Genomic DNA, 114934 nt, shown 5'->3' with positions numbered 1-114934 from the left:
GCGGCGCCATCCGCGCCATGGGCTCGACGACGCGCTGCTGACCCCCCTGCGCTTCTCGCTCATGGCCGCGCTCGGGCCTGAAGCCGAGATCGACTTCGCGACGCTGCGCCAGTTGCTCGAGACCGACGATTCGGCGCTCAGCAAGGCCATCGCGACCCTTAGGGCGGCGGGCTATGTTGGCGTGCGCAAGGGATACGTGGCCAACCGTCCGCGCACCTGGCTTCGGGCGACCCTAAGTGGCCGGGCAGCCATGCGCGTGCACGTCAGCGCCCTGCAGGCCATCGCCGGCGGGCTGACTACTTCGGCTGCATCCGAATCGCCCCGTCAAGACGGATAGTTTCTCCATTGAGCATGGGATTCTCGATGATATGCCGCACCAGGAAAGCAAACTCAGTCGGGTCACCGAGCCGGGAGGGATGCGGCACCTGGGCGCCGAGGGAGTCCCGCACCGGCTGCGGCAGCCCCTGCAGCATGGGGGTGTCGAAGATGCCGGGTGCAATCGACATCACCCGAATCAGGCTCTGCGCGAATTCGCGAGCCAGCGGCAGGGTCATCGCTGCGACGCCGCCCTTGGACGCGGCATAGGCAGCCTGCCCGATCTGACCGTCGAATGCGGCGACGGAGGCCGTGTTCACGATGACGCCGCGTTCAGCGCCGCCCTGACGGTCCTGGTTGCCCGCGGGTTCGGTGCGTTGCATTGCGGCGGCGGCCAAGCGCACGACGTTGAAGGTACCGACGAGGTTGATGCGGATGGCCCGCTCAAAGTCCTCGAGCGGCAGTGGGCCGTCGCGGCCGACTGTGCGAGCGCCGGGCGCGATGCCGGCACAGTTGATCACGATGCGCAGCGGCCCGTGCACCACTGCGGCGTCGACGGCACTCTGCACGTCGCCCGCGCTCGTGACGTCGCCGGCTACGAACCGGGCGCGGTCGCCTAGGGAGGCCGCGATTTGTTCGCCGGGCGCGCCCGGCAGATCGAGCAGCACCACGAAGGCCCCGGCCTCGTGCAGCGTGCGAACGCAGGCCAAGCCGAGGCCGGAGGCGCCTCCGGTAATGAGGGCGGAGCATCCGTCAATCTGCATTAGAGCCTTTCCATCAAAGGTGTGACAATCGCGAAATCGCGCATTAGAGCCGCTCAATCAGGGTGGCATTGGCCATGCCGCCGCCCTCGCACATGGCCTGCAGGCCCCAACGACCGCCGGTCATTTCGAGGTGGTTGAGCAGGGTGCCAAGCAGTCGGGTGCCCGAGGAACCGAGCGCGTGGCCGAGGGCGATGGCACCGCCGCGCGGGTTGAGGCAGTCGGGATCAGCACCAGTCTCGCGCAGCCAGGCCAGCGGCACGCTCGCGAACGCCTCGTTGATCTCGTAGGCGTCGATGTCGTCGATGCCGAGGCCAGCCCGCGCGAGGATGCGCTGGGTCGCCGGAATCACGCCGGTCAGCATGAGCATCGGATCGCTTCCCACAACGGTGAAGCTATGGAAGCGGGCGCGGGGGTTCAGGCCGAGCTGCGCGGCCCGCTTGGCGCTCATAATCAGGGTCGCCGAGGCGCCGTCGGTGAGCGGGGACGAGTTGCCGGCCGTGACATGCCAGCCAAGCTTCGGAAACCGGGCGGCGAGCGCGTCGGTGCGATAGGCGGGGCGCAGGTTGGCGAGCCCGGCGTGCGAGGTGCCGGGGCGGATGGTTTCGTCCTCGCTGAAGACGCTGCCGTCTGGCCGGGTGACGGCCACGATTTCGCCACCGAAGTCGCCTCGTTCGGCGGCCGCTGCGGCGAGCCGGTGCGAGCGGGCCGCGTAGTTGTCGAGGGCGTCGCGGCCGAGATTCCATTTCTGGTTGATGAGCTCTGCGGACACTCCCTGGTTGACCAGGCCGTCGGGGTAACGCTCGTGCATGAGGGTGCCGAACGGGTCCTGTCCGCCGGCCGTGGAACCGAGCGGCACCCGGCTCATCGATTCAACGCCGCAGGCGATGACGACGTCGGCGTTGCCGCTCATCACGGCCTGGGCGGCAAAGGTGGCGGCCTGCTGGCTGGACCCGCACTGGCGGTCGATGGTGGTGCCGGGTACAGTGTGCGGAAATCCGGCGCTGAGCAGGGCGGTGCGGGTCACGTTGTTCCCCTGTTCTCCGGCCTGGCTGACGCAGCCGCCGATGACGTCGTCGATCAGTGCCGGGTCGAGGTTGTTACGGTTGACCAGTTCGTGCAGCACGGTGGCCAGGAGGTCGGCCGGATGGATGCCGTCGAGGGCTCCCCCGGGCTTCCCCCGGCCCGAGGGGGTGCGCAGAACGTCGATGATGACAGCCTCATTGCTCATGACCCCAGCCTAGGCCCGCTCGGCGGGCGCGTGCCCACCGGACGGTGAGCGGATGCCCGCCGAGCGTTACCCGGACAGCGCCCACATCGCGACGGCGCTCGCTGCGGCGACGTTGAGCGAGTCGATGCCGTGCTTCATCGGAATCTGCACGACGCTGTCCGACGCGGCGAGCGCATCGGGCGTGAGCCCCTCCCCCTCGGCGCCGAGCAGCAGGGCCAGGCGCTCGTGGCTGGTGCCGTCGAAGTCGCGCAGGCTGACCGCATCGGGCGTCAGCGCGAGGGCGGCCACGTGAAAGCCGTGCCGGGTGAGCAGGGCGCGGGTGTCGGTCCAGTCCCCGACGCGGGTCCACGGCACCTGCAGCACCGTGCCCATCGACACGCGAATGGCGCGGCGGTAGAACGGGTCGGAGCAGCGCGGTGTGACCAGAATTGCATCCGCTCCAATGGCACCGGCCGAGCGGAAGATGGCGCCGACGTTGGTCGGGTCCGAGACGTTTTCGAGGATCACGATGCGGCGCGCACCGGCTAGCAGGGTGTCGGCGCTGGGCAGCGCGGGCCGGTTCATCGACGCGATCAGGCCGCGATGCAGAATGTACCCGGTGAGGTCGGCGAGCATTTCTCCTGGGCCGACGAACACCGGAACCTCGGCCGCGTAGTCGCCGAGCACCGCGAGTGCTTCATCAGCCGTATTGCCGAGCGCCAGCACCGACCGCGGAATGTGACCTGCGCGCAGCGCGCGCTCAAGCACAAGGGCCGATTCGGCGATGTAGAGGCCGTGCTCGGTGCCGCGGGCTTTCTTGAGCGCGACATCGGTGAGGTGGGCGTAGTCGACAAGTCGCGGGTCGCTCAGGTCGTCGATCGCGATCAGAGGCATCCGCAAAGTCTAGTGAAAGGCAGAACTCCCGCAGGCCGAAGCCTGCGGGAGTTCTGCTGCACGTGTGGCTCGGATTACTTCGTGGCCACCGTCTGCACGGCGAGCGCGAGGGTACCGTCGGCGAGACTGCCCCAGGCGTAGACGATCGTGTTGGTTCTCTTGGCGATGACCACATCGGCCGGGCCGATGAGCGCTGCGGTCGTTCCGGCAGCGGCAACCGCAGCCGAGATGGTGCCGACCGGCAGCACGAGCACTGACTCGTTCGGATTGGTCAGACCGGTGATGGCCGGGGCACCGTTGGCCAGCACGTCCACGGCGGGTGCGGCCGCGACGTGACGAACCGTGAGCCGACCCTGGCCGGCGCCGGGCGCCGAGGTGTCGTTGGTGAACAGGGCAGCGGTCGGAACTCCGGCCTCACTCAGGTGGGCGACAGCCGTGTAGTTCATACCGGACGCAACCACGAGATCGACCGGGCCGATCACCGGAGCGCTCGCGTCGGGGGCATCCGCTGCGGTGATGGCGAGGGTGTAGCTGCCGGCCGGAATTCGGAACGTCTTCGTAAGGGTGCCGGGTTCGAAGTCGTCGATGACCTTGGTGTTGTCGACGTAGACGTCGACCATGACGCCCGGAACGGCGTGCAGCACCGAAACGGATGCCGGCGCTGCGGCCCGCGTGCGCACCGTCTGCACGAACAATGCGAGGTTGCTGTCGGCGAGACTCCCCCAGGCATAGACGATGGTGTTGGTGCGCGGGGCGATCGTGACGTCGGCCGGGCCGAGCAGCGGCGCGGTGGTTCCGGCGGCGGCAACGACGGCGCTGATTGAGCCGACCGGCAGGTCGAGCACGGCCTGCGACGGGTTGGTCAGGCCGGCGACGGCGACCGCGCCGTTCGCGAGCACGTCAACGGCGGGTGCGGCCGCAACGTGCCGCACTGTCAGGCGACCCTGCCCGGGCGCCAGCGGCGTGGTGTCGTCGTTGAACAGGGTTGCGGTGGGGAGGCCGGCGTCACTCAGGTGGGCCACGGCCGTGAAGCTTCGATTGGCCGTGACCGTCACGGTGGTTGAACCACTGATCGCAATCGCGGGCAGCGGAACGCCGTTCGCGCCCACGCCCACCTCGAGCGGGTTCGACGCGGAGATGTCGACGGTGTGGGTGCCGGCCGCGATCTTCAGCGGGCCGAGCAGGGTTCCCGGCATGAAGTCGTCGACGACGACGCGGCCGTCGACCGAGATGTCGAGGGTCAGCCCGGGAATGGCGTGCAGCACCGAGACGGATGCCGTACCCGGCGAAGCGGATGCTGCCGGCACGGCCGCCTGCGCCGGCGCGAGCCCGGCGAGGGCGACGAGAAGGCCGGCGGAGATTCCGACGGCGAGGGACTTGCGCATTGCTACCTCCAGTGGGTCGTTACGGAAGGCGGCTGTGCCTTCCTGGTAACAACTTCTCCGGCCGGGCGCGTTTCGGATGCATCGGCAGCAAGTATTTCGCAATCAGAGTCTGTGCAGCGCTCCGCGCACGATCGAGTCACCGGAGTGGGCCGGGTCGCCGTCGGCGGGTTCGGCCGACACGTCGACCAGCGGGTACTGGGTGAGGTCGACGCTCGCCGGGATGGTGAAGCGGCCGGTGGAACCGTCGAGGAAACCGATGCTGACCAGGCTGGAGGCATCCGCTTTGAGCAGCCAGACCTCGCGCAGGCCCGAGCCCGGGATGGCTGCCGCGTCGAGGTCGACCACAACCGAGCGGCGGCCGTCGGCGGCCTGCTCGACCCGGGCCGAGCCGCTCGCGGTCCAGCCGGGCAGGGCGTCCAGGGCTGCTTCGGCCACGACCTGCTCGGGCGGCGGGCCGGTGGTACTCGCGACACCGATGGCGATGCCGCCGACCAGGCCGATCACGCCGGCGGCCGCCGCGAACGGCACCCAGCGGCGGCGGGGCAGCAGGCGAACCGGTGCTGGCGCGCTCAACGATTCGGGCGTCGATTCGACCGGCAGGGACGCGACGACCGGCGAAGCGGATGCGCGGGGCGGGGGCGCAGCATCCATCAACTCAGGGGTGCTCGCGAACGACGGCGGTCTGCGCACAGTATCGCTCAGCCCGAGCTCGGCATGGATGCCCGCCCAGACACCCGCCGGCGGCGTGAGCAGCGGATCGGACCCGGCGGCACGACCAAGTTGCACGACCTGCCGCAGGGCGAGGTACTCCTCCGCGCACTCGGCGCAGGCAGCGAGGTGGGCACGCTCGCCGACGCTGGCGCCCTGTTCGGCCAGAGCGAGCAGGTGCAGGTCGTCCGCGGCAATGTGGGCGCCATCAATAGGAGTCATCGGACACCTCCAGCCGGGTGCGGAGGCGGGTCAGGCTGCGCCGCATGTGGCTCTTGACCGTGCCGAGCGGCAGCCCGAGACTGTCGGCGATCTGCACCTGGGTGAGATCGTCGAAAAAGGCCAGGCGCATCACCTGCCGTGGCACCGGTTCGAGCCGGTCGATTTCGTCGCCGACCAGCACCCGGTTGACCACGCTCACGCTGTCGTCGACCCGATGGGCGGGGATGGTCGCCGCGATGGACTCTTCTAGCCGTCGCTGTCGGCTACGGGCCTCGTGGGTGTCGGCGACCACATGCCTCGTGATTCCGATCAACCAGGCCGGCAGGCGGGAACGGGCCGGGTCGAACCCGGATCGCCCCCGCCAGGCGGCAATGAACACCTTCTGGGTGACGTCCTCGGCGTCAGCCGCATTGGCGAGGGAGCGCACGGCGATCGTGAAGACCAGGGGCGACCAGCGCGCGTAAGCCGCAGCGAGGGCACGCTCATCACCGTCCTGAAAGGCGCGGGCCAGAGCCGCGTCATCGTCGGTGGGTGCGCTCACGTGAGTGTGGGTCCTTCGGGCCGAAACACGAACCGGGCAGGGGCGCTTCGGCCGGACACTCCGGGTGTCAACCTCCGCGCGCACCAGCATAGTGAGTTTCCTTCGACTCGGTTGCGGTACCCGCTCGAGCAAAGGGGCCACAGCAGCAAACCCGACGTCGCTTGCTGTGGCCCTTCCCGGGGCGGGAAACCACTTACTCCTCTATTTCTCTCCTCGAGGGCGAAACGGATGCACCCTGCCGCAGCTCACGGCTCTACGGCGTCGGCGTGAGCGTGTACTTCGTCGAGAGATACTCCTGGATTCCCTCGAGCCCGCCCTCGCGGCCGAGGCCGGACTGCTTGACGCCGCCGAACGGTGCGGCGGCGTTGGAGACGACACCGGTGTTCAGGCCCATCATGCCGGTCTGTAGCTTCTCGATCATGCGCTGGCCGCGCGCGAGATCGGTCGTGAACACATAGCTGATCAAGCCGAACTCGGTGTCGTTGGCGAGGCGCACGGCATCCGCTTCGTCGGTGAACGTGCTGATTGCCAGCACAGGGCCGAAGATTTCGTCGCGCAGAATATCGCTGCCGGCCTTGACGTCGGTCAGTACCGTGGGCGCATAGAAGGTTCCCTCGCGCTCGATGGCGGCGCCGCCGGTAAGCAGGGTCGCGCCACGGGTGAGGGCGTCTTGCACCAGGGAATCGGCCTTGGCGACGGCTTTGCCATCGATCAGCGGGCCGATGGTAATGCCGGCCTCTGTGCCACGGCCGATCTGGAACGCTTCAACGCGTTCGGTGATGCGGCGGGCGAATTCGGCGGCGACGGACTCGTGCACGATGAAGCGGTTGGCAGCTGTGCAGGCCTGGCCGATGTTGCGGAACTTGGCGATGAGCGCGCCATCGACGGCCTTGTCGAGGTCGGCGTCGGCGAAGACGACGAACGGTGCATTGCCGCCGAGCTCCATCGAGGTGCGCAGCACGTTCTCGGCGGAGAGCTTGATCAGCGACTTGCCGACCGCGGTCGACCCGGTGAAGCTGAGCTTGCGAAGGCGCGGGTCGGCGATGATCGGTTCGGACACCGCGCCGGACTGCGACGTCGTGATGACGTTAACGACGCCCGCGGGTAGGCCAGCCTCTTCGAGCAGGGCCACGAAGTGCAGGGTGGTTAGCGGGGTGAGCGCGGCCGGCTTGACGACGACGGTACAGCCGGCGGCGAGCGCCGGGGCAATTTTGCGCGTCGCCATGGCGAGCGGAAAGTTCCACGGGGTGATCAGAAAGCACGGGCCCACCGGATGCTGGGTGACGATCATACGACCGGTGCCCTCGGGGTTGGTGCCGTAGCGGCCGCTGATGCGCACCGCTTCTTCGCTGAACCAGCGCAGGAATTCGCCGCCGTAGGCGACCTCGCCGAGCGCCTCGGGCAGCGGCTTGCCCATTTCGATGGTCATGAGCAGCGCGAACTCCTGCTTGCGTTCCTGCAGCAGGTCGAAGGCGCGGCGCAGAATTTCACCCCGCACCCGGGCCGGCGTCGCAGCCCAGTCGGCCTGGGCGGCGTCGGCGGCGTCGAGGGCTGCAGTGCCGTCGGCCACACTCGCGTCGGCGATGGTCTTGATGACGCGGCCGGTGGCCGGGTCGGTGACATTGAGGGTGCGGCCGCCGGTGGCGGCGACCCACTTGCCGTTGATGTAGAGCTGGTTCGGGACGCGAGCGAGCAGCTCGGATTCGTTCGTTGGCGCTTCGGTAACAACCGTCATTGCATCTCCCAATACTTTGTCTGCCCGTCTATCTGACGGTAATAGCCTAGCTGCGCCCACCAACAGGGGCGCTGAGCGCTTGTGGTTCAGCTCAACATCACGGAAACGATCATGCTGGCGTGGTGCGCGGCCACGCTACGCGCGAACCTTAGGGCCGGCTTGTCGACCGGCGCACGGTTGGGGCGTAACGGCGCACCCTCACGCTGAAGAAGGGGTTGCATCTTTCGACTGATCGTATATGATTTCAAATACACACGTAGCGCAGCGAGAGGACATCACATGCAGAACCCCGCACCATTCACCGGCACCCCCGGCAAGGTGATCGCCCTGCACCTCAACTATCCCTCCCGCATTGCCCAGCGCGGCCGCACGCCGGAACAGCCGTCATACTTCCTGAAGCCCGGCAGCTCGGTGAGCGCCTCCGGCACCCCGATCGAACGCCCGGCCGGCACCGAACTGCTCGCCTTCGAGGGCGAGATCGCCCTGATCATCGGCCACAGCATCCGTCGGGTAACCCCGGAGCAGGGCTGGGCGGCCGTCTCCGGCGTCACCGCCGCCAACGATTTCGGCGTCTACGACCTGCGCTACGCCGACAAGGGCTCAAATCTGAAGTCCAAGGGCGGCGACGGCTTCACCCCGCTCGGCCCGACCGTGATCAACGCCACAGACATTCAACCGGATGCCCTCCGGGTGCGCACGTGGGTCAATGGCGCGTTGGTGCAGAACGACACCACGGCGCACCTGGCCTTCGGGTTCGGCCGTCTGGTCGCCGACCTCTCCCAGCTGATGACCCTCGAACCGGGCGATGTGATTCTCACCGGAACCCCCGCCGGTTCCTCCGTCGTGCAGCCTGGCGACGTGGTCGAGGTCGAAGTGGATGCCCCCACCGCGCCCGGCGCGCCCAGCACCGGGCGACTGGTCACGCCCGTCGTCGCCGGCTCGATCGCCATGGCCGAATACGGTGCCGGCCCGAAGATCGACGATCTGCAACGGGCCGAGGCGTGGGGATCGGCCAAAGCGGCCGGACTGCCCACGAAGACACTTCTGACCGACGAGCTCAAAGCGAAAATCAACTCGGTCGGCACGGCCACGCTCAGCTCCCAGCTGCGCAAGCGCGGCCTGAACAACGTCTCAATCGACGGGCTCCAGTCCACTCGGCCGAGCGTGCGCCTGGTCGGTCTCGCTCGCACCCTGCGGTTCATTCCCAACCGGGAGGATCTCTTCATCTCGCATGGCGGCGGCTACAACGCGCAAAAGCGCGCCTTCGACTCCCTCCGCCCCGACGATGTGCTCGTGATCGAGGCCCGCGGCGAGACCGGCACCGGCACCGTCGGCGACATCCTCGCCCTCCGCGCCCAGGTGAACGGCGCGGCCGGCCTGGTGACGGATGGCGGGGTGCGCGACGTCGCCGCCGTCACCGCCCTGAAAATGCCCACCTACTTCGCCAACGCGCATCCTGCCGTTCTCGGCCGCAAGCATGTGCCGTGGGACACCGACCTCACCATCGCCTGCGGCGGCGCGGCCGTGCAGCCGGGCGATGTGATCGTCGGCGACGCCGACGGCATCCTGGTGATTCCGCCGCACCTGATCGAGGAGGTCGTCGCCGACGCGATCGAGCAGGAGCGCGAGGAAACCTTCATCGCCGAGATGGTCGCCGCCGGCGAGGGCGTCGACGGGCTGTACCCGATGAACGCGAAGTGGAAGGGACGGTACCAGCAATGGCTGCAGTAACAGCGCCGTCGGTCAGCAAGTCGCAACTCGCCTATCAGTGGGTCAAGGCGCGCATCTCCGACGGAACGTTCACGCCGGGCTACCGTTTAGTCCTGGGCGCAATCGGCAGGGAGCTCGGCGTGAGCGTCGTACCGGTGCGCGAGGCAATCCGTCGCCTCGAAGCGGAGGGACTGGTCACCTTCGAGCGCAACGTCGGCGCGCAGGTCGCCATGCTCGAGGAGACCGAATATCTCTACACGATGCAGACCCTGAGTGTCGTCGAGGGCGTCGCGACCGCGCTGTCGGCACCGTTCATCACGGCCGCCGACATCGAACGCGCCCGCTCGGTCAACCAGGCCATGGCCGCCTCCCTCGAAGACTTGAACCCTCACCGGTTCACCGAACTGAACCTCGACTTTCACTCGATCCTGTTTGAGAACTGCCCGAACCCGCACATCCTCGATCTCGTGCACCGCGGGTGGAACCGCATGAAAGTGCTGCGCGACTCGACCTTCAGCTTTGTACCCGGCCGCGCCCGCGACTCCGTGTCGGAGCACGAAAACCTGCTGCAGCTGATCGAATCGGGCTCCGACGCGCTCACGCTCGAGCTGGCCGCGCGCGCCCACCGCACCGGCACACTGGATGCCTTCCTCACGTACCAGAAATCGCATCACCCCCACACACCATCCGAACCGTCCCCGAGAAAGAGAGCCTGACTATGACGCAGACGTCTGTCCAGACCACGCACTACGTCCCCGCCGACCTGCCCACCAGCATCCGTCATTTCATCGGTGGAGAATTCGTCGACAGTGTCGGAGGCGAAACCTTCGACGTGCTCGACCCGGTGTCGAACCAGACTTACGCCACCGCCGCCGCCGGCCAGCAGGCCGACATTGCGCGAGCCGTCGCCGCAGCGAAAGATGCCTTCGACAACGGCCCCTGGCCGCGCATGCTGCCCCGCGCCCGCGCCCGCGTGCTGCACGCGATCGCCGACGCCGTCGAGGCGCAGGACGCCCGGCTCGCCGAGCTGGAGACCTTCGACACCGGACTGCCGATCACCCAGGCACTCGGCCAGGCCCAGCGCGCGGCCGAGAACTTTCGCTTCTTCGCCGACCTGATCGTGGCGCAGGTCGACGACACCTACAAGGTGCCGGGCCGGCAGATCAACTACGTCAACCGCAAGCCGGTCGGTGTCGCCGGGCTGATCACCCCGTGGAACACCCCGTTCATGCTGGAGAGCTGGAAGCTCGCCCCCGCGCTCGCCTCCGGCTGCACCGTCGTGCTGAAACCGGCCGAATTCACCCCACTGTCAGCGAGCCTCTGGGCCGAGATCTTTCGCACCGCCGGCGTGCCCGACGGGGTTTTCAACCTGGTCAACGGCATCGGTGAGGAGGCCGGCGATGCGCTGGTCAAGCATCCTGATGTGCCGCTCATCTCTTTCACCGGCGAGACCACGACCGGCCAGACCATCTACCGCAACTGCGCCGCGAACCTCAAGGGCATATCGATGGAACTCGGCGGCAAGTCGCCCGCCGTCGTCTTCGCCGACGCCGACCTCGACGCCGCGATCGACTCGACCCTGTTCGGCGTGTTCTCCCTCAACGGCGAGCGTTGCACCGCGTCGAGCCGCATTCTGGTCGAACGCTCCATCTACGACGACTTCTGCGCCCGCTACGCCGCCCGCGCGCAGAGCATCGTGGTCGGCGACCCGCACGACCCGAAAACCGAGGTCGGCGCGCTCGTACACCCCGACCACTACGCCAAGGTCATGAGCTACGTCGAAATCGGCAAAACCGAGGGTCGACTGCTCGCCGGCGGCGGCCGCCCGGAAGGCCTAACGGAGGGCAACTATGTCTCCCCCACGGTCTTCGCGGATGTCGCCCCCACCGCCCGCATCTTTCAGGAAGAGATCTTCGGCCCGGTTGTTGCCATCACTCCCTTTGAAACGGATGCCGAAGCGCTCGCCTTGGCCAACGGTGTGAAGTACGGGCTGGCTGCGTACATCTGGACCACGAACCTCGTTCGCGCCCACAACTTCGCCCAGGCGGTCGATGCCGGCATGGTCTGGTTGAACTCGCACAACGTGCGGGACCTGCGCACCCCGTTCGGCGGCGTCAAGGCCTCCGGCCTCGGGCACGAGGGCGGCTACCGGTCGATCGATTTCTACACCGACTCGCAGGCCGTGCACATAACACTCGCCCCCGTGCACACGCCCCGCTTCGGCGGCAACTAGTCCCTCACCACCCGGGGACGGGGCCCGGGCCCCGTCCTCGGGCCCAGTTTATAAACTGGGCCCGCGTTCATAAGGTGGGCCCGGCCGCAGGACCCGCGCTGGCGGTCTTGATAGCCAGCCCCACGCATCCACTGTAGAAACCTCAACGAGGAGAACCCCATGACACTCAGCCCGATCCCCACCCCCGCCGCAACCCCGCCCGACATCCTGCGCTGCGCCTACATGGACATCGTCGTGACCGACCTGGCCCGCTCCCGCGAGTTCTACGTCGACATTCTCGGCCTCGTCGTCACCGAGGAGAGCGACACCGAGATCTACCTGCGCAGCTTCGAGGAGTTCATCCACCACAATCTCGTGCTGCGCCAGGGGCCCATTGCCGCCGTCGCCGCGATGGCGTTCCGGGTGCGCAGCCCCGAAGACGTCGACCTCGCCGAGGCCTACTATAAGGAGCTCGGCTGCCGCACCGAACGCCGCACCGAGGGCTTTGTCAAGGGAATCGGCGACAGCGTGCGCGTCGAAGACCCGCTCGGCTTCCCCTACGAATTCTTCTTCGCCACTACCCACGTGGAACGCCTCGCCTGGCGCTACGACCTGCAGGGCCCGGGCGCACTGGTGCGACTGGACCACTTCAACCAGGTCACCCCCGACGTCGGCCGCGGCCGCAAATACCTCGAGGACCTGGGCTTTCGCGTCACCGAAGACATTCAGGACGCGGACGGTGTCACCTACGCAGCCTGGATGCGCCGCAAGGACACCGTGCACGACACCGCGCTCACCGGCGGAAACGGGCCGCGCATGCACCACATCGCGTTCTCGACGCACGAGAAGCACAACATCATCTACATCTGCGACAAGCTCGGCGCACTGCGCCAGAGCGACCTGATCGAGCGGGGACCTGGCCGCCACGGCGTCTCGAACGCGTTCTACCTGTACCTGCGCGACCCCGACGGCCACCGCGTCGAGATCTACACGCAGGACTACTACACCGGCGACCCTGACAACCCCGTGGTCACCTGGGACGTGCACGACAACCAGCGCCGCGACTGGTGGGGCAACCCCGTCGTGCCCAGCTGGTACACGGATGCCTCGCTCGTGCTCGACCTCGACGGCAACCCGCAGCCGGTCGCCCTGCGCACCGAGTCCAGCGAAATGGCCGTGACCGTCGGCGCCGACGGTTTCTCCTACACTCGCAAAGACGACGAGTTGGCCGGCTTTAAACTCGGCACCACCCTCTAGAAGGCAGTGCGCATGCTTGACCAGTCAGTCATTGAAGAGATCGCCGACGAACTCGTCGCGGCCGGGCGGACCCGGTCGACGGTTCCCCTGCTGACCACCCGCTACCCCGGCATGACCGTCGACGACGCCTACGCCGTGCAGAGCCTGTGGAAAGAACGCGGCATCGCGGCCGGCCGAAGGCTGGTCGGCCGCAAGATCGGCCTGACCTCCAAGGTCATGCAGGTCGCCACCGGCATCACCGAGCCCGATTACGGTGTGATCTTCAGCGACGAGGTCTACGAGAATGGCGCGAGCATCCGTTTCGACAGCTTCTCTAACGTGCGCATCGAGGTCGAACTGGCGTTCGTGCTCGGCAAGCCGCTGTCCGGCCCGAACTGCACGCTGTTCGACGTGCTGGACGCCACGGACTACGTGGTTCCGGCCCTCGAGATTCTCAGCTCGCGCATCGAGATGGCCGGCCGAACCATCGTCGACACCATCTCCGACAACGCGGCGATGGGCGGGATGGTTGTGGGCGGCACGCCCGTGAAGGTCGGAGACATCGACCTGCGCTGGGTGTCGGCCTTGCTGTATCGCAACCAGACCATCGAGGAATCGGGGGTGGCCGCCGCTGTGCTGAACCACCCCGCGGCCGGCGTCTACTGGCTGGCCAACAAGCTGGCCCAGCACGGAACCAGCCTCGAGGCCGGGGAGATCATTTTGGCCGGCTCGTTCACCCGCCCGATGTGGGTGGAGCAGGGCGACACCGTGCACGCCGACTATGGACCATTGGGAGCCATCACATGTCGATTCGAATAGCCGCAGAGCCGACCTTCCGCGACGTTCTCGCGGGCGCCGCACGCCCTCAGATGGGAATGTGGGTGTGCTCCGGCAGCGCGCTGGTGGCGGAGATCTGCGCCGGCAGCGGTCTCGATTGGCTTTTGATCGACACCGAACACAGCCCGAACGGCCTCGAGTCGACGCTCAGCCAGCTGCAAGCCGTGCACGGCTACCCCATCGTGCCGCTGGTGCGCGCGCCGATCGGGGATCGGATCATCGTGAAACAGCTCCTTGACCTCGGCGCTCAAAATTTGCTCATTCCGATGGTCGACACCGCCGAGCAGGCCCGCGAGATGGTGGCCGCGGTGCGCTACCCGCCGCTCGGCGTTCGCGGTGTCGGCAGCGCCCTCGCCCGAGCCTCCCGCTGGAACCGTATCGACGACTACCTGGCCCGCGCCAACGAGACGATCTCACTGTTCGTACAGATCGAGACAACGGATGCCGTGGCCAACATCGCCGAGATCGCCGGCGTCGACGGCGTCGACGGCCTGTTCGTTGGTCCCTCCGACCTCGCCGCATCGATGGGCTTGCTTGGCCAGCAGGACCACCCCGACATCGTGGCCGCGGTCGAGCAGTGCATTCGCACTGTCGCGGCGATCGGCAAACCCGTCGGCGTCAATGCCTTCGCGCCAACGACCGCCGACCGTTACCTGGCGGCGGGGGCCAACTTCGTGCTCGTCGGTGCCGACGTGGCTATCCTCGCCAGGGCCTCGGAGTCGCTCGCCGCCACCTTCATCAGGCCCACGGGTCTGGCCGGGCCCGAGGTCCCACGACCGAGTTACTGAGCGGCAGAGTTACTGAGCGGCAGAGTACCCGAGCCGAATGCGAGAATAGAAGGGTGTCGATCTCAGAATTCGCCGAGACCGCCGGCAGCCCCCTGCCGGCACCCGCTGCGCACTCGCAAACGCTGTCGCGTGGCATCCGCGTGCTGGAGGTTCTCGCTGAAGCCGACGAACCGATGAGTATCATCGAACTCGCCGCAGCCCTCGACGTGCACCGATCTATCGCCTATCGAATCCTCCGCACTCTCGAAGATCACGGCCTCGTCGTTCGGAACCCGGCCGGACTGGTGCGGCTCGGCCCGCGCCTGGCCGCCCTGGCCCGCGGGGTGTCCCGTGACCTGCAGGCCACGGCCCTGCCGGTGCTCACCCGTATCGCCAACGAGCTCGGCATGACGGCGTTCGTCGCGGTGCTCGACCAGGGCGAGATCTTCACTCTCGTGAGTATCGAACCGCGCAAGGCCCACGCGACGGTTGCGCAACAGCCCGGCACGCGGCATCCGCTGCACCGGGGTGCACCGGGAATCGCCATCCAGTCTGGCCTGAGCGCCGCGCAGTGGGCCGCGCTCGGCCTCCCCGAAACCCGCCGCAGTGAGGCCGGTGAGGTCGCTGCCCTCGGCTACGCTTCGAGCCATAACGAAGTCATTCCGGGCCTGTCATCTATTGCCGTGCCGTTGCTCGTGCCCGGGGAATCACCCGCCTCCGTCGCCGTCGTGTATATCTCGAGTCTGCACTCCCCCACCGACATCGGGGCCGTGCTCACCGCGGCCGCGCGCACGATCGTCGCCGAGCTCGGCTGAGCTGCCCACGCTCAACTGACTACCGCACCACGCACAGGCTCTGCATGCCCACGCGCACGGTCGATCCGACGTGGCGGGCGCGCAGCTGCGACACGATGCTCGGTGCGTCGGCGACGGCGTAGAACTCGGTGTTCTCGGGGGCGCTGGGGTGTCCGTCGGCGGCCCAGCCTTCGGTGATGCGCAGGTACGCGGCTTCCGCGGCGTCGTAGTTGACATCCCAGTCGTCGGCATCGGCGCCGGAGAAGGTGAGCTCCATGCCGTAGCCGATGCCCGTCCCCAGGCAGTCGAACGCATAGGGCGCGGCGGCCACGTCCAGGTCGAGCGCGGGGCCGGGAATTGCCCCCTGTCGCTCCGGCTCGGCATAGGCCGGCCCGAATCGTGCGGTCGTCTGGGCGACGAACGCCGCAAACTGTTGCTCGAGCTCGGCTGCCGACAGAGCCGTCGACGGCTCGGTCGGCAGCTCGATGGGCGGTGACGCCGGCTGCGGCAGGATTTCCACTCCGCCCGATGACGGCGGCACGGTTATCTGGGCGCTGTCGGTCGCCGACGGTGCGATCCGTTCACCGGCCGCGACAATCTTGGCGATGGCCCCCACACCCAGCGACAGGGTGAGCCCGAGCAGCACCACTGCGGCGACCAATCCAGCGACCGCAACGGATGCCGCATCCGCTCCCCCAGACCGCGCGCGAGCCCGCAGCACCCAGCCGACAATCCCCGCAGCGAGGGCCAGCAGCGGAATCACGGCCGCGACAAGAAGCTGCCCGACGTAGATCGGAATCTGAGTGTAAGGGTCGGCCGCGCCGTTTCCGCCCTGGTCGACGCCGATGTCCAGGTAGAGCATCCAGGCCGGCGAGAGTACGGAAACCACCGCGAGCAACCCGCACAGCCGACGCAGTCGACGAACCCGGCGCGAGGGCAGGCTCCCGGCGACGTAGGCGAAGTTCACACCGGATGCTGCCGGCGCAAGCTTCGGCACCAACCACACCCCCGCGAGCACCCCGACCAGCATGGCCGCAACGCCGAGCACGAGCACGACGGAAAGACCAACGGTCACGCCCTCCGCGGTCGCGCTTACCCACCCATCACCCCCGGTTGAACAGAGCATGCGCGGTGGGAAAAAGTCATAGCGCACGAGGTCGCCCGAGCCGTGTACCCGCGCGCAGGTCTCATCCGGATCCCAGGCGCTGAGAACGAAAACGGCCGTGACGATCGGCCAGAGCAGGGTCACGATCAAGCCGGCGATCAGCACGCCGAGCGCGGTGCGGGCACGCTTCACGGCGGATTTCTGGGAAGACATTCCCCTCAAACTACCGCTCAACACCCCTCGTACTGCAACCGGCATGCTCCAGCACGCCCCCGATCGGCACGCACTGTGCTACACCGGCACCCAAAAAAACAACAATACTGACCAAAAGGTAGGTAATCCTGGATTTTCCTGCCATACTGCCCCAGTGCCGGTTTTTCTCCGCACGATCCACACACTTTGCAGCAGCACCCGACCCAGCACCGCAGTGAGATACGAGGGAGTATTCCATGGCTTTAACGACCGAGCGCACGCAGGCAACCAGCGCTAAACGGAACGAAGAACGGCGGGTCCTCGCCGGCACAATGGTGGGTACCACCATCGAGTGGTATGACTTCTTCATTTACGCCCAGGCCGCCGGCCTCGTGCTGGCCGGCCTGTTCTTCGCCCCGCTCGCCGGCGAGAATGAGCCGCTCGCCCAGCTGATCGCCTGGGCCTCGCTCGGCATTAGTTTTCTGTTCCGCCCGCTCGGCGCCATCGTCGCCGGCCACCTCGGCGACCGGATCGGCCGCAAGGCGATGCTGGTCTTCACCCTCGTTATGATGGGCGCGGCCACCGCACTCATCGGCCTCCTGCCGACCTTCGACCAGATCGGCGTCTGGGCGCCCATCTTCCTGATCGTGCTTCGCATCCTGCAGGGCTTCTCGGCCGGCGGCGAATGGGGCGGTGCCGCACTCATGTCGGTTGAACACGCACCGATCAACAAACGCGGCTTCTTCGGCGCCTACCCGCAGATCGGCGTTCCGGTCGGCCTCATCCTTGCCACCGGCGTGATGATCGCCGTGACCACCTCGATGAGCGAAGAGGCATTCCTCAGCTGGGGCTGGCGCATCCCGTTCCTGGTTTCCGTGCTGCTCATCGTCGTCGGCTGGGTCATCCGCCGCGCGGTCGCCGAGAGCCCGGTCTTCAAGGAGATGCAGACCCGCAAGAAGGAATCTGCCGCCCCACTCAAGCAGCTGTTCAAGAACCACTCTCGTCAGGTCATCCTCACCGCACTCATCTTCATCGCCAACAACGCGGCCGGCTACATGCTCATCGCCTTCTTCAGCTCCTACGCCACCAAGCCCGCCGAAGCCGGCGGACTCGGCATGGAGCGCACCCCGGTGCTTATCGCGAGCACCGTTGCAGCCGTGTTCTGGCTCGCCTCGACCATGGCCGGTGGCATCCTCTCTGACAAAATCGGCCGCGTGCGCACCTTCCAGATTGGCTACGCGTTTCTCTTCATCTGGGCAATCCCGATGTTCCTGCTGATCGACACCGGCGACATCGTCTGGTTCGCGCTCTCGCTCATCATCCTGGCGAGCGGACTCGGTCTCTCCTACGGCCCGCAGGCCGCGCTCTACGCCGAGATGTTCCCGGCTCAGGTGCGCTACTCCGGCGTGTCGATCGGTTACGCCCTCGGCGCGATTCTCGGTGGAGCCTTCGCCCCGCTGATCGCCCAGCTGCTGCTCGATCAGACCGGCCAGTCCGTCTCGATCGGCGTCTACCTCATGGTGCTCGCCGCGATCTCCTTCGTCGCGGTGACCCTCGTGAAGGAAACCCGCGGGGTTCCGCTGGGCATCAGCACGCACGAGTAACCAGCTCGCAGTACCTGACCGTGCCGCCCGGCCTCTACCCCGGCGGCACGGTTATTTTATGCTCCCTGTGGCCGGGCGAGCCTGCTCGCCCGGGGACTAATTCAGGAAATTCCCGCGACCCCCGGCGGTCCGCCGCAGGTTTTTGCGGGGCGGGCCCAGACATCCGCTCACCATTCCTGAATTAGCCACCACCAGCCCGGGCACACCGGCACAGAAGTGGGCCCCCGCCGGTGGCGAGGGCCCTGTTTTCCTGAGCGGATGGTTAGCCGTTGATGACCTGCGGCACGCCGAGTGCCTTGAGGCCCTCGACACCGAACTCGAGCCCGTAGCCGGACTGCTTGGCCCCGCCAAACGGAATCATCGGGTGCACCGCGCCGTGCGCGTTGATCCACACCGTGCCGGTTTCGAGGCGAGCGGCGACCGCGCGCGCTGCGACGAGGTCGCTCGACCAAACCGAACCGCCGAGCCCGACGTCAACACTGTTGGCGCGAGCGATGACATCGTCAAGGTCGGTATAGCGGATGATCGGAAGCGCCGGCCCGAACTGCTCCTCCCGCACGAGCGGGTTGTCGTCGTCGATGTCGGCGATGAGCGTGGTCGGGTAGAAGAAACCGGGAGCCGCCAGGTCGGGGTTACCGCCGATGAGCACGCGTGCTCCGGAGTCTTTCGCTGACTGCACGAGGCCGGCGACAATGTCGAACTGGGCCTTATTCTGCAGCGGGCCGAGCACGTTGTTCTCGTCAATTCCGACACCCATCGGCATCTTGGCGGCGACTGCTGTGAGTGCGTCGCAGACCGCGTCGTAGATGTCGTCGTGCACGTAGAGGCGCTTGAGCGCTGCGCAGGTCTGGCCGGTGTTGATGAACGCGCCCCAGAACAGTCCCTCAGCGATGGCCTCCGGGTCGGCGTCGGGAAGCACGATTCCGGCGTCGTTGCCGCCGAGCTCGAGGGTGAGGCGCTTGACCGTGTCGGCCGAGCTCTTGATGATGGCCTTGCCGGTCGCGGTCGATCCGGTGAACATGACCTTGCCGATGCCGGGGTGCACGGCGAGGCCGGCACCGATCGCGCGGCCGCCGGAGACGACGCTGACGAGTCCTTCTGGCAGCATCTGGTTCAGCACTGCCACGAGAGCGAGCACGCTGAGCGGCGTGTACTCGGAGGGCTTGACCACGACGGCGTTGCCCATGCGCAGCGCGGGAGCGATCTGCCAGATCGCAATCATCATCGGCCAGTTCCACGGGCCGATCGCGCCGACGACGCCGATCGGGCGGTAGGTGATCGCCGCGTGGGTGGTGCCGTCGTCGATGAGCACCTCAGACTCCAGCGGGGTCGCCGCAGCCGTGCGCAGCCAAGCGGATGCTCCGCCCACCTCGAACCGCGCGTTCGGACCATTGAGCGGTTTACCCTGTTCGCGGGAGAGCAACTGGGCGAGGGCCTCGGCTGCTGCATCGATCGCGTCGGCGGCGCGCACCATGACGGCGCTGCGCTGGGTGTGCCCGAGCGCGGCCCAGGCCGGCTGGGCCAGCGTTGCCGCGGCGATGGCGGCTTCGAGGTCGTCGACGGTGTGCACCGGGGCGAGACCGACCACCGCGCCGGTCGCGGGGTCGAGAATCTCGCGCGTCTCACCCGTTGTGGGAGTGATGGCGGCGAGCAGCCCGTCGAAGGTGTCGAGTGTCGGGGTGGCCAGGGTGTCGTTCGTTGTCATGAGTCCTCCACATTGAGTGCGGCGTCTTCAGTCCCGCCGTGGCTCCACCGTATGCGCGAGCACCGACATCCACTTGCACGAGAGCGCTACCCACTCGCCATCCCGCGCACATCGTGCACGAGCCCGATGGTCAGGCCAGAAACTCCAGCGCCGCCTGCTTGAACTCACGCGACGTCAGCGCGTTGACATGGGTGCGGCCAGGCAGCTCGAGGTACTGCGCGCCGCGCTCGGCCGCGAGTGCGACTACCCCGGCGGTGATCTGGTCGGCACCGCCGGCGACAAAGAGCTGCGGGATGCCGGCGGGCACGTCGAGCGTGAAACCCGCGACCCCCTGCACGCATGCCAACAGCGCCTCGCGGTCGGCACCGGCCGCGATTGCCGGGCCGAGAACCGCTGCGATGGTCGGGTCGGCGGGCAGCTGACCCGAGACAATGAACCGGTTGACCTCACCCTGGTCCCAGGTCTCGAACAGTTCGAGCGGACCCGCTCCGCCGAGCACGAGTCGCCGCACGCGCTCCGGCGCCAGCCGGGCCAGGGCGGCGACCACCCGCGATCCCATGGAGTATCCGATCACGTCGACCCGGTCGAGTTCGAGGGTGTCGAGCACGGCCACGAGGTCGGCGGCGAGTTGCCGGGGCGCGTAATCAGCGGCACGATGCGGCTTGTCGCTGCGCCCGTGGCCGCGCAGGTCGGGTGTGATCGCCCCGCGACCCGCCTCGCCTAGCGCGCGCACCCAGCCGGAACCGCCCCAGGTGACCGCGACAGTCGAGGCGAAACCGTGCACGAGCAGCACCGGCCGCTCTCCCGGCGTGGCGTCGAAGGCGATGCGCACACCGTCGAGCCGTCTTGCGAACTCCGTCACTCGACGGCGTCACTCGCGGCGAACACCGCGCCGGCGTGCGCCATCTCGGCGAGGGCGGCCTGGGTGGATTCGGCGGCGACCCCGGCCACGAGGTCAGTCAGCACGCGCACGTGCTGGCCGTGCTCGAGGGCATCGAGGGTGGAAGCCCGCACGCAGTAGTCGGTGGCGAGGCCGACGATGTCAACGTCGGTGACTCCGTGCTCGCTGAGCAGTGCGCCCACGGTCTGCCCGGCCTCGGTGGTGCCCTCGAAGATGGAGTACGCGGGCTTGCCCTGGCCCTTGCGAATGTGAAAGGTCACCGCATCCGGTGTGAGAGCTTTGTGATATTCGGCGCCCGCAGTTCCAGCCACACAGTGCACCGGCCAGGTCGTGACGTAGTCGGGAGCAGCGTCGCGGGCGAAGTGACCGCCGTTGTCGTTGCCGATGTCGTGCCAGTCGCGCGAGGCGAAGACGTATTTATAGGCGCCACCATGATCAGCCAGCAGCGCGCTCACGCCCGCCGCGACCGCGCTACCGCCGTCAACCCCGAGCGCACCGCCCTCGGTGAAATCGTTCTGAACGTCGATGATGAATAGTGCACGGGTCACGAGTTCTCCTTACGAATGGTCAGTTGTTGGACAGATTATCGCCGCAGTGGAAAAAGCCGGTGGTCAGGGTGTCGATGGCGATTTTCGCATTCGAACTCACGTTGCCAATGGCGTAAATAGCGAAGGTAAGCGGGGTGCCGTCGGCGGAGTGGATGACGCCGGCGAGTGTGTAGCCGGTGTCGATCCAGCCGGTTTTGGCGAAGACGGCGCCGTCAGCAGCGGAGTTCGCGCCAGCGAAACGGTCGCTGTAGGAGAGGGATCCGCGCGGACCGCCGGCGACCGGCAGGCCGTCGAACAGTACGCCCAGGTTGCCTTCACGCGCGTTGACCTTCACGAACAGGGCGGTGAGGTAGGCCGGCGATACGGCGTTGTTCGGGCTGAGCCCGGAGCCGTCCTTGATGATCATGCCGGTCGTGTCGATGCCATAGGCGGCAAGCCCGCCAACGATGCCCTGCTGCAGTGCGGAGAAAGAGTTGCCGGCACCGTTTTCGATGGCGACGAGGCGGGCGAGCATTTCGGCGATGGTGTTGTCGCTCACGATGAGGGACTGCTGAATGAGCGTGGACACCGGCGCGGACTGCACGGCGCCGAGCTGGGCGGCGCCGGCCGGGGCCGTGGCCTGGCTGATGGCGAGTCCGCCACCGAGGGCGTCGGCGAAGGCCTGCCCGGCCCGGGCAATCGGGTCTTCGCTGCGAGCGGAGGTGCTGCGGGTGGGTTCGTTGCGGTCGCCGTCCACCATGAGGGCCGTGATTTCGGGCATGTAGCCGAGGCCGAGTTCGGTGCGGGCCCAGCCGTCGTCCCAGTCGGGGCCGGAGAAGTAGGAGGAGTCGAGCACGAGGGAGGTGATCGGCGGGTTGGCCGGGTCGGCGGCCCAGGCGACCATGGTCTGGGTGGCGAGGTCGTCGAGGTGGGCTGCCCCGGTATAGAACGGCTCCTGGCCTGTGGGCAGGCGCGACAGTGTCAGGTCTCCGCCGCCGACGAGCACGATCTGGCCGGGTTCGGCGCCCTTCACGACGCGGGTGGTGGCGCGGTAGTCGCTGCCCAGCACGTTGAGCGCGGCGGCCGAGGTGAGTACCTTCATGACGCTCGCCGTGCGGGACGACGTCGTGCCGCCGCGGTCGAACAGAACTTCGCCGGTGGTGGCGTTGACGACCTGCGCCTGAAAATCGGCGAGGCGCGTGTCGGCAGCGAGCCCGGCGACCGAGCAGGTGCGCAGACGGCTAGCCGTCGTTGCCTCGGCGGGCACCGGCCGGGCCGGATCCACCGTGGGCGTCGGGCTCGGAGTGGCCGTCGACGATGAAACAGCGGATGCCGCAGCCGGCTCGTTCCCGCCGGTCTGCGTTCCAGCGAACACTGCTCCACTGCTCAGCAGTACGAACACCAGGGCGCCGGCGGCGATCAGCCACGCCCGGCGATGCTGGGAGAAGACGGCCGCGATGCCGCCGCGCGGGGCCGTAGAAGCCGTGGCGGGTTCGGGTGTCTGCACTGGTTCGTCCACCTCCGTATGGTATCCGACTGGCCTCGGGCAGGCTATTCGCCCGGGTAGCGCAAGCCGATCTGGGCGCGCACGGAATCGAGGGTCTCCAGGATCGCAACGGATTCTTCGGCCGGCATGATGTCGCTCGAGATTCTGCCGGCCCGAATCAGCGCCTCGACCTCGACCGCTTCGAAGTGCATGCCGCGGCCAGCGAACTCGGCCGGCACAAAGGTCTCGAGCACCGCGCCGAGATTATCCAGCACCCGAAATTCGGTCGGCGAGTACCACACCGAGTTGATATCGATGCGCCCCAGCGTGCCAATGATGGAGGCCGTGGTGGGGCCGAGGGTGTCGCTGGCCGAGAACGTCGTGGCGATCTGACCGCCGGCGTAGCGAAAGATGGTGGCGATCTGGGCATCCGCTCCGGTGGCTTTGAACGAGGCGCTGGCCAGAATTGTGTCGGGCACCCCGAACACGGCGTGCGCGAAGTTCACCGGGTAGACGCCGAGGTCGAGCAGCGCGCCGCCGCCGAGGGCGAGCGAGTTCAGCCGATGCGCCGGATTGTCGGGTAGATCTTGGGTGTGGTCGGCGAGCAGGCTGCGCACGTCACCGAGCGTTCCGGCGGCGAGAACCTCGCGAATACGGGCCATGTGCGGCAGAAACCGCGTCCACATGGCTTCCATCACCAGCAATCCGCGGCTCACTGCGAGATCGACTATCTGGCGGGCTTCACGAGCATTGAGCGCAAACGGCTTCTCGATGAGCACGTGCTTGCCGGCGTTCAGCGCGAGACGTGCATGCTCAGCGTGGAAGGGGTGCGGGGTCGACACGTAGATGACGTCGACCTCGGGGTCGTTCACGAGATCGGCGTAGCTGGAGTGCGCGGTGGGAATGGAGAATTCGGCAGCGAAGGAATGCGCTGAGGCCTGGCTGCGCGATCCGACCGCCTGCACCGTATGGCCGTTCTGCACGAGGTCGTTGGTGAACAGGTGGGCGATGCCGCCGGTGGCCAGGATTCCCCAGCGAATGAGAGCCGTCATGCCTGCAGTTTATCCACGGGCGCCGACATTGCGTTCTGGATGCCGAGGCCCGACACGATTCCGCCGCCAACCAGCAGAATTCCGGTGGCAATCGCGGCCCGATGGAACCCCTCGACGTCGAGCACCGGCCCGACGATGATGCTCGCCGCTGCGATCGCGACGAGTCCCGCCACCCGTGACAGGGCGTTGTTGACGGCCGAGGCGATGCCGGCCCGGCTGGGATCGATGGCGCCGAGGATGGCGGAGGTCAGCGGGGCCACGGTGATGGTCAGGCCCAGGCCGAAGATAACGACGCCGGGCAGCACGCTGCTGAAGTAGATGACGCTCTGATCGACCCGCAGCATGGTGAAGAAGCCGATTCCGGCGGTGATCGGGCCGACGCACATGAACAGCCGCGGCCCGAACCGTCCGGCGAGCCGGCCGACAAGACCCGACAGCGCAATGCTCAGGATGCTGACGGGCAGCAACGCCAGGCCGGCCAGCGTCGCTGAATACCCGCCGACCTGCTGCAGGAACACCGCGAGAATGAACGAGCCGAGCGACAGGGCCGCATAGATGAAGGTCGTGGCCACGTTGCCCACCCAGAAGTTGCGCACCTGGAACAGGCTGAGCGGCATCATCGGTTGCCGGGTGCGGCGCTCGTGTGCGATGAACGCGGCAAAGCACACGAGGCCCACCACGAGTGGAATCAGGATGACCGGGCTGCCCCACCCGAAGTTGCCCTGTTCGATGAGCGCGAAGACGGGCAGGGCCAGGCCGAGCACCCCGAGTACCGCGCCGACGATGTCGACGCGGGTGCCGGCATCCGCTGCAGGGTCGCGGGGAAGGCGCGCCAGCAGAAACAGGGTCGCCGCGATGGGCACGATGTTGATGGCGAACACCAGCCGCCACGACGAGAGATCGACCAGCAGACCCCCGATGAGCGGGCCGGCGATGAAGGCGGTACTGGTCCAGGCAGTCCAGGTGCCGATCGCGCGAGCCTGGCCGGCGCCAGAAAACGTGCTGAAGATAAGCGCCAGGGAGCTCGGCACCAGCAGGGCACCGGCCACCCCCTGCAATCCACGCGCGCCGATCAGAACGAGGGCGCTCGGTGCCAGGGCGCAGAGAACGGATGCCGCGGCGAACCCCACGAGGCCCCAGAACAGCACCCGCTTACGCCCAAACGCGTCGGAGAGTGAACCGGCGAGCAGGATGATGCCGCCCAGGGTGATGAGGTAGGCATCGACGACCCACTGCTGGGTGGCAATGCCGCCGCCGAGCTCACGAGTGATCGCTGGCAGGGCCACATTGATGACGGTGCCGTCGAGAAATGCGATGAACGAGGCGAGCACCGCGACCACGAGAACGAGCCGTTGGGTGCCGGCCGAAGAACTTGTCATGATCCGAGTTAACTCCACCGGCCGCAATATATAGGTCAAACTAGACCAATGATCACCCTGCAGCAGGATGCCGATGGCTTCATCCGCATGAACCGGCACTTTCCCGACAACTCACTCATCAGCATCAGCTTCACCGAGGGGGCCGCGAAGGAATTCACCGGAACCCAGCTGAACGCCATCTTCGACGACGCCCTGGCCGAGTTTCGCGGGCAGAACCGTCTCGAGGGGGCGAAGGGCTTCTCCCGGGCACCCGCGAAAACCGTGCACCCCACGAAGAACATCACCTTCGTGAAGGTGCACCCCGGAATGGCCGCCTAACCTCGACCACTCAGGCGGTTTGCGGCGCTCGGGCGGTCAGCGCGGCGAGCCTGTCGACACCGATCGGTTCGTCGGCCAGCAACGGAACGATCGCGACCCGATCGGCACGGGCGTGCACCTCGTCGATCTGGATGGCCTCGTTGGCGGCGCGCGCCTGCAGAAAAGGCGTCTCCGGGTGCGCTGCGGCGATGGAATTGTTCACCACCCAGCCCCAGGGCTGGATTCCGGCGCGAACGAGGTCGTCCTGCAGCCCCGCGGCCTCGAGCACCGGCGTCGTCTCGGCCAAGGTCACCAGCAACACCTTGGTCAGCGCCGGATCCTGAAGCCGCATCAACGGGGTCACGAACGCCATGCCCTCCCCCATCTGGCGGGCGATTTCCCGGTGATACGCCCCGGTGGCGTCGAGCAACAGCAGGGTGTGACCGGTCGGCGCGGTATCGACAACGACAAATTCGTGCCGCGATTCGTGCACCGCCTGCGAGAACTGCCTAAAAACCGCGACCTCGTCGGTACACGGCGAGAGCAGGTCTTCGGCCAGGGCAGCTCGGCCATCGTTGTCGAGATTCTTACCCTTGGTGGCCATGACGTGATCCCGATACTCCCGAATCGCTTCCTCCGGGTCGATGCGTGAGACGCGCAGCCCCGGCAGGCTCCCGTGCAGGGTCGCGGCCAGATGGGCGGCCGGATCCGTCGTCGTCAGGTGCACGGCGTGGCCGCGCTGGGCGAGAGCCACGGCGAGTGCCGCCGCAATCGTGGTCTTGCCCACGCCGCCCTTTCCCATACAGAGAATGAGGCCGTGCCCGGTCGGTTCCAGCTCGTCGACGAACGCGCCGAGCGGTGCATCCGGCACGTCAACCCGAGTCTGCGAATCGGCTCTGTCAGCACCGGGCCGAAACAGTGTGCGCAGCGCCGCGACGCCCACCATGTTGCCCGCTTTGAGCTCGAGGATGTCCCGCGGCAAGGCTGCCAGGCGTGCGGGAATTCCGCTCAGCGCGGCCTCCTCCCGGTTGCGCACCGCTGTCGCTATCGGCTCGGTTCCAGCTTGATTCGGCAGTACGCCGTTGATCACGACGTAGCCGCCGAGAATGCCGATCTGCTCAAGCTCCCCGAAGGTGCGATCGATTTCGGCCACAGCGGATGCCTGCGCCCGCGCCACCAGCACCAGTCGCGTCCGCGCGGGGTCGGCCAGGGCGGCGACCGCCGCGGCGTAGACCGTCTTGTGCTTCTCCAGCCCGGACAACGGGCCGAGGCACGACGGATCGCCCTTACCCGCGTCGAGAAATTCGGTCCAGGAACCCGGGAGTTGCAGCAGGCGAATCGTGTGCCCGGTCGGCGCAGTGTCGAACACGATGTGGTCGTAGGTCGTGAGCAGGCTGTCGTCGGTGAGCAGGTTGGTGAACTCGTCGAACGAAGCGACTTCGGTAGTACAAGAGCCCGAAAGCCCCTCGGCAATGCTCGCGAGCTCGCGCTCCGGCAGCAGTCCGCGAACCGGGGCGATGATGCGTTCGCGGTAGGCATCCGCTGCCTGCTCCGGGTCGATTTCGAGAGCGCTCAGGCCGGCAATCGCGACGATCGGCGTGACGGTGTTGCCGATGGTGAGGCCAAAGACCTGGCCGATGTTGGAGGCCGGGTCGGTGCTCACCAGCAGCACGCGGCGTCCGCGTTCGGCCAGCTCCACGGCGGCGGCGCAGGCAACGGATGTCTTCCCCACGCCGCCCTTGCCGGTGAAGAACACAAAGCGGGGCGGGTTGTGCAGGAACTTCATGGTGTCAGCTGTCCGTGGTGTCAGCAGCAAGCCGAGTCGGCGTCGCAGCATCCGCTGTCAGATTGTGCGGTCAACCCGAGCTGCGGGCGCTCAGCCAGGCCGGCGAAGGCGAGCAGCTGATCTTTGGAGGGGTAGGAGCCGGTCGCGACGGTGACGCCGTCGACGACGGTGAGCGGCAGCCCGGTGGAACCGACGACGTGCATGAAAGCGCGCACGGTCTCATCCGTCGTGAAAGCGAGCGGATCGGTGGCCAGATTGTGGCGTTGGATGTCCGCGCCGAGCTCCTGCAGATTGCGCACGGCGGCCGTCACCTCCACCAGGGACTGGTCGACGTCGACGCCACAGACGCCGGTGTCGCAGCACAATGCCGGTTCGTAGATTCGGATGGCAGCCATGTCGATCTCCCTCGAAATTTCAGTCACGCTCGCTATATCGATCAGTATCAATGTAGCAGTAGGCTGGTGCCGCCACCTACCGAGAGGATCAACCGATGACCGAGAAATCTGAGATCACCGAGCTCGTTCGCGAGCGCTACGCGGCGGCCGCCCTGCAGCTGAGCGATGTCTCGAGCACGTCCTGCTGCGTGCCCACCGACCTCGGCAACGGCGACGTGTTCGGGCGGGTGCTGTATACCCAGGGTGAGGACGACGAGATCCCCGAGGAAGCGCTCCTGGCCAGCCTGGGCTGCGGCAACCCGACGGCGGTCGCTGACCTGCACCCGGGCGAAACTGTGCTCGACCTGGGCTCTGGCGGCGGCATCGACGTGCTTCTCTCCGCCCGCCGAGTGGGCCCGACCGGCTTCGCCTACGGGCTCGACATGACCGATGAGATGCTCGCGCTCGCCCGGGCCAACGCCGCCAAGGCCGAAGCCACTAACGTCGAGTTCATCAAGGGGCAGATGGAGGCCATCCCCCTGGCCGACGACACCATCGACGTGATTATCTCCAACTGCGTCATCAACCTGTCCGCCGACAAGAATGCCGTGATCTCCGAGATGTTCCGGGTATTGAAGCCCGGCGGGCGCCTCGGCATCTCCGATGTCGTGGCCGAAAACCACCTGAGCGCAGAGGATCGTATCCAGCGCGGCAGCTACGCCGGCTGCATCGCTGGTGCCCTCTCGAACCAGGAGTACCTCGACGCCCTGGCCGCAGCGGGCTTCGTCGACGGGGCCGTGAACTACACCCACGAGGTCGCCGCCGAAATGCACGGAGCCATCGTGAAGGCCGTCAAGCCCGGCGTTCCCTCCGACGCCTGACTGCGGCTGGTTCTGCGGCTACAGGTAGGCGGCCGGTTATCCCGCCCGTCGTGGCACGCCTTTGAGAAGTTGGCACTGGTTTGAACACGGGCCAGCTTCCGCACAACGTGCAGCGAGCGCGCACAAACAGCCGAGGTCGTGCCCGTTCCCTACTTCCGTTCGACGCTGAACAGCTCACACTCCGCGTTGTAGTAGTCAGAGGTCGTCCCTTTGTGCGTCATTCCGATGCGCTGGGCCACAGCCTGTGATGCGACATTGTCCTTGTTGGTCACGGCAGAGATCCGATCGAGTCCCATCACAAAGGCGTGGGCCAGGACGGCTCGCGCCGCTTCACTCGCATAACCGTGCCCCCACGCGTCGGGGTGCAGATGCCAACCGATCTCAATCTCACCAGAGGGACTCAACGGCATCTCCGCACCGGATGCGGGTAGTGGTTTCAGGAGCAACACGCCGAATCGCTGTCCGCTCGTCTTCTCCGTGATCGCCCACAGCCCGTGCACGGGATGCTCGAATGCGGCGTATCGCGCGGCGCGCTCGTTTGCCTCGGAGCGATCAGCCATCACTCGGGGCTTCACACCGATGAAGCGTTGCACGTCCCATCGGGAGTACATGTCGAAGATGAAGTCCGCATCATCGGTAGTGAAACGGCGAAGTGCGAGACGATCAGTCAGCAGTTCTTTCACGTGTCGAGTCTAGGCGGCAGCACTTGCGAATCGCAGGTAAATTGTCCTGCCACAACGTACCGTGGCCGGTTCGAGCACTTAGGCAGGATCAGATGACTACAAAGCTATTGGCATCGACGTGGCCGCTGTCGATGAACGGGTCGACGTGAATACGAACCTGTCGTGTGGATCCCATTCGTACTCGTCGTCGCAACGGTAACCGCGCAGCCACGGCTGGCCGTCGACGACGCGAATGTAGAAGCCTTTCGGGAAAGCGGCCTCTAATCGAAGCGGTGGGGCGGCGACGGTGAGCGATCCGGACGGTGCGTGGCCATTGGACATGACCGTGTCGGGAGCTGCCCTCTGACTGCCGAGCGCCAACCGAAGGTAGGGGGCGGCACCCGATGGGCAGAGGTGGAGGCCGCCCTCGCGGGCTGTCTGAAAGATGCGCGAGAGCACAGCACCGTCCTCCAGCCCCAGTTCGATCAAAGAGTGTTCGACGACGGTTATGGTCTCGCGTTCCGGGCCGTCGAAGATGGGGTCGTCGAGCAAGACGGTCGCCCAGTCGTTCAATTGCACACCCGCTTTGCCCACAGCTTCCCGCAACTGCGGTCGGGTCATGGTGCCGGTCTCGAAACTGAGCGGTTCTAGAAGGGTTGGAAGATGCATACCATCAGCTTCACGCAAAACAAGCACCCGAGCGCACTCTGCGCGATTTGTGTGAACACGATTAGATGGGACGATGAATGCAAATTATCGGTTCTCATCTGACGTTGCCGAGATCGACCGCGACCAGGTGCACCGCTGGATCAGCGAGCAGTCCTACTGGGCGCCCGAGCGATCACGCTCACGACAAGACGCAGCGATTGACGGCTCACGCAACTTCGGCGTGTACGACACCGTGTCCAACCGGCAGGTCGCCTACGCGCGCGTCATCACCGACGGCGTCACGTTTGCCTGGCTCTGCGATGTCTTCGTCGACCCCGCCGTTCGCGGTCACGGCATTGGCAAGGCCCTCATCGCGGGGATTCTCGAGGAGTGCGATCCCCTGGGACTGAGGCGCATCGCCCTCTCGACCAACGATGCACACGGCCTGTATTCCAATCTCGGGTTCTCCACTTTGATCGCCCCGGAGACGTGGATGGAGCGCATCGTCAACCCCGGCGTGTAGCCAAGAGACGACTATCTGCTCCGCGCGTGCGACCCCCCGGAGACGTGGGATCTACAACCGCCTTCGCGATACAGAAGATGTCTTTCGCGCCGAAATCCTGCACCCCTTGGCAAAATGAACCGAAGCGTGTAACACTCTGACTGCGGCCGGACATTATTAGGTATGACTGACTTTGACGCAGACGCCAGCGATGCAGACGTGTGGTCGCAGGTGCGCGCGGGCAACGGCCAGTCGTTCGGGGTGCTCTTCGACCGGCACCGCGACCGGGTCTTCCGCTACAGCTTCAGGCTGGGAAATCCTCTCGCTCTGTGTTCTCGAAGAGCTCTCGGCACCAGACGTCGGCGAGATCCTCGGCATCGCCCCCGGCGCAGTCCGCGCACGCCTCATGCGCGCCAAACGGCGCCTCAGCCACACCCTTGACATCGATTCCTTGACAGTTCCCTCAGGAGAGACACGATGAATACGAACGATGACAGCCGCCCCGTGTTCAACGAAGCGCGCAGCGCCTCGATGCGCGCGATGCTGGTCGATGTTGCAGAAATCGGCACCACCCAGAATCGTCGATTCCGAGTGGCTCAACGAGCGTGGACCGTCGTGCCGGCCGCCCTCCTGGTGATCGGCCTCTCAGCGGGCATGTTTTTCGCCACCCAACCAGTGACCGATCAGTACTCAGTCGCCTGCTTCGCCCGCGCCGAACTGGACTGGCGCGGAGCCTTCCCCGGCACGACCGGCGCGTCCCTCATCGGCACAACCGATGGCTCAGACGGAGGATCATCCCCCATCACCGACGCCATCGCGTTCTGTTCCGACCTGTGGGCGCAGCACGCACTCGATGCCAGCTCCCCCAACGGAACACCTCCCGGCCCCGGATACGAAGATCGCACCTTCTCCCACCCCGTGCCCAGCCCCCTGACCGAGTGCGTCATGAAAAACGGCACAGCGGCCGTTATCCCCGGCGGCCCCGACGTGTGCAGCCGACTCGGCCTCGCCTCAAAATCCCAATAGGCCGCCCGCATCGGCACCACCCACGCAGACCGCTGATGCTCGAGAACTTGGCCGGCCTTCTCAGCTACCAAGTTCTAGACACTTCAACACCGCGTGTGCTGCTCGACCCAGTTCAGCTCCGCGAAGAATGTGAAAACCACCAGGGCGTGGGCAAATTGTGGGCAAATCCGGTAAATTCGGAGAAACATACCACTCAGTCAGTTTTGGAAACCAACTCTGACCAGGAGTTTTAGTGGAGCCGCCTGTCAGAATCGAACTGACGACCTTCTCATTACGAGTGAGATGCTCTACCAACTGAGCTAAGGCGGCGATACCAGAACACCCCATAAGGCACTCGGTGACACAGCAGCCAAGCCTAGTCGTTTCTGCGAGTGATTCTGTACACCTCGGCGAACGAGGCGTCCACGCGCTCCGAGAGAGGGCTCGCACCGTCCCCCTCGGCCCAGCACCGCCAGGCATGACGGATGGCGGCCACGGCCACCAGAGTGAACAGCAGGGCGCGCTGGTGCAGCTCGGCTGCGTCGTGAGCGGGGGCGGGGGCATCCGCTTTGAAGCGTTGCTCGATGATCTGCTGCAACTGGTCTTCGAAGTCGCGCAGGGTGGCCATGCGCATGCCGAACAGGTAGGCATTTTCCCTCATGACCGTGCGTCGCAGCTGGTGGATCTCGCGGTCGTCCTCTGTGCGCTGCAGGCTCTTGGAGAGCAGCACGGCCAGATCGGCCAGCACGTCGTTGTCGGGACCGCCAGCGACAAACACCTCGATATCTTCAGCGGATGCCAGTCCCGGCGCGTCCCCGATGAGGGCGGCGTCTTTGGAGGAGAAATAGTTGAAGAACGTGCGCGGCGACACGTTGGCGACGCGGCTGATGTCTTCGACGGTGACATGGTCGATGCCGCGCTCGCGGGACAAAGTCAGCACGGCGTGCTGGATGGCCCGCCGGGTGGCGAGGCGCTTGCGCTCGCGCAGTCCGAGCAGTTCAGTATCGATCGACATGCCGCAATTATTTCACAGCACGCAAAATGCTAGCACTGGGGGTCGGAGGCGGGCACGATTCCGTCCACCAGATACGAGTCGACGGCATCGTTCACACAGGAGTTCGACTTGTTGTAGGCGGTGTGTCCTTCGCCGGTGTAGGTCACGAGGCTGCCGCTGTCGAGCTGCTCGGCCAATTGCTGCGCCCAGACGTAGGGGGTGGCCGGGTCGTTGGTGGTACCGACGACGAGAATGGGTGCCGCGCCCGGCGCATGAATCTCGGTGCGTTCGCCGGTGAACTTGTACGGCCAGTCGGCGCAGCCGATGTCGCCGAAGCTCATGAACGGGCCGATCACCGGTGCTGCAGCCTCGAGCTCGGCAGCCTGAGCACGCATCACGGTCGGGTCGGCGTTGTACGGATAGTCTATGCAGTTGATCGCCATGAACGACTCGGTGGAGTTGTCGGTGTAGTCGCCGTTTGCGTCCCGGCCGTTGTAGGCATCCGCAAATTGAAACGCGCCCTCGGCGCTGCCGTGCAGCACGGTGTCCAGCATCGTGCTCAATTGCGGCCACGCGGTGGCCTGATAGAGCGGGTAGATGATCGCGGTGAGCAGCGCGTTTCCGCCGAGCTGACGGCCGTCTGTGGCGGTGATCGGGCTTGCGTCGACGGATTTCAGCAGCGCACCGATCGTCGTCATCGCGCTGTCGATACTGCCACGGAAGGGGCAGTCCTCGCCCGCCAGGCAGTCACTGAGGTAAGCGCGCAGGGCGTTTTCGAAGCCCACCGCCTGGGTCTTGGTGACCTCGAAGTTACTGGTCGAGGGGTCGACGGCACCGTCGAGCACGAGGCGGCCGACCTTCTCGGGAAAGAGTTCGGCGTAGGTGGCTCCGAGGAAGGTGCCGTAGGAGTAGCCGAGGTAGTTCAGGTGGGTGTCGCCGAGTACGGCGCGCAGCAGGTCAAGGTCGCGGGCGGCGCTCTTGGTGTCAACCGTGCCGAGCAGCGGCCCGGTGCGCTGGGCACACGCCGCAGCGAAGGCGTCAGAGGAGGCTTTCAGCTCGGCGATCCAGGCATCCGTTCCGCGCTCGGCGGTCGTGAGCCCGTAGACGTACTCATCCATCTCCGCGGAGTCATAGCAGACGACCGCCGAGGAACGCCCGACTCCCCGAGGGTCAAACCCGACGATGTCGAAGCTCGCCTGCAGGGTGGAGTCGGTGGCGTAGTCGAGGGAATCCTTGATGAAGTCGTAGCCGGAACCGCCCGGCCCACCGGGATTCACCAGCAGCGAGCCAATCCGGTCATTGCCGGTGGCGACGTGGCGTACCAGGGCCAGCGAGACATCGCCGGCGGCCGGATCGGTGTAGTCGAGCGGCGCTGACGCATCGGTGCACTGCAAGCCGTCGCCACAGTCGCTCCACTGCAGCACCTGGCTGTAGAACGGGTCGAGGTCGTTCGTCACCTGCTCGCCGGTGGGGGTGGACTCGGTCGGGCCGGCATCCGTCGCGAACCAGGAGGCGCATCCGCTCAGCGCGAGGGTGAGGGCCAGGGCTGCGGCGGTGATGCTGGTGGCGCGAGTGCGTCGGTTCAACGGGTTCCTCTTTCATAGCGTGAAGCGGATGCTGCGGTTCAGGCTACCGAAAGCGGCTGGGAGTCACTGCGTATGGTGGCGCTGGGGGCGTCTTACTGGGGGCGGCGGATCGCCGACACGAGCATCGCCTCGAGGGCGAGAGCCGGGGCGACGTTGCCCTGAATGCGCTGGCGGGCCACGGCGATGGCGTCCATCGTGGCGACCGTGGTTGCTGGGCTGCCGGCCACACTGGCCGTGCGCAGTTCGGCGAGCAGTTCGAGGTTGATCACGGCGTGTTCCCGTCCGAGCTGCACCATGCAGACATCGCGATAGAGCGAGGCGAGGTCGACCAGAATACGGTCGATGCCGTCGTGCAGGCTGCGCTTCGCCCGGCGCTTCTGGTCGTCTTCGAGGTCTTTGATCTGGCTACGTAGCCCCGGTGGCACGGACTGCCCGGCTTCGACACCAAGCGAGCGCAGCATGTCGTCGCGCTCGGCGGCATCCAGCTCGACGGTAATCGCCTTCGCGTCGTCACCGGCGATCGCGAGCAGTCGAGCGGCAGCGTTGACGGCAGACGACACCGAGCGGATGCCGAGAGCCGCGCGCAGGGTCTCCTCGCGTCGTGCCCGCGCATCAGCGTTGGTGGCGAGCCGCCGAGCCATACCGATGTGGCTCTGGGCGAGGCGGGCGCTGAGCTCGGCGATGACGGGGTCGACGCCGTTGCGGCGCACGAGCAGGTCGGCGACGTCGGCGACGCTCGGCACGCGCAGACGAACCGTGCGCACGCGCGAGCGGATGGTGGGGAGCAGGTCGGCCTCGCTCGGCGCGCACAGAATCCACACCGTGCGTTCGGGCGGTTCTTCGAGGGCTTTTAGCAGCACATTCGAGGTGCGCTCGACCATGCGGTCGGCATCTTCGACCACGACGACCCGGTAACGACCGACCGAGGGCGAGTATTGCGAGCGGGCGACGGCCTCCTTGACGGTCTTCATCGGGATGATGACGCCCTCGGTCGTCAGCACGCTGAGGTCGGGGTGGGTGCGCGCCTCCACCTGACGGGCGGCCGCGAGGTCGCCGTCGGGGGTGCCCGGGCTCAGCAGGGCCGCCGCAAAAGCGAAAGCGAGGTTGGAGCGGCCGGAGCCGGGCGGGCCGGTGATGAGCCAGGCGTGCGTCATGGAACTGGATTCGGCGGTGGCGGTGCTGCCGGCCGCTCCCCCGGCATCCGCTGCACCGGTGGTCGACGGCACCCGCTGCGCCGCCGCCCGGAAGATGGCGATCGCGTCGGCCTGTCCCGTTAGGTTGTCCCACACTGCCATGAGTCAAGGGTAACCCGCGCCGCCGACAGGCCGCGTCCGCACTCCCGTAACCGGATGGGGCCTGGGCCCCGTCCCTTAAAGAAGGAGGGGGAGGACGCGGGACCGGATGGTGGCGGCGATCTCGGCGACGGGGGCGGCGGCATCCACTACCAGGAACCGGTCGGGTTCGGCGGCGGCCAGGTCGAGGAACGCGGCGCGCACGCGGGCATGAAAGTCGTTCTTCTCCGCTTCGAGCCGGTCGAAGACCTTGTCGTCGGCGTCGAGCCGGGCCCGGGCGGCACGCGAGTCGAGGTCGAGAAGCACGGTCAGGTCGGGCAGCAGTCCTTCGGCAGCCCAGAGCGACAGGTCGCGCACCTCGGAGGCGCCGAGCACGCGGCCGGCTCCCTGGTAAGCCACGGAGGAGTCGAGGTAGCGGTCCTGCACGATTACGTCGCCGCGGGCGAGCGCGGGCCGCAGCTTGGTGCCCACGTGCTGGGCACGGTCGGCGGCGTAGAGCAGGGCCTCGGCGCGCGGGTCGACCTCGCCGCGGTGGTGCAGCACGATCTGGCGAATCTCGACTCCGACATCCGTTCCGCCGGGCTCGCGGGTGCGCACCACGGTGCGCCCCCGCGCTTCGAGCCAGTCGGTGAGCAACTGCGCCTGAGTGGTCTTGCCGGATCCGTCGCCGCCCTCGAGGGTGATGAACAGACCGGTCACGAGACCTTCGGCGCGATCGTTGTCGTGGCGGCGGATTCTGCGGCCGAACTGGCAGCCTTTTTCACTGCAGGCTTTTTCGCAGCCAGCTTCTTGACCACGGGTGCGCCGGTCAGCGCGGCCTTGGCCGCCGCATTCTTGGCGCGGGTAGCGGCTGCCTTCTTCGCGGTCGCCGCCTTGGCCGCAGCGGTCGGCGCCTTCTTGACTGCCGGCTTCTTGGCAGCGGCTTTCTTGGCCGGTGCCTTCTTGCGGGGAGCCGCCGGACCCTTGGCCCGCTTGTCGGCGAGCAGCTGCACGGCCCGGTCGAAGTCGATCTCCTCGATGTCCTCCGACTTGGGAATCGTCGCGTTGGTGACCCCGTCGGTCACATACGCTCCGAACCGGCCGTCCTTGATCTTGATCGCCTTGCCGCTCTCCGGGTCGGGCGCTTCGAACTCTTTCAGTGCGCTCGACGCCCGGCGGGCGCCGTACTTCGGCTGGGCATACAGCTCGATCGCACCCGGCAGGTCGATGTCGAAGATCTGGTCTTCGCTCGTGAGCGACCGGGTGTCGATGCCCTTCTTGAGGTACGGCCCGAACTTGCCGTTCTGGGCCAGAATCTCGGTACCGGTCTCTGGGTCGAGCCCGACGACGCGCGGCAGCGCGAGCAGGCGCAGGGCCGTTTCGAGGTCGACGGCGGCCAGGTCCATTGACTTGAAAATGGATGCTGTGCGCGGCTTGTCCGCCGCGGCCACCTTTTTCGCGGCCGGCTTGCGCTTCGGCTTGGCCACGGTGACCTCGCCGGTGACGGGGTCGATCGTCTCGACCGGAGCCACGACGACGACCGGAGCAACCGGCTCGGCCGGTGCCGGCGCGAGCTCGGTAACGTACGGCCCGAAGCGGCCGTCCTTGGCGACGATTTCCTTGCCGTTGTCGGGGTTGAGGCCGATCACGCGGTCGGTGACGACCGGGGCGTCGATGAGCTCGCGAGCCTTGGTGGCGGTCAGTTCGTCGGGCGCGAGTTCCGGCGGGATGTTGACTCGGCGGGGCGGGGCATCCGCTGCCGCATCGGGGTCGATGACCTCGAGATAGGGGCCGTACTTTCCGATGCGCAGGGTGATGTCGTCGCTGATGGCGACCGAGTTGATCACGCGCGGGTCGATCTCACCGAGGTTGTCGATGACCTGGCGCAGGCCGCGGTGCTTGTCGCTGCCGAAGTAGAAGCTGGTGAGCCAGTCCAGGCGGTTGGCTTCGCCGCCGGCGATGCGGTCGAGGTCGTCTTCCATCTCGGCGGTGAAGTCGTATTCGACCAGGTCGCCGAAGAATTCTTCGAGCAGGCGCACGACCGAGAAAGCGATCCAGTTGGGAACGAGCGACTGACCGCGCGGCGTGACATAGCCGCGCTCGGTGATGGTCGAGATGATCGAGGCGAACGTCGAGGGGCGCCCGATGCCGAGCTCTTCGAGCTTCTTCACCAGGCTGGCCTCGGTGTACCGGGCGGCCGGGGTGGTCTCGTGGCCCTTGGCTTCGAGCTCGAGCAGGGTCAGTGTCTGGCCCTCTTCGAGCGGCGGCAGCTTGGACTCGGTCGCATCCGTCGACGCGTTGCGCTCCTCGTCCTTGGACTCTTCATAGGCAAGCATGAAGCCGCGAAAGGTGATGACCGTTCCGCTGGCTCCGAATTCGGCGAGCGCACCCGAGGCGGAGGGGTGCTCCGACGTGCCGGTCGGGCCGGCCGCGATGGTCACCGAGGCGGTTGAGCCGGTGGCGTCCTTCATCTGCGAGGCGACGGTGCGCTTCCAGATCAGGTCGTACAGCTTGAAGTCGTTGCCGCGCAGGCTGGAGGCAAGCGAGGTCGGGGTGCGGAAGGTGTCGCCGGAGGGGCGAATTGCCTCGTGCGCTTCCTGGGCGTTCTTGCTCTTGCCCTTGTAGGCGCGCGGGGCATCCGGAACCGTCTCGGCGCCGTAGAGTGCCGCGGCCTGGGTGCGGGCAGCCGTGAGGGCCTGCTGCCCGAGCGACGGCGAGTCGGTACGCATATAGGTGATGTACCCGTTTTCGTACAGCGACTGGGCGACGCTCATGGTCTGCCGTGCGGTGAAGCGCAGCTTGCGTGCCGCTTCCTGCTGCAGGGTCGAGGTGGTGAACGGAGCTGCGGGGCTGCGACGGTAGGGCTTGGAGGTGACCTTGGTGACCTCGAGCTTCACACCGGGGGCCCGCAGCGCGGTCGTCAACGCCTGGGCGGCGGAGGCGTCCAGTGTGACGGCCTTCACTGTGGGCTTGAGCGCACCGGAGTCGTCGAAGTCGCCACCGGTGGCAATGCGCTCACCGTTCAGTCGAACGAGCTTCGCGTCGAACGCCTGCTCTGTTTCTGAAGCGGATGCTGCCAGTCGCGCCAGCAGATCCCAGTAGCCGGCGGAGACGAACGCGAGGCGCTCCTTCTCCCGGTCGACGACGAGGCGGGTCGCGGCGCTCTGCACGCGGCCGGCGGACAGACCGGGGCCGACCTTGCGCCACAGCACCGGGGAGATCTCGTAACCGTAGATGCGGTCGAGGATGCGGCGGGTTTCCTGCGCGTCGACGAGGGCGGTGTCGAGGTCGCGGGTGTTGTCTTTGGCTGCGAGGATGGCGTCTTTGGTGATCTCGTGGAACACCATGCGCTTGACCGGAACCTTGGGCTGCAGCACCTGCAGCAGGTGCCAGGCAATGGCCTCGCCCTCGCGGTCCTCATCAGTTGCGAGCAGGAGTTCGTTCGCATTTTTGAGGGCCCGCTTGAGTTCGCTGACAGTCTTCTTCTTGGCGTCGCTGACCACGTAGTACGGTTCGAAACCGTTCTCCACATCGACCGAGAATCGGCCGAGGGCACCCTTCTTGAGCTCAGGCGGCAGGTTTTTCGGCTCGATCAGATCGCGAATATGACCAACCGAAGACAAAACTTCGTAGCCGTCGCCGAGATACGCGGCGATCGACTTCATCTTGGTCGGTGATTCAACAATGACCAGCTTCTTAGTGCCTGGCACCAGACTCCTCTTTATACGTAGTGACCAAATGTGGGCCAAGGCACACCATACACACCGGAATGGAGTGCGCGCCTAATCGACGGGCACGTCTCGGCGCGTCCCGCTCGCACACACGGCGCTCCCAGCCCGTGCTCAGTTCGCTCAGAGCATGCAGCACAACAATCCCAAACCCTTGCTGTTTGCCCGCCCCAGTGCAGAATAGACCCATGGGTACAATGACGGCCACATACACCGCGAAGTTGACGGACGGGCCCCTTCAGGGCAAGACAATCACGACGACTTTTCTCGACTCGGGTGATCCGCAGCCGCGCATCGAGATTCCGGCCGATTCCGGCAAGCGCTATCTCTACGCGCGCGGCGCCGGCCTGGAATTCGAAGGCTCCGACTTCCCCGGCCGCCCGAGCGCGGTCGAGTACCGCTACCTCGAGGTGCTCCTCTCGTAGTTAGCTCGTCAGATCAGGCTGGCGGCCCGGCCCGAGCACTCGCGGAGATGTCGATGCCGTGCACCCGCCGCCGCACCGAAACGGACGCGATCAGTCCCGTTACCGTGCAGCTTGTGACGGTGGTCTCGTTCATCGTGGCGACGGCATCCGCTGCCTCACAGGGGAAGCCCGGGATGGCACCGGAGGCTGTGTCGGCGGCGGCGAGCGCGGCTGCATCGGCCGCGTTCGCGACGGACCGGCCCGCGGTGAGCAGCCCGAGAACCGACACGACGAGGGTTGTCAGCAGCACGGTGGCAGCGAGCACGGCGAGCGCGAGGATCGACCCGGCTCCCCGCTCGGTCGAGCCAGGCCCGGTCTCGGGCCAGACTCCAAACCCGGAAGTTCCGGTCCGGGAGGCCCTGTCGCTCGGCGTGCCGATTCCCTCGCTCATTGGCCGCCGGCCAGAGCGCAGGACTGTGCTTCGAGGGTGAGGCCCGCGAAGATTCCCGGCGCACGCGTGACGACGCGCGCGCAGACGAACTCGCCGCGGCGCTCCGGAGCCAGACTGACGCCCGCCACGGTTTGATGCACGAGCCCCGCAGCCCGTACCGCGCTGTCGCCGCGGGCGAGCGAACGCGCGGCGCTGGCGGCAGCATCCGTCAACCGCACCTGCACACCAATAACCTGAACAGCACCGAGGCAGCAGGCCAGCACCAGCACGACCGCCGGCAGTGCCGTGGCGAACTCAGCGGTCGTGCTGCCCCGGCTACTTCGCCCACTTTGGCTACCCGATACTGAGGGCACGTCGCACCAGATCGGTGAGCATTCCGCGCACCTCGTCGCTGCGCAGAATGACGATGAGCAGCCCGGCGAACCCGACCGCGGCCATCGTGGCGACAACGTATTCCGCCGTCGCTGCTCCGGCCTCGTCGGCCAGTTTTTTCAGGGTGGTCTTTGTATACACGGACTCGTCTCCTTCGGCGTCCATCGACGCGGGTTGGGCGGCACGAGCACGTTCACTCTGCTCCGATCCGCTGGCGCGGGCGGCGGCATCCGCTTATCTGTGGACAGTTTTAGAACGTCGTCAGGGTGGAGGAGAGCACGCTGAGCAACAACGGCACGACGCCGACCAGCATGAACGCGGGCAACACGCACAGGCCGAGCGGCAGCATGAGCGTCACGGAGAGTGTCGCGGCCCGGCGCTGCCCCGCGCTGCGGGCATCGCGCCGAAGCTGTTCGGCCTCGCTGCGCAGTAGTTCCGCCGCAGGAACTCCCGCACGCGTCGAGAGGTCGAGTACCCGGTCAACCGGGTCACCGACGTCGCCCGCGTCGCCCGCTGCAATGCCGTAGCGCTCGGCGGCAGCCTGCACCAGTGCACGGGAGCGGTCGATGGAACCTCCGCCGCTCATAGCGATGGCCATGAGTTCCAGTCGCAGCCCCGGCGTGAGGTCGGTCGGGCCGGCCCGACGCACCAACGCCCGGTTCCAGCCTGCGGCGGCGAGCATCAGCAGAGCGCCGCCGCCGAGGCAAACCCACCCAGGCACGGTCGCGAACAGGGTGTGCAGGGAGTCGAAGCCCATAAGGCTGCCGAAGACGACCCCGATCAGCGGCAGCACCATCACCAGCCGGGCGGTCGCGCGCGGAGCCGCCAGCGCCACCTCGAGATCGCGCTGCACCTGGGCGAGTTCCCGCAGGGATGCGGCGAGTTCGCGCAGGCAGCCGGCCAGCGGCGCACCAGCCTGGGTTGCTACCTGCCAGGCCGCAGCGAGTCCGAACCAGGCGTGCTCGGCCTCAGCGGCCGCGCCGTTCCGGCGTCGCCCGGGTGCGGCAGTCGCCGGACGTGCGGCACGGCCCTCCGAAGGATTCTCACGGCCCAGCCTTCGTGCCTGACCAGCGATCGCATCGGCCACGCTGTCACCCCGGGCCGCGGCGCGCGCTGCAGCACGCAGGATGCCCGTGGTCCCCGAATCCACCAGTAGTGACGGCGGTAACAGATAGCCCCAAGCGGACACCGGGGACACACCCGCCGACAGCAATACCGCCAGCCGTTGGGTCACTGCCGCGACCTCTTCGATCGGCGGGACAGCATCAGCTCGGCGCACGGTTGTCCCCTGGCCGAATCGTGGCTGGTTGATCGCCCCGCATCAGACCGCCTCGATCGAGAGCCGGTCTCGGCCGTCGAGCGTGAAACGGCCGACGGCGTCGAGTCGGCGTACCCCGTCGGTGCGTTCCAGGTGCAGCACCAGGCCGATCGCGCTCACGGTCTGCCGGGCCACGGCGGAAGCGCTCATGCCGGCGAGAGAACCGAGCGCCTCCAGACGGGCCGGAACGTCTTCGAGCGAATTCGCGTGCAGCGTGCCCGCTCCCCCGTCGTGACCGGTGTTGAGCGCGGCGAGCAGTTCCCGAATCTCCGACCCGCGGCACTCGCCGAGCACGAGCCGATCCGGCCGCATGCGCAGCGCCTCCCGCAGCAGCGCCTCCAGGCCGATGCGCCCGGCCCCCTCCAGATTGGCCTGCCTGGCCTCGAGGGCCACCACGTGCGGATGCCGGATGCGCAACTCGGCGACATCTTCGATCGCGACGATGCGCTCGTTGTCCGGCGCTTCGCCGAGCAGCGCTGCCAGCAGCGTGGTCTTTCCGCTCCCGGCAGCACCGGTGATCAGCAGATTCTGGCGGCCGCGCACAGCGGCACGCAGCCGACCCAATCGGGCAGCGGCTGCCTCCCCCACGCCAAACAAACCGGCGTCAGCAAGTGCACCAAGGCTCCGGTCGGCGGCGTGGGGAAGCCGAATCGAGAGGAGGGTTCCAGTGCTCGAGACCGGTGGAAGCACGGCGTGCACCCGAATGCCGTCGGCCAGTCGCACGTCGACGCACGGGCTCGCTTCGTCAATGTGCCGCCCGCCCAGAGCGATCAGCCGTACGGCCAGCTCGCGCACTTCGGCCTCGCCGAGCTGCCAGGCCGGCGCGAATGCGAGACCGTGCCCGGCGTCGATCCACAGACCGGCATCTCCGTTGACGAACAGATCAGTGGTCTCCGGGGCGGCAGCATAGCTGGCCAGCGGGCCCAGCGCCCGCACGTTCAGTCGCTCGTTGCCGACCAGCGACAGGGTCGTCGGGGTGGTCTGCGGTCTCGCGCCAGCGGCATCCGCTGTCGGCGAACGGTGCCGGGCGGAGTTCACAGGCGGCGGTGCGGCTCCAGAACCCGACGTGCCCGACGTGCCCGACTGTGCCACCGCCGGGCCGACCGGCGGCGCCGCCCAGGGATCGGCCACAGCTGGCGAGCCCGAATAGGCAACGCCCGAGACGGCAGCGCCCGAACCGACAGCACTCGGCATGGCCGACACTGCAACGGCCGCGACCGGAACGGCGTACGACGGAACGGCAACGAAAGGCTGGCCCATGCTTCGACGGTACGGCCAGCCGTGCCGGCGCCGGCTCGGCCGGCACAATCTGTGGACAACCGGCGGGCCGAGGAAGCAGGGGAGGAGCCGCACCGGCACGACTTTTCACCCACATCAACTCCGCGCACCCGCCATAAACTATGGAACCGCTTAAATAGAAGGGGCGGCACCTATTGGGGGGAACAGGTGCCGCCTAGCATCGCGCAGATTGGGGGGAACCGTACGCGATGCTGGTCAAAACTTTCGTTCAGACGTGTTTAGTTTACGCAGCCGCGCTCAAAATGCAAGTCCGATGTCCTCATTAGAGAGGACACTCGGGCGGGGGGTACAAAATCACCCTGAAACAGGGGTCCATTTCTCAGTATTTCGTTTGTGTATACAGAGATTGGCCTGAAACCGGTAGGGTTCAGGTGAGCTGGCAATGTCCTGCATGCACGTACCGCAAAGGAGCGAATTACACATATGACGGTTAAAATTGACACCCTCCTGCACGAATCGCGTCGATTCGCGCCCACTCCCGAGTTCGCCGCGCAGACAGCAGCGACACCAGACCTGTACACCGAAGCGCAAAACGACCCGACCACCTTTTGGGCTGATCAGGCCCGCAATCTGCTGCACTGGCACAAGCCGTTCACCAAGACCCTCGACTGGACCAACCCGCCGTTCGCGAAGTGGTTTGAAGACGGCGAACTCAATGTCGCCTACAACTGCCTCGATCGCCACGTTCTGGCCGGCAACGGCGAGCGCGTAGCTCTGTACTTCGAGGGCGAGCCCGGCGATTCCCGCAGCTACACCTACGCCGAGCTCACCACCGAGGTCAAAAAAGCCGCCAACGTGCTGCGCGGCCTCGGCGTGACAGCCGGCGACCGCGTGGCCGTGTACCTGCCGATGATTCCAGAGGCTGTCATCTCCATGCTCGCCGTGGCCCGCATCGGCGCCGTGCACTCCGTCATCTTCGGCGGATTCAGCGCCGAAAGCCTGCGCTCGCGCATCGACGATGCCAATGCCGTGCTCGTGATCACGGCCGACGGCGGCTACCGCAAGGGCAAGATCAGCGCCCTCAAGCCGGCCGTCGACGCCGCCCTGCAGTCCAACGACTCCTCGGTGAAGAACGTACTCGTGGTCAAGCGCACCGGCCAGGACGTGCAGTGGAACGACCGCGACATCTGGTGGTCCGACGCCATGGAGACGGCGTCTCCCGAGCACGAGGCCGAGGCTTTCCCGGCCGAGAACCCGCTCTTCATTCTGTATACATCGGGCACGACCGGCGCGCCCAAGGGCATCCTGCACACCAGCGGCGGTTACCTGACTCAGAACGCGTTCACTCACCAGAACGTCTTCGACCTCAAGCCTGAAACGGATGTCTACTGGTGCACCGCCGACGTCGGCTGGATCACCGGACACAGCTACGTGGTCTACGGCCCTCTCGCCAACGGCGCCACCCAGGTGCTCTACGAGGGCACCCCCGACTCCCCGCACACCGGCCGCTGGTGGGAAATCATCGAGAAGTACAAGGTCTCGATTCTGTATACAGCGCCGACCGCGATCCGCACGTTCATGAAGCTGGGCCGTCAGATTCCGCAGCAGTTCGACCTGTCGAGCCTGCGCGTCCTCGGCTCGGTGGGCGAGCCCATCAACCCCGAGGCCTGGATGTGGTACCGCGAGGTCATCGGCAGTAACATCACGCCGATCGTCGATACCTGGTGGCAGACCGAGACCGGCTCGATCATGGTCTCGGCCCTCGCCGGCTTAACCTCGACGAAGCCGGGCGCCGCCCAGGTTCCGGTTCCCGGCATCACCATCGACGTGCTCGACGACGACGGCGTGCACGTGGGCCACGGCAATGGCGGGCTCCTCGTCGTCACCCAGCCCTGGCCAGCCATGCTCCGCGGCATCTGGGGCGACCCCGAGCGCTTCAAGGAGACCTACTGGGACAAGTTCGAGGGCACAACCGGCGCGAAGGACGGCCCGCTGTACTTCGCCGGCGACGGCGCCAGGCTCGACCACGACGGTGACATCTGGCTGCTCGGCCGCGTCGACGACGTCATGAACGTGTCCGGCCACCGCCTGTCCACGGCCGAGATCGAGTCGTCTCTCGTTGCCCACTCGCTCACGGCCGAAGCCGCTGTGGTCGGTGCCGCCGACGAGACCACCGGTCAGGCGGTCGTCGCGTTCGTCGTGATCAAGTTCAGCCAGGCTGAAATTGCCTCGCACGAGGACATCGTCGATATTCTGCGCAAGCACGTTGCCCAGCAGATCGGTGCCATTGCCCGCCCGCGCGACATCTACATCGTCGACGAGCTGCCGAAGACCCGCTCCGGCAAGATCATGCGCCGTCTGCTGCGTGACGCGGCCGAGGGACGCGACGTCGGCGACGTCACGACCCTCGCCGACACGATGGTCATGAACACCATCACCTCGCAGATGAAGAAGTAGCCAGCGAACACCAGCGACGGCCGTCTTCCCTCCGGAAGTCGGCCGTTGCCGTTCCCCCCGGCACCGTAACTCCTGCAATTCACCGCCGCCGCAGATCTGGCCCCTAATTTCACGCGGATGCTTCGCGCGACCCCCACAAATTGCAGGAGTTGTGCAGGCTCCCGCCCGGGAACCAGCAAGGGGCCCTACTGTGTGGACATGACTTCAGCCGCGACACCCGGGCGCGGTCGCCTCGGCCGGCTGGATGCGCTGCGCGGGGTGGCCGCCGTTGTTGTGCTGGTGCACCACGTATCGATGACGGTGCCGCAGATCGCCGCAGCCTACGAGTCGAGTGCCGGCCTGACCGTGTACTCCGTTGGCTGGTGGACCACTCTGTCCCCGCTCAAGGTGTTGCTGGCCGGCCCCGAGTTCGTGTTGGTGTTCTTCGTGCTGAGCGGCTTCGTGCTCGTGAGGTCCCCGCTGGCTGCCCGCTGGAACGGCGCGCGGTACGACTGGGTGGCCTATTACGTGCGCCGCGTCATCCGTTTGGCCGTACCCGTGCTGGTGTCGGTGGGCCTCGCTGTCATCTGGATCGTGCTGGTGCCGCGCACGGTGGGCGCGGCAGGCGGGCCGTGGCTGGCCCGGCAGGACACACCAGACCTGGGCCTTGGCAATCTGCTGCGGGAAGCCAGCATCATTGGAGAGACCCGGCGCCCCGACATCAACCCGCCCCTGTGGTCCCTGGTCTGGGAAATGTGGTTCTCGCTGCTGCTGCCGGTGTTCGTCGTCCTCGCCGCGTTCACCCGCAGTCTGGTCAGCGCCCCGGTGCGCCGTGTTCTGCTCTGGGCCGCTTTCTGGTGTGCCCTCGCCGGCCTCGGCTACGTCACGACCACCCAGGCGCTCATGTACCTGCCGCCGTTCGCGCTCGGCGCCCTGCTCGCTGCCAACTTTGACGAACTGCAGCGGTGCAGCGAGCGGCTGGCCGAACGGGCCAGCGGTCGCCTGCTCAGATTCGCGCTGGCCGCGCTCGGCCCGTTCCTCCTCGTGGCCTATTGGATACTGCGCCCGCTGACCAACGGCGAGTGGAGCGACGTCACCCTGTCGCTGCGGGTGGCCGGCGCGTTCGTGATCGTGGCGACCGTGGCGTTCTGGCCAGCTGCGCAGCGGGTCAGCGAGCCGCGGCTCAGCGGGCCGCGGCTCAGCGGGCACTGGCCGCGCCGACTACTCACCTGGCTGGGCTCGATCAGCTTCAGCCTGTACCTCGTGCATTTTCCGATAGTGGTGGCCTTCGCACTGCTCGCCGGACCGGGGCGCTGGTGGCTGGGCGCTCTGGTGTCGGTGCCGCTCAGCCTGCTGATGGCGCAAGCGATGACCCGGTGGGTCGAGCGACCGGCACAGGTGTACGGAACGCGCGCCGGGGCATCCGTTTCAGAGCGGATGCCCCGGCTCGCGCCGCGCAGATAACGGCGGTTAGGCGAACGCGACGACGAACTCGATCTCAACCGGAGCGTCGAGCGGCAGCACCGCGACGCCGACAGCGGAACGCGCATGGCGGCCGATGTCTCCGAAGATCTCCACGAGAACGTCGGAGGCTCCGTTGACCACGGTCGGCTGGCCGGTGAATGACGGATCGGAGGCGACGAAGCCGGTGACCTTCACCACCTGGGTGATGCGGTCGAGCGAACCGATGACGCTCTTGATGGCGGCGAGGCCGTTGAGGGCGCAGGTGCGGGCATATTCCTGGGCGTCAGCGGCGGGAACGAGGCCGTGACCGTCACCGACCTTGCCGGCGGCGGGCAGCGCGCCGGACACCATGGGCAGCTGGCCGGCGGTATAGACGAACCCGTTGCTGATCACGGCGGGCAGGTAGGCGGCGACCGGCGGTACGACGCTGGGCAATTCAAGACCCAGTTCGGCCAGTCGGGCTTCGATCTTCGACACGCTTAGGCCTCTTCCTTGCCGGCGAGCGGGCGTTTGAGATAGGCAACCAGGCCGCCTTCGGGGCCGGGGACAACCTGCACGAGTTCCCACCCGTCGGTGCCCCAGTTGTTCAAAATAGCGGCCGTGTTGTGGATCATCAACGGTGTTGTGAGGTACTCCCAGGCGGGCATGTGACTCCTATTTAGGCGGGCGTTCAGATTTGTCGCTTACGCTCAAGTGTATGTCTGCCAAAAATCGAACCGTGAGCGGGGCTCTGGGGGGTTTCCTGGGTCTCGTCGGGATGAGTGCCGTTGCCGGCATTCTCGTGACCGCCGCCGTCGCCCCCGCCGTTGCCCTGTCCGGCATGGCCGCTACGAACACCATCAACGTGTTCGACAGCCTGCCCGAGTATCTCTCCATCGATCGGCTCTCCCAGAAGAGCAACATCTACGCGTCGACCAACGCCGAGGATCCGGTGGGTACCCGCGTACTTCTGGCCTCGTTCTACGAGCAGAACCGGGTAGACGTCGCCTCTGACGCGATCAGCCAGTTCGCCAAGGATGCCGCGATTGCCGGTGAAGACCCGCGGTTCATGGAGCACGGTGGCGTGGACATTCAGTCCAGCTTCAACGGTGCCGTGCAGACTCTGGCCGGCGGCGGCACCCGCGGTGGCTCATCGATCACGCAGCAGTACGTGAAGAACGTGCTCATTCAAAAGTGTGAGGTCATGACCGACGCCGATGCGGCGAAGTCGTGCTACGCCGATGCCACCAAGCCCACCGCCGACCGCAAGCTGCGCGAGATGCGCCTCGCCATCGGCATCGAGAAGAAGTACGAAAAAGCAGACATTCTTCGCGGCTATCTCAACATTGCCGGGTATGGCGGAACGGTCTACGGCATCGAAGCCGCCGCCAACTACTACTTCAACACCACCGCCCTCAATCTGACCCTGCCGCAGGCGGCGAGCCTGGTGGCGATCGTGAATAACCCGGTGAAGTTTCAGCTCGACCACCCCGACAGCGAAACGAACGGCGCGGCCAACGGCTACGCTGCCAACAAGTTGCGGCGGGACTACATACTCGACGAGATGCTCAAGTACGACAAGATCGTGCAGGCCGACTACGACGCTGCCATCGCAGCGCCGATCGAGCCCGTCATCACGGTACCCAGCACCGGCTGCCAGACCGCCGGCGACAACGCCTTCTTCTGCGACTACGTCACCAAGATTCTCAAGAACGACGTGACCTTCGGCGCGACCGAGGAAGAACGCCTGGCCAACTTTAGCCAGGGCGGGTTCAACGTCTATACCACCCTCGACCTCGAGCTTCAGGCCACCGCCGTCGCTGCGCTCAACGCCAACGTTCCGAAGACCTACGACGATTGGAACGTCGGCGGCGTCGTGTCCAGTGTGCAAGTCGGCACCGGCAATGTGCTGGTGATGACCCAGAACAAGGACTACAGCCAGGACCCGGCCGTGCAGGCCACCGGCGCCAACTACACGAGCATCAACTACAACACCGACTTCGCCTATGGCGGGTCCGGCGGGTTCCAGCCCGGTTCTACCTACAAGGTGTTCACCCTGGCTGAGTGGCTCAAGGAAGGCCACGCGTTGACCGAACGAGTCGACTCCCGCCGCAAATCGAACTGGGGCAATTTTCAAGACAGCTGCCTCGGCGTGCGAAACTACGACAACGACACGCCGCCCTTCAACCCGCGCAACGACTCCAATGAGAGCGGAACCAACTACTCGGCCCTGCAGTCCACGATGGGTTCCATCAACACGGGCTTCATCGGCATGGCCAAGAAGCTCGACCTCTGCGGCATCCGCAAGACCGCCGAAAATTTCGGAGTGCACCGGGCTGACGGCGGTGCCCTCGACCAGGGAGCGGCTTCGGTCATCGGCACCAATGAGATCGCGCCGCTCACGATGGCAGTCGCCTTCGCTGGCATCGCCAATAACGGCATGACCTGTAGTGCGGTCGCTATCTCGAAGATGCTCGCGTCCGACGGCACCGAGCTGCCGATCCCCAAATCGAATTGCCAGCAGTCCGTTGAGCCGGCAGTCGCTGCCGGCATGCAGTACGCCATGAAGACGGTTATGGGAGGCGGAGGGACAGCAAACGAATCCAACCGCAACACATCTCCCCGCCTTCCCATGATCGGTAAGACCGGAACCACTGACGGCGCCAAGGACACCTGGATGAGCGGCGCCAGCACCAAGGTCGCCACCGTGGTCGGCGTGGTCAACGTCGGCGGCAACAACTGGAAGAGCCAGCGTAGCTACAAAAACACCCTGCTGGGCAAGTATGCCGCCACGGCACGCCACCGCATCTGGCCGCTCGTCATGTCCAATGCCAATGCGAAGTACGGCGGAGACGACTTTCCCGAGGCGTCCTCCAGCGTGATCAACGCTGTCGCCGTTCCGGTGCCCGACGTGCGCGGCAAGTCGATGGCGGAAGCCAAGAGCACAATTGAAGGGGCCGGGTTCCTGTTCGTCGACGGCGGCGTGACCAGCTCCGAGATCCCCGCCGGCACCGTAGCCAACACCGATCCGGCCGGCGGCTCAGCATCCACTCGCGGTGCCACCGTCACGGCCTTCTCGAGTGACGGCACCGGAGTCGTGATTCCCGCGGTTATCGGTAAAACCGAAGCGGATGCCCGCGCCACGCTGTCGGCCGCCCCCTACGGCTTCAGCGTGGCCAAGCTCGAACAGGCCGTGACCGACAAGGCGCAGGACGGCAAGGTGGTGGCGATTCAGCCGGGCGAGGGAACGGCCAGCCGCCCCGGTGACGGGGTGACGATCGTCATCGGCAAGTACACCGCGCCGGAGCCGGCCGCATCCGGTCAAGGTGCCAACAACGGAAAGAACGGATGACAGCGCTCCGTAGCCTGGGCGAGGGCGGGCGGCTCGTCGGCGCGTCGCTCGCGGCGGCGGGCGCCTTCGGCCTGGCCGCCTTCGCCTGGGGCGCGCTCGTGGAGCGCACCCGGTTCACCCTGCGTGAGGTGAGTGTGCCGGTGCTCGCGCCGGGATCGGCGCCTATCCGGGTGCTGCACCTCTCCGATTTGCACATGGCTCCGTGGCAGAAGAACAAGCAGGAGTGGTTGCGCAGTCTCGCCGCTCTGAAGCCCGATCTCGTGGTCGACACCGGCGACAATCTCGGGCATGAAGACGGCGTCACGGGCATCGAGTATGCCCTGGCACCGTTCCGGGGAATTCCCGGTGTGTTCGTGAACGGTTCCAACGACTACATTGGTCCGCAGTTGAAGAACCCGTTCACCTACTTCGGCGGGCCGTCCAGCCGGCGTACTGTGCGCCGGGAGGAGCTCGACACCGATGCCCTCCGCCGGGTGTTCGCCGATCTCGGCTGGACCGACATCAACAACGCGGCCGAGTCTCTCGACCTCGCGGACACCCACGTGGAGTTCTTCGGCGTCGACGACCCGCACATCGGCCGCGACCGGCTCGACCTGATCACGCGGGCGATCGACGACCTACGGGCCAACGATCCGCTCGGCGATGACGTCTGGCCCGACCCGGAAGAAGCCGCGGCCCCGCGTTCCACTCTCACGGTGGGCGTGGCTCACGCGCCGTACCAACGCGTGTTGAATTCGTTCGTGAACCACGGCGCCCAGCTCATTCTGGCCGGCCACACCCACGGCGGTCAGGTCTGCGTACCCGGTTTCGGAGCGCTCGTGACCAATTGCGACATTCCGCGCCGCCAGGTGAAGGGTTTGAGCCTGTGGAACCACGGCCTGCGCACCGCCTTTTTGAACGTCTCGGCCGGTCTCGGCACCTCGATTTATGCGCCGGTTCGGTTCGCCTGCCCGCCCGAGGCGACCCTGCTGACCCTGACCGCAGCCTAACTGCCGACTCAATTCGTCGCGGGAGGCTTGGAGCGCCTATACTGATTGAGGCCCACGGGCCATCGGGGTATGGCGCAGCTTGGTAGCGCGCGTCGTTCGGGACGACGAGGTCGCAGGTTCAAATCCTGTTACCCCGACAGCAGTAAAATCAGCAGAAATATCATAAAACCCCCACTCCAATCGAGTGGGGGTTTTGTTGTAGGATCGCCTGTCGGCATCAGCGTCACTCCTGCCGAGGATCGCCGGGAGACCGGCGCAAAAGGATCTCGCGCATGACTTCTACGCCAGCCACCCCAACAACTTCCGTCGTTCCCCGCCGCGCCTGGCAGGCCCTGATCGTGCTTCTCGCCGGTATGTTCATGGCCCTGCTCGACACGACCATCGTGAACGTGGCGCTGCCGAGCATCCGCACGAGCCTCGATGCCAGCGAAGCCACCCTGTCGTGGATCATCTCCGGTTACGCCCTGGCCTTCGGCCTCGCGCTCATTCCGGCGGGCCGGGTGGGCGACCGGTACGGCCACAAGTGGGTCTTCTTCACCGGCCTGGCCCTGTTCACCCTGGCCAGCCTCGCCTGCGGACTCGCACAAAACGACCTGCAGCTCATCGTCGCCCGGGTCATTCAGGGCCTGGCCGGCGGCATGTTCGTGCCAGCCGTGACCGCCGTCATCCAACTGATGTTTCCGCCGCTGTCCCGTGGCAAGGCCTATGCCATCATGGGCTCGGTCATCGGTGTCTCGACGGCCCTCGGCCCCATCGTCGGCGGACTGATCATCGAAGCCTTCGGTGTGGAGAACGGCTGGCGGCTGGTGTTCTGGGTGAACCTTCCGATTGGTGTTCTCGCCCTCATCGCCACGGTCTTTCTGTTGCCCGGCGGCGCCGCGCTCCCTGAGAAGACCCGGAGCTCGCGGGCGGGCATCGACTGGTTGGGACTCGTGCTCATCTCGGTCGGTCTCGTGGCGCTCCTCGTGCCGCTGATCGAGGGGCAGGACCAAGGCTGGCCACTCTGGACTTTTCTCACCCTGGCCGCCGGCGTGCTGCTCGTGGTGGCGTTCGGTGCCTGGGAGGTGTCCGTCGCCAGGCGCAGCGGCAGCCCGCTCGTGCCTCCGCACCTGTTCTCCCACCCGGCTTTCACCGGCGGTGTCATTCTCGCGCTGGTCTATTTCGCGGCGTTCACCAGCATTTTCTTCACCATTTCCATCCTCTGGCAGGCCGGCCTCGGGCACAGCGCCCTCGAGTCGGGCCTGGTCTCCATCCCCTTCGCGATCGGCACGATTCTCGGGGCCTCACAGAGCGACCGACTGGCCAAACGCCTCGGACGCACCATTCTCGTGGTCGGCGTTGCCTTCGTCACGATCGGCCTGACCTGGATCTGGCTGGTCATGCTGCTGACCACCCCGGGCGATCTGACCAACTGGCACCTGCTGCCACCTCTGTTCATTGCGGGCCTCGGCAGCGGATTCTTCATCGCCCCGAACGTGTCATTCATCGTCGCGACCGTCGATCGCGCCGAGGCGGGCGGCGCGAGCGGCGTGGTCGGCGTGATGCAGCGCGTCGGCAGCGCGGTCGGTATCGCCGTGATCGGCAGCGTCTTCTTCGGAACCCTGACCGTGACCGGCCCTGGAGCGGATGCCCTCGCCACGGCTTTCACCCACAGCGCCACCATGGCCATGGCGGTGAGCGTCGGGTTCGCCCTGCTCGCGCTCGTGCTCGTCTTTGCCCTGCCGAAACGCGTCGCCGGCAACGGCCCGGCCGCTGCCGCCGGGTAAGGCAGAGTTGACGAGTATGCAGGACCTGACATGACCGTGATTCGACGACGTCGGCACAGCCTGCTGCGCCGCGGCGCCCTGTGGATCACGCTGGTCTACCTGGTGCTGCTCGCGCTGATCGCATTCTGGCCCACGCCGGTCGACCGCGACATGCACGGATCAATCGGGGCTTTCGTGACCTGGTTGCACGCGCACGGAATGCCGAACCGGTTCGGTTACGACACCATTGAGTTCACCGCCAACATCGCGCTGTTCGTTCCAGTGGGCCTGCTCGTCGTCGTGCTCGCAGGAGCGCGCCGCTGGTGGCTCGGCCCGGTGGCTGGCGCCCTGATCAGCGCCATGATCGAGCTCGGCCAGCTGATTTTTCTGCCGGAACGGTTCGCGACCGTGAACGACGTTGTCGCCAACAGTCTCGGGGCACTACTCGGCACGGGTCTCGCGCTCGTCGTGCTGCGATTCGCCCTCGGACCGCGCCAGACGCCCCACCCGATCCACCTTCGCTAACATTTCGGGTTGGACCTCGTCGTTTCTCTCTGCTACCTTCGGCAGAATGAAGCGTCGAGAGTTTCTCACTTTGTCAACTGCTGGCGCAGCCACGCTCGGCTTGGGTGCGCTCGGCGCACCCGCCGCGTTCGCTGCCACCGCCCCGAAACTACCCGGGGAGGTGTCGCGCCTGTCGAATGTGCTCACCCAGAAGGGACGGAAGCTCTACGACAACGTTGAGGTGGACATCGGCGGCGATCAGGCCCGCCTGTTCATTCCGCAGACAATCTCGATGAACTCGACCGCCGCCATCGGTGCCGTGTGGTTCTATCACGCAGCCTCCAGCTCCCACAACGCGCTGAACGGCGGCTTCAAATACCCGGGCGAATTGGTGGTCGACCAGAACAGCATCGCCATCTGCATCAATGCCGGCGGCACCCAGTACACCAACTCCATCGCCACGACTGCCCAGAAGAACGCCTGGACCTACCTGAACTCGCTCTACACCGTGCGTCGCAATTTTCTGCGCGCGACCTCCTTTGGCGGGTCGCTGGCCTGCTACACCTACGGCAAGAAGCTCATCCCCTACATTCGCGGCCTGTACATGGTGAACGGCCTCTATGACAACGAGTGGCTCTACGCCTACGACACCAAGAATCAGGCGCACGTCGGCGACGCCTACAACAACGACCCCACCCTGATCAAGGGCACCAACCCGGCGCGCATCAGCGCAACACCGTGGACCAATAGCCGGGTCAAGGTGCTCGTCTCCGATGATGCCCACCCCGATAACGTCGTCGTGCCGAGCAAGAACGGCCTCGCTCTGGTCAACAAGATCAAGCTCGTCGCCGCCGACACCCAGGTGATGTATCACACGCTCGGCCACGAAACGCCGGGCTTCGCCCACACCGACATGATCAAAACCTTCGCCCAGTGGTCGGTATAACACCGTGGTCGGTCTGAGACACGGGACGGTCTAGCAGGGAGGCACTTGTGGCCAGCACAATCGATCGCACCCGGGTCGACTGGGTCGACGGTGCCAAAGGCATTGCCATTCTGCTCGTGGCCCTCGCGCACGCCGTGCAGTGGACGGTTCTCTCCGGCCTCGCCCCGGAGCTGTGGAACAAGATCAACCTGGTGTTCATCGTGTTTCGCATGCCGCTGTTCTTTCTCGCCTCCGGGCTGTTTGCCGGCTCCATCATCAAACGCACCTGGCCGGCGCTCTGGCGCACCCGGCTGAGCCTGCTGGTGTGGGCGCTGCTGCTGTGGACGGTCATCCGTTTCGCGTATTTCTCGCTGCTGCCGAACCCCGCGGGCTTCGATGAGACCAACCCGATCGACCTGCTGCTCGCCCCCGTGCGCCCGAGCAATGGCCTCTGGTTTCTCTACGCCCTCGCGTTGTTCTTCGTGGCCGCGAAACTGATGCTCAATCGCGTCGACTGGCGGGTGCAGATCGGTGTTGCCGCCGTGTTGTCGGTGTTGTTCTTCGCGCGCGCGGACACCGGCAACATCGCCTGGAACGGAATCGGCCGCTACTTCGTGTTCTTTCTGCTCGGCTGCTACCTGCGCGAATGGATCCTGGCCTTCGTCGACCGGCCCAGCCGGTTCGGCGCTCTCGGGCTGGGGCTCGGTTTCGGTGCGGGCTTCCTCGTGCTGGCCGGAGTGATTCTCACCGTCGACGCCCGGGTGCCGTTCATCACAGGCAGCCTCGTGCTGGTGAGCCTCGCCGCCCTCGGCGCCGGCCTGCTCCTGGCCCGGTTTCTGGTGGGCTTTCGCGCGTTCACCTGGCTGACCTATGTGGGCCGCAACACCCTGCCGATCTACGTGGTGCACGTTCTCTTCGTCTCCGCCATCACCAGCCTGCTGCTGCTCGCGCGCGGCCAGGCCTGGCTCGACCGCCTCGCCCCGGTGCTGCCCCTGATCGTCGCCGGAGGCGCCGTCGCTGCCTCGCTGTTGTTCTGGCGCCTGGTGCGCGACCTGCCGGTGCTGCGCTACGGATTCGCCGTGCCGACCTGGTTCTCCGGTCGCCCGCCGGTCGCGGCGCTGAAATCCCGACCAGCAGAGCGAATGCTGCCGCGCAGCGAGTGAGGCACCCCCGTCGGCAGCGCGCGCTGATCGTGCTCACCGGCCTCGTGCTGCTGACCGTGGGCTTCCTGGCCATCACCACGCGAACGGTCATGTTTCCGCGCGAGGACCAACCGGTCGCCGCCGACGCTATCGTCGTGCTCGGCGGACTCGGCAGCGCCGCCGTGGTGGCGAAGGCCGTGCACCTCGCCCAGGCCGGCTACAGCGGAAAGATCTTCATCTCCGACGCGTTCGGCGGTGATACCCGACCGGCGAATCTGTGTGCGCGAGCGGTGCCGGTACCGGGCACGGCGATTACCGTGGAGTGTTTCGATCCACACCCCACAACGACCCGCGGTGAGGCCGAGGCCATCGCGGCGTTTGCGACCGAACGCGGCTGGAACCGGGTGATCGTGGTCACCTCGAGCTACCACGTGAGCCGGGCCCGGGTGCAGATCAGCCGGTGCTACGCGGGGGAACTCGCGGTGATCGGCGCCGCACAGCCGATGGATCCCGGCAAATGGGCCTACCAGTTCGTCTACCAGAGCGCCGGATTTCTGAAGGCGCAGTTCACGCCGTCATGTTGACCCAAATACCGATTTTCACACCATTGCGCTGGTGCTGAGGAAAATTCACGTGTTATCGTTGCGGCTATTCGCACCAATAGTGCTGCGCAATACCCGAACTATTCACTGCGCCAACACTGCGCCACTACTACCCGAGGCGGCCGATGTTCGATTCCACCCTGCGCCGATTGAGGAGCACGCCGGTCGTTCTGGTCGTGCTCGCCGCACTGTTCGTCATTGTGTCCAGCGTCGTGCTGCCCCGATTCATCACCACAGTGGGCATCATTCTGATTCCACTCACCCTGCTCGCCTTTGCCGCCGTCGTCACCCTGTTCCTGCTGCCGGCGCACATCCTGCCGGCCGTCGCGCTCGTCACCTTCGCGCTGATTCCGGCGCGCATCCTGCCGCAGGACGGCCCGATCGGCGCCCTGCCGCTGACCACCATGATCATCGTCATCTGGGCCCTGCGACGCCTGCTGCCAACGAAAACGGATGCCAGCCCCGCGACCCCGCCGGCCCCCTTCCGGTCGGCCACCCGCTACTTCGCCCTGCTGTTTCTGGTCTGGACACTGTTCACCCTCGCGCGCACCACCGACCTGCAGGCGAGCCTGGGTTGGATGATCAGCTTCAGCGCTGCCGTTCTGCTGCCGCTATGCATCGGCACCAGCACCCGAGAGGCGTACTGGATTCGCCGCACCTGGCTGCTGCTCGGAGCCTGGCTCGGTGCCTACGCGGTCGTCGAAGGGGTTCTGCGTTTCAACCCGATTTGGGGCACCCTGTTCTCGGCGCTCGGGCTGACCGACCACCAGCACTGGTCGGTGTATCGGGCCGACGCGTCATTCGGGCATCCGCTCTTCGCGGCCCTGTTTTTTGCCGTCGCCTGCGCCTTGGCCATTGGCATCTGGCTGCGGGAGAACTCCAAGCTCGCGCTCGCCGCGGCCGTCTTCAGTAGCCTCGGCCTGGTCACCACCGTCTCGCGCGGGGCGATTCTCGCCGCTGCCATCGCCATCGGTTTCGCCTACGCGGTGTCGCTCGTGCTGCGCGGCGAAAAGCGCTGGGGCAAATTCGCCCTGCTGGCCGGGCTCTTTGTCATTGCCGTGGTGGGATTGTTCCAGTTCGATGCCTTCACCGCTCGCAACAACTCCGTCGAAGCCGAGCTCTCTTCGCAGGCCCGCGACCTCGGCGTGTGGGTGTCGGTACAGGCCGCGAATCTCACCGGCTGGATCGGGTCGGGCCCTGGCACGTCCGGCATCACCGGGCGCCTGTTCAACGAGGTCACCATCGAGAACTCGCTGCTGCAGCTGCTCATCAGTATCGGCCTGCCCGGCCTGGCGCTGTTCCTGCTCATGATCGGCTCGGCCATTGCCCACGCTCTGTCCCGCAGGGCGGTCGGCGCTGCCGCCGCCCTGGCGGCGTACACGGTGTGCATCGCCGGCTTCAACGCGATCGACGCACTGCGCCCGATGCACCTGTTGCTAGGCCTGCTGCTGATTCTGGCGCTGAATCCCAGCAGAGCGGATGCCGCCGGCCCGCTCGAATCCGGCCGCGCACCCACTGCGCGGCGGGCATCTGGTGCCCCAAACGGGGGTATGCACGACTCTGACGCAGGAGCTCCCTGCACGCTACGCTAAACCGACAGATTCTCACGTTTGAGTTGATCCGTTTAGCCGCTCTGTTTAGCCGATCCGTTTCACCGGCCCGTAAGGGGAATGGGCATGATGACAGCATTTAATGGACACCTGACAGTTTTACAATCGCTGAGTCCGCCCGACGGCACCACCCGGTACGTCAACCAGGTCGTCGAGGGCGCTCCCGATGCGGTGACCATGCGATTCTTCTCCTGGCGCACCGCGCTGCTCGGCCGCTATGACGTCTTTCACGTGCACTGGCCGGAGCTGCTCATCCGCGCGCCGAGGCCGCTGAAGGCCCGGCTGCGCCGCGGTGCGCTGTACGCCCTGCTGCTGCGCGCCAAGCTGCAGCGCATTCCGATCGTGCGCACCGCGCACAACATGACCCCGCACGAGGCGGCCGGTCACGATGCCGAAACTCGCGCGCTGGACGCGCTCGACGCTCGCACGGCCCTCGTAATCCGGCTCAACCCCACCACACCGGTCGAGCCCGAGTCCCGGGCGGTCACCATTTTGCACGGCCACTATCGCGACCGTTTCAGCGGCATGCCGCGGCCAGACTCGGTGACGGGGCGCATCCTCTATTTCGGTTTGATCCGCCCGTACAAGGGTGTCGAAACGCTGCTACAGGTGTTCCGGGCGTTACCTCGGCCCGACCTGACGCTGCGCATTGTGGGCCGGCCGTCGAGCGGGCTGGGTGAGATCATCAGCACCGAAACCGCCCGCGATGCGCGGATCAGCTCCGTGCTGCGTTTCGTCTCCGACGAGGAATTGGTGATCGAGGTCGGCGGGGCCGAACTGGTCGTGCTGCCCTACCGCGAAATGCACAACTCCGGGGTGCTGCTCGTGGCACTGTCGCTCGATCGACCGGTGCTCGTGCCGTCGACAGCCTCGAACCGGGCGCTGTCCGAGGAGGTCGGCCCCGACTGGATCTACCTCTACGAGGGCGACCTCACTCCGGAGATCCTGCTCGGCACCCTCGAGCGGATGCGCGCGGCCGGCCCGCGACCGCGCCCGCAGCTCTCCGGGCGCGACTGGAAAACGCTCGGCCTGCAGAGCTATCACACCTACCTGCGGGCCCTGCAGCTGACCGGTCGCACCGTGGCTGCCGGGCGGAGCATCCGTTGACCGCCACGATTCAGCCGGGAACCCCCGAGAAGCCCCGCTCGACCGCCGGACTTGGCCGCACCGCGGGGCGCGGAGCATCGACCACCCTGGTCGGCCAGCTCATTCGCATCGGCGTGCAGCTCGGCGGCATCGTCGTGCTCGGCCGACTGCTCGACCCGAGCGACTACGGCCTCGTCGCCTCGGTCGCTGCCATCATCGGCGTCGGCGAGGTGCTGCGCAACTTCGGGCTGTCGTCGGCCGCCATTCAGGTGCGCGACCTCAGCCGGCACCAGAAAGACAACCTGTTCTGGATCAACAGCCTGATCGGGCTCGCGCTCATGCTGCTCGCGGTACTGTTCAGCCCGCTCATCGCCACCCTGTACGGCGACGACCGGCTCGTGCTGCTCACCCAGGTGCTCGCCGGAACGTTTCTGCTCAACGGCCTGGCCACCCAGTTTCGCGCGGACCTCAACCGCAACTTTCACTTCGTGGCCCTGGCCGGGTCGGAGATCGGCGCGCAGGTCGGCGGCCTCTTCGTCGGTATCGTGATGGCCCTGAACGGCTTCGGCTACTGGGCTCTCGCCGGGCAGCAGATCAGCCAGGGCATTCTCACCATCATCATTCTCATTCCGGTCACCACCTGGTTTCCCGGCTGGTATCACCGCGCCGCGCCCATGCGCCACCTGATCGTGTTCGGGTCGAACCTGGCCGGTACCCAGCTGCTCGGCTACGCCAGTCGCAACACCGACACGATCGTGATCGGTGCCACCCTCGGTGCCGGCCCGCTCGGCCTGTACAACCGGGCGTTCCAGCTGCTGCTGCTGCCGCTCAACCAGATCAACGGTCCGTCCACCCGGGTGGCCCTGCCGGTGCTGGCCCGGCTGCAGGACGACCCGCCCAAGTACGACCGGTTCATTCTGCTCGGGCAGACGATCATGCTGCACGCGGTCACCATCGTGCTCGCCTTCTCCTGCGCCCAGGCCCTGCCGATCATCAGCATCGCGCTCGGCAGCCGGTGGCTGGGTTCCGCACCGATCTTTCAGATTCTCGCCATAGCCGGATTCTTCGAAGCCGCCGCCTACGCCACCTATTGGGTGTTCCTGTCGAAGGATGCCACCAAGCAGAACCTGTATTTCGCCCTCACCACTCGGCCGTTGCTGGTGGCCTTCGTGCTGGTCGGTTCGCTCTGGGGCGTCTACGGCGTCGCCGCCGGGTACTCGATCGGCGTCGCGCTGATCTGGCCGATCGGCCTCTGGTGGATCAGCCGGGTAACGGATGCGCCGGCGCGCGCCATGTTCCTGGCTGGCGTGCGCGCCATTCTCGGTTACGGTTTCGCCACCGGCGTCAGCTGGGCCGCCGTGCAGTGGATTCCGATCGAGCTTCCATTCGCGCGCGTCGCCCTCGGCGGAGTCGCGCTGCTCGCCGCGATCGGCCTGGTCATGCTGATCTGGCCGATTTTTCGCCGCGATGTGCGCTCGATCACCCAGGCCCGCAACTTTCTGCGCTCCGCGAAGGCGTCGAAATCGGGCAGCCCCAGCGTTGATATCGACACCGACCAGCTGTCCCCCGCCCGCATCCCGGCGCGGACCCGCACGGCCGGCCGCACCCGGCTGCGCATCATCCGCCGGTTGGACCGGGTCGTGCACGGCCTGGCCGCGGCATCCGCTCTGCCGTATCTGCGCGACCGCGCTGCGCTGCAACACGCGACCAACCAGCTGCGCCCGTTCGATCTGCGCGCCCAGCGGTGGCATGTTCTCGTCGCACCGCCCGGCGAGGGCAATATCGGCGATCAGGCCATGGTCGAGGCTTATCTCGAAAACGTGGAGGGACCGGTGCAGGTGCTCGTGCGCCGGCCGGCGGACGTGCGGATTCCCACGCAGCATGCCTCGCGGGCGCAGCTCGTACCGATTCCGCACCTGATCTACGGTACCGGGCGGGTTCACCGCCAGGCCATGGCCCTGCTGGCTCCGGTACTCGACGGAGCCCGGTCGCTGACCGTGATCGGCGCCGATATCATGGACGGCGCCTACAGCGTGCGCGCCTCCTCCCGGCGAGCGGATGTTGCCAGCCTGGCCCGCAGCATCGGCGTCGAAGCGCGCATTCTCGGCTTCAGCTGGAACGGCCACGCCAATGTGGGAGTGCGCCGGTCGCTCGCCCGGGCCGACCGGATGGGCACGCGGTTGCAGCTGCGCGACCCGGTATCCAGCGAGCGCGCCCGCACCGATCGCTTCGAGAACGTGGTGGATGTCGCCGACGCCGTGTTCGCCGCCCGCACCAGTTGTAGCCTGGCGGTGACGGAATATCTCGGGGCCACACCGGCCCGGTACGCCGTGGTCAACGCGAGCGCGCTGGTTGGCCGCAGCTTCGACCAGACCACGGAGTACGCCCGAATCGTCACGGCACTGCTGGAGGCGGGGCTCCGCGTGGTGTTACTGCCGCACGTCGTGCGCACCAGCGGTGACGACGCGGCCGCCTGCCGAGCCGTGTTCGACCGGCTGGCCGCCTCTGGCGGGCTGACGGATTCCGGAGTGGTCCTGGTGAACCGGCTGCTCAGCCCGGCCGAAGTGCGCGGGCTGTGCGCCGGCGCCGACATCGTACTGACCGGTCGCATGCACCTGGCCGTGCAGGCCATGTTCCACGAGGTGCCCGCCGTTGCCTTGTCAACCCAAGGCAAGGTCGCCGGCATGATGCGGCTCTTTGACACGCAGGAACTGTGCGTCGAACCGGGCGTCGGCCTAGCCGAGCGCATGATCCCGGTGGCCCTGGCCGTGTTGGCCGAGCGAGAGAGCTATCGCGATCGGCTTGCCGCGCGGCTGCCCGAGGTGCAGCGCCTGGCCGCTCTGAACTTCTCGGGATTGCCGAGTGCAACGCGTTCCCATTCCCCTGCCCTGACGGCCCCAAGCCCGACTCCCCACAGACAAGGCCCCGCATGACACTCTCCTCACCGCCCCCGCCCGACTATGAGCGCGGGCACCCAGCCCTGCGACGCATCCTCTTTGTTATTCCGTCACTGCACGGTGGCGGGGCAGAATTCGTGGCCCGCACCTGGATGGGCTGGCTCGCCGACCAGGGCTACGAGGTGAGCGTCGTGCTCACCGCCGCCGAGGTGAAGCCGGAGTACCTGCCTGACGGGGTTGAAGCCATTTCTCTCTCTGCCCAGCACGGCCATGTGCGGAAAGCCTCCGCGCTGCGCCGCCGCCTGCTCGACTGGCAGCCCGACGTGGCGATATCCCTGCAGGCGCACCCCAATCTGGTACTGCTGACGGCAGCCCACCTGATTCCGGTGCGACTGCGGCCGCGCGTGCTGGTGAGCGAGCGCAACCTGGTGTCGCTCGGACTGCCCGGTTCGGGCCTCGCCCACCGGGTGAAGATCTGGTTCGCCAAGCGCCTGTATCGGTGGGCCGACCACGTGATCGCCATCTCACATCCGGTCGCCGCGGAAATGGTCGCGGCTTTCGGGGTGCGCGGCGACCGCATCACCGTCGTCGCCAACCCGGCGACCGCGAAGCTGCGCGGAACCCCGCGCGGGCCGGGTACGACCGCGGCGCGGGTCGAGGTGAGTGGTGACGGTACCGCTCCGGCCGAAGCGGGCGGCACGACCATCCTGGAGCGATCCGAACGGCGGCCGGGGTCGGCCAATGGCATTCAAATCGTGCTGGCCTGCCGGCTGGTGGCGCAGAAGCGTCCGCTGCTCGCCATCGCGGCCGCAGCGGAGCTCGCCCGTCGCGGCGTGGCCGTCGAGGTCGTCTCCTTCGGCGGCGGCCCGCTGCTCGACGACGTGCAGGCCGCGGCCCGACAGGAGCACGTGGTCTTTCACCACCGCGGCTGGGTCGAGAACTGGTTCGACCACTTCGGCGACAACGCGGTGGCCCTGCTCACCTCGAGCCGGGAAGGCTTCGGCAATGTGCTCGTGGAGGCCGCGGCGGCCGGCTATCCGGCGGTCGCCGTGTCGGGGGCACTCGGAGTAGCGGATGCGATTGTGCCCGGTATCACGGGGGAACTCGCGCTGTCCGCTCATCCGGTTGACCTCGCCGACGCCATCCTGCGGGCAGCCGAGCTGCCGCTCGACAACATCGAACCCTGGCTGGCCCGATTCTCGGAGGAAGCCAGCGGCTCCGACCTGGAACGAGTGCTGCTGCGGGTTGTGGAGCGCACATGAGAATCTTCGCCTCGGCCATGGGCCAGATCGACAATGTCGGCGACACCGTGTTGCGGCGGGCCTTTCTCGAGGCGCTGCGCGGGGCCGGCGAACTGCAGGTGTTCGTGGGCGCCCGATCGGATGCCTATCTGAGTGGGCTCGGCCTGCACGACGAAGACCGGGTCTACCGCACCAGCGCCGAGTGGCGACGAGAGATTTCGCGGTCGACGCTGCGGGAGGCATCCGTGTATGCCTTCAACTCCGGCGAAATTGAGCTGCAGCGCGCCTACGCGCTGCGCTATCTGCGGTTGGCGCCACACCTGGCGCTCAACCGGCTGCGCGGCGGCCATGCCGTGCACGCCGGGTTCGGCGTGCGGCAGAAGACCGGCTGGCGCATTCCGGTAGCGGCTACCCTGCGCCTGTGCGACCTGGTGGCCTGGCGCGACGCCTACAGCCGTTCCGCGATGGGGCTCGGCCGTATCGCTCCCGACTGGGCCTTCGCCACGGGAGCAGCGGATGCCGACCTGATAGCGTCCACCGCGGATCGCCCGCTGCTCGCAGTCTCGGTGCGCTACAACGGGCGACGCCCCGACGCGGCCTGGCTCGCGGCGCTCCGCGGTCTGGCCGACACTCTCGGGCTCGAGATCGTCACCGTGTCGCAGATTGAACGCGACGGGCCACTCGCCGAAGAACTCGCGGTCTCACTCGGCGGCACGGCCCTGGTCTGGGACGGCCCGGACCATGCAACACAGGAGCTTCGCCTGCGCGAGGTGTACCAGCGGTCGCTGCTCGTGGTGAGTGACCGGCTGCACGCCGCCGTGATCGGGCTGACCGAGGGCGTACTGCCGCTCGTGATCGCTGACGCTGGGCCGTCGAAGGCGGCCCGCACCCTCGACGCGGTCGGCATCAAGGGCGCCACGATCGGCTGGACGTTGCCCGACCCGGCGGCGCTCGAGCGCCGGTCTCGCGACGTGATCAGCCGCCGGGAGCCGATCCTGCGCCACGTCGTGGAGGCCCGCGCTTCTCTGCGGGAGCTGACCGACACCATTCGAAAGCTCACCGCGTGAATGGGGCGCACGCCGCCGGGCGGCCGGAGGAGGGCAACAGCACGAACGCCGCCGCGGAGGGCAGCGCCGGCAGGAACGGGCATCCGGTCGTGAGCGTCATCGTTCCGGCGTTCAACGCGGCAGAGTTTCTCGCGGACGCCGTCGAGCGCCTCGTGCAGCAGACGCTCGCCGCATCGGTGGGGTCGGTCGAGATCATCGTGGTCGATGACGGCTCAACGGATGCGACGGCCACGATCGGCGCGCGGCTGTCCGCCGCGCATCCGGGCGTGCACTTCTTTCCCGAGGAGCAGAATGGCGGTGTCGCGCGCGCCCGGGCGCGCGCGGTCGCCGAGAGCCGGGGTGAATTTCTGTGGTTCGTCGATTGCGATGATGACTGGGCTCCGTCGGCGCTGGAGAAACTCGTGGCGGCGGCGCGGTCGACCGGCGCCGACGTGATCGTCTGCGGCGCCGAATATGTCTATCCCGGCCAGCGGCGCCCGTTGGCTGCGCCCCTGCTGAACGGTCCGATCACCGGCGCCGAGGCTTTCGGAATGCTGCTCGACGGCGAGATCAGCGGACACCTGTGGAACAAGCTGTTCCGCAGGGAGCTCACCCGTGAGATCGAGTTCACCCCGGCCCGGGTGCACTCCGACCTGGCGATGGTGGCCCAACTGCTCGCCGCGGCCGATCGTGTGGCCGTCATCCGTGATGTGCTGTATTCCTATGTCGTGCGCGGTGGGTCGATCATCCGCTCGGGGTCGCGCCGGGCTGAGTCGCTGCTGCTGGTGGAGCAGGCCGTCACCACGGCGGCGATCACCCTCGATACCCGCATCATCGGATCGAACTCGTACGGCTACTTTCGGCTGCGCTACATTCTGCTCTCCGGGCTGAAAGACGCCCTGAGCGGCCCGTACGATGCCGAGGAACGTGACGAGATTGTTGCCGAGTTGCGTTCCCGGCTCACCTGGCGCCTCGTGCTGCTCGCCGCGCGTCGTGGCGATTGGAAGCGCCTCGCACTGGCCGGCTCGGCGAAGGTGAGCGTGCCGCTGCACCGCCGGGTGCTGCGCCTGGCCGCCGAGCAGGGTGAGCGCTGAGCCTGTGGAGGCTGCAGCGGGCGAGCTGCGCAGAGACGTCACGCGGAGAGGCGCCATTCTGGGCGTTTTCACAGGAAAGTGAAACGGATTCGACTTTGGTCTCGATAGGCCCGGGACCACAGTTCAATCCGAATAGTCCCCTACGATCTCGGTCTTAGAACGCTGAATACGCATCGCACCCCAACGACCCGGCCAGCATCCGGCACGAAGCGAACCGTCGAAAGACTCGCCCGCTCCAGATCACCGGAATATCTCCAACCTGACCGAATCGTAGAGATCGACGAACCGATTCTCGGGCGAGAATTCACCCGCTCCTGCCCTACGATACGGCTCTGCCAGCATCCGCGCCGCTCGCGCACCAGCTGTCCATTCGCGACCCTGACTCTCCGGAGGACTCCACCGTGCACCTGTTCCGCAACCACCCCCAACGCACACCGGCTGACCGCACGCCGACTTCCCGCACACTCCCCCGCCCGCGCGCATCCACTCGCCACGCTCTGACTACTGTCGCCGCCTTCACTGCGGTCGCCGTGGCTATTCTGGTCCCGATGACCGCCCCCATCCCGGGCATCGAGGCCGCCGCCGCCGGACCGGCCCGAACTGTTATCGACAGTTCCTCGGCCAAGATCACCTACACCGGCTCCTGGCGCAGCACCCGCGATGCCGCCGACCGGGGTGGCTCCGTGCGGTTTCAGTTCAGTGCGGGCAGCGCGTCGATGACGTTCACGGGAACCAACGTGGCCTTCATCACCCGCACCACCACGAGCTCGGGCAAGAGTACCGTGTCGATCGATGGCAAGGTCGTCGCCACGGTGAATGCGTACTCCGCGAGAACAGTGCACCAGAAGACCGCGTTCAGCACGACCACCCTGTCGAGCGGCAGCCACACCATCAAGATCAGTCGAACCGGCAAAAAGGATGCCCGCTCGAGCGGCACCAACAGCATCGTCGACGCCTTCGTCGTGAACGCCACGACCAGCGTGGCCCCGGCTCCGGAACCCGCGCCCGTCCCCGCGCTCGCGCCGTCGACCGGAGTGCACCGCTATGCCGACTGCCCCGCCGCGACGACGACGGTGTACACCGCCGACGAGCTCATGGCGGCCGTCGACCGCGCACGGCCCGGCACCGTCATCAGGATGGCCCCCGGTACCTACAGAGGCCAGATCGACATGCACGCCAACGGCACCGCCTCCAACCCGATCTGGGTCTGCGGCTCGCGCGACGCCGTGATCAACGTTGGCGGCATCCAGGACAACCACGGTATCCAGGTCAAGAACTCCTCCAACCTCGTGATCGCGGGCATGACCGTGACCAACAGCCTCAAGGGCATCAGCGTAATCAGCGGCACGAACGTGACCATCGCCGACACCCGCATCGACCACATCGGCTATGAGGGCATCCACCTGCGCGCTTTCACGACCGACAGCACGGTCGTCGGCAACACCATTTCGAACACCGGTAAGCGCGACGCATCCTTCGGCGAGGGCATCTACATCGGCACCTCGGAGAACAACTGGTGCGCCCAGACCAACTGTAAGCCCGATCGAACCGACGGCACCCGGGTGCTGTCCAACCGCATCAGCCTCACCGGCACCCAGCCGATCGAGGTCAAGGAGGGCACGTCAGACGGCGTCATTCGCGACAACGTGATCGACGGCGCCAATGCCATGAGCGATGCCGAAGAGTGGGTCAAGGTCAAGGGCAACGACTGGACCATCGATGGCAACCGGGGCTCCAACAGCCCGCTGCACGGATTCGCAGTCAACGGCAGCGTCTCCGGCTGGGGCTTGCGCAACACCTTCACCGGCAACTCCGGGGCGGTGAACGCCGGCGGCTTTGCCTTCTTCATCCACGAGAAGGGCCGTAAGGGGTCGAGCGACACCGACGTGTCGTGCTCGAACTCGGTCACCCGCGCTGGCGAAGGCCTCTCCAACATCGCCTGCACTCGATAGCCGAAATTCTCACGGCCCTCAATGCGCTCAGGGAGCGCGTTGAGGGCCGTTTGTCGCGCGCTCAGCTTCACGATTTTCGAGGTTGACAAAAGACTCAACAGTTTCAGATTTTCTCTAGGCACTTTCACAGGAATGACGGATGCCACGCCGCGGCTACCCCGCTCGGAGGCCCGCAGGACACGCCCCCGTTTGCGGGGCATAGCCCACAATGGGCAATAGCACTGATCAGGGCGAAATCGTCGAGGTCTTTTCAGTTTCGGCCATCCGGCCACACGGGAGCACCCCGAAGCCCTCCCGCGCGCGCTCGCGCGAGGCGAGGCGCGGCATCCGCTCAGATTGCGCCCACAAACCCATTTACACACGGGTAACGCGCAGCAGTTCAGACGCTAATTGACAAAAAGTGATCACGGCAGCGCGAAGCCGAAGTTCACGAAGATCATGTGCGTCGTAATCCCCCGGGTTCACGGACGCCACCAACTGTCCATGAATTTCCGGAAGGTCCACAATGCTGTTCCCCCGCATCTCACGCCGCGCCATCATCGCCGCCGTCGCCATCGCCGCGCTGGTTCCCCTCACCGCGATGATCCCCGTCGGCGTCGCCTCAGCCTCCGCCGCCACTGCGCCCGCCGGCACCACGGTGGTCGACAGTAGCTCCTCGCAGGTCAAGTACTCCGGCACCTGGCTCACGACGGGCTCGCCGTCCGACAACGGCGCATCGATCAAGTACGCCGGGGCCACGTCGAGCGCCTCGCTCACCTTCACCGGGTCAACCGTGGCCTACGTGACACGTATGACCAGCAGCTCAGGCACCAGTGACATCGCCATCGACGGCAAGGTCGTCGCCACGGTCAACGGCTACTCAGCCCCGACGAAGTACCAGCAGAGCCTGTTCAGCACCTCGAACCTCTCCAGCGGAACGCACACCATCAAGGTGAGCCGCACCGGCCAGAAGGATGCCCGTTCCACCGGAACCAGCAGCATCGTCGACGCCTTCGTCACCCTGGCCCCGGCAGGCACGACGACGACACCGGCCCCTGAGCCCACCCCGACTCCGGTTGCTACCACGGCTCCGGTACAGGCCCCGGCCGGCTCGACCACCTTCGACAGCGCCTCGGCATCGGTCTCGTATGCCGGTACCTGGCGCACCTCCGGCTCGGCCAATGACTCGGGCGGCGGAGTGCAGTTCACCACAACCTCAGGCAGCGCCGCGTTCACCTTTCAGGGCACCAGCGTTGCCTTCATCACCCGTCTGACCAGCAGCTCGGGTACGAGCACCATCGCGATCGACGGCCAGACCGTTGCCACGGTCAACGGTTACTCGGCGACCACGGCCTACAAGCAGAATGCGTTCAGCACCACGAGCCTCTCGACAGGAACCCACACCATCACGGTGACCCGCACCGGCCAGAAGGATGCCCGCTCCACCGGTACCAGCAGCATCGTCGACGCGTTCATCGTGTCGGCCGTGCCGAGCACCGCGCCGACCCCGGCTCCGATCAGCACCCACCGCTACGCTGACTGCCCCGCTGCCACCGTGAACGTGGCCACGGCCAGGGAGCTCATGGCCGCGCTCGCCCAGGCCCAGCCCGGAACCGTCATCAAGCTGGCCCCCGGCACCTACAACGAGCAGATCAACATGACCGTCAATGGAACCGCTTCCAACCCGATCTGGGTCTGCGGACCGCGCAGCGCCGTGATCAACGTCGGCAGTATCCAGGACAACCACGGCATTCAGATCACCAACTCGTCCAACCTCGTGGTAGCCGGCATGACCGTCACCAACAGCCTCAAGGGCATCAGCGTGATCCGCAGCAACCACGTCACCGTTGCCGACACTCTCGTCGACAACATCGGCTACGAGGGCATTCACGTTCGCGCCTTCAGCACCGACAACACCATCGTCGGCAACACCATCAAGAACACCGGAAAGCGCGACCCGTTCTACGGCGAGGGCATCTACATCGGAACCTCAGACGCCAACTGGTGCGCTCAGACCAACTGCCAGCCCGACAACACCGACCGCACCCTGCTCATGGCCAACAACATCAGCCTGACGGGCGCCCAGCCGATCGAGGTCAAGGAAGGCACGTCGAACGGCATCATCCGCGACAACGTCATCGACGGTGCCAACGCCATGCCCCGCGCCGAGGAATGGGTCAAGGTCAAGGGCAACGACTGGAGCATCTACAACAACACCGGCAAGAACAGCACCATGCACGGCTTTGCAATCAACGGAAGCGTCGCCGGCTGGGGACTGCGCAACGTCTTCTTCGGCAACACCGCCCCGGTCGGTGCCGCCGGCTACGGCTTCTTCGTGCACGAGCAGGGCAGCAAGGGTGCCAGCGGCACCAAGGTCTACTGCTCGAACACCGTCACGGCCGCCGGTTCCGGCTTCTCGAACCAGTCCTGCATTTCATAACACACTGTTTGCTCGCCGGTCGAGCGCAACCTGCCAGCTGCGCTCGACCAGCGGAAAGACAGCGGCCGCCGAATAGGTAGTCTCAAAGGCGGATCTGGCCAGATCCGCCTTTTTGGCGCGCCAGGCGGCATCCGTCATCGCGTGCCGCAGGGCCGCCTCGAGCGAGTCGGCGTCGCCGGGCTCCACGAGCATGCCCACACCGTTCGCCAGTACGGCCGGCACGCCGCCGACCCGCGTCGCCACAACACAGTTCCTCCGGGCCATTGCTTCGAGAATGAACATGGGCATCGCCTCGTCGCGGGAGGGCAACACGGCGATCGCCGACCGCTCCAGCAGCTTCATCAGTGCCTCGTGGCTGAGCGCCCCCACGAATTCGCCGCGGGTCAGCGGCACTGCGGGTTGGTCGACAATGGGGCCAGCGATGACCAGTTTCCAGAGCGGATGCTGCGGCGCAATCCGCTGCCAGACCGCCACCAGCACATCGATGCCCTTACGCGTGCTGACCGCACCGCCGAACACCACGAGCGGTTCGATCTCGCGCCGCACCCCGTCGGCGACGGCATTCGGCACGAGCACGACGCGCTCCAGGGGCACGAACTCGGCGGCCGCGGCCTTCGACTCGGCCGACAGGGTCAGCACCACGTCGGCCGCGCGCAGGACTCGCCCGACCAGTCCTGGCCGTTTCTCGGCAAAGTCGGCGAAGGAACTGCCGTGCAGCTGAGCGACCGTGGCGAATCCGCGCGCGTGGGCCAGGGCGAGCAACGTGCCCTCACGCACGAAGGATCCGCCCTGCGACAGGTGCGCGATCACCACGGTGCGCTCGGGCCTGGCCAGGCGCAGCACCTTCCAGAATGCGGATGCCGCCAGCCCCGCCGCCCGCACCCCGCCACTGCCGTCGCGCGACGAGACCATGCGCAGGTCGAAGTCAGCAAAGGAATGTGCCAGATAGCCATTGACGACCTGACTCATACCGCCGGCGACTTCGCCGCTGCGCCCGATGTGCACGGCGAGCAGGCGTTCGGACTGCGCAGCCGGAGCCAACGGCACACGGGTCGGTCCGGGAACGGACTCGGTGCCAGACGCGGAGCGAATCTCGGTGCGGGCGGCGGGGATCGCTGCGGCGGATGGCTGCCCCAGGGCGATCGGCTCGGTGTCGATCGGCTCGGTGTCGCCTGGATCAGATTCGATGCGCTCGACTGCAACAGCCCCGGCCTCGTTCGGTTCGGTGTCGTCCGGCCCGGCATTAATCGGCTCGGTGTCGCCCGCTTCGGCGAGGCTCACCGCACGCTCTCGGTAGTGAGCACCTGGTCCAGCAGGCGGCGTACGGTCTGCAATTCGTCCTGGGCCTCGGCCAGCCCAGCCAGGATAGCCACGCGACGGCCCAGCAGATTCTGCAGCCGTTCAGCGATCTCGGCGGCAGACAGGCCCGCGCTGACAATGCTCACGTCGTGCAGTCCGGCTGCGGCGAAATGCCGAGCGATCTTGTCTGACTTGGCGTCGACCAGGAGCGCGGCCGGAACCGCCCCCTCGGTGAGGGCGCCGACGAGCACGTGCAGTCGATCACTCACGGTGAGCGCCGCCCGCCGATACAGGGCGCGCAGGCGCTGTTCCTGCTCGTCGTGCCCGGTGCCGTTCCAGCGCAGCTCCTCGCCGCCAAGGTCGGCGGCCAGTTGGCCGCACTTGTCGTCATCGCGCAACACCTGGGTGACACACCAGATCTGCAGGCCGTTGTCGGCCGCGACGGCACGCACCCCGGCGAGCCAGGCGCCGCTCGGGTACTCGAGGTCGGAGCGCATTGACACGACGAGCACGTCGCGGCGGGCCGTACCGCCGGCATTAGCGTCGCTTGAATCAGCGCTGCTGCCGGCGAAGGCCAGGTCGGGCATGATGCTGCCCTGCCCGAGATACCCGGCCGTCGCTTCGTCCCGCCACAACGACACGTTCGACAGCGCGATGGAAGGCCCCATCAATGCTCGCGGCAGCGGCGCGAAGTTTCGGCTGCCCACTCCGACCCGGGCGACGCGACCGTGTCGAGCACGCACGAGTGCGAGCACTGGCAGCATGGCGAGGTGCTCTTTCATGCCGATCAGGGTCAGCTGGATCTCGCCCGGTTTGAACACGTACGAGGCGCGGCCTCGGGCCGCACTGGCCAGCGCCGCGGCATACCACCGGCGAAACGAACGATACTGCACGTCGACCGGGGTGAGACCGAGCCCCTCGGCATACCCGTCGGGCGCCTCGCCGACATAGACGTGCAGCGGCCCGCTCGCCCGCAACCAGTCAAGCAATTGGCGGCGCAGCAGAATGTCGCCGATGTTGTCGTACTGGCCGCGGGCGGGCACGAAGATGTCGCGCAGCATCCGCTGGGGAGAGCTCCCCTGGCTCATCGGTCGCTGGGCAGCGGAATGCGCACACCGGTGTCGATGGCACGGCCGGCAGCGAAGCGGATGACGTCGGCCGTGAGGTCGGGCGAGTCAACGGCTCGGGCGACGCCGAGGTATTCGGCGAGCTCCGCGATCTGCATCTGGTGGTCATCGACGTGTTCACCGCGGTGCTTACGGCGGGTCACGAGCACCGGAAAAATGCCCATTTCGAGCAGTCCCATGAAGGTGCCGACACCGGCGTGGGTGATCACAACGTCGGAGTTCAGGGCCGCATCGACGAACTGTGCGGTCGGCATCATCTGGTGCACCTGGCCGGGAAGGTCGGTGCGCTTGGTGGTGAAACCGAGCTGCCAGACGGTGCGCTCATCGGCCAGGCCGCTGGCGAGCACGGCGTCGACGAGGGAGTCGAAGCGGTAACCCTCGATGGTGCCGAGGGTGACGAACAGGCTGGGGCGCTCCGGCGCTGGCCGAATCAACGAATGGTAGGTGGACAGCACGCTCGGGTGCGTTCGCCACCGGTTGGTGGCCCAGGCTGGATGCTGGGTGCGTACGCTGACCAGGTGGCTGGCGGCGAGCATCCGCCCGCTGAGCGATGGCCCCTCGACGCGCGAGACGCTCTCGATGTAGAGGCTCGGCACGCCGCTGATCGCGGCCTGCGGCAGCGCCGCGACGGCGAGACCGGCGCCGGTGCTCACTGCCCCCTCAAACGTTTCGTGCCGGAGCACACGGCGAACGATGCCGGCCGCGCGCATCATTCCGAGGTAGTCGCGGGGACGCACGTACGGCACATGGATGCGGCGCTGGCCGGCCAACAATGACCGGCTCTGCATGGAATCAAAGGTGACCCAGAGCGAACTGGGCGAGGCACCCAGCCCGGGCGCCAGCCGCACCAGCTGGGCCAGGTGCCCGCCGGTGGAGGCGACGAGCAGAAGCTTTCGTTGCTGGGAGGGCAACGAATCGATCGGGTAAGACGAGTGCACGGACACTGAGGCTCCCTTCGGGTAAAGCCTTTGCGGAACTGTTTCGAACGTGCGTCTTCGAACGTGCGCCAAACGTAAATGGAACGGGTGGATCTACCAGGTGACGCGGGTAGGGGTGTCTGATGGGGCAGACTCGCTGTCGGGCGGGGTCGAGCGACTCGGTTCGCTCGTCTCCGCGTCGATCGCGGTGGTCGCACGGGGTGCCAGGCGGGAAGTAGCCGCGAACCCGGCGCCCTGCACGAGCGCGTCGGGACCGCGAGTGGGAACCATGGCCAGTACGACACCGAGGGGCGTCGTGCCGACCGCTTCGAGGGCGTCGAGGGCGGCGAGCAGTTCGGGTTCGCGCACCCGGTTCGCGCCGACGACCAGAATGGTGCCGCCGGTCCAGCGGCTGAGCACGGCAGCGTCGGTCACCGCGAGCACCGACGGGGCGTCGATGAGCACGTAATCGTAGCTGCTGCTGAGCACGTCGAGCACCGTGCCCATGGCGGTCGATCCGAGCAGTTCGCTCGGGTTCGTGGGAATTTTGCCCGACGACAAAACGGTGAGTGGATGCTGTGCGCCCCACGATTGCAGGGATTCCTTGAGCTGAACGTCGCCCAGGAGCACCTCAGTCAGACCACGATCGGCGTCGAGGCCCAGGTAATCGGCGAGCCGGGGCGTGCGCAGGTCGGCGTCGATGACGGCGACGGTCGCACCGCTCTCGGCCAGCACGATGGCCAGGTTCACGAGCGTCGTGGTCTTGCCCTCGCCCGAAACGGAGGAGGTCACGACGAGGCTGCGACGACCGGTGTCGGCGTCGGCGTCGGCGAATTCGAGGTTGGTGCGCAACACCCGAAACGCCTCAGCGCGGGCGGTGGAAGCACCGTCGGGCGAGATAATCGGGTTGGCGCGGGCTTCGAGCGGAATACCGCCGAGCATGGGAACAACGGTGAGGCGTTCGATGTCGTCGCGGTTGTAGATGCGGCGGTCGAGCAGCCCGAGGATGAGCGCGGTGACCAGTCCGACCAGCAGCCCGATCAGCAGTCCGACGGCGAGGTTGAGGTAAAGCTGAGGCAGCGCGGGGTTATCGGGGGCGACGGCGGGGTCGAGCACGCCGACCGTGACCGGGCTGGCACCGCCGTCAGCGGGCTTCTCCAGCTGGTTGATGACGACGTCGGTGAAACTTTCGGAGACGGCCTGCGCGAGCTGCTGGGCGGCATCCGCTGTAGACGCAAGCGCTGCGATCTCAATGACCGCTGAGCCGGGCTGGGTGGTGGCCGTGACCCGCTCGGCCAGGTCGACCGCGGTCTCATCGAGGCCAAGGCTTGCGATCACCGGGTCGAGCACGCGGGGGCTCGTGGCGACGTCGAGGTAGTACGGCAGCTTCTGCACGACGAAGTTGTTGCCCTGCACGAGGTCACCGGGTGTTGAGCCGTTTTGAATCTGGGCGGCCACGAACACGCGGGTGGAGGCCTGGTACTGCACGGGGGTGATCAGCGCGGCTGCTGCTCCACCGACCACGCCGAGCAGGACGAAAGCAACAATGAGAATCCATCGCTTTCTAAGTATTCGAACCAGTCGTTTTAGTTCCATGGGCACTTCTCCCCGCGTGATCGACGCATCGTGTTTCGGGTGCACGATGACAGAAACCTATGTTGGCATAAAAATCCTCACTTTTGGACCGTCAGTATCGAGGATTTAATCAGTCCGTGATGAGGAGTTAACTAAATTGTCGATCAGAAACTGACGAATACTCGCGCGCGTGGTCTCGTCGAGGAGCTCCAATGCGTGTCGTTTACCGGGTTTCACGTCGAGAGTGACCGGTACACCGACCGCTTTGAGCGCGAGAGCCATGGCCTCCCCCTGTTCGACGGGAACAAGTTCTTTTTTTGAAATGGCGATGTAGAACGGCGGGTCGGTCTTGTCCACGGAGTACAACGGCGACGCCTCGCGGGAATTCGGGCAGTCGGTGAAGTTGGAACAGCCGAGGTATTGCAGAATGGAGGCGACCGCCGTCTTTGACGGGTCGCCGAGCAGGAGTCCGTTTTCGGTGAGGTCGACCGCCGGCGACATCGCCACGACCGCCGCGACCCGGTCGCCACTGGTGAGGCTGCCGGTACCGTTGGTGCCAATCGAGGCAGCGATGATTGCACCGGCCGAACTGCCGAACAATCCGATGCGTTCGGGGTCGATGCCGAATTGCGCGACTTGGGCGGGGTCACGCAACCACTCGAGCGCATCGGTGACATCGTTCACCTGGGCCGGGTAAGCAAATTTCGGTGCCAGGCGGTAGTCCACCGAGAAGGCGGCGATGCCGCCGTCGGCCAGCTCCGAGCAGAGCGCGGTCATGCCGCCGAAGTCCTTCGTGCCGCTGTCGAAGCCGCCGCCGTGAATGAGGATCATGGCCGCGGTGGGCTCGGTCTTCTTTTTGGGCAGGCAGGCGTTCAGCAGTAGCTTCTGGCCACGGGCTGTACCGTATTGCAGGTCGTTCTGCAGCGCGACCGAGTCGCTGTGCGCGTCGGCGACTGGCGTGGTGGGGGTGGCTGAGCATCCGCTGAGCAGTAGACCAGCGGCCAGCAGTACAGCGAATGCCCCGATCAGGCCAGATTTCTTCACAACAGGTCTCCGTTCAGGTGAGCCCGACGCGAGACCGATGTGGTCTGGCGTTTGCGGAACGGGCTGACCCAGAGGAACGAGAACCGGCGCAGGAGCTTGGCGAGGTAGAGCGAGGCGACGAGCACGATGGCCGCGAGCAGGAACGGCAAGGCGTTGCCGGCCCGTTCGAGCCAGAGTGATTCGGCGAAGGGCGCGAGCAGCGCGAGGGCGCCGGCCACGAGGAACAGGTGCAGCAGGTAGATCTGAAAGCTGTATTGGCCGAGGGTGTTCATGAAGTTCAGCCATTTCACGCGCACGAGCAGGGTGGCCAAGGCCACGCCCATCGCCACGGCGACCGCGCTTTCGAGCAAAATCAGCCCGGGAACTCGGGAAAGGTGCAGCGGCACGAGCAGCACGGCGAGGCCGATATACGCGGCCACGAGCACGATGGCGTGCCACACCCGCACCCGAGCCGCCAAGCGGTAGACGGCGTGAGGAAAGTAGACCGCGGTGATGAAAAAGAGGAAATTGGCCGCGACGCGGTCCCAGCCGACATTGTCGAGGTCGAGCACTCCCGGCGTGGTCGACAGCACGGCCACGGCACCGGCGAGCCCGATTTGCGCCGGGACCGGCAGTTTACGTAGCAGCCAGGCGAGCAGGGTGAAGATGGCCAGAGCCCAGATGAACCAGTAACTGCTCGTGGGCCAGACCGGGAGGAGTGCGATGTTGACCAGGTCGGTCGGGGATCGCTCCGTGCCGCGCAGGTGCGGAACGATGAGGTAGAAGACCACCCGGATGACCGACCAGAGCAGGTAGAGGTAGACCAGGGCGAGCAGGCGGCGACGCCAGAGATCCTTGAAGTTCCAGGTGAGCATGCGCCGGGCGGTGAGACCGGCGATGAAGAAGAACACCGGCATCGGAAAGTAGCTGAGCACGAGGCGCAGTCGCGGCGTGCTGCCGGCCAGGCCGAGGTCGTTGAGAAACAGCGACGAGTGGTAGAGCACGACGAGAATGATCGCCGCGCCCTTGGCGAAGTTGATCCACTCGCGGTTCTCCGCCCGTATCTCTTTCACAAGCGAAATGTACACGAGAAAAACTCAGTATGGAATCTCGACCTCGGTTGTCGGGCCGCTGCGGGCCCATAACCCGACCCTCACACCACGCCATTCGGCATAACTCCTGCAATTCGCGCCGGGCCCGACGGCGCACCCCCGGAAACATGCGGAAGTACGTTTCGGAGGTCAGAAATCGCAGAAGTTATGCCGGGCGTTCAACGTAGAGCGCCTCAGGAGGCGGTTCAGACGGCTACGTAGCGGGGAATCAGGTCATCGAGCAGGGCGGCCGTGTCTGGCCAGCCTTCGACGGCAACGCACTCCACGCCGAGAACCTTGACCGGGTAGTCGTTTCCGTTCTCGTCGAGGCGATCGCCGACGAACAGCATGTCGTCGAGGGTAACCCCGGTGAGGTCGGCCAGGCGCTTCATGCCGTAGGCCTTGTCGATGCCCTGCCGGGTGATATCAACGGATGTCGACCCGCCGGAGCGTACCTCGAGGTCGGGCAGCAGAGCCTGCACGGCTTCCCGCAGGGCATTCTTCTTCTCGCCGGTCGGGTCCCAGGCGATTTTGGACGCAACCGGGGCCGCCTGGCCGAGCGCGGAGAAGGTGATCTGCGACCCGCGGTCTTCGAGGATCGGACCCCACGTGTCGCTTTCCCAGTACCCGAGGTCGCGGGCGGTCTGCTCGACGGCCTGGAGCGCCCGCGCCTTCTGGTCGTCGCTGAGATTCTCGGCGTACACCTGGGTCCAGCCTTGGGCGTCGCTCCGGTAGTACTGGGTGCCGCAGGTGGGCATGAGGTGCAGCCGGGCGAGCTTCTCTGCACTAATCTCGGGCAGGTTGTCGATGATCTGCGCCTGGAACTGACCGAACTGGCCGCCAGAAATGATGCAGACCTCGGTGACGCCGAGCAGCTTCACGAGCAGGTCGATCATGGTCGGGTCGAGCGCGGACTTGGACGGCGCGAGCGTATCGTCGAGGTCGAAGGCCACGAGGCGGGGAAGAGTAGGCATCAGGCCACTCTATCGGCGCGGGCCGGTTACCGGCCGGGCGCGGCGCCGGCCACGCGGGCTAAGCGAGTTGTTAGCCTGAGCGGATGCGTACTGACTTCGGCCCAGAGACCCTGCCCCGCCGCGACTTCTACCGCCTGCTCAACTCGCTCGTGGTGCCGCGGCCGATTGCGTGGGTGTCGAGCCGTTCGGCCGAGGGTGTCGACAACCTGGCGCCGCATTCGTTCTTCACCGTGGCATCCGTTTCGCCGCCCATCGTGCAGTTCACCTCGGTGGGGGTAAAGGACACCGTGCGCAATATCCTCGCGACCAGGGATTTCGTGGTGAACTTCACGCCGGAGTCGCTGTTTGCGGAAGTCAACGCCACCGGCACCGATTTTGGGCCGGAGGAGAGCGAATTCGATCGCGCCGGGCTCACCCGCGAGCCGAGTGCGACCGTGGCCGCCATGCGGGTTGCCGAGTCCCCCGCGGCGATCGAGTGCCGTCTGCATTCCACGCTGTCGATGGGTGATTGCACTCTCGTTTTCGGCGAGGTGACGCACGTGGTGGTGTCGTCTGCGGTGTTGGACGGGGAGCATCCGCTCATTGAGAAGCTGCGACCGCTGTCCCGGCTCGGCCTGGACGAGTGGGGAACCATCGGCGAGGTCAAAGAGATCAAGCGCATTCGGGCGAGCGACTGGCCGCGCGAGTTTCGGCCGCGCGAGCGCTGAGGGCCTGCCGAATCTCGCGCTGGCGCGTGCAGCATTCGACCAGCTTATGAGCGCCCCCACACACGAATGGCCGATCGAGCGGATGCCGCCCCCCGCGGCGGCTAGGCGGCCGGCGGGAACAGGGCCTCCGCCAGCAGCGGGCCGAGCTGGTTGCTCGCCTCGCGCACGAAGTGCTGGCCGTCGAAGAACGCCGGGCAGGTGTTGTCGACACAGAGCCACGGCACGACGTTGACGTACTGGGCGAAGTCGCCGAACTTTTCGATGGCTCCCTGCTCGGTCGCGACCACCTTCTGGTAGAGGCTCGAGGGGCTGTAGGTGCAGTCGGCGGGGGCGCTCGTGAGGGTCTTGCACTCGGCGAACGGCGTGCTGGCCGGCGGCGGGGAGAGCACAGCGACGTGGTCGGTCGACCCCTGCAGGGCCGTGATCGTGTCAGCGGTCGCGGTCTGCCACTCCGTGAGGGCTGCGACTCCCTCGTTGCCGCTGGCCAGGCGCACGATGGATCCGGCCAGGCTCGACATGATCACGAGATCGGGCGAGAGCCGCGCGACCTCGTTGTAGACCCAGGAGTGGTGGTCGTCGCAGGTGGCGGCCGAGGCGTCGGAGGCGTTCTTGGGCGCCACCGAGATGTTGACGGCCGGGCAGGAGAACATAGTCAGCGACTGCACGTTGTAGCCGAGCGGTTCGAGGGCGGCGCGGATGGCGGGCATGTAGCTGATGGCCATGGAGTCCCCGAGCAGAACTGCGGTTTTGGTGGCCGCAGGGTCGCCGTAGACGCACCCTGCGGCGTTCTTCTCGCTGACCGATAGGCAGTTGTCGTCGACCCATTCCGGGGCGCCGGAGCTGTCGCCGAGGGCGCCGAAAGCGGGGGTGGTCGCCGGCCAGGCGGTCGACGCCAGTGCTGCGGCGATGTCGGACTGCCGCGTGGCCAAGAGGGTAGCCCGTGCGTCGGGCGTTTCGGGACCAACGTCCGCGCCGACCGGGGCCGGGTCGGCCTGGGGGGGGCGTGGAGGACGTTCCGCCCCTCAGAGCGATGAACGACACCGAGACGATGACGAGGGTCACGACGACCAGGGCACCGATCCAGGCTTGGGCTGGGGTGATGCCGAAGTGGCGTGTGGTGGCGGGGCGGAGCATCCGTTCTCGCTTTCGGGTTTGGGCAGTTTCGAGCCAGAGCGAGTGGCGGATGGGGTCCTCGACGAAGTGAAAGGAGAACACCGAGAGGGCCACCATGAGTACGACGGTGAGTGGCAGGTAGACCGGTGAGTCGGTGGCGAAGACGGTGGCGAGCAGAATCACGACCGGAAAGTGCCACAGATAGAGGGAGTAGGAGATTTTTCCGACATAGCGGCTGACCGGGTGGGTCAGCAGAAACAGCAGGCGCTGTTCGGGCTGTCCGATTCCGGCGGCGATAACCAGGGCTGCTGCCCGTCGCGGGCGAAGATCACGATGAGCAAGAACGGCCAGACGAAGTAGAACTGTTCCTCGACCGCGAGCGACCAGTAATGCTGCAGCGGGGAGACGGCGTTGGTGGCCTGCAGGTAGTCGGTACCGACGGCGGCGAAGTGCCAGTTGGCCACGAACAGGGCCGAGTAGACGCCGTCCCACAGGGTGCTGAAGGCGCGGGCGCCGGGCAGCAGCAGGTAGCCGATGGCCACGGTGACGACGAGTACGAGGAGCGAGACCGGCAGGATGCGGCGGATGCGGCGGCGGTAGAAGCCGACGAGGGAGATGCGGCCGGTGCGGGCATGCTCCTTGAGCAGCAGGCTCGTGATGAGAAAACCGGAGATGACGAAGAAAATGTCGACACCGATGAATCCGCCGGAGGGCCAGCCGAGCAGGTGATCGAAGATGACGACGATCACGGCGACCGCGCGCAGGCCCTCGATGTCGCCACGAAAGGTGCGCGTGGCGGACTTGCCGCCGGTGGGCCCGGCCGGGTCGGGTGCGCGCTCGTGGCGCTCCAAGGTGGACTGAACGGACATGTATAGCCTCCGACTCGGGTTTCGGAACTGGTACCTGTTCGGCCCGACTGTCGGGCACGCCTTGCGATTATGACGCAAGCTCAGCTATCGGGGCAAACCTGTCGGCCGAGTTTTACCTGATTGACACAACCTCGCCGGTGCGCGCCGACTCCTGCGCGGCAAGCACGATTTTCAGCGAGCGGATGCCCGCGGCCCCGTCGGGCTGCCCCGCCCGCCCGGCACGCACCGCGTGCACAAACTCGTTCAGGAGCAGTTCGTCGGTGTTCTTGCCGTAGCCGAGAAACACGGCCTCATCGGCCCCGACGCCGCCCACGTGCTGCGCAAACGGATCGATGTCCGCGATCCCCCGCGTGCCGACCACCTGAAGGGTCAGTCCGCCCCAGGTCGGCGCGTTGTCGGGCTGGCTCCAGGAGCAGTCGATCGTGGCGACGAAGCCGCCGGCATAGCTGATCGTGACTAGTCCCCCGGTTTCGGCGCGAACCTCGGGCTTGTCGGCGTGCAGAATGCGGTTCGACACTGCCCGCACGAACTGGGCTGTCAGCCCGGTCAGGGCATCGAGCAGGTCAGCAACGTGCACGATATGGTCGACCATTGCACCGCCGCCAGAGAGTGCCGGGTCGGTGAACCAAGCCCGGTCCCCGACCGGAATCTGACCGTTGTTCGTGCCGGTCGCCGCGAGCAGCGCGCCCAGCCCACCGGCCTGAACGAGTTCGCGCAGCCGGGCGAAGGCGGGCGAGAACCGCACCGGGTAAGCGGTCATCAGCGTGACGCCGGCCGCGTCGCAGGCGGCCTGCATGGCGAGGGCATCCGCCAGGGTCGTGGCCAACGGCTTCTCGCACAGCACGGCCGCGCCGGCCAGGGCTGCGGCTTCGACCAACGGACGGTGCCGGGCGTTTTCGCTCGTCACGATGACGGCGTCGGGTTGCCAGACGAGCAGTTCGGCGTAGCTGTCGACGTAGCTGACGCCGAGGTCGTCGGCGAGGCCCCGGCCACGCCGTTCGGCCGGCTCGTTGCCGCCGTCGGGGTCGGAGGCGCGCAACTCGACGTTCGGCATCGACTGTAGCAGTGCCGCATAGCCAGCGGCGTGCACGTGGGCGAACGACATCAGGGCTACGCGCAGGGGGCGCTCAGACAGCGGATGCTGCGGCGCGACCGCGCTCGACGCGGCTTGCCCGGACAACGAGGAGGTCGGTTGCACGGACGCGTTCGGTCGGGCATTCGCGACGGCTCTCATGCCGCCACCGTCTCACGCACGACGGACTCGCTTCGCCCGGACGCGATCGACGCGTTCGCGGCGGCGGCTAGTTCGACCGCGCGGGTGGCGTCGGCGAGGCTGACCCGCGGGGCAGGTCCCCCCAGGGTCGCGGCGGCGAACTCCCGCAGTTCGCTCAGGTACGGGCTTTCGCCCAGCGACGTGTCCGGGCGCATAGACTGCGTGCCGGCGACGGGCGCGCCGAGGTCGAAGCGGAGCGAGGCATCCGCTCGGGAATCGTGCTTCAGCACCCCGGTCGAGCCGGCGATCGAGAAGGACGTGGCGAAGGTGGTGCCGGGCGCGCCCCAGACTCCGGTGACGTAGCTGAGCGCGCCGCTTTCGTGAGTGAGCACGACCTGGGCGGTCTCGCATCCGTCGCCCACGGACTTCACGGCGTACACCTCGGTGACCTCGCCGGCGATCCAGCGGGCAATGTCGAGGTCGTGGATCATCTGGTCCAGCACGATTCCGCCGGACTGTTCCTCATCGGCGAACCAGCTCGCCCAGGTGGGAAACTCGCCGATGCGACTGAACCGCAAAATGGCCGGCTCGCCGATCGTTCCGGCGGCGACGGCGCCTCGGGCCAGGGCGTACTCGGGAAAGTAGCGCACAACGTGGGCCGGGTGCAGCTGCTTGCCGACGAAGGCGGCGAGCTCGGCGAGAGCGGCGGCATCCGCTGGGTGGAGCGCTATGGGCTTTTCGCAGATGACGTGTTTGCCGGCGCGGAGGGCGCGTTCGGCGAGGCGATAGTGCGTTGGAGTGGGAGTGCATATGTCGACCACGTCGCACGCGTCGAGCAGCTCATCGAGTGAGCCGACCGCGGTGATGCCGTACTGCGCGGTGACCTCGGCACCGCCCTCGAGCGAGAACACGGTGACCCGCGCGCCGAGGGCGAGCCAGGCCGGAATGTGCACGTGGGTGATGCCGCCGGCACCGATGAGGCCAATGTTCACGAGAAGTCCAGACATATAAGGGGTGGTGCTACTTCGAGCCGCTGAAGGCGAGGCCTTCGACGACGCGACGCTGCAGAACAATAAAGAGGATGAGCACGGGCGCCATCGCGAGTACGCTCGCGGCCATCATGACCGGGTAATCGGTCGTGATACTGCCGGCGAGCGTCGCCAGGCCGGCCGAGAGCGGCATTTTCTCGGCGTAGGTCGTGACCACGAGTGGCCAGAGCAGGTCGTTCCACGACCATAGGGTCGTGATGATGACCAGGGCGCTGATGCCCGGGGTGGCTAGCGGAAGCATGATCTTGTAGAAGATTTGGACCGGGTTGGCGCCGTCGAGCCGGGCGGCTTCTTCGAGTTCGATCGGCAGGCCGAGAAAGATCTGCCGCATCAGGAACACGCCAAAGGCGCTGAAGATGCCGGGCAGGGCGATGCCGATGATGGTGTTGAGCAGGCCGAGGTTCTGGATGATCTGGAACTGCGGAATGAGGTACACCTGCGGCGGCACCATGAGAATCGAGAGGATGACGCCGAGAAAGATTCCACGGCCGCGAAACCGCATACGGGCGAACGCGTAGCCGGCCATCGAGCACAGCACGACCTGGCCGATCACGCGGATGACGGTGATGCCGACCGAGACGCCGAACTGGTCGAAGAACGGCAGCTTGGTGAAGACGTCGACGAAGTTGCCCCACTGCAGGTCGCCCGGCCAGAAGGTGGGCGGCACGCTCATCACCTGGTCGTTGGTGGAGAGCGAGATGACGAGCTGCCAGATGAACGGGAACACCATAATGAAGCCGATGATGCCGAGCACCAGGTGGGTGCGCACGCTGTTCGCGCCCTGCTGGGCCGGGGAGAGGGACTGTTTAGACATAGTTCACCCACTTTTTCTGCATCCGAAACTGGAAGAAGGTGACGATGCCGATCGTTACGAGAATGACCATGCCGATCGCCGCGGCATAGCCCTTGTCGTTTTGAATGAAAGCCTGGTTGTAGAAGATGTAGACCAGCGACTGGCTCTGCACCAGGGCCGGGTTGTACTGGCCCATGATGGCGTAGAGCAGGTCGAACAGCTGAAACCCGTTGATCACCGAGATGATCGTGACGAAGAACAGGCTCGGCGTCACGAGCGGCACGGTTATCGAGGTGAACTGCTTCCACTTGGTGGCGCCGTCGAGCTGCGCCGCCTCGTAATACTCCGGTGAGATGTTTTTCAGGGCAGCACCGAGAATGATGATCCCGAACCCGAGCGACGCCCACATTCCGACAACGCCGACCGAGACGATCGCGAAGCCGGGGGTCGAGGTCCAGTACGGGCCATCGATATCGACGAGCGAGAGCATCCAGTTCAGGATGCCGAAATCACCGTTATAAATCATGCGCCAGACCAGGGCGACCGCAGTGGGCATCGCGATGTAGGGCATGAAGAACAGCACGCGATAGAACGACGCGAAGCGCAGGCCGGGCTGGTTGACCAAGTTGGCCATGAGCAGCGCGATCGGAATGCCGGCCAGCACGATGACCGTGTAGATCAGGGTGTTGATCAGGGCCTGGGCCACGTTTCCGTCGGCCAGCATGGTTTGGTAGTTGTCGATGCCGACGAATTCTTCGCCGCCGAACGGGCCGGTTTCGGTGAAGCTCAGGTAGCCGGTCTGAATGATCGGCCAAATGTAGAAGCCGAGCACACCGAGCAGGGTCGGCAGCACGAACAACCACGGCCAGTAGCCGTCGAAGCTCTTTGGCTTCTTTTGCGGTGTTGTTGCTACGGGCACCGGGAGGTCGGCGGGATCACGGCTCTCGCCGACCGCGCTCCCGGTGCGCAGGGTCATTCCTTGGCCAGCGCTTCGTTCATTCGAGTGGCGAGCTCGTCAGCGACATCTTCAACGGTGCGAGTGCCGGAGAAGGCCTGCGGCAGCAGCTCGTTTTCAATCGTGGTCCAAGCCGCGGTGTCCTTCGAGATGGGGAATGGGTAGGCATAGTTGTCGGCTTCGTCGATGAACACCTCGAGGTCGAAGTGCTCGACCGAGTCGAGGAAGGCTTCGCCGGCGCCGATGAAGGCGGGGTTGGCCGCTCCCATTTCGGCCTGCAGGGTCTGCGCTTCTTCGCTGCCGAGGTAAGCCTGAAAAGCCTGTGCGGCCGACTTGTGCTCGCTGCCCGCCGAGACCACGTTGGCGAGGCCGTGGATGACAGTGGCCTGCTTCTCGTCCTGAGGCAGCGGGGCCACGTTCAGGTCGAGGGTGTTGCTTGCCGACGCGAGTTCGGCGACGCTCCAGGTGCCGGACCAGAAGAACGCGGTCTTGCTGCTGGTGAACCACGCGTTGTGAGGAGTGTCGGAGAGTTGCTGCAGGTTTGGGCTGGAACCGTCGGCAATGAGATCAGCCCAGAACTGCAGGCCGCGAATCGTGTTCGGGTCGTCGTAGCCGCTGGACGTGCCGTCTTCAGAGAGGATACTGCCGCCCGCCTGCAGAATCGTGTTGTAGTAGCCCTCCTGGCCGCCGGTCAGGCCGGTCGCGACGCCGTAGACGCCCTGGTCGGCGAGGGTGTCACTGACGGTTTTGGCGGCCGTAGCGAAGTCGTCCCAGGTCCAGGTTTCGTCGGGAATTGCGACGCCGGCCTCGGAGAGAATCGCCTTGTTATACCAGAGTGCGACCGTGTCGAAGTCCTTGGGCATGCCGTACTGCACACCGTCGAAGGAATAGAGGTCGTTGAGCACCTCGACGTAGTTGGCCGGGTCGACATCGCCGTCGTCGATGAGGTCGGTCATCGGTTCGAGCTGGTCGTTGGCGGCGTAGAGCTGAAAGTTGGGGCCGTTCATCCAGAACACGTCGGGCAGGGTGTCGCCGGACGCCTGGGTCTGCAGCTTGGTGAAGTACTGCGCCCACGGGGTGATGTCGATCTTCACCTCGATCTTCGGGTAAATCTTGTTGAACGCGGCAATGTTCGCCTCGAGCGCCGGAATCTGGTTTTCGTCCCAGATGGCGTAGCTGATCGATGCTGCCGAGTCTGCGGTGACGGCTTCATCGGATGCTGCGGGTGCCGAACACGAGGTCAGCGCGAGCGCGGCGACCAGCGCGAGCGGCGCCAGTCTGGTGATTTTTCTCATTGGGTTCCCCTGCCGTGTTTAATGGATGGTCAGGAATGTGGGTGGGTGGCGGTGCCGGTGTTGGCGTTCGAGCTGCTGCCGTTCGCGCTGGCCGCGTGGGTTGCGAGGCGGGCGCCGAAGGTGGTCGGGTCGGGCCGGGCTGATTCGGGCCGGGCGGCTTCGGCATCCGCTTCTGTGACAGGGATGGCGGGCAGGCTGAAGCGCGGCACGGCGATGTCTTTCGCGCCGTAGAGCCGCTCCGAGACGACTTCGAGGGCGCGCACGAGGCCACCGAGGGCGACGCCGGTGCGGCCGAGCGCCGAGGAGACGAGCGGCGGCTGCGTGCTGCGGGTGACCAGCAGGGCCAGTTCAGTCTGCAGCGCGCCGAGCAACACCGGCCCGGCGGACAGCCCGCCGCCGATCACGATGAGGTCGGGGTCGACGGTCAGCCCGACGACCGCGATACCGCGGATGATGCGGCGCGCGAACCGGGTGACCAGCTCGAGGGCGTCGGGGTCGCCGACCTGGGCTGCCGCGAAGACGTCTTCGGGGCTTTGGCCGAGGAACGCGCCGAGCACGCTGGTCTCGTGCACGTCCTGGTAGCCCCAGCCGGTGGATTCGAGGTCGCCGACCTCGCCGGCGGCAAAGTTGCGGCCGCGGTGCAACGCTCCGCCGAGGATGATGGCGGCGCTCACGCGGTGGCCGACCATGATGAAGACGACATCGTCGGCGTTTTGTGCCGCGCCGGCGTGCAGTTCGCCGAGGGCGGCCATATTGACATCGTTTTCGACGGACACCTGGCAGCCGAGCTGTTCACTGAGGCTCGCAGCGAGGTCGAGGCCGCTCCATTCGGGCAGTACGTTGCTCTGCAGAACGCGGCCGGAGGCATCCACTATGCCCGAAATGCACACCGTGACGGCGGTGAGCCGGCTGGCGTCGAGTTCTGCGAGTGCGCGTTTCAGGGTCGCGGCGGCGAGGGCGAGGAGTTCGGAGCCGGTGATGTCGGTCGTGATGTCGGTCGTGATGTCGTGCAGGGCGGTGGCGACGATGGTGCCGGCGAGGTCGCTGACCAGCACGGTAACCCGGTGCAGGCCGAGGTCGAGGCCGGCGACGTAGCCGGCGGAGGCGTTGAACGCGACGCGGCGGGCGGGACGGCCCTTGGCTGCGGTGGTGGTCTGCTGCTCGTGTGTGACCAGGCCGTTGGTTTCGAATTCGGCGACGATCGACTCGACGGTGGGGCGGGAGAGTCCGGTGAGGCTGGCCAGTTCGCTGACCGTGAGCACGCCGTGGTCGCGCAGGGCGCCGATGCAGGCGGCGGAATTGCGCCGGCGAAAGGCCAGCATTTCACGTTCATGCAGTGCCATGGCGGTCCCCTCACCTCGTAGGGCGAATTATGCAAGTCGTTTGCATAATTACGTCTGAGTTCAGAGTAGACACGTTGGCGCGGTGTTGTCAACGACTCGGGCACCGTTGCTGGCTGCGTCGCGCTGCAATATTCCACTCAGCAACGGCCGAATGCGGAGTGAGGGCGACCCGCTACGGAGTGCGCACGGCCGGCTGATAAAAGCGCAGCCACTCGACCGTTTGGGCCACGTGGGACGCCGCGGCGGCAGATGCCGCAGCAGGATCATGCAAGACGATTGCGTTGAAGATGGTCCGATGGCCATGGTCGCTGACGCGCCGGATTTCCGCGCCTTCCGGCAGCGCGAACAGTTGATAGGCGCGCGAACGGGCGCGAAAGACGCCCAGCAGAACGGTCAGTGTGGGGTTGCCACTGATCCGATCAATCAACGCGTGAAATTGAGCATCAAGCTCGGGGGCAATTTCGGGGTCGGCGGCGGCCTCCATGGCCTCGACCAAGTCGAAAAGCTCCGCGGTTTGCTCCGGACTTATTCGAGCAGCCGCCTGGGCCGCAGTATGCGACTCGAGGACACCTCGCAATTCGTACATGTCCAAGAGTCCAGACAGCGGCAGAAGGTCGACGGTCAGCGCCAAACTCCCCATGATTTCCTCGGGACGCAACTGAGAAACGTATGTTCCCGACCCATGCCGTGACTCGATCACGCCCAGGGCCGACAGCATGCGCACTGCTTCACGAAGAGACCCGCGCGATACGCCGAGTTCACTCAAGAGAGCGGTCTCCGATGGAAACTTCTCTCCAGCGCCGAGACGTCCGGACGCGATCATGTGACGCAATCCGTGGAACGCGATGTCTACTGCCGACATGCGTGGATCCTTTCGTCCAATCGCCACTACCGATAACCCCACCTAATTCTAAGCGGGAGGCGAGCTGACACGTTCCTCACCCGACAACACTTTATCTCAACTCATCTGATGACTTTTTGGAACAATCCCGATAGAGTCCTGAAAACAGCCATGAAAGTGGGGTGATCCAGAGAGTCATCACACGTCTTGTCATAGTTTGCGAGCCACGAACATTGAAATAGGAAGCACATGCTGACCTCTCCAGTCGCGCCACCGCGTGGATTGACACTTTCGGACGGCCGTCCAGCCCGGGCCGCCTGGTCTCTCGATCCACGAACCATCCACATCAACCACGGGTCGTTTGGTGCTGTGCCCGTCGTCGCCCAGGAACATCAAAATCAACTCCGCGCGCAGATGGATGCCAACCCGGTAGCGTGGTTTCCAGCGCTGCCGGCCATGGTGAAAAGCACCCGCCGCGAAGTTGCCAAGTTTCTCGGCGTAAGCGAAAACGACACCGCCCTCGTGCCCAATGCGAGTGCCGGAGCAAGCGTGGTCTTCTCCAGCCTTCCGGCGAAGATCGGACTGGAGATCGTCGTCACCGACCACGGGTACGGAGCTGTCACCATGGGTGCCGAGCGGTTGGCCCGCCGCTGGAACGGCACGGTACGTACGGCGCATATTCCGCTGGATGCCACCGCAGCCGAGGCTTATGAGGCCATTGTGGCCGAGCTCAGCGCTGCCACCGGGCTGATTATTGTCGACCATATTTCTTCTCCCACCGCCCGATTCTTGCCGGTACAATCCGTCGCCCGCGAGGCGCGCCGTCGTGGAATCCCGCTCCTCGTCGACGGAGCGCACGTGCCAGGGCTGTACGAGGACCCGCTCAATAAGCTGGATTGTGACTTCTGGATCGGGAATCTTCATAAATTTGGCTGTGCCCCGCGCGGCACATCCGTTCTGGTCGCCCGGGGCCCACTGGCGGCTGAGCTATATCCACTCATTGATTCCTGGGGCGCTACCGAGCCCTTCCCCGACCGCTTCGACACCCAAGGTACCTTAGACCTCACGAGCTACCTCGCCACGACGACGGCCCTGGATTTCATCGGGCGAACTTGGGGATGGGATGCCGTGCGCACCTACATGTCGGATCTTGCGGACTACGCCGAAGAGACCATCACCGCTGCTTTTGGTGCGATTACCGGCGAAGACCATCACGTAGATGTCGGCATGCCGGTCAACGCGCTCAGACTCGTTCGTCTGCCCGACGGGATCGCCACGACCCACGACGAAGCGGACGCGCTCCGCGATCGAGTCTTACGTGAACTGGGCGTCGAAGGTGCCTTTACGAGCTTCGGCGGGATCGGCTACTTCCGTTTGTCGGTGCATGTCTACAACACTGCTGCCGACTTTGACTATTTCGTTGAGCACTGCGTTGCCGCACTCACCGAATGGGCCCAGGTCCCTTCTGCTACACCATCGTCATAGGGCGTTGACCTCAAGAATCGTCCGATCTCAATGAAAAGAGGAATGCTGTGATTCACAAGAAAACGTGTGCATGGACCGGCCTGGGGCTCGCTACGGCCCTGGCGCTTTCGGGGTGCTCTGCCGCCTCGGATGCTGCGGATGGCACCGTCAACCTGCAGATGGTTGAAAGCCTGACCAACCCGGCCCGAACCGACGTACTCAAGGGTCTGATCTCAGATTTCGAAGCGAAGAACCCCGGAATTACCGTGGAATTGATCTCCCCTCCCACCGAGCAGGCCGACCAGAAGATTCAGCAGATGCTTCAGTCTGGTACCGGGGTCGACGTTCTTGAGGTGCGCGACATCACGGTTGGACCGTTTTCCACCAACGGCTGGCTGTACGACATGTCCGATGAACTTGCCGGCTGGGACGGCTGGGACGACCTGACCGTGAACGCTGCCAAGTACGCGACCAACGCGGACGGCAAGTCATATTACATTCCCTACGGTTTTTATGGTGCGAGCCTGTTCTACCGAACCGACCTCATCAAGGAGGCCGGCTTCTCGGCACCACCCACCAGCTGGGACGAACTTCTCACGCAGGCCACGGCCTTGCAGGACGAGTCGAAGAGTCAGTTCGGCTACGCTTTTCGCGGCGGCAAGAACGGCAATACTAACGTTGTACTGGCGATCGAGGCTTACGTAGCGGACCAGATCGACCAGGACAATGCTTTTAAGCTCACCGACGGCAGCACGATCTTTGCCGCGCCAGAAGCTGCTGACGCCCTTGAGACCTACTTCGCTCTCTTCGAGAATGCGTCGCCACCCTCGTCGGTCGCCTGGGGGTACCCAGAAATGGTGGAGGGGTTCGCCAACGGTTCCACGGGATTCCTCTTACAGGATCCGGAAGTAATCGCGACCCTCGAACAAGCGCAGTCGATCAGCGTCGATCAGTGGACAACGGCCCCGATGCCGACCGGACCGACGGGTAAGGCGATTCAGCCCATGGCCACCGCCGGCTGGGGCACTGCAGAGTCCAGCGAGCACAAGGCCGAGTCGGCCAAGTTGATCTCCTTCCTGTCGGAAGGCGATGCGTCGACCACTTTCACGCAGAAGAACAGCCTCGTTTCCATTCTGAAAGACGCCGCAGACAGCGACTTCTACAAGACCGGCGCGTGGGCCAGCTACGTAACCATGAACGAGAATCCCGATACCTACATCACTGCCGTCCAGCCGCGCGATTCTTCATGGTGGACCGACTGGATCCAGAAGTCCGACTCTGAACTACAGCAGGTGCTCATCGGCCAGATGACTCAGAAGGAACTTCTCGCCAGCTGGGATGCCTACTGGGTCGAAAAGTGGAAGAACGCCTAGGCGGAACTTCCATGACGTCTCCACGTACCGAAACACTGGAGCGCGCGGCGACTTCGCCGAGCGCTCCACGACGGCCGGACCCGGGAACACGACGTTCGCAACGGCGCACTTTCACCGTTCGCAAAAGCCTGACTATTCTGGCGTTTCTCTCCCCCGCCCTGATATTCGTGATCATCTTTGTGTATTACCCGATGATCGCGGGCAGCCAGATGGCGTTCCGCAATTGGAACCTGAGCAATCTCACCGACACCTCCTGGGTGGGATTCAAAAACTTCGCGGCGATTCTGACCGATCCGGTCTTCTACACCGTGCTGAGAAATACAGCTGTCTGGGTCGTGGCTTCTCTCGTGCCGCAGTTCGTGATTGGTTTTGCTCTCGCGCTTTGGCTCCGACGTAAATTTGCCTTTCGAGGACTTTACCAAGCCCTGATCTTTTTCCCGTGGGCGATCTCCGGTTTTCTGATCGGCATCTTGTTTCGGTGGATGTTCAACAGTGAATTCGGCGTGATCAATGACCTACTGTCGAAAGTCGGCCTCACCGATCAAGCGATACCGTGGCTCGCTGACCCAACGACGGCCATGGTCGCCATCATCATCGCGAACGTCTGGTACGGCGTTACATTCTTCACGATCATGATCCTTGCCGCTCTTCAATCCGTTCCGGAGGAGCTCTTCGAGGCCGCAGCCCTCGACGGTGCAGGAAAAACGCGAACTCTCTTTCGGATCACCATTCCCTACATTCGCACCACGCTCGCGCTGACGGTTCTGCTGCGTGTGATTTGGATCTTCAATTTTCCCGACATCATCTTCGGCATGACCGGCGGCGGTCCAGCGAATCAGACCCACATCATCACGACCTGGATGATTGCGACGACCCAACGCGGCGACTACGGGCAGGCATCCGCTCTGGGACTCATTGTCGTGGGGATCCTGCTTATCTTCTCCATCTTCTACCTCCTTGCGATTCGCGAGAAGAAAGCGGTCACCACATGATCGACAGGGAAACCCGGCTGGCCCGCACCATTCGCATCGTTTTTCTCGCGATCTGGCTCGCAATCACGATCTTTCCGCTCTACTGGATCACGATCACGTCGTTCAAAGGCCCCGGGGCGATCTTCAGCTTTCCGCTGACCTACTGGCCAGAAGTCTTCTCGCTCGAGAACTACGTGAACCTCTTTAGCAAGGCGCAGTTCGGCACCTATCTTGCCAACAGCCTCGTGATCGCTGCGGTGGCCGCCACCGTCGCGACGCTCATTTCTTTGCTCTCGGCATATGTCCTTGCCCGGTTCGAATTTCGCAGCAAGGGCGCGCTGATGATGGCGTTTCTGGTCACCCAGATGATCCCGGCGTTCATCGCCCTGGGCCCGCTTTACCTGATGATGTCGCAGCTGGGGTTGGTCGACAATAAGTTCGGACTCGTGCTCGTCTACATCGCGATTTGCATACCGTTTTGCACGGTGATGCTGCGCGGGTTCTTCGCCAACGTGCCGGATGCGTTGGAAGAAGCGGCAATGATCGACGGATGCTCCCGGCTGGGCGCACTCTTCAGAGTCATCGTTCCCGTTATGAAGCCCGGGATCGTCGCCGCGTTCATCTTCAATTTCGTAAACTGCTGGAACGAGTTGTTTCTCTCGGTCACGCTGATGAACCGTGACCAAAACAAGACGATTCCGACTGCCCTGAATGGGTTCATCTCAAGCTTCAACATCGACTGGGGCTCGATGTCAGCGGCAGCGGTTTTGACGATCATTCCGACCATGGTCTTGTTCGCCTTCGCCAGCCGATACATCGTGCAGGGGCTGACTGCTGGGGCGGTCAAGGGATAACCTACGCGGCGAAAAGTCGCACCAGGCGGGCTGCTTCCTGTACAACGGCGGCACGTCCGGCTGCCCCGTACCTGCGGCTGTCAACAACCGCGGCATTCGCTGCGAGATAACCGCGAATCGCCTCGGTGAAGTGTTTGTTCAGCTGCGTCGAGACGTTGATCTTGGTCATGCCGGCTCGAATCGCCTTCACGATGTTCTCATCGGCAATGCCGGATGACCCGTGCAGGACCAAGGGCACGTCGAGAGCGGCCCGCAGTCGCGCGATCAAGCTGTAGTCGACTGCTGCCACGCGTTCCGTCATGGCGTGCGATGAACCGACTGCTACTGCCAGTGCGTCGACACCGGTGCTGCGCACAAACGCGGCTGCTTCACCCGGGTCCGTTCGCACGCCCGGTGTATGGGCGCCATCTTTGCCGCCAACCGCACCCAGTTCAGCCTCCACATACACGCCGCGAGACTGCGCGTACTGGGTGATTCGCGCCGTGATCGCGACGTTTTCATCAAATCCCAGATGCGCTCCGTCGTACATCACGGACCCAAAGCCGAGTTCGATCGCCTCGTAGACGAGTTCTTCATTCTGGGCGTGGTCGAGATGCACTGCGACCTCGACGGCTGACGCTCGCGCCACCGCCAGGGTGGATAGAGCGATCGGTTCGAGTCCGCCGTGATACTGGGCGCAGTTTTCTGAGATTTGAAGTATGACCGGAAGTTCGGCCTGCTCGGCTGCTGCGACGAGCGCCTCGGCCGTCTCGAGATGGAGCACGTTGAACGCCCCAATAGCAACCCCGCGCTGATAGGCCGAATCCATGAGGCTTCGGGTGAGGACTAACGTCATTCGGTCTCCGAGAACTTGATTGGTTACTTGACGCTGCCAGCGGTGAGACCACCGATGAGGCGTTTTTCAATGAGCATGAAGAGCACCACGACCGGCACGATGGCGACGATGGAAACACCGAAGACGTAGTGCCAGCTGGTTTCGTACTGCCCCACGAACTTGGTCAGGGCAACGGCCATGGGCTGGTTGCCCGCCGTCGAGAGGATGACCAGGCTTGCGGCGAATTCGTTCCAGCAGGCCACGAAGGTGAACACGATTGCGGTGACGATGCCCGGCCAGACGAGGGGGAGGTTGATCTTGAACAACACCGTGAGGCGACCCGCTCCATCCAATTGCGCGGCTTCGTCTACTTCCTTCGGGATTCCAGCAAAAAAGCTATGCATGATCCACACAGCAAAGGACAGATTGAACGCCGCGTTGATCAAGATCATGGCGAGCCAGGTATCGGAAATGCCCAGGAACCCGAACTGACGAAAGAGGCCGGAGGTGAGAACGGCCGGCTGCAGCATCTGGGTCACAATCACCAGGAACATGAAGACCAGGCGTCCGGGAAAGCGCGCCCTGGCCGTGTAATAAGCGGCCGGTAGTGCAACGAGAAGTACCAGAAGAGTTGCGAAAACGGAGATGACAATCGTCGAGATGAGGTTCTGCACCAGCGGGGTCTCGGGTGTGGACCACATGGTGAGGTAGTTCTCCCAGTGCCATTCCGTGGGGAAATAGGTGGGCTCAACCGAACGAATCTCGCTCTTTGTCTTGACTGACCCGAAGAACATGATCAGGTAGGGAATCACGAAAATGAGCAGCACCACGGCGCCGGCAACCATGCGCCAGATCACTGTCGAAAGCGGAACCTGATCAGCCGTGTATCGAGGTTTGCGGGCAGCGCGCGGCGCCGACGTAAGCAGGGCGGTCATAATCAGACCTCTTTCATAGGCTTGACGACCTTGACGTAGATCGCCACGATCACGATCACGATCAGGAAGGCAACGACGCTCAGCGCGCTGGCCACGTCGATCTTGTGCTCATTCTGGATGTACTTGAAAATCATCGTCATGACCGTGTCAGCGTCGTAGCCGGGAATCGACCCGGTCATGATTTTGAGGATCGGCAGCGAATTGAAGACGTTAATGATGTTGATCAAGACAGCTACGGATAATGCACCGCGCAGTTGTGGAAGGACTATCCCGAAATAGGTGCGGATGCGACCGGCACCGTCCATTTTGGCGGCCTCGAGAATATCGCCGGGTACCGATTGCAGACCGGCGAGAATCGTGTAGGTCGTGAAAGGGAGGGAGACGAAAACTGCAATGCCGATCGACCAGCTAAAGGCACTGACCGGGTTCTTGGTCCAGCCGTATGGTCCGTCGATCAGTTGGATGTCGACGAGAAACTTGTTGATGATGCCGATGTACCCTTCGAGCCCGTAGTAGACCACGAGCGTGGTCATCACCACGCTCGCTGCCCAGGGGATGATGACGGCGAGGCGCACGATCTGGCGCCCGGGAAATGACTTGTTGAGAAACTGGGCCAGGACCAGCGAGATGAGAACGGTGAGAGCCACGACGGCAACGACCCAGATCAGGGTGCGCAGCATGATTCCGCCGAGCGGGGTGAATTCAAGGAGCGTTGCATAGTTGGCAAACCCGACGGGACCCTTGTCGAGACCGCTCAGGCTGATGTCCCTGGTGGAGTTGTAGAACATGACGACGGCAGGGAAGAGTACGACGCCGAAGATCAGGACGAGTGCCGGCCCGATCCACGGCAAAGCGGAGATCAGATCGGACAGGCGGGTACCCGCTGCTGCACGCTGACGCGCAGGCCCCGAACGGGGACGGCCGGTGGCCGTCCCCGTCTGGGTCGGTGGTTCATGAATTGTTTGAGTCATTTCCTAATCCACCGATATTCCTTGTGATCAACTTGGAGCGAGGTCGCGCACGGCGCGAAGGCCGCTAGCCTTCGTCTGACTTGGCCTGGATTTCGGTGAGAACGGTCTGCGCATCCTTGCCTTGGGCCAACTGCCCGATCAAGCTCTTGAACGCGGCATCCGTCGCCGACCAGTTGGGGTTCGTGCTCGGGTAGAACTGAGCACCGGGCAGCGCCTCGATGAACGGCGCCAAGGCCGGAGTGTCGCCCATCGCGTCGGAACCGGACTGGGTGGTCGGGAGGAAGTTCTCGGCGGTCACCCACGGTACGTACTGGTCAGCAGCGTAGAAGAAGTCCAGGAACTTCGTGATGGCTTCCTGCTTGGATCCGTCATTCTTGAATGCCATGAGGTGATCGGCGACCCCGAGGGTGAAGGCCTTGCCGTCAACCGTGGGGATGGGGTTCACGGAGTAGTTGAGTGCAGCATTGCCCTCAGCGATCTGACCGACCGTCGGCGGAAGCCCGATGATCATACCGATCTTGCCCTGGACGAAGACGTCCATGAGAGGGCTGCGGTCAGTAGCTCCCGCATCCGCCTGCGTCGCGCCGGCGTCGACCATCGTCTGAATGAACTTGGCAGCCTCGAGGTTTTCGGGGGTGTCGATCGTGATCGCACTGGCATCACCGAAACCGCCACCGGCACCGTAGAACCAGACCGCCGATTCCGCCTGTGCCTCTTCGGACCCGAGCGGCAGTCCGTACCCGGCTACTCCCCCGCCGATGGCGGAAATCTTCGTGGCCGCATCCAGCAGCTCACTCCATGTCGTCGGGACTGCGGTTACGCCGGCCTGTGCCAACAGGTCTTCGTTGACGAAAAGCGCACGGGCCGAGGCGAGCAGGGGCGCGCCGAATTGGACGCCGTCGACGGACGCGTTCTCAACAAACGAGGACTGGAAATCAGCGAGGGTGTCGGCCGACACCATTTCGTCGATCGGGTACAGCAGGTCATCCGCGGCAAAACCCGCAAACGGGCCGCCGTTCATGATGTCGGGCGCTGCGTTTCCCTGAACCTTGGTCGTGATGACATCGGTCAGGTTGTCCCAGGACTGCACCTCGAGGTTTACCGTGATATCGCTGTTGGCGACTTCGAAGTCGGAGATGACGCCTTCCCACAGTGCCTGCGTGTTGTCCGAGTAGCTGGGGACCAACAGGTTCACGGTCGTGCCCGATCCGCCGGACCCGCCCGATGCGTTGCCGCCACCAAAACCACAGGAGGCTAGTGACATCGTGGCCAGCGTCGCTGTCACGACGATGCCCCCCAATCGCAGAGACTTCTTCATGTCTAATTTCCTTATCGTCTGATGATGCTTGTTGACTGTAAAAGCACCTGAACAGTCACATCCATTCAGGTTTTGACCAGTTTGGCGCTCGGGTCGTGTCGGCACAACTGTTGATATCAGATCGTTACGTGACGTTAAAAAACACTTAGAGTAGTTGCTCGTGATTGATTTTCTAGCTCTACAATCATTAACAGTCAGAAATGACCGCGAATTTACAGATCAGCCTCATTCCACCTGAATGATCGCAACCAATCAATCCGAAAGATCCACAACTTACCGAGGAGCCACGGTCATGACGACATCCACCGAAGAACACATCGCGACGGAACTGGCCTCACAACCCGAGACCTGGGCGCGTGCCGTTGCGATGACCGCTGAACAGCGGCTGCTCCCCGCTCCTGGGCAGAAGGTCGCCATGGTTGGCTGCGGCACTTCCTGGTTCATGGCCCAGTCCTACGCGGCCTTGCGCGAGAGCGCCGGCCACGGGGTGACGGACGCTTTCTCGGCCTCCGAGGCCTTTGTCGATCGCGATTATGACGCCATCATTGCCCTCACTCGCTCCGGGACCACGACTGAAGTGCTCGACATTGTGAAGGCACACCGCGGTCGAACTCGGATCATTGGAATCGTCGGCGACACGACCTCGCCGTTCGTTGGCGAGGTGGATGACCTCATCACCCTGCCGTTCGCCGATGAGCAGTCGGTCGTGCAGACTCGATTCGCGACCACGGCGCTCGCCTTTCTGCGCGCGAGCCTCGGCGAAGACCTCAGCACGGCCATCGCTGACGCCGAGTTGGCGGTCGCCGACGAACTCGATGACGGGATCATCGGCGCAGAACAGATCACCTTTCTCGGCCGGGGCTGGACCGTCGGTCTGGCTCACGAGGCCGCACTCAAAATGCGCGAGGCGACGCAATCCTGGACCGAGTCTTACCCCGCGATGGAATATCGACACGGTCCAATCAGCATCGCCGCCCCCGGGCGCATCACCTGGATGTTCGGCGCGGCGCCCACTGGTATTCGAGAGGATGTGCTCGCCACCGGCGCACGCTTCGAAACGAGCGCCCTCGACCCGCTCGCCAACCTCGTGCGCGTGCACAAACTGGCTCTGCTCCGCGCCCGCGCCAAGGGCCTCAACCCCGACCTGCCTCGGAGCCTGACGCGGTCAGTCATACTCGACTCGTGACCAACTTTCCCGCGGCCGTCTCAATTGAGCCCCTCGGGGATGGTGCAGCCGTCGTCGCCTTCGACATTGGTGGAACCGACATCAAGGCCGCGCTGTTCGATGCGTCCGGTGCCATGCTCGGTCTGACCCGCGTCCCCACACCGCATCGTGGTGTGCACACCGTCGATGCCGTGATGCAAGAAATTGCGGAGCTCACCGCCGGTTTTGCGGCGGACTTTCCGCTCGTGCAACCACTGGCGGTCGGGCTTATCGCCCCGGGCATCGTCGATGACGATCGGGGTATCGGGATCCACGCGGCCAATTTGAAGTGGGCGGATGCCCCCTTCAAACATCTCGCCGAGAAACGTCTGGGCATGCCGGCCTCGTTTTCCCACGATGTCCGTGCAGCCGGGGAAGCGGAATTCCGGCTCGGCGCAGCCCTGCCATACCGCGATGTGGCCGTCGTCGTGATCGGCACCGGCATTGCGGCGTCGCTGTTCATCGGGGGGCGACCCCATTCGGCGGGAGGATACGCCGGTGAGCTGGGGCACTCCATCGTCGACCCGGCGGGCGAACTGTGCGCCTGCGGTTCGACCGGCTGTCTCGAAACTATTGCATCGGCTGGTGCCATCGTGCGCCGCTACGAGCGGGCGACGGGATCGAAGCTGCCCGGCGCCAAAGAAATCATTGAGCGAGCCCGCAACGGCGATTCCGAAGCCCAGTCGATCTGGAACGACGCCCTCGACGCCCTCGCTTTGAGCATTGCGCAGCTGGCAGCAGTGCTGGCCCCCGAGGCCATTGTGATCGGCGGCGGGCTTGCTCAGGCCGGTGACGCACTTTTGGTCCCGCTGCGAACGCGCGTTGACAACCTCCTGAGCTTCCAACGACTGCCGGTCGTTGTCGCGGCCAGTATCGGTGAAAATGCCGGACTTCTCGGGGCGGCGCTGCATGCCCGTGCTGCCGCAGTTGCTGCGGGGATGCGCCCGTGATCGTCACGGTCACGCCGAATTCCGCGGTGGACCTCACGTACTCGCACCCGGACATCCGTTTTGGGGAAACCAACCGGGTGCCCACCGCTGTCGCTCGTGCCGGCGGTAAAGGACTCAACGTGGCGCGGGTCATCCACCAGCAGGGTCACCCCGTGTTGGCTGTCGCGACGGCCGGAGGCCGCACCGGTCAAGCACTCGTTGATGACCTCGTGCAGACGGGCATTCGCCATCAGATCGTCTCCGTGCAGTCTGACACCCGGCGAACCATCGCTCTCGTTGATTCTGACCGCGAACAAACCACGATCTTGAACGAGCACGGCCAGAACCACACGCCGCAGGAATGGCTCAGCCTGACGGCGGGAACGACGGCTGCCCTGGCCGGCGCTCGATGCCTGGTGGGGTCCGGCAGTCTGCCGAGCGGTGCCGATGACACCTTCTATGCACAGCTGGTGGACCTGGCGCGCGAACGCGGGATTCCGAGCATCATCGATACGTCTGGGCCGGGGCTCCTGGCCGCAGCACGTTCCGGGGCCTCTGTGCTCAAGCCGAATCGTGAGGAACTTGCCGCTGCCACCGGGATCGACAACCCGGTCAGTGGCGCCCGTGCTCTGGTGCGGTTGGGCGCAGGACTAGTCCTGGTGTCGCTTGGTGAGCGGGGCATGCTTGCCGTCTCGCGCGAGCATCCGCTTTCATCGTTGCACGCACGACTACCGCGAGTGCTGGCGGGCAACGCCACGGGTGCCGGGGATGCGGCCGTGGCAGCCGTCGCGGTCTCGTTAGCGGCGGGAATAACGAATGCCGAATCCCTGTTGCGGCAAGCCACCGCCTGGTCTGCCGCCGCCGTGCTCATGCCCCTGGCCGGAGAAATTTCTCCTAAATATGCGAGGTTCGGCGAGGAACTCGTCGTGGATCGCCTTGTTGACGAACCTCGGCTATAACGTCGGGATAGATTTGCAACTGAGAAGCTTGAGAAACGAGAAATCATGAACCGCGCCGAGCGTCTGATCGCTGTGCTGGACCTTTTGGCTGAGTCGGGCCATCTTGAGGTCGACGACATCATCACGAAACTCCAGGTATCTGCCGCGACGGCGCGACGGGATCTCGACACGCTCGCTTCGCAGCAGCTACTGACGCGAACGCGCGGGGGAGCGACCGGTCAGGTCGTTGCCTACGATCTCCCGGTGCGTTACAAGCGGGAGCAACACGCCCCGGAGAAGCAGAAAATTGCGGTGGTGGCGAGTTCGCTCGTACAGCGCGGGGATGTCATTGGTCTCTGTGGTGGCACAACCAGTACCGCTATCGCGGGTGTGCTCGTTGCCCGCGCAGACATTATGGAGGCCGGGCCACAATCCAATCTGACCGTCGTCACGAATGCCATCAACATTGCGGCACAGCTCGCCATGCGGCCCCAAATCAAGACAGTCGTCACCGGAGGGGTAGTGCACTCGCGCTCCTATGAGCTCGTCGGCCCGTACAGTGCCGAGGTGCTGAATCAGGTAACACTTGACCTCGCGTTCATCGGCGTCAACGGCATCGATCCGATTCGCGGCGCCACGGTCAATGATGAACGAGAAGCCGCGGTGAACTCGCTCATGGCGCGGCGTGCCACCAAAGCCTTTGTGGTGGCAGATTCGAGCAAGATTGGAACGACGGCTTTTGCCACCCTGGGCGCCCTAACGGTATTCAGCGCGTTGATCACTGACTCGGGAATCACCGCGGATCAGCTGTCGGCGTTCGCCGAGGCGGGACTCGAAGTCATCGTCGCCCAGTGACACACGTTATTCACTCCGCCCGGATGATATCGGGAGGCGCAACCACGCCGGACTCGTGGGTTGCTTTCTCCGGCGACTCGATCAGCGCTACCGGAACGGGTGCAACCTGGCGCGGCCTGGCCACGGCCACCACCAGCGTCACGGACGCTGCCGGTCGCATCCTCTCGCCGGGTTTTGTAGATATCCACTGCCATGGGGCCGGAGGCGCCGCTTTCGACGACGGTGCGGAGGGCATCGCCACGGCGCTGCAGGTGCACCGCCGTCACGGTACAACCCGGAGCGTCTTGTCGCTCGTGACCGCTAGTCAGGCGGATCTCGAGCGGCGGGTCGCGATTGTGGCTGACCTGGCGCAGCACGATGCGCTCATTCTCGGCGCCCATCTCGAGGGGCCGTTTCTTGACCAGACCTATCGTGGCGCCCACGACCCGACCCTGCTCAGTGCACCGGATGCGAAACGGATCGATCGACTTCTCACGAAAGCTCAAGGACAGTTGCGTCAGATCACGCTGGCCCCCGAGCTGCCAGGAGCGGTCGACGCGATTGCGCAACTCGTCGACGCTGGTGTTGTGGTGGCCGTGGGGCACAGTGCCGCTGACTATTCCACAACGCTCGCGGCCTTCGAGGCAGGGGCGACGATTTTGACCCATGCTTTCAATGGGATGAAAGGCATCCATCATCGCGCGCCTGGACCCGTGGCTGCCGCGACGCATGCCGCAGGCGTCACCCTCGAGATCATCAACGATGGCGTTCATGTGCACCCGGAAGTCGTGCGGCTGGCCTTCGCGGGCGCGCCCGGCCGAATAGCCCTGGTAACGGACGCCATGGCTGCAACTGGTGCCTCGGATGGGGCCTATCTTCTGGGCTCGCTCGCCGTGACGGTGACCGATGGCGTCGCCCGGCTGACCGATGGCGGATCGATTGCCGGATCGACGCTGACTCTTGATTTTGCGCTGCGCCGAGCAGTCACCGAGGCGGGCGTGCCGATCGCCGAGGCTATCTCTGCGCTCACGGAGACACCTGCCCGAGCCATCGGTCGCGGTCACGACCTGGGGTTGCTGACCGTTGGCTATGCGGCTGACGCCGTGCTGCTTGGCGCGGATCTTGCTGTGGATGCGGTGTTTGCCGCCGGGCGCCAGCTGACTTAGATCGTTTGCCAAGCTGGGCGGTTCGCCCAGATGTACTTGTAGTAGTCGAGGTTGACCATTTTGCTCGCAGCCGCTTCGTCGACGACGACGGTGACGTGTGGGTGCAGCTGGATGGCGGTGCCGGGCTGGCTGGCTGAGATGGGTCCTTCAACGGCCGCGGCCAACGCTGCCGCTTTGCCTTCGCCGAATGCCAGCAACACCAGGTGTCTGGCTCGAAGGATCGTTCCGAGCCCCTGGGTGATGCAGTGCACGGGAACAGCGTCCGGCGAATCAAAGAACCGGGCGTTGTCTGCGCGGGATTTTCTAGCGAGCGTCTTCACGCGCGTGAGGGACGCAAACGAGGAACTGGGCTCGTTGAACCCGAGGTGCCCGGTTCGACCAATGCCGAGTATTTGCACGTCCACTCCACCCGCCGCGACCAGTGCTCGTTCGTATTCAGCACCAGCAGTGGAGAGCGTGGCAACGTCGCCACTGGGCACGTGGACGTTGGCCGGGGACAGGCCCAGCGGTTCGATAACGTCGCGCGCGATGACCATTCGGTAGCTCTCGGGGTGGCCCGCCGGTAGCCCGACGTACTCGTCGAGCGCGAAGCCTCGCACTTTCGAGACGTCGAGAGGACGCTCCGAGAAAGAGCGGGCCAGCGACGCGTACACCGGCAGGGGTGTCGATCCGGTCGCCAATCCGAGCACCGCGTCGGGCTTGGACTCGATAAGTGCCCGAATCGACTCGGCGATCAGGTCGCCGGCTGCTCGTTTGTTCTCAACAACGACGATTTCGGCCAATGGGGTCTCACTTCCGATGTGATTGTATTTGATTCTATAATACAGCTAATAATCATTTGCAATCATTTCTAAATCAATGCGGCAGGACACTTTCATGCACACACTCGTCGAAATTTGCATCGATGACCTGGACGGTGCGCTCGTGGCCGAACGAGCCGGAGCCGACCGGGTCGAATTGTGCGGCAATTTGATCGAGGGCGGCACCACTCCGAGCATCGGGCTGCTCAGGCGTGTCCTCGATTCCGTCGAACGTATTGGCGTGCAGGTGATGGTCCGCCCGCGCGGCGGCAACTTCGTGAACTCGGCGTCGGAGCTCTCGGTGATGCAGGCCGATATTCGGGCTATTCGGCGGGACGCCGACGGCGCTGCTGTGCGGGTCGGCCTGGTGTTGGGTGTGCTGACGCGCGACAACCAGATTGATCAGACCGCGATGCGTCGTTTGATCGCGGAGGCCGCAGAGCTGCCGGTTACCTTTCACAAGGCTTTTGACGATGTGAACGATCTGGGCGCCGCCCTCGAACAACTCGGCGAACTCGGCGTTGAACGTGTTCTCACCTCCGGTGGACAGACCACTGCATTTGACGGCGCAGGGGCGCTGCGTGACCTGGGGCGGCACGGCTCGGCCGTGCGCATCCTGGCCGGCGGCGGGGTTCGGGCGCACAATGTGGCAGCGCTGGTGGCATCGACCGGGGTCAGCGAGGTTCATCTGCGCGCCCAGGTTGCTAGCCCACTCGGCACGGGAACTTTGGCCACGGACTTCGACATTATTCGTTCGGTGATCGGGGCGCTCGCCCGGTCGAACTGATTCGGGAGCAACCGCGGCGTTCGCCCGGCCGTCTGCCGCGGGTCGGAGCAGGTTTTGCAGCGGCTTTTGAAGCGGGGTGAAAGTCAGGAAAGCTGCACGGCCCCGAAGGCCAGAACCGCGATCAGCGTCCAGGACACCAGCCCGACCGCGAGCGCTCGACTGCCCGTGCGCAGCAGGGTGCTGAGGTTGACGGCCGCACCGAGGGCGAAGAGCGCCATGGCCAGCAGTGCGGTCTGCACCAGGTCGGCGACCTCGAGTACCTGATCGGGCAGCGGAGCGAACGTGCGTATCAGCATGGCCACGATGAATCCGGCAACGAAAAGCGGAACGATCGGTGGAGGCTTCGGCCGGTTGCTCCGGGTGGCCGGTTCAGACACAGCGGCGTCGCCGGCAGTCGGGTCGCCGGCAGCAGACCTGGATACATCGGAGGCAGCGGGAGCGGCGGCATCCGCCTCGAGAGTGGCAAGCCGGTGGCGCTCGACGATGGACGCGACGGCCACGACCGGGGCGAGCATGAGCACGCGGGTGAGTTTGACGACGAGGGCCACCGCGAGCGCGCCCGAGCCGGCAATTTGCGCTGTCGCGACGACCTGGCCGACGTCGTGCACGCCGGCGCCGACCCAGTGTCCGAATTGCAGACTGCTCAATCCGAGCGGATGCCACAGCAGCGGCAACACGGCGATCGCGAGGGTTCCACACAGGGTCACCAGGGCGATCGGGGTGGCGGTCTCTTCATCTTTGGCCTTGACGACGCCGCTCATGGCGCCGATGGCGGAAGCGCCGCAGATACTGAATCCGGTGGCGATGAGCAGGGGTTGATGGCCGGGCAGGCCGAACCAGCGGCCGAGACCGAGGGTACCGGCGAACGTGAGCAGCACGATGGCGACGGTCGTCACGATGGTCACCCAGCCGAGAGCTGCTATGTCGACGAGGCTGAGTTTGAGGCCGAGCAGCACGATTCCGAGCTGCATGAACGGTTTGGCCGCGACGGCCAGCCCGGGCGCGAGGGCCCCGGCGAGCACGGGACGTGCGGCCGGGATCTGGCCGACGACGATTCCGAGCACGACGGCCATGGTCAGCAGCGGGACCGCGGGGACGGCGGCATGCACGCCCCAGGCAGCGAGGGCGGCGAGGGCCGCCACGAGTACTCCCCGAAGCCACATTCAGACAAGTCTAGGCGCGCTGGTTCGCTGGACGGGGCCCAGGCCCCGTCCGTGGGCCCAGCTTCTAACCTGGGCCACGGTTCATAAGGTGGGCCCGGAGCCTCAGACCGACACGCGCCGCAACACCGGCGCCAGGCGCGCGGCGAAGACCTCGGCCTGCTCGACGCTGGCCGACGTATAAACGCCCGACGCGTCGAGAAAGTTCAGGCTGCCGAGAAATCCGGCGTCGTCGACGATGACGGCGTTCACTGTGGCGGTCAAGTTCGGTGTGGTGAGCGCTCCAAAGCCGCCCGCCTCGTCGTCGGCCAGAAAGGAACGCTGCCCGATGACACACTGCTCGACCCAGTTCGGATCCAGCTCCGACGAGATTCCGCCGAGCTGGTAGACGTGCGGCCGGCTGGAGTACACGCGTATCAGATCCTCGAATTCGTCCCGCCAGAGTGACACGGTGACCAACTGGGCGCCGACGGCATCCGCGGCCTCGATGGCGATGTCACAGAGCTGGGCGGCAAGATCCGGCGATAGCGTGAGGTCGGCCACGTCTTCGTGCTCGCGCGGAAGTCCGATGATCGGCACCGCGCCGGCGAGAACACCGACGATCGGAATCGCCCCGGTGAGCAGCCCGAGCCCCGCCTGCTTGCGCCGCGACGTTGCCCGGGGGAGCATAACGACCCCGAGCAAGGCCGCGCCTCCCCCGACCAGCGCGGCAATCGTCGGCACTTCGCCGAGCAGCAGCCAGCCCAGGAGCAGCGAGAAAATCGGCACGATCAGCAGCAGCGAACCGCCCTCGGCCACGCTCGTGCGCGACAGGGTCTGGTTCCAAAGGCAGTAGCCGAGCACGGTGCTGACGACCACCAGTACCACCAGCGCCACCCAAACGGATGCCGTCAGCCGACTGGGATCGACCGCGAACCGGGCCGTGGGCAGCGCGGTGAAACCGCCGATGGCACAGCCCCAGAACACGGTTTCGATGGGAGATACCCGCGCGAACAGCGGCTGCTGCACGATCAGAAAGACCGACAGCAGCAGAGCGGCGCCCACGATGAGGAGGGCGGTGCCGTTGAACCCGGTCGCGCTTCCGCCGCCGAGGGTGATCACGATGACGCCGCCGACCGCGATGACCATGCCAAGGTAGCCGAGCCGGGTGGTGCGTTCGACGAGCACGAAGTAGCCGAGAATGAACGCGAACACCGGCGAGATATTGAGCAGCAGGCTGGTGGTTCCCGCGGGAACGGTGGCCTGGCCGAGGTTGAGCAGCATGCCGTAGCCGGCATAACCGCAGAGCGAGACGGCGATCATTCGCGGGATATCGTGGCGCCGCAGCGTGAGCCGCTGCCGGGTGATGAGCAGATAAAGGCCGATGATGGCGGCGCCGACGAGAAAACGCACGGCGGTGAGATCCTGCGGGGAGAGCGCTGTGAGGGCTTCACGCGTGGCGACATACGTCGGCGCCGTGGCCGCGACCATGAGCATATCGGGTCGAGCCAGCCAGCGTCGCACGAGACCCGATTCCCTTGAAGTGTGTCTCGAGACTAGTGCAACGCGGCCGGCCCAGGTAAGAACGCGTTCAAAACTGGGCCCACGGACGGGGCCCGGGCCCCGTCCGAAGTACTACGGGCGACCGAGGCCGTGATAGGTCCAACCGGCAGCACGCCAGGCTGCGGGATCGAGGGCGTTTCGGCCGTCGACCACGGTCTTGGTACGAACGAGCGCACCAGCCCAGACCGGGTCGAGGTGCCGAAACTCGGGCCACTCGGTGACGAGCACGACGGCATCCGCTCCCCGCAGGGTCTCTTCGAGCGACTCCTCATAGTTGAGTTGCGGATGCCGCGCCCGCGAGTTCTCGATGGCCTGCGGGTCGGTCGCCACCACGTCGGCACCCAGGCCGCGCAACTGCACGGCCACGTCGAGCGCCGGCGAGTCACGCACGTCATCGGAGTGCGGCTTGAAACTCAGGCCAAGCACCGCGACCTTGGCGTTGTAGACGCCGTCGCCGAGGGCCCCTACGGTCAGGTCGACCACGCGCTGGCGGCGACGCAGGTTGATCTTGTCGATCTCCTTGAGGAAGGCTACGGACTCGCCGCGCCCCAGCTCTTCGGCGCGGGCGGTGAAGGCACGGATGTCTTTGGGCAGGCACCCACCGCCGAAACCGACGCCGGCGCCGAGGAAGCGGCGACCGATGCGGCCGTCGTAACCGATGGCATCCGCCAGCTGGGTGACGTCGGCACCGGTGACCTCGGCGATCTCGGCCATGGCATTGATGAAGCTGATCTTGGTAGCGAGGAACGCGTTCGCGGCGACCTTGACCAGCTCCGCGGTCGCATAGTCGGTGATGACCAGGGGGGTGTCGGCAGCGAGCGCCGTGGCGTAGATCTCGTTGAGCAGCGCGGTGGCATGCTCGCCTTTATCGCCCGGAGCGACGCCGTAGACCAGGCGGTCGGGGCTGATGGTGTCCTGCACGGCGAATCCCTCGCGCAGAAACTCGGGGTTCCAGGCCAGCGAGGCGCCGCTGCCGGACTCGATGAGCTCGGCCAGGCGCGCGGCGGTTCCGACCGGAACTGTGCTCTTGCCCACGACGAGGTCACCGTCGGCCAGGTGCGGAATGAGCGATTCGATCGACGCATCGACGTAGCGCAGGTCGGCGCTGTAGCTGCCGAGCTTCTGCGGGGTTCCGACGGCGATGAAGTGTACCTGCGAGCCGGCGGCATCCGCTATGTCGGTGCTGAAGCGCAGGCGACCGCTGTTCATGGCGGACGTGAGAACCTCGGGCAGGCCAGGTTCAAAGAAGGGTGGCTTGCCGATGGCAAGCTGGGCGATCTTGACAGCGTCGACATCGATACCGATGACCTCGTGCCCCAGCTCGGCCATGGCCGACGCGTGCACGGCTCCCAGGTAGCCGCATCCAATGACAGAAATTCTCATTTATTCCTTTCGGTCCTCCCAGAGCATAGTGGGCGCTGCACGTCACCCCAATTCGAGCAGGTTAACAAACGGATGCCGGGCCGTCACGCACGTACCGCCGGTAAAATTTGCGACTCGCCGTGATTCGGGCAGGATTTGCCCGGAGAGTCGCAGATCTACCGGCGTTACGTACCAGCGAATGACGCGCGCGCGGGTTACGCGGTGGCCACCACGCGGCGGCGCTGCAGCCCGGTTTCGGCGAGGCCGGCAAGCAGCACCAGCAGGGCACCGCCGAGCACGCTGCCAAGGTCGACGCCGGTTTTCGCGAGCGACGAAGCGGATGCCGGTTCCACAACGCGCACGCCCAGGTCGAGCACGCGGGTTGATCCGTTCGGTGCCAAGCCGACGACCTGCAGGGTGTGCAGTCCGGCTGCGATGCTCGTGGGCACGGCGAAGTTCTTACTTACCGGCATAACGTAATAGCGGATGCCGCCCTCGGCTGCGCCTACGCCGTGCGGCCCAGCAGGTACGCGTTCAGGGCGTCGGTCAGCGCCTGATCGGCGGGAAACGACTCGCCATCGAGGGCGACCACGGACACGGCGAGGCGCACGCTGGAGACGAGCCAGGCGGCATCCGCGTGGCGAAGTTCCTCAAGCGTGACGTCGCGGTATTCCACGCGTGAACCCTGCGCGCGCAGGTAGTCGAACATGCTCTGCTGCGTGGTGCCGTGCAGAATAGCGCCGCTCGGCGCGGGCGTCACATACTCGCCATTGATGCGCAGCACGACACTTGAGGTCGGACCCTCCATGACGGAGCCGTCGGTCGTGAGAAAGATGGTGTCGTCGGCGCCACGACGGTGCGCCTCGCGAATCGCCGCCATGTTCACCGCATAGCTGAGCGTTTTCGCGCCCATCAGCAGCCAGGGGGCCTTCTCGGCAGCCCCGCGCGGATAGCCGCGGTCGAGAGTGATCACCCGCACGCCGTTCGCGCGCACCGCCGTGAAGTCCGACGCCGCAGCCGCGTGCAACCAGGCCGTGGGCGCCGGACCGTGCTCGACGCCGCGGCTAAGCACGAACTTGAGGGCGATCTCGCCCCGCTGCGGAATGCGCGACACGGCGTAGGCGATCGCGGCCCGCCACTGCTCGGCATTCGGCACCGGAAGCTCGCAGATGCGCGCAGAGTTGCGCAGCCGGCTGATGTGCGGCTCGACCTCCTGCGGGTGGCCGTCGACGACGGCGAGGGTCTCGAAGATTCCGTCGCCGCGCTGGGTGCTCAACTCGCCGACGCGCAGCGCCGGGGCGGTCGATTCCATCTCGTGGAACGTGTCGCTGAAGTCCTGCTGCAGCGAGTCGGCGGGCACGGGGTCGATCAACAGGGTGAAGGGCAATCTCATGCCCCTGAGCCTACTTCGCGCCCGGCTTGGGTGGGCATCCGCTCCGGTGAAACGGATGCTTCCACCCGGGCCCTCCGCGTCGCCCGCGAGGGGACGCAAGAGCGCGGAAAAGGACGGATTGCGCCTACTCACAGGCTGGCGGCCTACCTGGGGCCGTCGCGGCGTCGGCGGCCGAGCTGAGGCCGCCTCGGCCAGTTAGCTCTGGAACGCGACGATGGGGTTGGTCGTGGGCTGGTCGGATCCGCCGTTGGGTTCCACGGTGACACCCACCTGGTCGCCGGCGTGCATCGTGCCGTCAAGCACGCGCCAGGCCGTACCATCGCCGGTCGAGTCGAAGGTTCCGGCCGAAGCTGCGCCGTCCCCGTTGATGTACCAGAGTTGATAGTCCTGATCGCTCGGCAGCACGGGCAGTTTGTCAACCAGCACCGCGGAGATTCCAAGTTTGTTCGACCAGACCAGGGTTGCTTCCTGCCCGTTAGCGGTGGTCGTCGCGGCGCGCTGCGAGTCGTCGGCCGCGTTGATTTGGGCGAGTCCGGAGGCCTGCTGGGACTCGAACTGGTTGCTGTTCAGCACCTGACCGAAGAAGGATCCGCCGATGAACAGCGCGACCGCGGCCGCGGCGGCCAGCATGAACTGTGCCGGACGCTTGAACCAGCGGGCCTGGGCCCGCTCGGTTGCCGTTCGGTGCGGGCCGGAGCCGGTACCAAAATTGATGTCCGTGACCGCCGACGCGGAGCCGGCGGGCGCGCCGCCACCGGAATTCGGCGTCGTGGAGGTCGGCCCGGCGGGCAGGGTCGGGGTGGCGATCGGGGCAACGACGGGAGCTGCGTTGGTAACGGAGGCGAGGGCATCCGTTGTGCCGGCCGTAAGCGGCGGAAGCTGCGGGGTCGACGCGAGCAGGGACATGAGGTTCGCCTTGAGCGCGGCGGACGGCTGCACGGGCGCCACGGCGAGGCCGAGGGCCACCGCGGTGTCATTCAACTCGGCAGCCTCGATGCGGGCCCGCTCGGATTCGGCGAGGTGCGCTTCAAAGGTGGCCGTGTCGTCGGCGTCGAGGGCGTGCAGGGCATAAGCGCCAGCCAGATCGGCCGGGTGCTGCTCGTTACGGCCGGTCATGATGCCACGCCCAATTCGTCGCGCAGACGGATGAGGCCATCGCGCAACCGCGTTTTCACGGTGCCCAAGGGAATGTGGAGCATATCGGCGACCTCGCTGTGACTGAACCCGCCGTAATACGCGAGGCTCACAGCCTGACGCTGCAGCTGAGTCAATCGAGTCATCGCCCTCTCCACCCTTTCATGTTCGAGTCGTACTTCAACAGTTTCGGCCACGTGATCGTAGGCAACGGCCAGGTCACGGATTCCAATTTTGGTATCACGGTCGCGTCCGGCCTGCGACGACCGAATTCGGTCGACCGCTCGCCGGTGTGCCATCGTGAGGATCCAGGTGCTCGCGCCACCACGCGTGGGTTCGTACCGCGACGCCGACTGCCAGATCTCCAGGAAAATCTCCTGAGTCACTTCTTCCGACTGTGCGTGGTCGACGAGCAGACGCTTGACCAGGCCAAGCACCCGCGGGGCGATCTGGTCATACAGTTCTCCGAATGCCGATTGGTCGCCGCGGGCCACACGTCCGAGCAACTCCTCCTTGGTGGCAGGGGCTGGCGGCGCGAGGTCTCCGGCGGGATCAACAGTCATGAGATCTAGCATGTCAGGTCTTTTCCCGTTGTATGACTAGGGTTCGGTGCGAAGTCGATAACGGATTGGTCTTGGCGGCAAGCAATTCGCCAAAAGCGGATGCCTGCGGCCGCGCTGCGCCGCCGGGACCGGTATGACGCCTCGCGGGGCTGAAGAAGGTCGGGCCGCAGAGCACCTCTCGGCGCGAGGCCGCTCGAAGCGGCGAATAATGGAACCCGGGATTACTGCGGCCCGACCAGACTCCAGTGTATTCGAGCGGACCGGCCGGCGTCGAATGTTCGCCCGTGGCGCACAGGTTGCGCACGTCCGGGCCCACCTTATGAACACGGGCCCAGTTTATAGACTGGGCCCGTGGACGGGGCCTGGGCCCCGTCCACGGTGAGAAGGTGCGAGACCAGACTCGAGCGGCAGCCCCTGCGCGAAGGGCTAGGCCCACCTACTCCAGGGAGTCGCGGCGCCAGAGGCGCGCGCAGGCGGCAAACTCGGCCGCTGTCGTGGAGAATCGCAGGGCTCGCGTGGTCAGCTCCGACGAGCGGTGCGGTTCGGTCAGCTCGAGATCGTCGGCGATGCTCGCGGCCCCGACGGCGGTGACCCGACAGTAGGCGGCCCCACGATCCAGCGCCACCGCGAAGTCGCCGGTGAACAGTCCGCGCAGAATTTCATCGGCGAGGATCATGATCTCGGCCGGGCCAGTGGGCACGGCGGCGCCCGCGACGAGCGGATCGATCGTGGCGGCGGCATCCGTTCCCCGTTGGTACAGGTACGCGCACCCCTCCGGATCCTGCCGAATCAGCATACGAATGAGATAGATGCGCCAGAGTGCGCCCGGCAGGCTGCGCGGCGTGGCCCGCGACCACAGCTCAGCGACAGCGTCGATTCCGTTTTCGTCGGTGTAGGCGACCAGGCGTTCGACAGTCTCCGGGTCGGGGTCGCTGCGTACTCGGTTGAGTAGCGCCTGCGCGGTCTCGTGCGCGACGCGGCTGATGGCCGCCGGATCGTCGCCGCCCTGGAATGCCTCGAATTTGATCCCCGCGAACAGGGTGGGCTTGTGAAAGTTGTCGGCCACGGCGGGTTCTCCTTCGGGTTCAGACGGCGGTTTTTTGCTGTCCCCCACGCTACCCAGAAAAGCTGAGCGCGAATCCACGGTAGATTAGAACCTACGGGCCTCTAGCTCAGTTGGTAGAGCAAAGGACTTTTAATCCTTGGGTCGTCGGTTCGAGCCCGACGGGGCCCACAATGATCGCGCACGTGGCGCGGCAGATGCGCACTGAATCCGTTGGATTCAGTGCGCATTCGTGTTTCTGCGGGCGACAACCTGGTCTGTAGGCGCGTTTCCGGCCCTGCCGGTGGCTAATTCAGGAAATCTCCCGCTAGCTCGGGCCGCTGCCCAGGGTTTCGCCGGGCGCGTCGCATCCGCTCGACCGGATTTCCTGAATTAGCCCCCCTGAAACCGTGGAAGAGTGGGGAGAGGATGCCGCCGGGGCCGGCTCAGAGCACGTAGCGGTGCCGAATATGGTGGCGGTCGGCGCTCGCCTGCCAGAACTCGACCTCGGCGGGATGCAGTTCGTAGAGCTGCCAGTCGGGATTGACCCGGCCGTCGGCCCCTGGGCGTTGTTCCCAATCCAGAGCGGATGCCTCGGCCGACAATAGAGACACCTCACCCACCACGCGCACCTGCCTCCCCAGGCCCGCCCAGTAGAAGTTCATGGCAGCTCGCGGGTTGATGCCGAGCTCGCGGCCCTTGCGGGAACCCCGTGTGCTTGCGAACTGCCAGGCTCCGAAGTCAACACCCGCTGCCGCGCCAGAAGCCGCAGGCTCGATGTTCTTCAGGATGAGCATGCGGGACGAAACGACCGCCTCCGCCGTGGCCGTCGCCAGGCTGAACGCGTGCGGCTGGGGCACGCCGACGGCGAGCGCATTCTCGAACCAAGCGAGAAAGAGTTCGACCGGATCCTTCGGTGCCAGCGCCGGGTCGAAGGCGGGCAGACGGTCGGGAAAATCCGGAAGGGCGCGAAGCCGGTGACGCAACGAATCACTCACGATTCGAGCCTAATGCCACTTAGTTTGGGCGAGGTTAACTCCTGGCCGGTAGTGCCGAAGGTCCCCACCTTCGAGGGACTAGACACCCAGTTGTGGGTATTACCCACACGGGTCCTCTGGGCGTAGGTTCGAAGTCGATCGACGCGATGCGACAGATGGCAACACTCTCACGTGGTGAATCACACAAACCTTGAAACTGGGAGTACTCCATGCGTAAATTGTCCAAAAAGGCATTCGCCGTTGCCGTGACGGCGGCCGTTCTGGTCGGCGGATCCGGCGTCGCTTTCGCTTTCTGGACCGCGGGCGGTTCGGGAACCGGCACGGTGGACGTTGGCACGATCACGGCAATCACCGCCGAGCAGACATCCAGCGTGACGGACCTCATGCCGGGCGTTGCTGCCCAGACGCTGAGCGGAACATTCACCAACACGAACACCAGCCCGGTCTACGTCAGCACCGTGACCGCGAGCATCGACAGCGTCGTCAAAGACGCCGCCGCTGTCGCAGGTACCTGCGATGCCTCTGACTTCACGCTCGCCAACCCTGTCATGCCGGTCGACGCGGAGGTTCCCATCGGCGGCGCCGGTAAGGGAGCCTGGACCGGGGCAACCCTCGCGTTTAACGACCTGTCGACCGTCAATCAGGATGCCTGCAAGAACGCGACTGTCAACCTGCTCTACACAATCGCCTAGAAGAGACACCGCGCCTGAATTGGGGTTGGGCCGGGCGGCCCTGCCCCTCTTCGCGCGGTGATGCGCCGACTTTTATTCACTGCCAGACCGAGGAATTCACGATGAGTGCCGCCGCGCGCAACCGCTTCGTACTCGGCAGCGCCCTCGTCGTCGCCACGGGGACGGTCGTTTTCTGGGTGTACTCGCCCGGCTTCAGCATTGCGAGTTCGGAGCTCGACATCAATGCGCACGCCACCGTGATCGGGCCGTTGAGCCCGGGTATTTTGGTTCCGATCGACCTCGAGTTCGACAATCCGCACCACTTCAACCTTGACGTGATCGATCTGCGGGTGCTCATCGACGGCGTCGATGCACCGAATGCGGATGCCGACCATCCGTGCACGGCGGGTGATTTCGAGGTATCGCAGACCACCCTGGCGGCCGCCCTGACGATTCCCGCCCACCTCACGCGCGCTCTCAGCGAGCTCGACCTACCCCGGGCAAGCTGGCCGCGCGTGGGCATGCGCAGTTCCGAGACCAACCAGGACGGCTGCAAGGGTGCACTGATCACCCTGAACTACTCGGCCACCGGAGCGGCGACCCTACTGTGAGCCCGTACACCCTTCCGCAGCTTCCGAAACAGGTGCGGCGCAGAATTCCCAAGGAGATGATCCTCGCCGGGGTGTTCTTCATGATCGCTATGAGCCTCGGCGGCGTGGCATATTCGCTTTGGTCAGCATCGGGCCGGGGAAACGGCACAGCCGCGGCCGGCACGACACTGCCCGTCACGCTCCGCTACGCGACCCCCGCCGCAACGCTCTACCCGGGCAGCGCCACAACCGTCGTTTTGCGGGCCACAAACCCCAACGACTTTGTGACGCACATCGGGTCGATCTCTCTCGACACCAGTCGAGGTTCCAGCGCCATCGTCGCCGATAGCGCTCACTCGGCGTGCGCGACCAGCGCCCTGAGCTATTCCGTGCAGACCAATGGCACTGCCGGTTGGAACGTTCCGGCCCAGGCCAATGCGGTGCCGGGCTCGCTTGCCATCTCGCTGCCGAACGCCTTCGCGATGAGCGCGGGGGCGGCATCCGCTTGCCAGGGCGCGAGCTTCACGGTCTATCTGGTGGCCGGATCATGACGCAGGCCCGCCACCGTAGGCCGCTCTACAACGCGCCGTCCACCCGCACCCGATGGTGGCGCATGGTGCGTCGGCTGATCGCTGTGCCGCTCGCCTTCGCCATGGCCAGCGGTGTGGCGTGGGCCTATTGGAGCGCGGGATCCGTCGCGGGCAGCAGCGGGGCATCCGCTGCCAGCAGTGTCAACGCCGGCCCGACCCCCACCGCGAGCTCCGCAAGCAGCACGGTCACCGTGACCTGGGCGGCGTCGACGCTGGCCGACGGCACCACGGCCGTGAGCGGCTACAGCGTGAGCCGGTTTGATTCCACGGGCACGAACGCACAATCAATGCAGAGCTGCACCGGCACCATCACCGCCACAAGCTGCACCGAAACGGGTGTTCCGGCCGGCTCCTGGTCGTACCGGGTCACTGCCCTGTTCGCCACAGACTGGAAGGGCGCGGCGAGCGCGAAAAGCAATATTGTCGTCGTCGAAACAACGGCGCCCGTGAACTGGCTTGCCCTGTCGTCTGGCACCGCCAACGCCTACAAATCAGGCAGCACAATCTACTATCGCGGCGCCGCGCCCGGTTCGTTCACGCTGACGAACTCGGTAACGGATGTCGGCAGCGGCCCGGCCTCAAGCTCTACCGCAGCCCTCGGTGGCACCAGCACCGGCTGGAGCCACACCCCGAGCACGGTGTCGACGCCGACCAGCGGACCCTACGTGTCGGCGGCGTTCACCTGGGCGGCCGGGACGACGAGCGCGCCAACGGAGACGGTGACCGGCCGCGACGTGTCCACCAACACCACGCCGACTACGCTGATCTACTTCAACGACGCGTCTGTCCCGACCGGGGGCACTCCGGCTTACACCGCCGGCTACCAATCCGGACGGTCGGTCTCTATCGGCTACGCCGGCACCGATACCGGCTCCGGTGTGGCGACCCAGCAGCTCCAGCGCAAGCAGTCGTCACTGAGTGGCGGCGTGTGCGGCAGCTACGGCGCCTGGGTGAATATCAGCAGCTCCGTGCCGACCACGAGCTACACCGACAACAGCGTCGCTGCCGACCTCTGCTATATCTACCAGTACGTCGTGACCGACCGGGTCGGCAACACCGCGACATTCA

Annotated in this window: 107 protein-coding genes, 3 tRNA genes and 1 pseudogene (2 of these 111 cut by a window edge); 49 read left to right on the top strand and 62 right to left on the bottom strand. The window is 65.7% G+C overall.

Going from position 1 to position 114934, the window contains the following annotated elements; translation table 11 throughout:
• Positions 1 to 337 carry the 3' portion of a transcriptional regulator gene (locus CXY78_RS12950; RefSeq protein WP_092339061.1) on the top strand. It extends 8 nt beyond the left edge of the window, so 337 of the gene's 345 nt are visible here — the last part of the coding sequence; its start codon lies off the left edge, out of view; the stop codon is at positions 335 to 337.
• On the opposite strand, the gene CXY78_RS12945 is transcribed toward CXY78_RS12950, so the two are convergent.
• From CXY78_RS12945 to CXY78_RS12910, 8 genes and pseudogenes are all read right to left on the bottom strand, one after another.
• A complete protein-coding gene (locus CXY78_RS12945; RefSeq protein WP_104089662.1) occupies positions 297 to 1079 on the bottom strand; it encodes a 3-hydroxyacyl-CoA dehydrogenase in 783 nt (260 codons plus the stop codon). The two genes, CXY78_RS12950 and CXY78_RS12945, sit on opposite strands and share 41 nt — an antisense overlap.
• 43 nt (positions 1080 to 1122) lie before the next feature.
• Positions 1123 to 2307, bottom strand: coding sequence for a thiolase family protein (locus CXY78_RS12940; protein WP_104089661.1), 1185 nt, complete (start codon positions 2305 to 2307; stop codon positions 1123 to 1125).
• A gap of 66 nt (positions 2308 to 2373) precedes the next feature.
• Complete coding sequence (locus CXY78_RS12935; RefSeq protein ID WP_104089660.1) at positions 2374 to 3180, bottom strand: RNA methyltransferase; 807 nt, start codon at positions 3178 to 3180, stop codon at positions 2374 to 2376.
• A gap of 74 nt (positions 3181 to 3254) precedes the next feature.
• The gene (locus CXY78_RS22140; RefSeq protein ID WP_369827313.1) at positions 3255 to 3875 is read right to left on the bottom strand and encodes a DUF4397 domain-containing protein; all 621 of its coding nucleotides are present in this window, start codon (positions 3873 to 3875) and stop codon (positions 3255 to 3257) included.
• Between the two features lie 213 nt (positions 3876 to 4088).
• A pseudogene (locus CXY78_RS22135) lies at positions 4089 to 4565 on the bottom strand (DUF4397 domain-containing protein); the annotation flags it as partial.
• A gap of 102 nt (positions 4566 to 4667) precedes the next feature.
• Positions 4668 to 5495, bottom strand: coding sequence for an anti-sigma factor (locus CXY78_RS12920; RefSeq protein ID WP_104089658.1), 828 nt, complete (start codon positions 5493 to 5495; stop codon positions 4668 to 4670).
• Complete coding sequence (locus CXY78_RS12915; RefSeq protein ID WP_233197362.1) at positions 5482 to 6036, bottom strand: RNA polymerase sigma factor; 555 nt, start codon at positions 6034 to 6036, stop codon at positions 5482 to 5484. The genes CXY78_RS12920 and CXY78_RS12915 overlap by 14 nt, the downstream gene beginning before the upstream one ends.
• Positions 6037 to 6289: 253 nt before the next feature.
• A complete protein-coding gene (locus CXY78_RS12910) occupies positions 6290 to 7771 on the bottom strand; it encodes an NAD-dependent succinate-semialdehyde dehydrogenase (RefSeq protein ID WP_104089656.1) in 1482 nt (493 codons plus the stop codon).
• 279 nt (positions 7772 to 8050) lie between these two features.
• On the opposite strand from CXY78_RS12910, the gene CXY78_RS12905 reads away from it, so the two are divergent.
• The 7 genes from CXY78_RS12905 to CXY78_RS12875 all read left to right on the top strand — a co-directional run bounded on the left by CXY78_RS12905 (position 8051) and on the right by CXY78_RS12875 (position 15348).
• A complete protein-coding gene (locus CXY78_RS12905; RefSeq protein ID WP_092339075.1) occupies positions 8051 to 9502 on the top strand; it encodes a fumarylacetoacetate hydrolase family protein in 1452 nt (483 codons plus the stop codon).
• On the top strand, positions 9490 to 10197 hold the full coding sequence (locus CXY78_RS12900; RefSeq protein WP_092339077.1) for a GntR family transcriptional regulator: 708 nt from the start codon (positions 9490 to 9492) through the stop codon (positions 10195 to 10197). Before CXY78_RS12905 ends, CXY78_RS12900 begins: the two co-directional genes overlap by 13 nt.
• Positions 10198 to 10199: 2 nt before the next feature.
• Positions 10200 to 11714 (top strand): 5-carboxymethyl-2-hydroxymuconate semialdehyde dehydrogenase, encoded by a 1515-nt coding sequence (gene hpaE / locus CXY78_RS12895; RefSeq protein ID WP_104089654.1) that lies wholly within the window; start codon positions 10200 to 10202, stop codon positions 11712 to 11714.
• A gap of 159 nt (positions 11715 to 11873) precedes the next feature.
• Positions 11874 to 12950 (top strand): 3,4-dihydroxyphenylacetate 2,3-dioxygenase, encoded by a 1077-nt coding sequence (hpaD, locus tag CXY78_RS12890; protein ID WP_092339081.1) that lies wholly within the window; start codon positions 11874 to 11876, stop codon positions 12948 to 12950.
• Positions 12951 to 12962: 12 nt separating this feature from the next.
• Entirely contained in the window at positions 12963 to 13748 is a 786-nt protein-coding gene (gene hpaH / locus CXY78_RS12885) for a 2-oxo-hept-4-ene-1,7-dioate hydratase (RefSeq protein WP_092339083.1), read from the top strand.
• Positions 13733 to 14554 carry an HpcH/HpaI aldolase/citrate lyase family protein gene (locus tag CXY78_RS12880; protein ID WP_092339085.1) on the top strand — a complete coding sequence of 274 codons (822 nt, stop codon included), beginning with the start codon at positions 13733 to 13735 and terminating at the stop codon, positions 14552 to 14554. Before hpaH ends, CXY78_RS12880 begins: the two co-directional genes overlap by 16 nt.
• 59 nt (positions 14555 to 14613) lie before the next feature.
• Positions 14614 to 15348 carry an IclR family transcriptional regulator gene (locus CXY78_RS12875; protein ID WP_092339494.1) on the top strand — a complete coding sequence of 245 codons (735 nt, stop codon included), beginning with the start codon at positions 14614 to 14616 and terminating at the stop codon, positions 15346 to 15348.
• 19 nt (positions 15349 to 15367) lie between these two features.
• Here the strand turns inward: CXY78_RS12875 and CXY78_RS12870 are convergent, their stop codons facing one another.
• Positions 15368 to 16645, bottom strand: coding sequence for a hypothetical protein (locus CXY78_RS12870; RefSeq protein WP_092339087.1), 1278 nt, complete (start codon positions 16643 to 16645; stop codon positions 15368 to 15370).
• A 236-nt stretch (positions 16646 to 16881) separates the two neighbouring features.
• On the opposite strand from CXY78_RS12870, the gene CXY78_RS12865 reads away from it, so the two are divergent.
• Positions 16882 to 18228, top strand: coding sequence for an MFS transporter (locus CXY78_RS12865; protein ID WP_092339089.1), 1347 nt, complete (start codon positions 16882 to 16884; stop codon positions 18226 to 18228).
• A 262-nt stretch (positions 18229 to 18490) separates the two neighbouring features.
• On the opposite strand, the gene CXY78_RS12860 is transcribed toward CXY78_RS12865, so the two are convergent.
• The 6 genes from CXY78_RS12860 to CXY78_RS12835 form a co-directional block, all read right to left on the bottom strand.
• Positions 18491 to 19933: an aldehyde dehydrogenase family protein gene (locus CXY78_RS12860; RefSeq protein WP_092339091.1), complete on the bottom strand. Its 1443-nt coding sequence runs from the start codon at positions 19931 to 19933 to the stop codon at positions 18491 to 18493.
• A gap of 130 nt (positions 19934 to 20063) precedes the next feature.
• A complete protein-coding gene (locus CXY78_RS12855; RefSeq protein WP_233197360.1) occupies positions 20064 to 20795 on the bottom strand; it encodes an alpha/beta fold hydrolase in 732 nt (243 codons plus the stop codon).
• Positions 20792 to 21382, bottom strand: coding sequence for an isochorismatase family protein (locus tag CXY78_RS12850; RefSeq protein WP_104089650.1), 591 nt, complete (start codon positions 21380 to 21382; stop codon positions 20792 to 20794). Before CXY78_RS12850 ends, CXY78_RS12855 begins: the two co-directional genes overlap by 4 nt.
• A 19-nt stretch (positions 21383 to 21401) precedes the next feature.
• Positions 21402 to 22880 carry a D-alanyl-D-alanine carboxypeptidase/D-alanyl-D-alanine-endopeptidase gene (locus tag CXY78_RS12845; protein WP_233206183.1) on the bottom strand — a complete coding sequence of 493 codons (1479 nt, stop codon included), beginning with the start codon at positions 22878 to 22880 and terminating at the stop codon, positions 21402 to 21404.
• A gap of 32 nt (positions 22881 to 22912) precedes the next feature.
• Complete coding sequence (locus CXY78_RS12840; RefSeq protein WP_092339095.1) at positions 22913 to 23899, bottom strand: Gfo/Idh/MocA family protein; 987 nt, start codon at positions 23897 to 23899, stop codon at positions 22913 to 22915.
• On the bottom strand, positions 23896 to 25278 hold the full coding sequence (locus CXY78_RS12835; RefSeq protein WP_092339097.1) for a DHA2 family efflux MFS transporter permease subunit: 1383 nt from the start codon (positions 25276 to 25278) through the stop codon (positions 23896 to 23898). The genes CXY78_RS12840 and CXY78_RS12835 overlap by 4 nt, the downstream gene beginning before the upstream one ends.
• A gap of 48 nt (positions 25279 to 25326) precedes the next feature.
• On the opposite strand from CXY78_RS12835, the gene CXY78_RS12830 reads away from it, so the two are divergent.
• Positions 25327 to 25596 (top strand): hypothetical protein, encoded by a 270-nt coding sequence (locus tag CXY78_RS12830; RefSeq protein WP_092339099.1) that lies wholly within the window; start codon positions 25327 to 25329, stop codon positions 25594 to 25596.
• 10 nt (positions 25597 to 25606) lie between these two features.
• On the opposite strand, the gene arsA is transcribed toward CXY78_RS12830, so the two are convergent.
• The gene (gene arsA, locus CXY78_RS12825; RefSeq protein ID WP_104089815.1) at positions 25607 to 27361 is read right to left on the bottom strand and encodes an arsenical pump-driving ATPase; all 1755 of its coding nucleotides are present in this window, start codon (positions 27359 to 27361) and stop codon (positions 25607 to 25609) included.
• A 20-nt stretch (positions 27362 to 27381) separates the two neighbouring features.
• A complete protein-coding gene (arsD, locus tag CXY78_RS12820; protein ID WP_092339101.1) occupies positions 27382 to 27756 on the bottom strand; it encodes an arsenite efflux transporter metallochaperone ArsD in 375 nt (124 codons plus the stop codon).
• Positions 27757 to 27851: 95 nt separating this feature from the next.
• On the opposite strand from arsD, the gene arsM reads away from it, so the two are divergent.
• Entirely contained in the window at positions 27852 to 28616 is a 765-nt protein-coding gene (gene arsM / locus CXY78_RS12815) for an arsenite methyltransferase (protein ID WP_092339103.1), read from the top strand.
• A gap of 149 nt (positions 28617 to 28765) precedes the next feature.
• Here the strand turns inward: arsM and CXY78_RS12810 are convergent, their stop codons facing one another.
• Together CXY78_RS12810 and CXY78_RS12805 are read right to left on the bottom strand one after the other, a co-directional pair.
• Complete coding sequence (locus CXY78_RS12810) at positions 28766 to 29299, bottom strand: GNAT family N-acetyltransferase (RefSeq protein WP_092339105.1); 534 nt, start codon at positions 29297 to 29299, stop codon at positions 28766 to 28768.
• Between the two features lie 96 nt (positions 29300 to 29395).
• Positions 29396 to 29947 (bottom strand): hypothetical protein, encoded by a 552-nt coding sequence (locus CXY78_RS12805; protein ID WP_104089648.1) that lies wholly within the window; start codon positions 29945 to 29947, stop codon positions 29396 to 29398.
• Between the two features lie 73 nt (positions 29948 to 30020).
• Between CXY78_RS12805 and CXY78_RS12800 the strand changes: the two genes are divergently transcribed.
• The 3 genes from CXY78_RS12800 to CXY78_RS12790 all read left to right on the top strand — a co-directional run bounded on the left by CXY78_RS12800 (position 30021) and on the right by CXY78_RS12790 (position 31454).
• Positions 30021 to 30449 (top strand): GNAT family N-acetyltransferase, encoded by a 429-nt coding sequence (locus CXY78_RS12800; protein WP_092339109.1) that lies wholly within the window; start codon positions 30021 to 30023, stop codon positions 30447 to 30449.
• Positions 30450 to 30639: 190 nt separating this feature from the next.
• Positions 30640 to 30909 carry a sigma factor-like helix-turn-helix DNA-binding protein gene (locus CXY78_RS22130; RefSeq protein ID WP_104089647.1) on the top strand — a complete coding sequence of 90 codons (270 nt, stop codon included), beginning with the start codon at positions 30640 to 30642 and terminating at the stop codon, positions 30907 to 30909.
• Positions 30906 to 31454, top strand: a complete 549-nt coding sequence (locus CXY78_RS12790) for a hypothetical protein (RefSeq protein WP_092339113.1) — start codon at positions 30906 to 30908, stop codon at positions 31452 to 31454. The genes CXY78_RS22130 and CXY78_RS12790 overlap by 4 nt, the downstream gene beginning before the upstream one ends.
• Before the next feature lie 233 nt (positions 31455 to 31687).
• Here the strand turns inward: CXY78_RS12790 and CXY78_RS12785 are convergent.
• The 6 genes from CXY78_RS12785 to topA form a co-directional block, all read right to left on the bottom strand.
• Positions 31688 to 31763 (bottom strand) — tRNA-Thr (locus CXY78_RS12785).
• Between the two features lie 46 nt (positions 31764 to 31809).
• Positions 31810 to 32448: a TetR/AcrR family transcriptional regulator gene (locus CXY78_RS12780; RefSeq protein WP_104089645.1), complete on the bottom strand. Its 639-nt coding sequence runs from the start codon at positions 32446 to 32448 to the stop codon at positions 31810 to 31812.
• A gap of 29 nt (positions 32449 to 32477) precedes the next feature.
• Complete coding sequence (locus CXY78_RS12775) at positions 32478 to 34013, bottom strand: alpha/beta hydrolase (RefSeq protein WP_104089644.1); 1536 nt, start codon at positions 34011 to 34013, stop codon at positions 32478 to 32480.
• Between the two features lie 92 nt (positions 34014 to 34105).
• Positions 34106 to 35308, bottom strand: a complete 1203-nt coding sequence (locus tag CXY78_RS12770; protein ID WP_104089643.1) for a DNA polymerase III subunit delta' — start codon at positions 35306 to 35308, stop codon at positions 34106 to 34108.
• A gap of 75 nt (positions 35309 to 35383) precedes the next feature.
• The gene (gene tmk, locus CXY78_RS12765; RefSeq protein WP_233197358.1) at positions 35384 to 36004 is read right to left on the bottom strand and encodes a dTMP kinase; all 621 of its coding nucleotides are present in this window, start codon (positions 36002 to 36004) and stop codon (positions 35384 to 35386) included.
• On the bottom strand, positions 36001 to 38994 hold the full coding sequence (gene topA / locus CXY78_RS12760) for a type I DNA topoisomerase (RefSeq protein WP_104089641.1): 2994 nt from the start codon (positions 38992 to 38994) through the stop codon (positions 36001 to 36003). The genes tmk and topA overlap by 4 nt, the downstream gene beginning before the upstream one ends.
• 206 nt (positions 38995 to 39200) lie before the next feature.
• On the opposite strand from topA, the gene CXY78_RS12755 reads away from it, so the two are divergent.
• Positions 39201 to 39437, top strand: coding sequence for a hypothetical protein (locus tag CXY78_RS12755; protein WP_092339125.1), 237 nt, complete (start codon positions 39201 to 39203; stop codon positions 39435 to 39437).
• A 13-nt stretch (positions 39438 to 39450) separates the two neighbouring features.
• Here CXY78_RS12755 and CXY78_RS12750 read toward each other — a convergent pair whose 3' ends face one another.
• The 5 genes from CXY78_RS12750 to CXY78_RS12730 all read right to left on the bottom strand — a co-directional run bounded on the left by CXY78_RS12750 (position 39451) and on the right by CXY78_RS12730 (position 42817).
• Positions 39451 to 39867 carry an Rv3654c family TadE-like protein gene (locus CXY78_RS12750; RefSeq protein WP_092339127.1) on the bottom strand — a complete coding sequence of 139 codons (417 nt, stop codon included), beginning with the start codon at positions 39865 to 39867 and terminating at the stop codon, positions 39451 to 39453.
• Positions 39864 to 40220 (bottom strand): TadE family type IV pilus minor pilin, encoded by a 357-nt coding sequence (locus tag CXY78_RS12745; protein ID WP_104089640.1) that lies wholly within the window; start codon positions 40218 to 40220, stop codon positions 39864 to 39866. Before CXY78_RS12745 ends, CXY78_RS12750 begins: the two co-directional genes overlap by 4 nt.
• Entirely contained in the window at positions 40201 to 40404 is a 204-nt protein-coding gene (locus CXY78_RS12740) for a DUF4244 domain-containing protein (protein ID WP_092339129.1), read from the bottom strand. Before CXY78_RS12740 ends, CXY78_RS12745 begins: the two co-directional genes overlap by 20 nt.
• A gap of 85 nt (positions 40405 to 40489) precedes the next feature.
• Complete coding sequence (locus tag CXY78_RS12735) at positions 40490 to 41518, bottom strand: type II secretion system F family protein (protein ID WP_092339131.1); 1029 nt, start codon at positions 41516 to 41518, stop codon at positions 40490 to 40492.
• Positions 41519 to 41560: 42 nt separating this feature from the next.
• Complete coding sequence (locus CXY78_RS12730; RefSeq protein WP_369827305.1) at positions 41561 to 42817, bottom strand: TadA family conjugal transfer-associated ATPase; 1257 nt, start codon at positions 42815 to 42817, stop codon at positions 41561 to 41563.
• A gap of 462 nt (positions 42818 to 43279) precedes the next feature.
• On the opposite strand from CXY78_RS12730, the gene acs reads away from it, so the two are divergent.
• Positions 43280 to 45253 (top strand): acetate--CoA ligase, encoded by a 1974-nt coding sequence (gene acs / locus CXY78_RS12725; RefSeq protein WP_092339133.1) that lies wholly within the window; start codon positions 43280 to 43282, stop codon positions 45251 to 45253.
• 198 nt (positions 45254 to 45451) lie between these two features.
• Positions 45452 to 46696, top strand: coding sequence for an acyltransferase (locus CXY78_RS12720; protein ID WP_158253320.1), 1245 nt, complete (start codon positions 45452 to 45454; stop codon positions 46694 to 46696).
• 6 nt (positions 46697 to 46702) lie between these two features.
• Here CXY78_RS12720 and CXY78_RS12715 read toward each other — a convergent pair whose 3' ends face one another.
• Together CXY78_RS12715 and CXY78_RS21260 are read right to left on the bottom strand one after the other, a co-directional pair.
• Positions 46703 to 47173: a RidA family protein gene (locus CXY78_RS12715; protein WP_092339137.1), complete on the bottom strand. Its 471-nt coding sequence runs from the start codon at positions 47171 to 47173 to the stop codon at positions 46703 to 46705.
• 2 nt (positions 47174 to 47175) lie between these two features.
• Complete coding sequence (locus CXY78_RS21260; protein WP_166789918.1) at positions 47176 to 47343, bottom strand: DUF4177 domain-containing protein; 168 nt, start codon at positions 47341 to 47343, stop codon at positions 47176 to 47178.
• 71 nt (positions 47344 to 47414) lie between these two features.
• Here CXY78_RS21260 and CXY78_RS12710 point away from each other — a divergent pair, with 71 nt between their 5' ends.
• From CXY78_RS12710 to CXY78_RS12640, 16 genes are all read left to right on the top strand, one after another.
• A complete protein-coding gene (locus tag CXY78_RS12710) occupies positions 47415 to 50027 on the top strand; it encodes a transglycosylase domain-containing protein (protein WP_233206182.1) in 2613 nt (870 codons plus the stop codon).
• The gene (locus tag CXY78_RS12705; RefSeq protein WP_092339142.1) at positions 50024 to 51016 is read left to right on the top strand and encodes a metallophosphoesterase; all 993 of its coding nucleotides are present in this window, start codon (positions 50024 to 50026) and stop codon (positions 51014 to 51016) included. The genes CXY78_RS12710 and CXY78_RS12705 overlap by 4 nt, the downstream gene beginning before the upstream one ends.
• Before the next feature lie 63 nt (positions 51017 to 51079).
• Positions 51080 to 51153 (top strand) — tRNA-Pro (locus CXY78_RS12700).
• Between the two features lie 135 nt (positions 51154 to 51288).
• Positions 51289 to 52782, top strand: a complete 1494-nt coding sequence (locus tag CXY78_RS12695; protein WP_104089635.1) for a DHA2 family efflux MFS transporter permease subunit — start codon at positions 51289 to 51291, stop codon at positions 52780 to 52782.
• 30 nt (positions 52783 to 52812) lie between these two features.
• Complete coding sequence (locus CXY78_RS12690; protein ID WP_104089634.1) at positions 52813 to 53286, top strand: VanZ family protein; 474 nt, start codon at positions 52813 to 52815, stop codon at positions 53284 to 53286.
• A 46-nt stretch (positions 53287 to 53332) separates the two neighbouring features.
• Positions 53333 to 54211 (top strand): hypothetical protein, encoded by an 879-nt coding sequence (locus CXY78_RS12685; protein ID WP_104089632.1) that lies wholly within the window; start codon positions 53333 to 53335, stop codon positions 54209 to 54211.
• A gap of 47 nt (positions 54212 to 54258) precedes the next feature.
• Positions 54259 to 55353: an acyltransferase family protein gene (locus CXY78_RS12680; RefSeq protein WP_104089631.1), complete on the top strand. Its 1095-nt coding sequence runs from the start codon at positions 54259 to 54261 to the stop codon at positions 55351 to 55353.
• Positions 55350 to 55916, top strand: a complete 567-nt coding sequence (locus CXY78_RS12675; RefSeq protein WP_092339152.1) for a YdcF family protein — start codon at positions 55350 to 55352, stop codon at positions 55914 to 55916. The genes CXY78_RS12680 and CXY78_RS12675 overlap by 4 nt, the downstream gene beginning before the upstream one ends.
• Before the next feature lie 143 nt (positions 55917 to 56059).
• Entirely contained in the window at positions 56060 to 57526 is a 1467-nt protein-coding gene (locus CXY78_RS12670; protein WP_092339154.1) for an O-antigen ligase, read from the top strand.
• An 84-nt stretch (positions 57527 to 57610) separates the two neighbouring features.
• Positions 57611 to 58651, top strand: coding sequence for a hypothetical protein (locus tag CXY78_RS12665; RefSeq protein WP_092339500.1), 1041 nt, complete (start codon positions 57611 to 57613; stop codon positions 58649 to 58651).
• Complete coding sequence (locus CXY78_RS12660; RefSeq protein WP_104089629.1) at positions 58648 to 61563, top strand: oligosaccharide flippase family protein; 2916 nt, start codon at positions 58648 to 58650, stop codon at positions 61561 to 61563. Before CXY78_RS12665 ends, CXY78_RS12660 begins: the two co-directional genes overlap by 4 nt.
• On the top strand, positions 61560 to 62789 hold the full coding sequence (locus CXY78_RS12655; protein WP_104089628.1) for a glycosyltransferase: 1230 nt from the start codon (positions 61560 to 61562) through the stop codon (positions 62787 to 62789). Before CXY78_RS12660 ends, CXY78_RS12655 begins: the two co-directional genes overlap by 4 nt.
• Positions 62786 to 63835 (top strand): polysaccharide pyruvyl transferase family protein, encoded by a 1050-nt coding sequence (locus CXY78_RS21065; protein WP_158253319.1) that lies wholly within the window; start codon positions 62786 to 62788, stop codon positions 63833 to 63835. The genes CXY78_RS12655 and CXY78_RS21065 overlap by 4 nt, the downstream gene beginning before the upstream one ends.
• Positions 63832 to 64908 (top strand): glycosyltransferase, encoded by a 1077-nt coding sequence (locus CXY78_RS12650; protein WP_158253318.1) that lies wholly within the window; start codon positions 63832 to 63834, stop codon positions 64906 to 64908. Before CXY78_RS21065 ends, CXY78_RS12650 begins: the two co-directional genes overlap by 4 nt.
• Positions 64909 to 65456: 548 nt before the next feature.
• Positions 65457 to 66860, top strand: coding sequence for a right-handed parallel beta-helix repeat-containing protein (locus tag CXY78_RS12645; protein ID WP_158253317.1), 1404 nt, complete (start codon positions 65457 to 65459; stop codon positions 66858 to 66860).
• Between the two features lie 505 nt (positions 66861 to 67365).
• Positions 67366 to 69279 (top strand): right-handed parallel beta-helix repeat-containing protein, encoded by a 1914-nt coding sequence (locus CXY78_RS12640; protein ID WP_104089623.1) that lies wholly within the window; start codon positions 67366 to 67368, stop codon positions 69277 to 69279.
• Here the strand turns inward: CXY78_RS12640 and CXY78_RS12635 are convergent.
• From CXY78_RS12635 to CXY78_RS12605, 7 genes are all read right to left on the bottom strand, one after another.
• Complete coding sequence (locus CXY78_RS12635; RefSeq protein WP_104089621.1) at positions 69274 to 70560, bottom strand: glycosyltransferase family 4 protein; 1287 nt, start codon at positions 70558 to 70560, stop codon at positions 69274 to 69276. The genes CXY78_RS12640 and CXY78_RS12635 overlap by 6 nt on opposite strands.
• A complete protein-coding gene (locus CXY78_RS12630; protein WP_158253316.1) occupies positions 70557 to 71666 on the bottom strand; it encodes a hypothetical protein in 1110 nt (369 codons plus the stop codon). The genes CXY78_RS12635 and CXY78_RS12630 overlap by 4 nt, the downstream gene beginning before the upstream one ends.
• Positions 71663 to 72649: a glycosyltransferase gene (locus tag CXY78_RS12625; RefSeq protein ID WP_198412721.1), complete on the bottom strand. Its 987-nt coding sequence runs from the start codon at positions 72647 to 72649 to the stop codon at positions 71663 to 71665. The genes CXY78_RS12630 and CXY78_RS12625 overlap by 4 nt, the downstream gene beginning before the upstream one ends.
• A gap of 87 nt (positions 72650 to 72736) precedes the next feature.
• Complete coding sequence (locus tag CXY78_RS12620; RefSeq protein ID WP_104089617.1) at positions 72737 to 74218, bottom strand: polysaccharide biosynthesis tyrosine autokinase; 1482 nt, start codon at positions 74216 to 74218, stop codon at positions 72737 to 72739.
• A gap of 105 nt (positions 74219 to 74323) precedes the next feature.
• On the bottom strand, positions 74324 to 75241 hold the full coding sequence (locus CXY78_RS12615) for an alpha/beta hydrolase (protein WP_104089616.1): 918 nt from the start codon (positions 75239 to 75241) through the stop codon (positions 74324 to 74326).
• On the bottom strand, positions 75238 to 76293 hold the full coding sequence (locus CXY78_RS12610) for an acyltransferase family protein (protein WP_158253315.1): 1056 nt from the start codon (positions 76291 to 76293) through the stop codon (positions 75238 to 75240). The genes CXY78_RS12615 and CXY78_RS12610 overlap by 4 nt, the downstream gene beginning before the upstream one ends.
• A gap of 224 nt (positions 76294 to 76517) precedes the next feature.
• Positions 76518 to 77285, bottom strand: a complete 768-nt coding sequence (locus CXY78_RS12605) for an HAD-IIB family hydrolase (RefSeq protein WP_092339174.1) — start codon at positions 77283 to 77285, stop codon at positions 76518 to 76520.
• A gap of 83 nt (positions 77286 to 77368) precedes the next feature.
• Between CXY78_RS12605 and CXY78_RS12600 the strand changes: the two genes are divergently transcribed.
• Positions 77369 to 77992: a flavin reductase family protein gene (locus tag CXY78_RS12600; RefSeq protein WP_104089612.1), complete on the top strand. Its 624-nt coding sequence runs from the start codon at positions 77369 to 77371 to the stop codon at positions 77990 to 77992.
• Positions 77993 to 78093: 101 nt separating this feature from the next.
• On the opposite strand, the gene CXY78_RS21255 is transcribed toward CXY78_RS12600, so the two are convergent.
• The 9 genes from CXY78_RS21255 to CXY78_RS12555 form a co-directional block, all read right to left on the bottom strand.
• A complete protein-coding gene (locus CXY78_RS21255) occupies positions 78094 to 78921 on the bottom strand; it encodes an SGNH hydrolase domain-containing protein (protein WP_104089610.1) in 828 nt (275 codons plus the stop codon).
• A 432-nt stretch (positions 78922 to 79353) separates the two neighbouring features.
• Positions 79354 to 79974 carry an acyltransferase gene (locus CXY78_RS12590; RefSeq protein ID WP_092339180.1) on the bottom strand — a complete coding sequence of 207 codons (621 nt, stop codon included), beginning with the start codon at positions 79972 to 79974 and terminating at the stop codon, positions 79354 to 79356.
• Positions 79975 to 80086: 112 nt separating this feature from the next.
• On the bottom strand, positions 80087 to 81208 hold the full coding sequence (locus CXY78_RS12585; RefSeq protein ID WP_092339182.1) for a Gfo/Idh/MocA family protein: 1122 nt from the start codon (positions 81206 to 81208) through the stop codon (positions 80087 to 80089).
• Entirely contained in the window at positions 81205 to 82194 is a 990-nt protein-coding gene (locus CXY78_RS12580; RefSeq protein WP_104089608.1) for a Gfo/Idh/MocA family protein, read from the bottom strand. The genes CXY78_RS12585 and CXY78_RS12580 overlap by 4 nt, the downstream gene beginning before the upstream one ends.
• Before the next feature lie 13 nt (positions 82195 to 82207).
• The gene (locus CXY78_RS12575) at positions 82208 to 83050 is read right to left on the bottom strand and encodes a carbohydrate ABC transporter permease (protein ID WP_092339186.1); all 843 of its coding nucleotides are present in this window, start codon (positions 83048 to 83050) and stop codon (positions 82208 to 82210) included.
• Complete coding sequence (locus CXY78_RS12570) at positions 83043 to 84005, bottom strand: carbohydrate ABC transporter permease (protein WP_092339188.1); 963 nt, start codon at positions 84003 to 84005, stop codon at positions 83043 to 83045. Before CXY78_RS12570 ends, CXY78_RS12575 begins: the two co-directional genes overlap by 8 nt.
• On the bottom strand, positions 84002 to 85279 hold the full coding sequence (locus tag CXY78_RS12565) for a sugar ABC transporter substrate-binding protein (RefSeq protein WP_104089607.1): 1278 nt from the start codon (positions 85277 to 85279) through the stop codon (positions 84002 to 84004). The genes CXY78_RS12570 and CXY78_RS12565 overlap by 4 nt, the downstream gene beginning before the upstream one ends.
• A gap of 29 nt (positions 85280 to 85308) precedes the next feature.
• On the bottom strand, positions 85309 to 86622 hold the full coding sequence (locus CXY78_RS12560; RefSeq protein WP_104089605.1) for an ROK family transcriptional regulator: 1314 nt from the start codon (positions 86620 to 86622) through the stop codon (positions 85309 to 85311).
• 172 nt (positions 86623 to 86794) lie between these two features.
• On the bottom strand, positions 86795 to 87484 hold the full coding sequence (locus CXY78_RS12555; RefSeq protein WP_092339194.1) for a FadR/GntR family transcriptional regulator: 690 nt from the start codon (positions 87482 to 87484) through the stop codon (positions 86795 to 86797).
• Between the two features lie 228 nt (positions 87485 to 87712).
• Between CXY78_RS12555 and CXY78_RS12550 the strand changes: the two genes are divergently transcribed.
• The 4 genes from CXY78_RS12550 to CXY78_RS12535 are packed head-to-tail and all read left to right on the top strand — an operon-like array spanning position 87713 to position 92125.
• Entirely contained in the window at positions 87713 to 88948 is a 1236-nt protein-coding gene (locus CXY78_RS12550) for an aminotransferase class V-fold PLP-dependent enzyme (RefSeq protein WP_092339196.1), read from the top strand.
• A 47-nt stretch (positions 88949 to 88995) separates the two neighbouring features.
• The gene (locus CXY78_RS12545) at positions 88996 to 90300 is read left to right on the top strand and encodes a sugar ABC transporter substrate-binding protein (protein WP_233197356.1); all 1305 of its coding nucleotides are present in this window, start codon (positions 88996 to 88998) and stop codon (positions 90298 to 90300) included.
• An 11-nt stretch (positions 90301 to 90311) separates the two neighbouring features.
• Positions 90312 to 91292 carry a carbohydrate ABC transporter permease gene (locus CXY78_RS12540; protein WP_092339198.1) on the top strand — a complete coding sequence of 327 codons (981 nt, stop codon included), beginning with the start codon at positions 90312 to 90314 and terminating at the stop codon, positions 91290 to 91292.
• Entirely contained in the window at positions 91289 to 92125 is an 837-nt protein-coding gene (locus CXY78_RS12535) for a carbohydrate ABC transporter permease (RefSeq protein ID WP_092339200.1), read from the top strand. The genes CXY78_RS12540 and CXY78_RS12535 overlap by 4 nt, the downstream gene beginning before the upstream one ends.
• 1 nt (position 92126) lies before the next feature.
• Here the strand turns inward: CXY78_RS12535 and CXY78_RS12530 are convergent, their stop codons facing one another.
• The 4 genes from CXY78_RS12530 to CXY78_RS12515 all read right to left on the bottom strand — a co-directional run bounded on the left by CXY78_RS12530 (position 92127) and on the right by CXY78_RS12515 (position 96163).
• A complete protein-coding gene (locus tag CXY78_RS12530; protein WP_092339202.1) occupies positions 92127 to 92960 on the bottom strand; it encodes a class II fructose-bisphosphate aldolase in 834 nt (277 codons plus the stop codon).
• Positions 92961 to 92983: 23 nt separating this feature from the next.
• Positions 92984 to 93874, bottom strand: a complete 891-nt coding sequence (locus CXY78_RS12525; RefSeq protein ID WP_199182618.1) for a carbohydrate ABC transporter permease — start codon at positions 93872 to 93874, stop codon at positions 92984 to 92986.
• A 2-nt stretch (positions 93875 to 93876) separates the two neighbouring features.
• A complete protein-coding gene (locus CXY78_RS12520) occupies positions 93877 to 94845 on the bottom strand; it encodes a carbohydrate ABC transporter permease (RefSeq protein WP_092339204.1) in 969 nt (322 codons plus the stop codon).
• A gap of 64 nt (positions 94846 to 94909) precedes the next feature.
• Entirely contained in the window at positions 94910 to 96163 is a 1254-nt protein-coding gene (locus CXY78_RS12515; RefSeq protein ID WP_104089604.1) for an extracellular solute-binding protein, read from the bottom strand.
• A gap of 292 nt (positions 96164 to 96455) precedes the next feature.
• Between CXY78_RS12515 and CXY78_RS12510 the strand changes: the two genes are divergently transcribed.
• Genes CXY78_RS12510 through nagA form a run of 5 tightly spaced genes read left to right on the top strand, consistent with a single transcriptional unit; the run spans position 96456 to position 101234 of the window.
• Positions 96456 to 97349: an SIS domain-containing protein gene (locus CXY78_RS12510; RefSeq protein WP_104089602.1), complete on the top strand. Its 894-nt coding sequence runs from the start codon at positions 96456 to 96458 to the stop codon at positions 97347 to 97349.
• Entirely contained in the window at positions 97346 to 98317 is a 972-nt protein-coding gene (locus CXY78_RS12505; protein ID WP_233206181.1) for an ROK family protein, read from the top strand. Before CXY78_RS12510 ends, CXY78_RS12505 begins: the two co-directional genes overlap by 4 nt.
• The gene (locus CXY78_RS12500) at positions 98314 to 99255 is read left to right on the top strand and encodes a 1-phosphofructokinase family hexose kinase (RefSeq protein ID WP_104089600.1); all 942 of its coding nucleotides are present in this window, start codon (positions 98314 to 98316) and stop codon (positions 99253 to 99255) included. The genes CXY78_RS12505 and CXY78_RS12500 overlap by 4 nt, the downstream gene beginning before the upstream one ends.
• Positions 99256 to 99300: 45 nt before the next feature.
• Positions 99301 to 100089: a DeoR/GlpR family DNA-binding transcription regulator gene (locus CXY78_RS12495; protein ID WP_092339212.1), complete on the top strand. Its 789-nt coding sequence runs from the start codon at positions 99301 to 99303 to the stop codon at positions 100087 to 100089.
• Positions 100086 to 101234, top strand: a complete 1149-nt coding sequence (nagA, locus tag CXY78_RS12490; protein ID WP_233206180.1) for an N-acetylglucosamine-6-phosphate deacetylase — start codon at positions 100086 to 100088, stop codon at positions 101232 to 101234. Before CXY78_RS12495 ends, nagA begins: the two co-directional genes overlap by 4 nt.
• Here the strand turns inward: nagA and CXY78_RS12485 are convergent.
• Entirely contained in the window at positions 101231 to 102016 is a 786-nt protein-coding gene (locus CXY78_RS12485; RefSeq protein ID WP_092339216.1) for a glucosamine-6-phosphate deaminase, read from the bottom strand. The two genes, nagA and CXY78_RS12485, sit on opposite strands and share 4 nt — an antisense overlap.
• 94 nt (positions 102017 to 102110) lie before the next feature.
• Between CXY78_RS12485 and CXY78_RS12480 the strand changes: the two genes are divergently transcribed.
• Entirely contained in the window at positions 102111 to 102821 is a 711-nt protein-coding gene (locus CXY78_RS12480) for a copper homeostasis protein CutC (protein WP_092339217.1), read from the top strand.
• Between the two features lie 83 nt (positions 102822 to 102904).
• On the opposite strand, the gene CXY78_RS12475 is transcribed toward CXY78_RS12480, so the two are convergent.
• The 8 genes from CXY78_RS12475 to CXY78_RS12440 all read right to left on the bottom strand — a co-directional run bounded on the left by CXY78_RS12475 (position 102905) and on the right by CXY78_RS12440 (position 111041).
• Positions 102905 to 103984: a YeiH family protein gene (locus CXY78_RS12475; RefSeq protein ID WP_104089597.1), complete on the bottom strand. Its 1080-nt coding sequence runs from the start codon at positions 103982 to 103984 to the stop codon at positions 102905 to 102907.
• A 102-nt stretch (positions 103985 to 104086) separates the two neighbouring features.
• The gene (locus CXY78_RS12470) at positions 104087 to 105484 is read right to left on the bottom strand and encodes a DMT family transporter (RefSeq protein WP_140425517.1); all 1398 of its coding nucleotides are present in this window, start codon (positions 105482 to 105484) and stop codon (positions 104087 to 104089) included.
• A 111-nt stretch (positions 105485 to 105595) separates the two neighbouring features.
• The gene (locus CXY78_RS12465; protein ID WP_092339224.1) at positions 105596 to 106906 is read right to left on the bottom strand and encodes a UDP-glucose/GDP-mannose dehydrogenase family protein; all 1311 of its coding nucleotides are present in this window, start codon (positions 106904 to 106906) and stop codon (positions 105596 to 105598) included.
• A gap of 194 nt (positions 106907 to 107100) precedes the next feature.
• Positions 107101 to 107334: a hypothetical protein gene (locus CXY78_RS12460; protein WP_140425704.1), complete on the bottom strand. Its 234-nt coding sequence runs from the start codon at positions 107332 to 107334 to the stop codon at positions 107101 to 107103.
• 56 nt (positions 107335 to 107390) lie between these two features.
• Positions 107391 to 108278 carry an aminodeoxychorismate lyase gene (locus CXY78_RS12455; protein ID WP_104089592.1) on the bottom strand — a complete coding sequence of 296 codons (888 nt, stop codon included), beginning with the start codon at positions 108276 to 108278 and terminating at the stop codon, positions 107391 to 107393.
• A 195-nt stretch (positions 108279 to 108473) separates the two neighbouring features.
• Positions 108474 to 109394, bottom strand: coding sequence for an anti-sigma factor domain-containing protein (locus CXY78_RS12450; RefSeq protein ID WP_104089590.1), 921 nt, complete (start codon positions 109392 to 109394; stop codon positions 108474 to 108476).
• Positions 109391 to 109975 (bottom strand): sigma-70 family RNA polymerase sigma factor, encoded by a 585-nt coding sequence (locus CXY78_RS12445; RefSeq protein ID WP_166789926.1) that lies wholly within the window; start codon positions 109973 to 109975, stop codon positions 109391 to 109393. The genes CXY78_RS12450 and CXY78_RS12445 overlap by 4 nt, the downstream gene beginning before the upstream one ends.
• 436 nt (positions 109976 to 110411) lie before the next feature.
• Positions 110412 to 111041, bottom strand: a complete 630-nt coding sequence (locus CXY78_RS12440; RefSeq protein WP_092339233.1) for a DNA-directed RNA polymerase subunit beta — start codon at positions 111039 to 111041, stop codon at positions 110412 to 110414.
• Between the two features lie 95 nt (positions 111042 to 111136).
• Between CXY78_RS12440 and CXY78_RS12435 the strand changes: the two genes are divergently transcribed.
• A tRNA-Lys gene (locus tag CXY78_RS12435) sits at positions 111137 to 111209 on the top strand.
• 254 nt (positions 111210 to 111463) lie between these two features.
• Here CXY78_RS12435 and CXY78_RS12430 read toward each other — a convergent pair.
• A complete protein-coding gene (locus CXY78_RS12430) occupies positions 111464 to 112015 on the bottom strand; it encodes a pyridoxamine 5'-phosphate oxidase family protein (RefSeq protein WP_104089589.1) in 552 nt (183 codons plus the stop codon).
• 209 nt (positions 112016 to 112224) lie between these two features.
• On the opposite strand from CXY78_RS12430, the gene CXY78_RS12425 reads away from it, so the two are divergent.
• The 4 genes from CXY78_RS12425 to CXY78_RS12410 form a co-directional block, all read left to right on the top strand.
• Complete coding sequence (locus CXY78_RS12425) at positions 112225 to 112707, top strand: hypothetical protein (RefSeq protein ID WP_104089587.1); 483 nt, start codon at positions 112225 to 112227, stop codon at positions 112705 to 112707.
• Between the two features lie 101 nt (positions 112708 to 112808).
• Positions 112809 to 113297 carry a hypothetical protein gene (locus CXY78_RS12420; RefSeq protein WP_104089585.1) on the top strand — a complete coding sequence of 163 codons (489 nt, stop codon included), beginning with the start codon at positions 112809 to 112811 and terminating at the stop codon, positions 113295 to 113297.
• Positions 113294 to 113827 (top strand): hypothetical protein, encoded by a 534-nt coding sequence (locus CXY78_RS12415; protein WP_140425703.1) that lies wholly within the window; start codon positions 113294 to 113296, stop codon positions 113825 to 113827. The genes CXY78_RS12420 and CXY78_RS12415 overlap by 4 nt, the downstream gene beginning before the upstream one ends.
• Positions 113824 to 114934 carry the beginning of a LamG domain-containing protein gene (locus CXY78_RS12410; protein WP_104089582.1) on the top strand. 3008 nt of this gene lie beyond the right edge of the window, so 1111 of the gene's 4119 nt are visible here — the first part of the coding sequence; its start codon is at positions 113824 to 113826; its stop codon lies off the right edge, out of view. The genes CXY78_RS12415 and CXY78_RS12410 overlap by 4 nt, the downstream gene beginning before the upstream one ends.

This window comes from Cryobacterium sp. N19 (assembly GCF_002929595.1).
Classification (GTDB): Bacteria; Actinomycetota; Actinomycetes; order Actinomycetales; family Microbacteriaceae; genus Cryobacterium; species Cryobacterium flavum.
The sequence above is the reverse complement of the archived record's forward strand: the minus strand, read 5'-3'. Positions and strand labels throughout refer to the sequence as shown.

Excerpts from the sequence above, each read along its gene's own strand:
- CXY78_RS21065 (WP_158253319.1), top strand. The coding sequence starts at position 62,786 with ATGAGAATCTTCGCCTCGGCCATGGGCCAGATCGACAATGTCGGCGAC.
- CXY78_RS12705 (WP_092339142.1), top strand. The coding sequence starts at position 50,024 with ATGACAGCGCTCCGTAGCCTGGGCGAGGGCGGGCGGCTCGTCGGCGCG.
- CXY78_RS12770 (WP_104089643.1), bottom strand. The coding sequence starts at position 35,308 with ATGGCAGTGTGGGACAACCTAACGGGACAGGCCGACGCGATCGCCATC.
- CXY78_RS12445 (WP_166789926.1), bottom strand. The coding sequence starts at position 109,975 with ATGACTGTTGATCCCGCCGGAGACCTCGCGCCGCCAGCCCCTGCCACC.
- CXY78_RS12585 (WP_092339182.1), bottom strand. The coding sequence starts at position 81,208 with ATGAGAGCCGTCGCGAATGCCCGACCGAACGCGTCCGTGCAACCGACC.
- CXY78_RS12900 (WP_092339077.1), top strand. The coding sequence starts at position 9,490 with ATGGCTGCAGTAACAGCGCCGTCGGTCAGCAAGTCGCAACTCGCCTAT.
- CXY78_RS12555 (WP_092339194.1), bottom strand. The coding sequence starts at position 87,484 with ATGTCGGCAGTAGACATCGCGTTCCACGGATTGCGTCACATGATCGCG.
- CXY78_RS12730 (WP_369827305.1), bottom strand. The coding sequence starts at position 42,817 with ATGGGCCAGCCTTTCGTTGCCGTTCCGTCGTACGCCGTTCCGGTCGCG.
- acs (WP_092339133.1), top strand. The coding sequence starts at position 43,280 with ATGACGGTTAAAATTGACACCCTCCTGCACGAATCGCGTCGATTCGCG.
- hpaE (WP_104089654.1), top strand. The coding sequence starts at position 10,200 with ATGACGCAGACGTCTGTCCAGACCACGCACTACGTCCCCGCCGACCTG.
- CXY78_RS12880 (WP_092339085.1), top strand. The coding sequence starts at position 13,733 with ATGTCGATTCGAATAGCCGCAGAGCCGACCTTCCGCGACGTTCTCGCG.
- CXY78_RS12835 (WP_092339097.1), bottom strand. The coding sequence starts at position 25,278 with ATGACAAGTTCTTCGGCCGGCACCCAACGGCTCGTTCTCGTGGTCGCG.
- CXY78_RS12905 (WP_092339075.1), top strand. The coding sequence starts at position 8,051 with ATGCAGAACCCCGCACCATTCACCGGCACCCCCGGCAAGGTGATCGCC.
- CXY78_RS12830 (WP_092339099.1), top strand. The coding sequence starts at position 25,327 with ATGATCACCCTGCAGCAGGATGCCGATGGCTTCATCCGCATGAACCGG.
- CXY78_RS22130 (WP_104089647.1), top strand. The coding sequence starts at position 30,640 with ATGCAGACGTGTGGTCGCAGGTGCGCGCGGGCAACGGCCAGTCGTTCG.
- CXY78_RS12940 (WP_104089661.1), bottom strand. The coding sequence starts at position 2,307 with ATGAGCAATGAGGCTGTCATCATCGACGTTCTGCGCACCCCCTCGGGC.
- CXY78_RS12605 (WP_092339174.1), bottom strand. The coding sequence starts at position 77,285 with ATGCCTACTCTTCCCCGCCTCGTGGCCTTCGACCTCGACGATACGCTC.
- CXY78_RS12945 (WP_104089662.1), bottom strand. The coding sequence starts at position 1,079 with ATGCAGATTGACGGATGCTCCGCCCTCATTACCGGAGGCGCCTCCGGC.
- CXY78_RS12480 (WP_092339217.1), top strand. The coding sequence starts at position 102,111 with ATGCACACACTCGTCGAAATTTGCATCGATGACCTGGACGGTGCGCTC.
- CXY78_RS12580 (WP_104089608.1), bottom strand. The coding sequence starts at position 82,194 with ATGTCTGGACTTCTCGTGAACATTGGCCTCATCGGTGCCGGCGGCATC.
- CXY78_RS12535 (WP_092339200.1), top strand. The coding sequence starts at position 91,289 with ATGATCGACAGGGAAACCCGGCTGGCCCGCACCATTCGCATCGTTTTT.
- CXY78_RS12565 (WP_104089607.1), bottom strand. The coding sequence starts at position 85,279 with ATGAGAAAAATCACCAGACTGGCGCCGCTCGCGCTGGTCGCCGCGCTC.
- CXY78_RS12860 (WP_092339091.1), bottom strand. The coding sequence starts at position 19,933 with ATGACAACGAACGACACCCTGGCCACCCCGACACTCGACACCTTCGAC.
- CXY78_RS12425 (WP_104089587.1), top strand. The coding sequence starts at position 112,225 with ATGCGTAAATTGTCCAAAAAGGCATTCGCCGTTGCCGTGACGGCGGCC.
- CXY78_RS21260 (WP_166789918.1), bottom strand. The coding sequence starts at position 47,343 with ATGCCCGCCTGGGAGTACCTCACAACACCGTTGATGATCCACAACACG.
- CXY78_RS12690 (WP_104089634.1), top strand. The coding sequence starts at position 52,813 with ATGACCGTGATTCGACGACGTCGGCACAGCCTGCTGCGCCGCGGCGCC.
- CXY78_RS12720 (WP_158253320.1), top strand. The coding sequence starts at position 45,452 with ATGACTTCAGCCGCGACACCCGGGCGCGGTCGCCTCGGCCGGCTGGAT.
- hpaH (WP_092339083.1), top strand. The coding sequence starts at position 12,963 with ATGCTTGACCAGTCAGTCATTGAAGAGATCGCCGACGAACTCGTCGCG.
- CXY78_RS12740 (WP_092339129.1), bottom strand. The coding sequence starts at position 40,404 with ATGGACGCCGAAGGAGACGAGTCCGTGTATACAAAGACCACCCTGAAA.
- CXY78_RS12665 (WP_092339500.1), top strand. The coding sequence starts at position 57,611 with ATGATGACAGCATTTAATGGACACCTGACAGTTTTACAATCGCTGAGT.
- CXY78_RS12570 (WP_092339188.1), bottom strand. The coding sequence starts at position 84,005 with ATGACCCTGCGCACCGGGAGCGCGGTCGGCGAGAGCCGTGATCCCGCC.
- CXY78_RS12780 (WP_104089645.1), bottom strand. The coding sequence starts at position 32,448 with ATGTCGATCGATACTGAACTGCTCGGACTGCGCGAGCGCAAGCGCCTC.
- CXY78_RS12560 (WP_104089605.1), bottom strand. The coding sequence starts at position 86,622 with ATGGCACTGCATGAACGTGAAATGCTGGCCTTTCGCCGGCGCAATTCC.
- CXY78_RS12755 (WP_092339125.1), top strand. The coding sequence starts at position 39,201 with ATGGGTACAATGACGGCCACATACACCGCGAAGTTGACGGACGGGCCC.
- CXY78_RS12870 (WP_092339087.1), bottom strand. The coding sequence starts at position 16,645 with ATGTCTTCCCAGAAATCCGCCGTGAAGCGTGCCCGCACCGCGCTCGGC.
- CXY78_RS12750 (WP_092339127.1), bottom strand. The coding sequence starts at position 39,867 with ATGAGCGAGGGAATCGGCACGCCGAGCGACAGGGCCTCCCGGACCGGA.
- CXY78_RS12790 (WP_092339113.1), top strand. The coding sequence starts at position 30,906 with ATGAATACGAACGATGACAGCCGCCCCGTGTTCAACGAAGCGCGCAGC.
- CXY78_RS12840 (WP_092339095.1), bottom strand. The coding sequence starts at position 23,899 with ATGACGGCTCTCATTCGCTGGGGAATCCTGGCCACCGGCGGCATCGCC.
- CXY78_RS12510 (WP_104089602.1), top strand. The coding sequence starts at position 96,456 with ATGACGACATCCACCGAAGAACACATCGCGACGGAACTGGCCTCACAA.
- CXY78_RS12800 (WP_092339109.1), top strand. The coding sequence starts at position 30,021 with ATGAATGCAAATTATCGGTTCTCATCTGACGTTGCCGAGATCGACCGC.
- CXY78_RS12670 (WP_092339154.1), top strand. The coding sequence starts at position 56,060 with ATGTTCGATTCCACCCTGCGCCGATTGAGGAGCACGCCGGTCGTTCTG.
- CXY78_RS12920 (WP_104089658.1), bottom strand. The coding sequence starts at position 5,495 with ATGACTCCTATTGATGGCGCCCACATTGCCGCGGACGACCTGCACCTG.
- CXY78_RS12515 (WP_104089604.1), bottom strand. The coding sequence starts at position 96,163 with ATGAAGAAGTCTCTGCGATTGGGGGGCATCGTCGTGACAGCGACGCTG.
- CXY78_RS12805 (WP_104089648.1), bottom strand. The coding sequence starts at position 29,947 with ATGCATCTTCCAACCCTTCTAGAACCGCTCAGTTTCGAGACCGGCACC.
- CXY78_RS12525 (WP_199182618.1), bottom strand. The coding sequence starts at position 93,874 with ATGACCGCCCTGCTTACGTCGGCGCCGCGCGCTGCCCGCAAACCTCGA.
- CXY78_RS12455 (WP_104089592.1), bottom strand. The coding sequence starts at position 108,278 with ATGAGATTGCCCTTCACCCTGTTGATCGACCCCGTGCCCGCCGACTCG.
- CXY78_RS12685 (WP_104089632.1), top strand. The coding sequence starts at position 53,333 with ATGAAGCGTCGAGAGTTTCTCACTTTGTCAACTGCTGGCGCAGCCACG.
- CXY78_RS12640 (WP_104089623.1), top strand. The coding sequence starts at position 67,366 with ATGCTGTTCCCCCGCATCTCACGCCGCGCCATCATCGCCGCCGTCGCC.
- CXY78_RS12865 (WP_092339089.1), top strand. The coding sequence starts at position 16,882 with ATGGCTTTAACGACCGAGCGCACGCAGGCAACCAGCGCTAAACGGAAC.
- arsM (WP_092339103.1), top strand. The coding sequence starts at position 27,852 with ATGACCGAGAAATCTGAGATCACCGAGCTCGTTCGCGAGCGCTACGCG.
- CXY78_RS12530 (WP_092339202.1), bottom strand. The coding sequence starts at position 92,960 with ATGACGTTAGTCCTCACCCGAAGCCTCATGGATTCGGCCTATCAGCGC.
- CXY78_RS12420 (WP_104089585.1), top strand. The coding sequence starts at position 112,809 with ATGAGTGCCGCCGCGCGCAACCGCTTCGTACTCGGCAGCGCCCTCGTC.
- CXY78_RS12550 (WP_092339196.1), top strand. The coding sequence starts at position 87,713 with ATGCTGACCTCTCCAGTCGCGCCACCGCGTGGATTGACACTTTCGGAC.
- arsA (WP_104089815.1), bottom strand. The coding sequence starts at position 27,361 with ATGAAGTTCCTGCACAACCCGCCCCGCTTTGTGTTCTTCACCGGCAAG.
- CXY78_RS12630 (WP_158253316.1), bottom strand. The coding sequence starts at position 71,666 with ATGAGCCAGGGGAGCTCTCCCCAGCGGATGCTGCGCGACATCTTCGTG.
- CXY78_RS12575 (WP_092339186.1), bottom strand. The coding sequence starts at position 83,050 with ATGTCTAAACAGTCCCTCTCCCCGGCCCAGCAGGGCGCGAACAGCGTG.
- CXY78_RS12465 (WP_092339224.1), bottom strand. The coding sequence starts at position 106,906 with ATGAGAATTTCTGTCATTGGATGCGGCTACCTGGGAGCCGTGCACGCG.
- CXY78_RS12695 (WP_104089635.1), top strand. The coding sequence starts at position 51,289 with ATGACTTCTACGCCAGCCACCCCAACAACTTCCGTCGTTCCCCGCCGC.
- CXY78_RS12475 (WP_104089597.1), bottom strand. The coding sequence starts at position 103,984 with ATGTGGCTTCGGGGAGTACTCGTGGCGGCCCTCGCCGCCCTCGCTGCC.
- CXY78_RS12620 (WP_104089617.1), bottom strand. The coding sequence starts at position 74,218 with ATGGAACTAAAACGACTGGTTCGAATACTTAGAAAGCGATGGATTCTC.
- CXY78_RS12645 (WP_158253317.1), top strand. The coding sequence starts at position 65,457 with ATGACCGCCCCCATCCCGGGCATCGAGGCCGCCGCCGCCGGACCGGCC.
- CXY78_RS12910 (WP_104089656.1), bottom strand. The coding sequence starts at position 7,771 with ATGACGGTTGTTACCGAAGCGCCAACGAACGAATCCGAGCTGCTCGCT.
- CXY78_RS12655 (WP_104089628.1), top strand. The coding sequence starts at position 61,560 with ATGACACTCTCCTCACCGCCCCCGCCCGACTATGAGCGCGGGCACCCA.
- CXY78_RS12600 (WP_104089612.1), top strand. The coding sequence starts at position 77,369 with ATGCGTACTGACTTCGGCCCAGAGACCCTGCCCCGCCGCGACTTCTAC.
- CXY78_RS12935 (WP_104089660.1), bottom strand. The coding sequence starts at position 3,180 with ATGCCTCTGATCGCGATCGACGACCTGAGCGACCCGCGACTTGTCGAC.
- CXY78_RS12540 (WP_092339198.1), top strand. The coding sequence starts at position 90,312 with ATGACGTCTCCACGTACCGAAACACTGGAGCGCGCGGCGACTTCGCCG.
- arsD (WP_092339101.1), bottom strand. The coding sequence starts at position 27,756 with ATGGCTGCCATCCGAATCTACGAACCGGCATTGTGCTGCGACACCGGC.
- hpaD (WP_092339081.1), top strand. The coding sequence starts at position 11,874 with ATGACACTCAGCCCGATCCCCACCCCCGCCGCAACCCCGCCCGACATC.
- CXY78_RS12495 (WP_092339212.1), top strand. The coding sequence starts at position 99,301 with ATGAACCGCGCCGAGCGTCTGATCGCTGTGCTGGACCTTTTGGCTGAG.
- CXY78_RS12450 (WP_104089590.1), bottom strand. The coding sequence starts at position 109,394 with ATGACCGGCCGTAACGAGCAGCACCCGGCCGATCTGGCTGGCGCTTAT.
- CXY78_RS12590 (WP_092339180.1), bottom strand. The coding sequence starts at position 79,974 with ATGTCCGTTCAGTCCACCTTGGAGCGCCACGAGCGCGCACCCGACCCG.
- CXY78_RS12520 (WP_092339204.1), bottom strand. The coding sequence starts at position 94,845 with ATGACTCAAACAATTCATGAACCACCGACCCAGACGGGGACGGCCACC.